This window comes from Dyadobacter sp. HNCC25DJ187 (assembly GCF_056895255.1).
In genome coordinates, this window is sequence record NZ_JBXHAT010000002.1 from 2,364,530 (window position 1) to 2,479,872 (window position 115,343).

General features: G+C 42.6%; 95 protein-coding genes and 2 tRNA genes (1 of these 97 cut by a window edge). 62 read left to right on the forward strand and 35 right to left on the reverse strand.

The features are described from left to right. The 6 genes from AC1XUE_RS20725 to AC1XUE_RS20750 form a co-directional block, all read left to right on the forward strand. Window positions 1-334: the 3' portion of an O-antigen ligase family protein gene (locus AC1XUE_RS20725; RefSeq protein ID WP_483357894.1), read on the forward strand. 1,070 nt of this gene lie to the left of the window's left edge; only the last 334 of its 1,404 coding nucleotides appear in the window; its start codon lies off the left edge, out of view; it ends in the stop codon at window positions 332-334. Continuing rightward, window positions 331-1,626, forward strand: a complete 1,296-nt coding sequence (locus tag AC1XUE_RS20730; protein ID WP_483357895.1) for an MATE family efflux transporter — start codon at window positions 331-333, stop codon at window positions 1,624-1,626. Before AC1XUE_RS20725 ends, AC1XUE_RS20730 begins: the two co-directional genes overlap by 4 nt. Window positions 1,627-1,638: 12 nt before the next feature. Further along, complete coding sequence (locus AC1XUE_RS20735) at window positions 1,639-2,607, forward strand: hypothetical protein (RefSeq protein WP_483357896.1); 969 nt, start codon at window positions 1,639-1,641, stop codon at window positions 2,605-2,607. 686 nt (window positions 2,608-3,293) lie between these two features. Beyond that, window positions 3,294-5,300 carry a DNA primase gene (dnaG, locus tag AC1XUE_RS20740; protein ID WP_483357897.1) on the forward strand — a complete coding sequence of 669 codons (2,007 nt, stop codon included), beginning with the start codon at window positions 3,294-3,296 and terminating at the stop codon, window positions 5,298-5,300. Between the two features lie 38 nt (window positions 5,301-5,338). After that, a complete protein-coding gene (locus AC1XUE_RS20745) occupies window positions 5,339-6,226 on the forward strand; it encodes a LysR substrate-binding domain-containing protein (protein WP_483357898.1) in 888 nt (295 codons plus the stop codon). A gap of 27 nt (window positions 6,227-6,253) precedes the next feature. Next, window positions 6,254-6,802 carry a DUF4136 domain-containing protein gene (locus AC1XUE_RS20750; RefSeq protein WP_483357899.1) on the forward strand — a complete coding sequence of 183 codons (549 nt, stop codon included), beginning with the start codon at window positions 6,254-6,256 and terminating at the stop codon, window positions 6,800-6,802. A gap of 58 nt (window positions 6,803-6,860) precedes the next feature. Here the strand turns inward: AC1XUE_RS20750 and AC1XUE_RS20755 are convergent, their stop codons facing one another. After that, complete coding sequence (locus AC1XUE_RS20755; protein ID WP_483357900.1) at window positions 6,861-7,163, reverse strand: YtxH domain-containing protein; 303 nt, start codon at window positions 7,161-7,163, stop codon at window positions 6,861-6,863. Window positions 7,164-7,244: 81 nt separating this feature from the next. On the opposite strand from AC1XUE_RS20755, the gene AC1XUE_RS20760 reads away from it, so the two are divergent. Continuing rightward, window positions 7,245-8,372 (forward strand): WD40/YVTN/BNR-like repeat-containing protein, encoded by a 1,128-nt coding sequence (locus AC1XUE_RS20760; protein WP_483357901.1) that lies wholly within the window; start codon window positions 7,245-7,247, stop codon window positions 8,370-8,372. A 31-nt stretch (window positions 8,373-8,403) separates the two neighbouring features. Here AC1XUE_RS20760 and AC1XUE_RS20765 read toward each other — a convergent pair whose 3' ends face one another. Then, on the reverse strand, window positions 8,404-9,177 hold the full coding sequence (locus tag AC1XUE_RS20765) for a TlpA family protein disulfide reductase (protein WP_483357902.1): 774 nt from the start codon (window positions 9,175-9,177) through the stop codon (window positions 8,404-8,406). A 514-nt stretch (window positions 9,178-9,691) separates the two neighbouring features. Further along, window positions 9,692-10,699, reverse strand: coding sequence for a YpdA family putative bacillithiol disulfide reductase (locus AC1XUE_RS20770; RefSeq protein WP_483357903.1), 1,008 nt, complete (start codon window positions 10,697-10,699; stop codon window positions 9,692-9,694). Between the two features lie 371 nt (window positions 10,700-11,070). Here AC1XUE_RS20770 and AC1XUE_RS20775 point away from each other — a divergent pair, with 371 nt between their 5' ends. From AC1XUE_RS20775 to AC1XUE_RS20815, 9 genes are all read left to right on the forward strand, one after another. Beyond that, window positions 11,071-12,075 carry an aminodeoxychorismate synthase component I gene (locus AC1XUE_RS20775; protein ID WP_483357904.1) on the forward strand — a complete coding sequence of 335 codons (1,005 nt, stop codon included), beginning with the start codon at window positions 11,071-11,073 and terminating at the stop codon, window positions 12,073-12,075. After that, on the forward strand, window positions 12,053-12,655 hold the full coding sequence (locus AC1XUE_RS20780) for an aminotransferase class IV (RefSeq protein ID WP_483357905.1): 603 nt from the start codon (window positions 12,053-12,055) through the stop codon (window positions 12,653-12,655). Before AC1XUE_RS20775 ends, AC1XUE_RS20780 begins: the two co-directional genes overlap by 23 nt. A 109-nt stretch (window positions 12,656-12,764) precedes the next feature. Beyond that, complete coding sequence (locus AC1XUE_RS20785) at window positions 12,765-12,995, forward strand: hypothetical protein (protein WP_483357906.1); 231 nt, start codon at window positions 12,765-12,767, stop codon at window positions 12,993-12,995. A 379-nt stretch (window positions 12,996-13,374) separates the two neighbouring features. Next, window positions 13,375-15,870 (forward strand): replication restart helicase PriA, encoded by a 2,496-nt coding sequence (gene priA, locus AC1XUE_RS20790; RefSeq protein ID WP_483357907.1) that lies wholly within the window; start codon window positions 13,375-13,377, stop codon window positions 15,868-15,870. Between the two features lie 31 nt (window positions 15,871-15,901). Then, window positions 15,902-17,341 (forward strand): pyruvate kinase, encoded by a 1,440-nt coding sequence (pyk, locus tag AC1XUE_RS20795; protein ID WP_483357908.1) that lies wholly within the window; start codon window positions 15,902-15,904, stop codon window positions 17,339-17,341. Window positions 17,342-17,625: 284 nt separating this feature from the next. Continuing rightward, a complete protein-coding gene (locus AC1XUE_RS20800; RefSeq protein WP_115834098.1) occupies window positions 17,626-18,000 on the forward strand; it encodes a BlaI/MecI/CopY family transcriptional regulator in 375 nt (124 codons plus the stop codon). A gap of 12 nt (window positions 18,001-18,012) precedes the next feature. Beyond that, complete coding sequence (locus AC1XUE_RS20805; protein WP_483357909.1) at window positions 18,013-19,869, forward strand: M56 family metallopeptidase; 1,857 nt, start codon at window positions 18,013-18,015, stop codon at window positions 19,867-19,869. A gap of 38 nt (window positions 19,870-19,907) precedes the next feature. Continuing rightward, on the forward strand, window positions 19,908-21,764 hold the full coding sequence (locus AC1XUE_RS20810) for a TonB family protein (RefSeq protein WP_483357910.1): 1,857 nt from the start codon (window positions 19,908-19,910) through the stop codon (window positions 21,762-21,764). A gap of 110 nt (window positions 21,765-21,874) precedes the next feature. Further along, window positions 21,875-22,918 (forward strand): Gfo/Idh/MocA family protein, encoded by a 1,044-nt coding sequence (locus AC1XUE_RS20815; RefSeq protein ID WP_483357911.1) that lies wholly within the window; start codon window positions 21,875-21,877, stop codon window positions 22,916-22,918. Between the two features lie 108 nt (window positions 22,919-23,026). On the opposite strand, the gene AC1XUE_RS20820 is transcribed toward AC1XUE_RS20815, so the two are convergent. From AC1XUE_RS20820 to AC1XUE_RS20830, 3 genes are all read right to left on the reverse strand, one after another. Next, window positions 23,027-23,419 (reverse strand): ExbD/TolR family protein, encoded by a 393-nt coding sequence (locus tag AC1XUE_RS20820; protein WP_483357912.1) that lies wholly within the window; start codon window positions 23,417-23,419, stop codon window positions 23,027-23,029. 42 nt (window positions 23,420-23,461) lie between these two features. Next, window positions 23,462-24,142, reverse strand: coding sequence for a MotA/TolQ/ExbB proton channel family protein (locus AC1XUE_RS20825; protein WP_483357913.1), 681 nt, complete (start codon window positions 24,140-24,142; stop codon window positions 23,462-23,464). A gap of 173 nt (window positions 24,143-24,315) precedes the next feature. After that, on the reverse strand, window positions 24,316-24,867 hold the full coding sequence (locus AC1XUE_RS20830) for a Uma2 family endonuclease (RefSeq protein ID WP_483357914.1): 552 nt from the start codon (window positions 24,865-24,867) through the stop codon (window positions 24,316-24,318). Between the two features lie 222 nt (window positions 24,868-25,089). Here AC1XUE_RS20830 and AC1XUE_RS20835 point away from each other — a divergent pair, with 222 nt between their 5' ends. The 14 genes from AC1XUE_RS20835 (at window position 25,090) to AC1XUE_RS20900 (ending at window position 35,646) form a co-directional block, all read left to right on the forward strand. Then, window positions 25,090-25,485 carry a hypothetical protein gene (locus tag AC1XUE_RS20835; protein ID WP_483357915.1) on the forward strand — a complete coding sequence of 132 codons (396 nt, stop codon included), beginning with the start codon at window positions 25,090-25,092 and terminating at the stop codon, window positions 25,483-25,485. 114 nt (window positions 25,486-25,599) lie between these two features. Beyond that, window positions 25,600-26,427, forward strand: a complete 828-nt coding sequence (locus AC1XUE_RS20840) for an MbnP family protein (RefSeq protein ID WP_483357916.1) — start codon at window positions 25,600-25,602, stop codon at window positions 26,425-26,427. Between the two features lie 14 nt (window positions 26,428-26,441). Continuing rightward, complete coding sequence (locus AC1XUE_RS20845) at window positions 26,442-27,554, forward strand: cytochrome-c peroxidase (protein WP_483357917.1); 1,113 nt, start codon at window positions 26,442-26,444, stop codon at window positions 27,552-27,554. Between the two features lie 24 nt (window positions 27,555-27,578). Beyond that, complete coding sequence (locus AC1XUE_RS20850; RefSeq protein ID WP_483357918.1) at window positions 27,579-28,487, forward strand: transporter family protein; 909 nt, start codon at window positions 27,579-27,581, stop codon at window positions 28,485-28,487. Window positions 28,488-28,530: 43 nt separating this feature from the next. Beyond that, window positions 28,531-28,866, forward strand: a complete 336-nt coding sequence (locus AC1XUE_RS20855) for a hypothetical protein (protein WP_483357919.1) — start codon at window positions 28,531-28,533, stop codon at window positions 28,864-28,866. A 143-nt stretch (window positions 28,867-29,009) separates the two neighbouring features. Further along, on the forward strand, window positions 29,010-29,804 hold the full coding sequence (locus tag AC1XUE_RS20860; RefSeq protein ID WP_483357920.1) for an MbnP family protein: 795 nt from the start codon (window positions 29,010-29,012) through the stop codon (window positions 29,802-29,804). A 4-nt stretch (window positions 29,805-29,808) separates the two neighbouring features. Beyond that, window positions 29,809-30,849: a cytochrome-c peroxidase gene (locus AC1XUE_RS20865; protein ID WP_483357921.1), complete on the forward strand. Its 1,041-nt coding sequence runs from the start codon at window positions 29,809-29,811 to the stop codon at window positions 30,847-30,849. A gap of 193 nt (window positions 30,850-31,042) precedes the next feature. Next, window positions 31,043-31,384, forward strand: a complete 342-nt coding sequence (locus AC1XUE_RS20870) for a c-type cytochrome (RefSeq protein ID WP_483357922.1) — start codon at window positions 31,043-31,045, stop codon at window positions 31,382-31,384. A gap of 105 nt (window positions 31,385-31,489) precedes the next feature. Beyond that, a complete protein-coding gene (locus AC1XUE_RS20875; protein WP_483357923.1) occupies window positions 31,490-31,999 on the forward strand; it encodes a hypothetical protein in 510 nt (169 codons plus the stop codon). Continuing rightward, window positions 31,996-32,622, forward strand: a complete 627-nt coding sequence (locus AC1XUE_RS20880; protein ID WP_483357924.1) for an SCO family protein — start codon at window positions 31,996-31,998, stop codon at window positions 32,620-32,622. Before AC1XUE_RS20875 ends, AC1XUE_RS20880 begins: the two co-directional genes overlap by 4 nt. Before the next feature lie 145 nt (window positions 32,623-32,767). Continuing rightward, on the forward strand, window positions 32,768-33,097 hold the full coding sequence (locus AC1XUE_RS20885; RefSeq protein ID WP_483357925.1) for a DUF6787 family protein: 330 nt from the start codon (window positions 32,768-32,770) through the stop codon (window positions 33,095-33,097). Between the two features lie 294 nt (window positions 33,098-33,391). Continuing rightward, window positions 33,392-34,714: a signal recognition particle protein gene (gene ffh / locus AC1XUE_RS20890; protein WP_483357926.1), complete on the forward strand. Its 1,323-nt coding sequence runs from the start codon at window positions 33,392-33,394 to the stop codon at window positions 34,712-34,714. 26 nt (window positions 34,715-34,740) lie between these two features. Continuing rightward, a complete protein-coding gene (locus AC1XUE_RS20895) occupies window positions 34,741-35,268 on the forward strand; it encodes a hypothetical protein (RefSeq protein WP_483357927.1) in 528 nt (175 codons plus the stop codon). 117 nt (window positions 35,269-35,385) lie between these two features. After that, a complete protein-coding gene (locus AC1XUE_RS20900; protein ID WP_483357928.1) occupies window positions 35,386-35,646 on the forward strand; it encodes a CBU_0592 family membrane protein in 261 nt (86 codons plus the stop codon). Here the strand turns inward: AC1XUE_RS20900 and AC1XUE_RS20905 are convergent. The 5 genes from AC1XUE_RS20905 to AC1XUE_RS20925 all read right to left on the reverse strand — a co-directional run bounded on the left by AC1XUE_RS20905 (window position 35,632) and on the right by AC1XUE_RS20925 (window position 43,776). Further along, entirely contained in the window at window positions 35,632-36,243 is a 612-nt protein-coding gene (locus AC1XUE_RS20905) for a TetR family transcriptional regulator (protein WP_483357929.1), read from the reverse strand. The genes AC1XUE_RS20900 and AC1XUE_RS20905 overlap by 15 nt on opposite strands. 78 nt (window positions 36,244-36,321) lie before the next feature. Continuing rightward, window positions 36,322-37,572, reverse strand: coding sequence for an alkaline phosphatase family protein (locus AC1XUE_RS20910; protein WP_483357930.1), 1,251 nt, complete (start codon window positions 37,570-37,572; stop codon window positions 36,322-36,324). Window positions 37,573-37,667: 95 nt separating this feature from the next. Then, window positions 37,668-39,467: a RagB/SusD family nutrient uptake outer membrane protein gene (locus AC1XUE_RS20915; protein ID WP_483357931.1), complete on the reverse strand. Its 1,800-nt coding sequence runs from the start codon at window positions 39,465-39,467 to the stop codon at window positions 37,668-37,670. A gap of 21 nt (window positions 39,468-39,488) precedes the next feature. After that, complete coding sequence (locus AC1XUE_RS20920) at window positions 39,489-42,764, reverse strand: SusC/RagA family TonB-linked outer membrane protein (protein ID WP_483357932.1); 3,276 nt, start codon at window positions 42,762-42,764, stop codon at window positions 39,489-39,491. A gap of 355 nt (window positions 42,765-43,119) precedes the next feature. Then, a complete protein-coding gene (locus AC1XUE_RS20925) occupies window positions 43,120-43,776 on the reverse strand; it encodes a hypothetical protein (RefSeq protein WP_483357933.1) in 657 nt (218 codons plus the stop codon). A 143-nt stretch (window positions 43,777-43,919) separates the two neighbouring features. Between AC1XUE_RS20925 and AC1XUE_RS20930 the strand changes: the two genes are divergently transcribed. Beyond that, window positions 43,920-45,371 carry an NADH-quinone oxidoreductase subunit N gene (locus tag AC1XUE_RS20930; RefSeq protein ID WP_483357934.1) on the forward strand — a complete coding sequence of 484 codons (1,452 nt, stop codon included), beginning with the start codon at window positions 43,920-43,922 and terminating at the stop codon, window positions 45,369-45,371. Between the two features lie 70 nt (window positions 45,372-45,441). On the opposite strand, the gene AC1XUE_RS20935 is transcribed toward AC1XUE_RS20930, so the two are convergent. The 3 genes from AC1XUE_RS20935 to AC1XUE_RS20945 all read right to left on the reverse strand — a co-directional run bounded on the left by AC1XUE_RS20935 (window position 45,442) and on the right by AC1XUE_RS20945 (window position 48,115). Then, on the reverse strand, window positions 45,442-46,305 hold the full coding sequence (locus AC1XUE_RS20935) for a TraB/GumN family protein (protein WP_483357935.1): 864 nt from the start codon (window positions 46,303-46,305) through the stop codon (window positions 45,442-45,444). Continuing rightward, complete coding sequence (locus AC1XUE_RS20940) at window positions 46,302-46,457, reverse strand: hypothetical protein (protein ID WP_483357936.1); 156 nt, start codon at window positions 46,455-46,457, stop codon at window positions 46,302-46,304. The genes AC1XUE_RS20935 and AC1XUE_RS20940 overlap by 4 nt, the downstream gene beginning before the upstream one ends. Window positions 46,458-46,522: 65 nt before the next feature. After that, window positions 46,523-48,115 carry a M28 family peptidase gene (locus tag AC1XUE_RS20945; protein ID WP_483357937.1) on the reverse strand — a complete coding sequence of 531 codons (1,593 nt, stop codon included), beginning with the start codon at window positions 48,113-48,115 and terminating at the stop codon, window positions 46,523-46,525. Window positions 48,116-48,552: 437 nt separating this feature from the next. Between AC1XUE_RS20945 and typA the strand changes: the two genes are divergently transcribed. The 6 genes from typA to AC1XUE_RS20975 all read left to right on the forward strand — a co-directional run bounded on the left by typA (window position 48,553) and on the right by AC1XUE_RS20975 (window position 56,045). Further along, on the forward strand, window positions 48,553-50,367 hold the full coding sequence (gene typA, locus AC1XUE_RS20950) for a translational GTPase TypA (protein WP_483357938.1): 1,815 nt from the start codon (window positions 48,553-48,555) through the stop codon (window positions 50,365-50,367). A gap of 560 nt (window positions 50,368-50,927) precedes the next feature. Further along, window positions 50,928-52,202, forward strand: coding sequence for a Glu/Leu/Phe/Val family dehydrogenase (locus AC1XUE_RS20955; protein WP_483357939.1), 1,275 nt, complete (start codon window positions 50,928-50,930; stop codon window positions 52,200-52,202). 260 nt (window positions 52,203-52,462) lie between these two features. Beyond that, window positions 52,463-53,557, forward strand: a complete 1,095-nt coding sequence (locus AC1XUE_RS20960; RefSeq protein ID WP_483357940.1) for a sensor histidine kinase — start codon at window positions 52,463-52,465, stop codon at window positions 53,555-53,557. Window positions 53,558-53,622: 65 nt separating this feature from the next. Further along, window positions 53,623-53,922, forward strand: a complete 300-nt coding sequence (locus tag AC1XUE_RS20965) for a Dabb family protein (protein WP_483357941.1) — start codon at window positions 53,623-53,625, stop codon at window positions 53,920-53,922. 286 nt (window positions 53,923-54,208) lie between these two features. Then, the gene (locus AC1XUE_RS20970) at window positions 54,209-54,502 is read left to right on the forward strand and encodes a hypothetical protein (RefSeq protein WP_483357942.1); all 294 of its coding nucleotides are present in this window, start codon (window positions 54,209-54,211) and stop codon (window positions 54,500-54,502) included. A 157-nt stretch (window positions 54,503-54,659) separates the two neighbouring features. Further along, entirely contained in the window at window positions 54,660-56,045 is a 1,386-nt protein-coding gene (locus AC1XUE_RS20975; RefSeq protein ID WP_483358020.1) for a high affinity choline transporter 1, read from the forward strand. Between the two features lie 67 nt (window positions 56,046-56,112). Here AC1XUE_RS20975 and AC1XUE_RS20980 read toward each other — a convergent pair whose 3' ends face one another. After that, window positions 56,113-57,168, reverse strand: a complete 1,056-nt coding sequence (locus tag AC1XUE_RS20980) for a Gfo/Idh/MocA family oxidoreductase (RefSeq protein WP_483357943.1) — start codon at window positions 57,166-57,168, stop codon at window positions 56,113-56,115. 9 nt (window positions 57,169-57,177) lie between these two features. After that, the gene (locus AC1XUE_RS20985) at window positions 57,178-57,972 is read right to left on the reverse strand and encodes an SDR family NAD(P)-dependent oxidoreductase (protein WP_483357944.1); all 795 of its coding nucleotides are present in this window, start codon (window positions 57,970-57,972) and stop codon (window positions 57,178-57,180) included. A 253-nt stretch (window positions 57,973-58,225) separates the two neighbouring features. Here AC1XUE_RS20985 and AC1XUE_RS20990 point away from each other — a divergent pair, with 253 nt between their 5' ends. The 5 genes from AC1XUE_RS20990 (at window position 58,226) to AC1XUE_RS21010 (ending at window position 68,113) form a co-directional block, all read left to right on the forward strand. Next, a complete protein-coding gene (locus AC1XUE_RS20990) occupies window positions 58,226-59,116 on the forward strand; it encodes a DMT family transporter (RefSeq protein ID WP_483357945.1) in 891 nt (296 codons plus the stop codon). A gap of 165 nt (window positions 59,117-59,281) precedes the next feature. Continuing rightward, window positions 59,282-62,065: a DUF6797 domain-containing protein gene (locus tag AC1XUE_RS20995; RefSeq protein WP_483357946.1), complete on the forward strand. Its 2,784-nt coding sequence runs from the start codon at window positions 59,282-59,284 to the stop codon at window positions 62,063-62,065. A gap of 478 nt (window positions 62,066-62,543) precedes the next feature. After that, a complete protein-coding gene (locus AC1XUE_RS21000) occupies window positions 62,544-63,770 on the forward strand; it encodes a GDSL-type esterase/lipase family protein (RefSeq protein ID WP_483357947.1) in 1,227 nt (408 codons plus the stop codon). An 86-nt stretch (window positions 63,771-63,856) separates the two neighbouring features. After that, on the forward strand, window positions 63,857-67,318 hold the full coding sequence (locus tag AC1XUE_RS21005; protein WP_483357948.1) for a PVC-type heme-binding CxxCH protein: 3,462 nt from the start codon (window positions 63,857-63,859) through the stop codon (window positions 67,316-67,318). 48 nt (window positions 67,319-67,366) lie between these two features. Beyond that, window positions 67,367-68,113 carry a ThuA domain-containing protein gene (locus AC1XUE_RS21010; RefSeq protein WP_483357949.1) on the forward strand — a complete coding sequence of 249 codons (747 nt, stop codon included), beginning with the start codon at window positions 67,367-67,369 and terminating at the stop codon, window positions 68,111-68,113. A 186-nt stretch (window positions 68,114-68,299) separates the two neighbouring features. Here AC1XUE_RS21010 and AC1XUE_RS21015 read toward each other — a convergent pair whose 3' ends face one another. From AC1XUE_RS21015 to AC1XUE_RS21045, 7 genes are all read right to left on the reverse strand, one after another. Further along, complete coding sequence (locus AC1XUE_RS21015; protein ID WP_483358021.1) at window positions 68,300-69,709, reverse strand: sulfatase family protein; 1,410 nt, start codon at window positions 69,707-69,709, stop codon at window positions 68,300-68,302. Window positions 69,710-69,755: 46 nt separating this feature from the next. After that, window positions 69,756-71,351 (reverse strand): RagB/SusD family nutrient uptake outer membrane protein, encoded by a 1,596-nt coding sequence (locus AC1XUE_RS21020; RefSeq protein WP_483357950.1) that lies wholly within the window; start codon window positions 71,349-71,351, stop codon window positions 69,756-69,758. A gap of 31 nt (window positions 71,352-71,382) precedes the next feature. Then, window positions 71,383-74,799 (reverse strand): TonB-dependent receptor, encoded by a 3,417-nt coding sequence (locus AC1XUE_RS21025; protein ID WP_483357951.1) that lies wholly within the window; start codon window positions 74,797-74,799, stop codon window positions 71,383-71,385. A 157-nt stretch (window positions 74,800-74,956) separates the two neighbouring features. After that, a complete protein-coding gene (locus tag AC1XUE_RS21030; protein WP_483357952.1) occupies window positions 74,957-75,943 on the reverse strand; it encodes a FecR family protein in 987 nt (328 codons plus the stop codon). Window positions 75,944-76,045: 102 nt separating this feature from the next. Beyond that, entirely contained in the window at window positions 76,046-76,615 is a 570-nt protein-coding gene (locus tag AC1XUE_RS21035; protein WP_483357953.1) for an RNA polymerase sigma factor, read from the reverse strand. 193 nt (window positions 76,616-76,808) lie between these two features. Then, window positions 76,809-77,522: an outer membrane lipoprotein-sorting protein gene (locus tag AC1XUE_RS21040; protein WP_483357954.1), complete on the reverse strand. Its 714-nt coding sequence runs from the start codon at window positions 77,520-77,522 to the stop codon at window positions 76,809-76,811. Between the two features lie 96 nt (window positions 77,523-77,618). Next, window positions 77,619-80,168 (reverse strand): TonB-dependent receptor, encoded by a 2,550-nt coding sequence (locus tag AC1XUE_RS21045; RefSeq protein WP_483357955.1) that lies wholly within the window; start codon window positions 80,166-80,168, stop codon window positions 77,619-77,621. A 250-nt stretch (window positions 80,169-80,418) separates the two neighbouring features. Between AC1XUE_RS21045 and AC1XUE_RS21050 the strand changes: the two genes are divergently transcribed. Continuing rightward, window positions 80,419-80,802, forward strand: coding sequence for a hypothetical protein (locus AC1XUE_RS21050; protein WP_483357956.1), 384 nt, complete (start codon window positions 80,419-80,421; stop codon window positions 80,800-80,802). A 40-nt stretch (window positions 80,803-80,842) separates the two neighbouring features. Here AC1XUE_RS21050 and AC1XUE_RS21055 read toward each other — a convergent pair whose 3' ends face one another. Then, window positions 80,843-81,355 carry a hypothetical protein gene (locus AC1XUE_RS21055; RefSeq protein ID WP_483357957.1) on the reverse strand — a complete coding sequence of 171 codons (513 nt, stop codon included), beginning with the start codon at window positions 81,353-81,355 and terminating at the stop codon, window positions 80,843-80,845. Between the two features lie 599 nt (window positions 81,356-81,954). Between AC1XUE_RS21055 and AC1XUE_RS21060 the strand changes: the two genes are divergently transcribed. Further along, window positions 81,955-83,196: a carboxypeptidase-like regulatory domain-containing protein gene (locus AC1XUE_RS21060; protein ID WP_483357958.1), complete on the forward strand. Its 1,242-nt coding sequence runs from the start codon at window positions 81,955-81,957 to the stop codon at window positions 83,194-83,196. Between the two features lie 4 nt (window positions 83,197-83,200). Here AC1XUE_RS21060 and AC1XUE_RS21065 read toward each other — a convergent pair whose 3' ends face one another. From AC1XUE_RS21065 to AC1XUE_RS21090, 6 genes are read right to left on the reverse strand one after another with little or no spacing between them, the layout of a single operon-like run. Then, window positions 83,201-83,884 (reverse strand): hypothetical protein, encoded by a 684-nt coding sequence (locus tag AC1XUE_RS21065; protein ID WP_483357959.1) that lies wholly within the window; start codon window positions 83,882-83,884, stop codon window positions 83,201-83,203. Beyond that, window positions 83,881-84,213, reverse strand: coding sequence for a T9SS type A sorting domain-containing protein (locus tag AC1XUE_RS21070; protein WP_483357960.1), 333 nt, complete (start codon window positions 84,211-84,213; stop codon window positions 83,881-83,883). Before AC1XUE_RS21070 ends, AC1XUE_RS21065 begins: the two co-directional genes overlap by 4 nt. A 30-nt stretch (window positions 84,214-84,243) precedes the next feature. Beyond that, window positions 84,244-84,987 carry a subclass B1 metallo-beta-lactamase gene (bla, locus tag AC1XUE_RS21075; RefSeq protein WP_483357961.1) on the reverse strand — a complete coding sequence of 248 codons (744 nt, stop codon included), beginning with the start codon at window positions 84,985-84,987 and terminating at the stop codon, window positions 84,244-84,246. 38 nt (window positions 84,988-85,025) lie between these two features. After that, window positions 85,026-85,751: a tRNA threonylcarbamoyladenosine dehydratase gene (locus AC1XUE_RS21080; RefSeq protein WP_483357962.1), complete on the reverse strand. Its 726-nt coding sequence runs from the start codon at window positions 85,749-85,751 to the stop codon at window positions 85,026-85,028. Next, window positions 85,751-86,386: a TatD family hydrolase gene (locus AC1XUE_RS21085; protein ID WP_483358022.1), complete on the reverse strand. Its 636-nt coding sequence runs from the start codon at window positions 86,384-86,386 to the stop codon at window positions 85,751-85,753. The genes AC1XUE_RS21080 and AC1XUE_RS21085 overlap by 1 nt, the downstream gene beginning before the upstream one ends. Window positions 86,387-86,395: 9 nt before the next feature. Beyond that, complete coding sequence (locus AC1XUE_RS21090; protein ID WP_483357963.1) at window positions 86,396-87,130, reverse strand: hypothetical protein; 735 nt, start codon at window positions 87,128-87,130, stop codon at window positions 86,396-86,398. Between the two features lie 350 nt (window positions 87,131-87,480). Here AC1XUE_RS21090 and AC1XUE_RS21095 point away from each other — a divergent pair, with 350 nt between their 5' ends. Continuing rightward, window positions 87,481-88,731: a condensation domain-containing protein gene (locus AC1XUE_RS21095; protein WP_483357964.1), complete on the forward strand. Its 1,251-nt coding sequence runs from the start codon at window positions 87,481-87,483 to the stop codon at window positions 88,729-88,731. Here the strand turns inward: AC1XUE_RS21095 and AC1XUE_RS21100 are convergent. Continuing rightward, on the reverse strand, window positions 88,706-89,065 hold the full coding sequence (locus tag AC1XUE_RS21100) for a winged helix-turn-helix transcriptional regulator (RefSeq protein ID WP_483357965.1): 360 nt from the start codon (window positions 89,063-89,065) through the stop codon (window positions 88,706-88,708). The two genes, AC1XUE_RS21095 and AC1XUE_RS21100, sit on opposite strands and share 26 nt — an antisense overlap. A 128-nt stretch (window positions 89,066-89,193) precedes the next feature. On the opposite strand from AC1XUE_RS21100, the gene AC1XUE_RS21105 reads away from it, so the two are divergent. The 5 genes from AC1XUE_RS21105 to AC1XUE_RS21125 all read left to right on the forward strand — a co-directional run bounded on the left by AC1XUE_RS21105 (window position 89,194) and on the right by AC1XUE_RS21125 (window position 93,382). Next, entirely contained in the window at window positions 89,194-89,982 is a 789-nt protein-coding gene (locus tag AC1XUE_RS21105) for an SDR family oxidoreductase (protein WP_483357966.1), read from the forward strand. Between the two features lie 61 nt (window positions 89,983-90,043). Further along, window positions 90,044-90,367 (forward strand): nuclear transport factor 2 family protein, encoded by a 324-nt coding sequence (locus AC1XUE_RS21110; protein ID WP_483357967.1) that lies wholly within the window; start codon window positions 90,044-90,046, stop codon window positions 90,365-90,367. 92 nt (window positions 90,368-90,459) lie between these two features. Beyond that, the gene (locus AC1XUE_RS21115) at window positions 90,460-91,269 is read left to right on the forward strand and encodes a hypothetical protein (protein ID WP_483357968.1); all 810 of its coding nucleotides are present in this window, start codon (window positions 90,460-90,462) and stop codon (window positions 91,267-91,269) included. Window positions 91,270-91,537: 268 nt separating this feature from the next. Beyond that, entirely contained in the window at window positions 91,538-92,443 is a 906-nt protein-coding gene (locus AC1XUE_RS21120; protein WP_483357969.1) for an alpha/beta fold hydrolase, read from the forward strand. 90 nt (window positions 92,444-92,533) lie between these two features. After that, a complete protein-coding gene (locus tag AC1XUE_RS21125) occupies window positions 92,534-93,382 on the forward strand; it encodes a helix-turn-helix domain-containing protein (protein WP_483357970.1) in 849 nt (282 codons plus the stop codon). Between the two features lie 299 nt (window positions 93,383-93,681). On the opposite strand, the gene AC1XUE_RS21130 is transcribed toward AC1XUE_RS21125, so the two are convergent. The 3 genes from AC1XUE_RS21130 to AC1XUE_RS21140 all read right to left on the reverse strand — a co-directional run bounded on the left by AC1XUE_RS21130 (window position 93,682) and on the right by AC1XUE_RS21140 (window position 95,381). Beyond that, window positions 93,682-93,755 (reverse strand) — tRNA-Arg (locus AC1XUE_RS21130). A gap of 145 nt (window positions 93,756-93,900) precedes the next feature. Further along, a complete protein-coding gene (locus AC1XUE_RS21135) occupies window positions 93,901-94,680 on the reverse strand; it encodes an enoyl-CoA hydratase/isomerase family protein (RefSeq protein ID WP_483357971.1) in 780 nt (259 codons plus the stop codon). A 62-nt stretch (window positions 94,681-94,742) separates the two neighbouring features. After that, window positions 94,743-95,381 (reverse strand): hypothetical protein, encoded by a 639-nt coding sequence (locus AC1XUE_RS21140; protein ID WP_483357972.1) that lies wholly within the window; start codon window positions 95,379-95,381, stop codon window positions 94,743-94,745. Window positions 95,382-95,599: 218 nt separating this feature from the next. Here AC1XUE_RS21140 and asnS point away from each other — a divergent pair, with 218 nt between their 5' ends. The 5 genes from asnS (at window position 95,600) to AC1XUE_RS21165 (ending at window position 103,314) form a co-directional block, all read left to right on the forward strand. Beyond that, window positions 95,600-97,036: an asparagine--tRNA ligase gene (gene asnS, locus AC1XUE_RS21145; RefSeq protein WP_483357973.1), complete on the forward strand. Its 1,437-nt coding sequence runs from the start codon at window positions 95,600-95,602 to the stop codon at window positions 97,034-97,036. An 85-nt stretch (window positions 97,037-97,121) separates the two neighbouring features. Continuing rightward, window positions 97,122-98,249 carry a T9SS type A sorting domain-containing protein gene (locus AC1XUE_RS21150; RefSeq protein WP_483357974.1) on the forward strand — a complete coding sequence of 376 codons (1,128 nt, stop codon included), beginning with the start codon at window positions 97,122-97,124 and terminating at the stop codon, window positions 98,247-98,249. Between the two features lie 97 nt (window positions 98,250-98,346). Beyond that, window positions 98,347-99,558, forward strand: coding sequence for a serine hydrolase domain-containing protein (locus AC1XUE_RS21155; protein ID WP_483357975.1), 1,212 nt, complete (start codon window positions 98,347-98,349; stop codon window positions 99,556-99,558). A gap of 57 nt (window positions 99,559-99,615) precedes the next feature. After that, the gene (gene nuoL / locus AC1XUE_RS21160) at window positions 99,616-101,565 is read left to right on the forward strand and encodes an NADH-quinone oxidoreductase subunit L (protein WP_483357976.1); all 1,950 of its coding nucleotides are present in this window, start codon (window positions 99,616-99,618) and stop codon (window positions 101,563-101,565) included. 78 nt (window positions 101,566-101,643) lie between these two features. Then, complete coding sequence (locus AC1XUE_RS21165; RefSeq protein ID WP_483357977.1) at window positions 101,644-103,314, forward strand: complex I subunit 4 family protein; 1,671 nt, start codon at window positions 101,644-101,646, stop codon at window positions 103,312-103,314. A gap of 69 nt (window positions 103,315-103,383) precedes the next feature. Here the strand turns inward: AC1XUE_RS21165 and AC1XUE_RS21170 are convergent, their stop codons facing one another. Next, window positions 103,384-103,788: a hypothetical protein gene (locus AC1XUE_RS21170; RefSeq protein ID WP_483357978.1), complete on the reverse strand. Its 405-nt coding sequence runs from the start codon at window positions 103,786-103,788 to the stop codon at window positions 103,384-103,386. Between the two features lie 253 nt (window positions 103,789-104,041). Here AC1XUE_RS21170 and AC1XUE_RS21175 point away from each other — a divergent pair, with 253 nt between their 5' ends. The 7 genes from AC1XUE_RS21175 (at window position 104,042) to AC1XUE_RS21205 (ending at window position 115,314) form a co-directional block, all read left to right on the forward strand. Further along, entirely contained in the window at window positions 104,042-105,157 is a 1,116-nt protein-coding gene (locus AC1XUE_RS21175; RefSeq protein WP_483357979.1) for an acyltransferase family protein, read from the forward strand. 55 nt (window positions 105,158-105,212) lie between these two features. Then, window positions 105,213-105,923, forward strand: a complete 711-nt coding sequence (locus tag AC1XUE_RS21180; RefSeq protein WP_483357980.1) for an ATP-binding cassette domain-containing protein — start codon at window positions 105,213-105,215, stop codon at window positions 105,921-105,923. Between the two features lie 183 nt (window positions 105,924-106,106). Beyond that, on the forward strand, window positions 106,107-109,163 hold the full coding sequence (locus AC1XUE_RS21185; RefSeq protein WP_483357981.1) for a serine hydrolase domain-containing protein: 3,057 nt from the start codon (window positions 106,107-106,109) through the stop codon (window positions 109,161-109,163). A 105-nt stretch (window positions 109,164-109,268) separates the two neighbouring features. Then, window positions 109,269-113,921, forward strand: a complete 4,653-nt coding sequence (locus AC1XUE_RS21190) for an Ig-like domain-containing protein (protein ID WP_483357982.1) — start codon at window positions 109,269-109,271, stop codon at window positions 113,919-113,921. A gap of 88 nt (window positions 113,922-114,009) precedes the next feature. After that, window positions 114,010-114,462: a nucleoside deaminase gene (locus AC1XUE_RS21195; protein WP_483357983.1), complete on the forward strand. Its 453-nt coding sequence runs from the start codon at window positions 114,010-114,012 to the stop codon at window positions 114,460-114,462. 63 nt (window positions 114,463-114,525) lie between these two features. Then, entirely contained in the window at window positions 114,526-115,131 is a 606-nt protein-coding gene (locus AC1XUE_RS21200) for a superoxide dismutase (protein WP_483357984.1), read from the forward strand. Window positions 115,132-115,238: 107 nt separating this feature from the next. Further along, window positions 115,239-115,314, forward strand: a tRNA-His gene (locus AC1XUE_RS21205). Window positions 115,315-115,343: the final 29 nt, after the last annotated feature.

The window sequence follows — 115,343 nt, forward strand, 5'->3', positions numbered from 1 at the left end:
TTTTGAGGTGCTGGGACCTGGCTACAGAGAAGCCCACTCATTATGGTATACCGTTTTATCCGAGCAAGGAATAACAGGTGCTGCACTTATTTATTCTCTGTTTGCCGGATTAGTACTTACCCTGATCAGAAACAGGAACTCCATACAGAACCCCATTTTTCTGCTTTCCATTATTTTCTTCCTGATCTTCAACCATAGCGTGGGCAGCACCTTTGTGATTCTGACCGGGAAAAGTATTAGTATAAATTGTATAGCTCCGATGCTGCTGATGGTTATATATTTCTATTTTGTCAGTCGGAATGATCTTGAAAATTCAGTAGCTGTGACGATATGAACATTCTTCAATCGTTTTCGTATACATTTTTCACGAAGGTTTTCGCAATGGCTTTTCTGTTGTTGTCAAGAGTATTACTTACCCGCACACTGACACCATCAGCTCTGGGATCATTTGGAAATGCACTTAATCTTACCATTCTTTTTGCAAGATGGAGTACCCTGGGCACAGTTCCCGCCACTCAGTTTATCGCTGCCAAGTACCCTAATGCCCGAAATGAAGTACTCACGATTACATTTGCTTCATCGCTCGCTCTGGGCATATTGGGCTTATCGCTCGTCTATTTCTTTAACACACAAATATTTAATGAACAACTTATTCATGACAGTTCCGCAAAAGCAATATTTGAAAAGCTGATCCTTTTTCTCCCTGTAATTATTTTATCCATGACATTGCCCATGTTTCTATTAGGACAGGGACATTTCAAGGGATATACAATGTCACAAATTATTCCTTTGGCAATACAAACCATCCTGATGGGATATGCTTTTATTGTCGCAGTTCCGATTAAGATGGTAGTAGCCGGACAAATGGCTTACTGGACATTGATGGCAGGTATTAGCTTCTTCCAAACCAACTTCTTCAGCTTTCATTTTGCAATTAATTTCAAAATAACAACTGAATTTATCAGTATGGCCCTTAAGATGCTTCCTATCGTCATCTTACAATATGGTTTGGCTCGGTTAGCGGTTTTGGCAGGTAATCATTATCTTTCTGCGAGCGACCTTGGTCATTTTATACTTGCTTCAAATCTTTCAGAAGCCCTTCTGATCCTCTACACCGCAGGAACTCCTATTATTTTCAATCAAGCTCTGAAATCCGAGTCTCGCTCATCTATACTGATAAAGGCAATACGTTATGCTAACATAGTAATGATCCCCGCACTCATTTTAATGGTGGCAATAGGCGAGTCCATTTTTATCTACTTGTTTGGAGAACTATATCATAAAAGTTGGACGCTCTTAATACTTTTATCCCCAGGTATACTCACGCATGGCATTTCAACACTGTCTGTGAATCATCTTATTGCTACCGGGAAAACCGTGATAGTTAGTTACATATATCTGGCTGGCATCCTGACATTTGTTGTCGCCTGTATTTTATTATGCCCTGTGTATGGTGTTACGGGCTTATGTTTATCTTCCGTATTATCCTCACTGGCAACTGCACTTATTTGTATATCCCTGATCCTGAGAGATTCCGACAACAAACTCATCTCATTATTGCTACCGAAAAAAGGTGACTGGAACACTTTGAAAAGCAGATTATTTCGGAAATATCACAGATTTTAGTTTCGGAAATTCATGAAGGATAAAATTCTTATTATTGGTAAAATTCCTCCCCCTATCGGAGGTGTGACCATCCACGTGTCCAGACTTTTAGAACAGTTACACATTGTAGGATTTACGCATTTTAACTTTCTTGATATAAGCTGCACATCATTAAGAACCATTATAACCCAAATCCTTCATCACCATATTATTCACCTGCACACTTCTAATCCCTACTTCCAGTTCTTAACAGCTATTTTTTCAAAACTTACCGGAAAAATACTCTTTATTACCTTCCACGGGAATATCGGCAGGTATGGAAGGTTTCGCAACCTATTGACGTTACTTGCCTGCAAATACTGTACTGTACCAATTGTTCAGAATGAATACAGCGAACTAAAAGCTTTAAAACTGAACTCCAATACGATCTGTATTGGTGCATATATTCCTGCCACATTTCAGAATCCCCTTGCACCAGGCATTTCATTGTTGATTCAGACCTTTGCCGCAGATCATGACTATCTATTCTGTACCAATGCAAGTACGCTGTCATTTGATAGATCCGGAAGGGAAATTTATGGCATTTCAGATTTGATAGATGTATTTGCATCTACACCAAGAGCAGGACTGATCATTTCAGATTCTTCCGGGCAATACCTCTCCTACATCACATTAAGAAAAATCATATCTCCTAATATTCGCTTCATTTCAATCCAGCACGACTTTCTAAACATTCTGGATTATGCAGATGCGATGATAAGAAACACTATCACAGACGGAGATTCGATATCTGTACATGAGGCTCTGCACAAAGGTCTGGTAGTCTTCGCCACTGATTGTGTCCCGCGCCCTCATGGTTGCACAGTATATCAGGATATTGAAAATCTGGATTTGGTAAAATATCTGGAAGACAAGCTTGCGTACAAACCAGCTCAATGCAGCCAAGTCAATATTATGGAAACATTACTTCATTTATATCGTACTTACCTGGGAAGGTCGTAACTAGGAAAATATGTAACTGTAGAAATACTATAAAAAAACAAAGGCATAGAAAAACTTCCATGCCCTGTTTCACACTATACACACACTATATTTTTAATTTCTATATATCTGTTATTAAGAAATCTTCATTTTGAATTGATACCGCAAAATAACAAATTAAAGTTATCACAAAAAAACTTTAAGTAATGATTTTCTGCATTCTAAGCAATTTGTAATAAAAAGTTGACGGTTTATAGTCCAAAAACGATTCCTGAGCAGTCTACCTCTTACTATCAGCGTATAAGTTTACAAAATTATTACTAGTTCCCTTCTGTAATCTTTCCAATGGACAGTTTATTTTAAGACTAAACTATGTTTTGCATGCAGCGCTTTTAAGCAGCTCTGGCCACTTCTACCATCGGTCTTTGTTCATATAAACGTAATATTTACAACAATTGTTGTATCGACACGCATTATCACCGCAGAAAATAAAGCCCTGATAGACCTATTCAAATTCCCGTTCAAGTTATAGCTCCCTATTGTACGGTCATTCTACTATGAAATACCATCGGGATGTACTTATTTTGTTAAATAATTTCTCTTCGTTCAATTTCTGGATGAAAAATGGACAAAAAAACTGGAAAACCTGTTAACTACCGGTAGTCGCTCCAAAGTATTCAAAACACTACCCCGCTAATAATTTTAATATGCGTATTAATCCTGAAACCGTAGACAGAATCAAGCAAGCCGCTGATATAGTGGAGGTTGTAGGAGATTTCGTGTCATTAAAAAAGAAGGGAGCTAATTACTCTGCATGCTGTCCATTCCACAATGAGAAAACACCATCTTTCAATGTAAACCCTGTAAGGCAGATATACAAGTGCTTTGGATGTGGGGCCGCCGGTGATGCCATCAAATTCGTCATGGATGTTGATGGTATTGGCTATGGTGAAGCCCTGCGGTACCTTGCTGATAAATATGGTATAGAGGTTGCAGAAGAAGAAGTAACCAATGAAGAAGCCGTCAGGCAGAATGCACGGGAAAGCCTCTATATAGTTCTTAATTATGCCAAAAATTTCTACCAACAACATCTGCATGAAAATGAAGAAGGCCAGGCGATTGGTCTGAGCTACTTCCGTGAACGGGGATTCAGTAATAATATACTTAAGAAATTTGAGCTGGGCTATAGTCTGGATAAATGGGATTCTTTTTCGAAGGAAGCTTTAGAGAAGGGTTATTCTGCCGAGGTTTTGGAAAAAGCCGGGTTGCTGATACATAAAGAAGGCAGTAATACAAGTGGATATGATCGTTTTCGCGGTAGAGTCATTTTTCCGATACATAATGTTGCCGGTAAGGTCATCGCCTTTGGTGCCAGGATATTAAAAACAGACAAAAACCAGCCTAAATATCTCAATTCTCCGGAAACTGAGGTATACCATAAAAGTGATGTATTGTATGGGATATATCAGGCAAAAAATGCGATCAGGCAACAAGATCATTGTTATCTGGTGGAGGGATATACAGATGTTATTTCACTTCAACAGGCAGGTATTGAAAATGTGGTAGCATCTTCAGGAACATCACTTACCACTGAGCAGATAAAACTCATAGGTCGCTTTACACCAAACGTAACCATTCTTTATGATGGTGACGTGGCCGGTATCAAAGCTGCACTTCGAGGGCTGGACCTTGTACTGGAAGAAGGTTTAAATGTGAGTATTCTGCTTTTTCCTGATGGTGATGATCCCGACAGCTATGTACGGAAAGTAGGTGCGGAAGCTTTCAAGGAGTATCTAAAAAAAGCATCGAAAGACTTTATTACATTCAAAACAGAAACATTACTGCAGGACGCAGGCAACGATCCATTCCGGCTTGCAGCAGTTATCGGCGAGGTAGTAAATAGTATTATTAAGATACCTGATGCTATAAAACGGCAGGTTTTCTTCCATAGGACGGCTGATATGCTGAAAGTGGATGAACAGATGTTGATTACTGAGGGAAATAAGCTTCTTCGTAAACAGCAATCTCAAAAGCCACAGGAAAGAACTAACCGTCAACCTGGTTTTGTACCTTCGTCCCCGGTGGACATACAACTTTCAGCTCCAGAGCCTAACCCATTTGAACCAATCGCGTTCGAAGGCCCACCTGCTGATTTTTTCGGGACTCCGGTAGAAGAACAGGAAGCACTGGTTCAACATTCCAGACTTTATTATCAGGAGCAGGCATTTATCAAATTGCTTGTCCTATACGGAACCAGGGAGCTTGAACCTGGTACAACAGTTTCCCAATACGTTTTAGGAGAAATTGAGGGGATAAATTTTAAGGATACTGTATTTAGTCATTTGTTGACGTTGTTCAGAGAACATCTTGGGCGTAATTCCATATTGTCTACAGAATACTTCCTGAATCATCATGAGTCTGAAATACGAAATATGACGATTGACTGGCTTACCCCTAAATATGAGTTAAGCGAATTATGGTCTGAAAAATTTGAGATCTATGTTCCCTTCGAAACAGATGTTTTGGATAAAACTGCTTTCATCAATATTTTGAGACTTAAAAAAGCATTTGTGGAAGAAAAAATGAAGGTCTGTCAGCAACAACAGATTCAGGCTAAATCGGTTGAAGAGGAGATTGCTGTTATGAAAGAATATCTGTTTTACAAAGGAATAAGTATGGCTGCTGCAAAGGAACTGGGAAATGTAGTAGGTTAATGCTTGATTTAATGATGCTTTAACACACTTTCGACCTTATGGCTGATTTTCGTTTACGGGTGTTTTATACGGTTGCACAGACACTTAATTTTAACCGTGCCTCAGAACAGCTGCACATCAGTCAGCCGGCTGTAACGAAACACATTAAGGAACTGGAACAATACTATGCTATCACCTTATTCGACAGAAGCCGGAAGCAGATCAAACTGACCCGGGCAGGAGAGGTACTCCTTCAGCATGCACACCTGATCTTTGAACAATACCAAAAGCTGGAGTTTGACATCAATCTGTTGCAGAACAGAACAGAAGGCGTTCTGCAAATTGGAGCAAGTACAACCATTGCTCAATACGTTATTCCTCAATACCTGGCTTATTTTCATAGCAGATTTCCTGAAATTCGTATTGAACTCACGAACGCCAACTCGCTTGACATTGAACAGCTTTTGTTGCGTAAAAAAATAGATCTTGGTCTGGTGGAAGGTCCTGTACGTCATACCGATCTGAAGTACACTACTTTTTTGCAGGATGAGATCGTACTTGTAACTGGCACAAAAAACAGTAGTAAGAAAAGATTGATTTCAGCAACGGAACTCTCCGGCCTTCCTTTGCTCGTGAGGGAAAGTGGCTCAGGTACTGCTGAAATCATCGATAACCATCTATCTTCCTTCGGGTTAACCTATAATCAGCTAAATGTGCATATGCAGCTTGGTAGTACTGAAAGCATTAAAAATTACCTTGTATTTTCAGAAGCCTATGCCTTTCTTTCCATTTATAGTATTAAGCAGGAATTGCTAGATGACCGGCTCGCTATTGTAGATGTAGAAGGGCTTGATATTCAGCGCATGTTTTCCTTTGTATATCGCCAGGGTCAGCCCTCACCACTGGCAAAGCTTTTTATGAAGTTCACGGCGCTTGAACGAAAATAGTTATATCTGTATTTAAAAATTTCGCACATGAAGACTTCAGGATTATTTCTGCTCTTACTTCCATTAGCTCTGATATTAACCAACTGTAAAACATCCTACCGGTTATTAAAACCGGATCAGGAGAAAGGATTTCGTCTTGCCGACTACCCTACTTTTGGATTTTACGATATTGACACACAAGGTAATGCCAGTTCACCAATATTTGAGAAAAACATTACTGTAACGAAAGCAGCAGTAGCAGCCAACATGGCAAAAAAGGGATTAAACGAGGCGCAGGAACCTGCCTTGAAAATAAATCTGGCTTTATTGGTAAAAGAACAAGTGCAGACCAGAGAAACTAACTTTCTGACGGATGGCTATCCAAGATACATGGGACAGCGTCGCTACTCCTGGAAAAGTGAAGAAGTTCCCGTTGGAAAGTATAAGGAGGGTACAATCCTTATAGAATTGGTTGACGCGAGTAATGATAAACTGGTATGGAAAGGAGGTGCAAAAGGCGTATTACCAGAAAAAAACCGGGATATCGCAGATAATATTAATGATGCCATCAGTGAAATTTTCATGAAGATACCATAGCAAAAAGAGGTTGGCATCTTTTCAGATGACCAACCTCTTAGATCTATACGCTGTGGTATTAAGCGTTATTGTTCACAACTCCGCGAACTTTATCATTTACGTTTTCTGCAACTGTACCTGCTTTTTCTTTAGCTGTACTTACATTTTTCAAAAAGCCGTCTTTAAGCTTTTCTGCAAGAATCGCTAATTCTTCAAAGCTTTTGTCATACTGACCTTTCGCGCTGTCACCCAGATCATTCGCTCTATTTTTGATCAGTTTGCGTGATTCTTTTCCGCTTTTTGGAGCTACCAAAAGTCCGATGGCGATACCAGTCAACAATGCACCTACCGATCCTATCAGAAATTTTTGATTCTTGTTCATATGAATTGTCTTATTTTGTGTGATGATAAATTAAATTATCCCTAAACTAATCAAAATACTGTGCCATATCAACCCAAAGCCATGTTTTCTAACTTGTTTCGCAAGATTCTTCCGGCATTATTAATCGTTTTGGCTTTTATTTATCCCAGTGCATACGGACAATGGAAAGTGCTTGACATCAAATCCAAAGCACATATGAGAGCTGTGCATGCGGTAACCTCAAATGTGTGCTGGATCGCCGGAACAGGGGGTAATGTATATAAAACGCTTGACGCTGGTAAGTCGTGGACAACCGTGAAAATCCCCGAAGCAGATTCGCTTGATTTTCGAGATATACATGCTTTTGATCGGGAAACAGCTATTGCAATGAGTTCAGGAGAAGGTGAAAAAGGTAAGGCAAAGATATACCGCACCGAAGATGGTGGTACCACCTGGAGTCTTGTGTATCAAACTACACAAAATGGGGCTTTTCTGGATGGAATCGACTTTTGGGATAAAAACAGAGGTATTTGTTTGGGTGATCCCATAGATGGAAAATTGTTTTTACTTACTACAGAAGATGGAGGAAAATCGTGGACGGAACTACCTGCTGTAAACCGGCCTGACGTGATTCCCGGAGAAGCATGTTTTGCTGCAAGCGGCACCAGCATCCTGACACATGGAAAAGGACATGTATTTATAGGCTCGGGTGGAGGTACAAAAGCAAGAGTATTTCGGTCTGGGGATTATGGAAAAACATGGAAAGTTTCCGAAACACCAATGCCTGCCGGGCCTACCAGCGGTATATTTGCGTTACGATTTCTATCTCCCACTCACGGAATTGCAGTAGGCGGAGATTATAAACGAACAACCGATTCGACAACTAACGTACTTACAACTTTAGATGGTGGTGCTACCTGGAAATTGGAAAGCATGACAAAGCCAACCGGACTTAAAGAATGTGTTGCCATCTATCACAAAGCGAATGCAGTCTGGAATGGAGACACGCAGGTCAGAGCTGATAACTATACACTGGTTGCAACAGGACCATCTGGTAGCAGTTACTCGGTTGATAAAGGAAAATCATGGAGTGTACTTGGAACTGAGCCATTTCACTCTGTCAGCTTTTCAGGAAATGTCGGCTATGCGGTTGGCGGAAAGGGGCTGATTGGAAAGATTGACAATATCTCCTCGAAGAATAAACGAAGAAGAATAAAGTTTGTGGATTAGTAGAAAATGCCGGCCCAAACCGGCATTTGTCTTATTTATCAATGTTTGAAGCTACTAAATTGAATATTTCATCTTTATTTTTGGCGTCATATCCTATATACCGCTTTAATAGCTTACCATTTTGGCCGTAAAAAAGTATAGTTGGAATCGAGCTGTTCACATCAAATATTTCTTTGTAGTAATCAGCATTGGTTCCTTCAAGCAAAAGCTGGTTCCAGGGCATGTTTTCTATTCTCAATCTATTTTCCCATTGCAATTTATCCCGGTCAACAGATACAGACACCATGTTGAAATTCTGGTTCGCTCCAAACTTTTGATATACATCTTTCAACTGCGGTATTTCTTTAATGCATGGACCACACCAGGAAGCCCACAGAATAACCATATTCAATTTCGCATTTGCGTTAAGAACAGAATGCTGTTTTCCGGCTGAATCAATCAAACTTGTATGGTACAGCCTCTTTTGACCTCTCGACGCCACATAATTTTTCATATCCAAGGCTGTCTTACTGGCAAGCACATCCTTATCAAAACAATTCAAAAGAGAAAGTATTTGTTTTTCTGACAGAGAATGTAAAATACTTTTCACGTTATATAGCTGGTGATATGAAAAAGGATTTGCAACAATCACTCTTTTCATGTCATCTAGTTTGACCTTTCCGTTTAAATTAAGCGTGTCTGCTAATAAGGCATTGGTCTGCTTACCAAATTTAACGACACCATCAATCTTACAAGAAACTCTTTTAGTAGCAAAGAAAGATTCCGTAATTGTCCCGTTGATCCATATACCTTCCTGATCCAACATAAACCGATCCCTAGTTACTGGATAACCTTTTATCTTTCGTTTTGTAGGAAATTGAAAAAAACGCAAAGTACTATCCTTCGTTGCACAATGAAACATTGTGGCATAAGCAGGTTCGGGAAATTTTTGGGAAGTTATGTGAAACTGGAACCTTCCACCAATGGTGGAACATGAGTCAATTTTGTTAAAATCCATATCTCTAAGATACATGATACCGTCTGGCAATCCACGCAATGTTCCGCTAATGTCACGGTCCTTACTTTGTTTAGCACACCCACTCACTCCGTAAACTATACTCAAGCAGGCAAAAAATCTGACGAACGACAAACATCTTTTCATGTTAAGAATATTATTTTTTAGATAAGCAGCGAAAAAACTATTCGCAATTCTAATGTTAATATTCTATACATCCATTCAGGTTAACATCTTTTAAGATATTGATTTTAAGGTACTTTAAGCGATATACTATTATATCAATCAGTTTCCCCGCAAATCATATTACCAAATCTGTTATACATCAAATCCTATCAATCAAATCTTTCACTTTGCGAATTTCTCTTCCGGAAATATGATCAGCAATGGCTGCAGCATGATCGCGTCCATTTTCTATAAATACTTTCTCTGTAAATACACCAGCCATCACAGTCCCGCACAAATAGAGGCCTTCAACATTCGTCTCAAATGTATCGGGATTATAAGATGGTACTTTCGTAAGTGGATCCAGCGTAATGCCACATCTGAACAACAAATGCTCATCGGGTAGATAACCCACCAATAAGAACACAAAATCAGCATTGATCCACTCTGTTTCGCCAGTTTCCACGTTTTCGATCTGCATGCGGCCTGGTTCAATCGCTTTGGTAATGCTATTAAAACGTGTATGAATCTTACCTTCCTTCACCCGATTTTTAACATCAGGTACAAGCCAATACTTCACCTTGGTACGAAAATCGGCTTCCTTATGCACGATCGTAACATGCGCATCATGCCTGTATAGCTCTAAAGCAGCCTCTACTGATGAGTTGGAACCTCCCACCAACACGACGTTGGTATATGAATATTTGAACGGTTCATCGTAGTAATGGGATACATGCGGAAGATCTTCTCCCGGAACATTCAGCATACGGGGAACGTCAAAATAGCCTGTAGCGAGTACCACCTTTCTGGACTGAAAAACATTCCCATCTTTGCCATAAACTAAAAATGTCCCATCCGACTGCTTTTCCGCTTTTTCTACATCTACAAATAATTTAAAGTTAAGATGATAGTACCCCGCAACCTTCCGGTAGTATTGCAAAGCTTCATTTCTGTTCGCTTTTACTTCGGAAATGGCAAAGGGAATTCCTCCAATCTCAATATTTTCAGCTGTTGAGAAGAATTTCATTCTTCTTGGATAGCGTCTTATCGACTCCGTCAAATTTCCTTTCTCCAGAATCAGATAATCCAGCCCACTTTTTGCTAGCTCAATTCCCATCGCCAGCCCGCACGGGCCACCTCCGATAATAATTACGTCGTGTATATGCATATGTATTTGGCTGTCGGCTGTCGGCTGTCGGCTGTCGGCTGTCGTGAAATCGTCTGTTTAAAATTTTAGTTCAATAGCTTTTGCATGAAACCTCCACGGTTTAAACCAGAATCGTCACCAGTTTATTCACCAATATATTGTTGTAATCTGCATCTGCTCTTACTCAACCTGTCAAAGCATTGTAAGATCCCTTCTATATTCCTGCAAACCGTGAGCTCAGGATAATAATTTTGCCCGATGCCAGAGTCCTCACTTCTTTAAATCCCTCTAACTACTTAATTCTCTAACTTCTCTTTTCATCATTTGGTTTCTGAACTTTGTAAATTGCACCTCTGTTTTAGTTCTTTCGAAGAATATTACAAATAAACTCATTGACTGATCCATTAAGGCCATTTACAGAACAACTAAATACGTGGGGACTTCAAAAGATTCCTTTTGTCTTTCTTATTGACTATCTGGCAGAAAAACCACTTGCATGGCGTGTTGACCAGATTGACTCCACAGCTATCAGATACAACCTGAATGGATTTACTAATGCTATCGGATCAAAAAGTGACTTACCAGAAAATATTCTGTTCCAAAAGTCGCCGGTCGCGTTTACAGAATATCAGAAGAAATTTGACCACGTTATCAGCAACCTCCGCGCAGGAAATTCTTTTCTTGTTAATCTGTCGGCACCTACACCCATACAAACTAATCTTTCTTTAGCCGACATTTTTGAACACAGCGATGCTCCGTATCGGTTTTGGAAAAGGGATCATTTCGTATGTTTTTCGCCTGAAATATTTATCAAAATAAAAGAAGGAAAATTCATATCGTCCTTCCCGATGAAAGGGACTATCGATGCCGCCTTTCCTGACGCTCAGAAGCTGATTTTGTCGGATCCAAAGGAATCAGCGGAGCATGCAACCATTGTTGACTTAATCCGGAATGACTTGAGTATGGTCGCCGAAAAAGTATGGGTGGAGCGATACAGGTATATTGACCGGATCGTTACGAACGATAAAGTTCTGTTACAGGTAAGCTCCGAAGTCGCAGGTATTTTACCGGAGAATTTCAACGGAGAATACGGAGATCTGATCATGAAATTACTTCCGGCAGGATCTATTACAGGTGCTCCTAAACCTAGTACGCAATGTATTATTGAAGAAGCAGAAGGATATGAGCGGGGCTACTACACAGGTGTAATGGGCTATTTTGACGGTGAGAATTTTGAAAGTGCGGTTATGATCCGCTACATCGAAAATCAGAATGGCAACCTGGTTTTTAAAAGTGGTGGCGGGATAACGGCCAGTAGTCAGGCGATACAAGAATACCAGGAAATCATAGACAAAATTTATCTACCGATCCGCCATGCTTCAGAGATTATGCATTGAAACCATTGCCGTAGAAAACCGGCAGTTTAAAAATCTGAGCTACCATGAGGCGCGTTTAAACAAAACCAGGAATGAACTTTGGGAATTCACCGATGCCTGGGATCTTGCACAAATGATCCGGATTCCGGATTCAGTTTCAGATGCACTGTACAAGTGCCGTATCGCATACGGTTCAGAAATCGACCATGTACAATGGGAACTATATGTACCCAGAACAATCAGAACTATCAAATTGGTGTATGATAATGAAATTGACTATACTTATAAATATGACAAGAGACCTGAGCTGAATGTCCTTTTTGAACAACGTGGTGATGCTCACGAAATCCTGATCATCAAAAATGGAATGGTCACTGACACCTATGTACACAATGTCGCTCTGTTCGACGGAAGCAAATGGTTTACGCCGGATACCTGCTTACTGAAGGGTACACAGAGAGCAAGTCTGCTGGATAACGGAATAATTGAAACCTGCAGCATATCTGAAAAGGATATACAGAAATATAGTCATATCAGACTTTTCAATTCAATGGTGGGCTGGGAAGAGGCACCTGTTTTAGAAGTCAGCAGTATGCTGTAACTTTACATGATGAATGTTGATCTCGGGAATAAAATAACAAAATCGCTTTCGTTTGACCTCTCGACTTAGTTTAGCTTCTGAATCAAGTTCGTAATTTAAATGTGAGACCATGGATCTGCAAATAGAAAAAATAGAATTGGCTAAAAGAGTTTTGGATACTGAGGATCAAAATATTATTGATGCAATAAAGTCAGTATTTAAGGATTTTGATTCGAAAGAAGATTGGGGAGACTTATCCGATAAGGTGATAGCTGACGCGAAAACATCTATGGATCAGATAGAAGCCGGAATGGGTGTTCCACATGAGCAGGTCAGAGATATTTATAAGAAATGGCTTTAGAGGTAATCTGGTCTCCCAGTTCACTGAGCAATCTTGGAGAAGTAATACAGTATCTCTGGAAAAACTGGAGCCACCAGGTTGTTAAAGATTTCATAATAAGAATGGATAGCGTTGTTCAACTGATTTCAGAGCATCCGCCAAATATTCAGACAAGTATCCATCAATAATAGTGTCAGAGAAGCTGTTATTACCAAACATAACTTGCTTCTCTACCGAATTACACAAAATCGAATTTTAATACTTGCTGTTTTCGATACCCGTCAGCATCCGAGAAAGAAGAAATATTCATAGTTATTCAACCTGACTGATACATGAGGGATTGCAGAATAATTAACTTTAAGCCGCATTCCAAGTACCGACAGTTTTGCCCCCAAATCCAATGACCTCCCTTTTTGAGGAAGAAAATACCTTATTCGCCGACCTGATCCTGCCGGTTCCTATTCCGTCTTTGTTTACCTACAGAGTACCGAGGGAAATGAGTGAAATGATCAAGATAGGCGCACGTGTGATTGTTCAGTTTGGTCAAAAACGAGTACTCACAGCTGCTGTGGCACATTTGCATACAACACCACCTGTGAAATATCAGGCTAAATACATCCTGGAATTACTAGATGAACAGCCTATTCTCACCAACAGACAACTTGAACTCTTTAATTGGGTTGCTGATTATTATCTGTGTAACATCGGCGAGGTGCTGAATGTAGCACTACCAGCCGGACTTAAAATTACAAGTCAATCCCGGATTCAGTTTAATCCAGAATTCGAGTATTACGATCTGCTTACAGACTTGGAACATGTGGTGGTGGATGAAATAAAAAAACACCAGACACTTTCGTATGAGGAAATTGAAAGACTTGTACAGAAAAACAATATCACCTCCCTGATCAAGTCGCTGGTTGGGAAAAGGGCCGTTATCCTTTTTGAAGAAGTTAAAGAAAAATACAAGCCCAAAGTAGCAAAAAAGGTACGTCTTACGCCAGGCTTTCTGGACAATGACGCATTGGTGCAGTTAACCTCCTCACTTGACAAAGTTCCAAAGCAACAAGAGATTTTACTTCGCTATCTTTCTCATGTGCCGGTATTTAACCATCCTGACCTCAATCTGAAAGGCTTGGACAAGTCCATTTTCTCACAAAACGATGGCTTATCAGACTCAGCACTTCAAACACTGATTAAAAAAGGTATTTTCGAACAATTTGAAATATTTGTATCCAGATTCGATGATATTCCCGTTGGGACAGCAGTGGAAATAAAGCTGACTGAATCTCAGCAAAAAGCATCTACAAAAATTTATGATCATTTTGCGGATAAGGAAGTGGTATTGCTTCATGGAATTACCGGAAGCGGGAAGACAGAAGTTTACATCGAGCTGATCAAACAGGCAATTGAAAGTGGTTCTCAGGTTCTGTTCCTTCTGCCTGAGATTGCGCTAACCACCCAAATCGTGGTTCGTTTACGGAAAGTATTTGGAGACGTGATGGGTATATACCATTCCAAATTTTCAGATAATGAACGTGTGGAAGTTTGGAAAGGAATTCTGGATGGCAAATTCCAATTTGTAGTGGGTGTACGTTCAGCCATATTTCTTCCCTTCGATAATCTGGGGCTGATCATTGTAGATGAAGAACATGAAACTTCCTACAAACAACACGATCCCGCACCTCGTTATAACGCGCGTGATGTAGCCATCGTCATGGCCTATATGCATAAGGGAAAGGTGCTGCTTGGCTCTGCAACACCTTCCATGGAAAGTTATTTTCATGCACAGCAGGGCCGATACGGACTGGTTGAAATGAAAGAAAGATTTGGAAATGCAGCCCTACCCACCTTTGAGCTGATCGACATTAAAAAGGAGAAAAAATCAAAAAAAATGAAGAATGAATTTTCTTCTGTTTTGATTGAAAACCTTGAAAACAATATTCGGAATAAAGAGCAAACAATTCTTTTTCAGAACAGGCGGGGATATTCTCCTTATTTGCAATGTGAAGAATGTAACTGGATTTCTGAATGTTCCAATTGTGATGTGAGCCTGACCTACCATATGAAAGTGGGCGAACTGCGTTGCCATTATTGCGGCCATAAAGAAGAGGTTCCACGTATTTGCCCCAGCTGCGGATCGCCAAAAGTGAAAACAATGGGCTTCGGAACCGAAAAAATTGAAGAAGAGCTCAATCTCTTGCTTCCTGCCGCGCGTGTACAACGGATGGACCTCGATACCACACGAGCTAAAAATGCGTATCAGCAGATCATACAGGAATTTGAAGATGGCGGGATTGATATATTGGTTGGTACACAGATGGTAAGCAAAGGCCTCGACTTTGACAATGTAAGTATTGTAGGGATTTTTGATGCTGACCGCATGATTCATTTCCCTGAGTTCCGCGCGTCAGAACGTGCTTTTCAGATGCTCACTCAGGTAAGCGGAAGAGCCGGGAGAAGGGCTAACAAGCCCGGTAAAGTGCTGATTCAAACTGCTAATCCAGGTCAGAAATTACTCGATTTTGTGGTAAATGGTGATTATATCGGTATGTATAATGCTGAATTGCCCGAGCGTGAAAAATTTCATTATCCGCCCTATACACGACTGATTAAAATCACCATAAAGCATGTGGATGCCACTACAGCACGAAGGGCAGCGGATATACTGGCGGGTAAGCTGGTCGAAAATTTAGGAACCGGCAGGGTCCTCGGACCACAGCCTCCTCTTGTCGAAAGGGTGAGAAATCAGTTTTTGTTCGACATTCTCATTAAAATTGAGCGAGAAAAGATTAATTTTAGGGCGGCAAAGTCATTCGTCCAGGAAAAGGTGATTGACGTGCTCTCCGATAAAACATTAAAAAGTATCCATATCGTCATCGACGTGGATTGTATATAAAGTAAATTTATTCCATACTGCTAATTAATCTATGTCTTCCAAGAAAACCAAAATCGTTGCTACCGTCGGTCCTACGTCAGAAAGCAAAGAAATGCTTCTCGCATTGGCCAAAGCCGGAGTAAATGTATTTCGCCTCAATTTTTCTCATGGCACACATGCCGATCATTTGGCCAGACTTACTACAATTCGTGAAATAAATGAAGAGTTCGGGTACAACCTTGCTATTCTGCAGGATTTACAGGGACCAAAAATCCGTATCGGTTTAGTTGCTGAAAAAGACGGCGTACTGATCGAAGCGGGTAATAAACTGATTCTGTCTAATACCGAAGTTTTAGGAACTGCTGAAAAAGTGAGCACTCCTTACGACGGGATGTACAATGATGTAAAAATAGGTGACCGCGTTCTGATGGACGATGGAAAACTGGAAGTACTGGTAACTGGCATGGATGGTACCGACGTAGTTACAGAAGTAATTTACGGTGGATACCTTAAATCTAAAAAGGGCGTAAACTTGCCAAACACGAGGGTTTCAATGCCATCTGTAACAGCTAAAGATTACGAGGATCTTGATTTTGGTCTTGAACATGATGTGGAATGGGTAGCTCTTTCTTTCGTAAGAACAGCATCAGAAGTACTTAAAGTGAAGGAATATATCCAGAACAAAGGTAAATCTGCCCGCCTTATCGCTAAAATCGAAAAACCTGAAGCAATCGCCAACATCGATGAAATCATCGAAGCATCGGATGCAATTATGGTAGCTCGGGGTGACCTCGGTGTTGAACTTCCGGCGGAAGAAGTACCAATGATCCAGAAAATGATCGTTGAAAAATGTAACAAAGCAGGCAAACCTGTCATTGTGGCTACGCAAATGCTTGAAAGCATGATCGAAAGCCCGCGTGCTACACGTGCCGAGCTTAGCGACGTTGCGAACTCAGTATTGGATGGGGCAGATGCAGTAATGCTAAGTGCTGAAACTGCATCAGGAAAGTATCCTGTATTAGCAGTAGAAAGCATGAGTCGCACTATTGAAAAAATTGAAACAACGACAGACAGCGTTTATTTCAAATACCATGCGTTTGTAAACGAAAGTCCGGGTGCAGATAAGCTGAACGATAACGTAGTAATGAGCGCCTGCCGTCTGGCTCGAGATACCCATGCTGCGGCTATTATTGGGATTACACGGTCAGGATATACTTCCTTCCGTCTTTCTCATCACCGTCCAAAAGCTGGTTTGCTGATCTTTACTTCAAACAAGGTATTGATGAACCAATTGGCGCTTTATTGGGGAACAAAAGTATTCTTCTATGATCGTGATCAGGATGTTACAACAGATGATTTGATCGAAGACATCAAAGCTTTCCTTCTTGAAAAAGGCGAATTGCAAAAAGGCGATGTATTTATCAATACATTGAGCATGCCGGTTTCTAAACACCGCAAAACAAATACAGTTAAGCTGAGTATTGTAGAATAAGAGCGAAGCGCCTGGGGCAAAGGGCTTTGAGCATAAGGCATAGAGATAAGGGCATGGCTCTTGGCTCTATGCCTTTTTTTGCGCACAGGGCAGAGGGATTGAGTAGACGTCCTCTTTGCCCCTTTCCCTAAGCTCTATGTCCCCTTTGTTCTAGGCCTAAATACCCTTTGCCCATAACCCTTTACCCCTTTCATAGAATAACTAACAAAATAGTTTTGAAACTAAAAAAATAGTCTTACATTTACTTATCCAAACAAGTCTTTATTTAATACCATATCAATATCATGGAAATACGTACGCTCACCAGAGCAGAAGAAGAGATCATGAGAATTCTCTGGCAACTGAAAAAGGCATTCGTCAAGGATATTCTTGCTGAAATGCCTGAGCCTAAACCTGCCTATAATACCGTATCCACCATTATTCGTATTCTCGAAAAAAAGGAAGTGGTAGGTTACACAGCCTATGGTAAAACGCACGAATATTATCCGCTGATTACCGAAGAAGAGTACAAGCGCTTTGAAGTACAAAATCTGATGAGCAACTACTTCGGCAATTCACTACCGAACCTGGTATCCTTTTTCGTGAAGGAAAACGATCTGAAATCCAGAGATCTGGATGAAATTATGAAGTTGATTAACGATCATAAAGACGAACAATAAAAGCTATTAGCCATGGAAATGCTGTTGTATATCGGAAAAGTTAGTTTATTCTGGATTCTGTTTTATGCTTGTTATCAGCTATTTCTGCGCAAGCAAACCTTCTTTGTTTGGAACCGGGCATATTTGTTGGGCTCCCTGTTTGCATCTTTCCTCCTTCCGCTGGTTGTATATCCGGAATCAGCTCCCGAAATGCCTGTGATGTATGAGGTAAGTGCTGCCGCCTATTCCATCTCCTATCATCAGGAAAAAGAGGTTTCATACTTTACATGGCTTAATGCAGCCATACTTATTTACCTGTTTGCAGTTGCCAGAAGAGCATTTGATTTCTTCAGGAATTTACGGCAGCTTTCAAACTACATCAAAGCTGGAGAAATTATTGAATTAGAAGACTGTAAAGTTGTTCTGATCGACTCAAACGATGTAGGATCCTTTTCATTTTTAAAATGGATTGTTGTAAACCGAAACGATTACGAGTTTCATTTTGATGCCATTCTGAGGCATGAAATGGTGCATACCGCACAGGGACATAGCTACGATATACTGTTTGTTGAGATCCTAAGCATGGTTTTTTGGTTCAATCCAATTCTGAAAGGTTACAAGCATTCTTTACAGGAAGTGCACGAGTACCTGGCCGACGAAGCTGCACCAAACCGTGAACACTATGCCAGATTTCTGCTTGCCTATTCCCTGAATGCCCCTATTGCAGCACTGACCAATCATTTCTTTAAGCCTTCACAACTCAAAGGACGTATCCAAATGATTTATAAAAACAGATCAGCACAATGGTTGCGTTCCTCCTACCTGATTGCATTTACATTTATGGGTGCGGTAGCGCTGTTGATTGCAGGTTGTGAACGCATCAAAAAGAATTTTTCTGAAACTAGCTCCGGCTATCCCGGACAGGAAATAGACTCTACCAAAACAATTAAAGTGGAAGGCTGGGTGGTAAATCAGAAAGATCAATTAGCCATTCCCGGAGCTAACATTTTGGTTGAAGGGTTACAGCGTGGTACTACTACCGATGCAGACGGCCATTTTGAAATTGAAGCACCGTCATACGGTTCTCTTATCGCAAGTTTTGACGGCTTTCATACCCAGACCATTGAACTCAAAGGAATTGCTAACCAAGGCATTGCACTTGTTCCTGAATCAGACGAGCTACCTTCTTCCGGTCATGAACAAGCAAGAGTTGAAAATCATACGCTCGAAGAGAGAAGAAATATTGATAACAAAGTATTTACGGTAGTAGAAAAACAGCCCATGTTTCCCGGAGGCATAAGAGCGATGTATGACTTCCTGGGAGACAACATTAAATATCCTTCGGCAGCAGCCAATGCTAATGTGACCGGCAGAGTCTTTCTTAGCTTCATAGTCGATGCATCCGGCGCTATACGGGATGTAAATGTACTGAAAGGAATTGGCTTTGGGTGTGATGAAGAAGCCGTACGTGTAGTTTCTAAATTCCCAAAATGGACACCAGGCATGCAGGATGGAAAACCGGTAAGTGTGAAATACAATTTGCCGATTATGTTTGAGCTTACAGAAGATAAAAAAACAGCAAAAGCAACTCATGTAATTTCCGACCAATCAATTTCCCGTAGAGATAGGGGAAAGGACACCAGTGCTATTTACTTCCAGAAAGATGCTTCGATAACAAAATTCAAAATAAGAGGTAGAAAGAATTTTAATCCTGCACAGCCACTGGTTGTTGTGGATGGTGTCATTTTAGAAGAAAAGAACGCCTTGGACAAACTTGATCCTAATAACATTGAAAGCATTTCAGTACTGAAAGATCATTCAGCAACTTCAATCTATGGCAAAAAAGGAGCAAACGGAGCCATACTTGTTACTTCAAAAAACGTACGCTGAATAATTTAAAAAATTAACAGCCTCAACTAATATAAGTCATGGAAACGCTCCTCTATCTCGCTAAAGTAAATGTATGCTGGCTATTGTTCTATAGCTGTTATTGGGTGCTTTTTAAGCGACATACCTTTTTCCGGTGGAACAGGGCATATCTTCTCGTATCACTGCTTACTTCCTTTGCCATTCCGCTTATTACATTTACAGAGCAAACTGTTGTAGTCCCGCAAATCTCAAATGTGGCCGCAATCAATAGCTATATACCAAATATTGAAACGCCCATGGTAGTTCAGGCAGAAGCAACACCTTTGGCGAACTGGCCGGTTTTGCTTTATATAATTTATCTGGCTGGTGCTGTGTTTTTCTTTTTCCGGCTGATCCGGGGTTTGCTTAATATAAAAACCCTACTCACCAGAAATGAGAAAATTGCTTTCGACGGCTATACACTCATACTGTTACCTCAGTCATATCCCTACGGATCGTTTTCATTTTTCAAGTGGCTTATGGTGAGTCAGCAGGATTACGAGCAACATCTCGACACCATACTGAGACACGAGCTTGTCCATATCCTGCAAAAACATAGCTATGACATCATTCTTATTGAAGTGTTAAAAGTCGTTTTCTGGTTCAATCCGGTGTTATGGTTTTATAAAAAATCTTTGCAGGAAGTACATGAATTCCTTGCAGATGAAGCAGCGCCTAACAGAGAGCATTATGCCACTTTCCTTATCGGCTACACCCTGCATTCACCTGTACAATCCTTGACCAATCAGTTTTTTAGTAGTTCACTTTTAAAATCACGAATCAAAATGATCTATAAAAACCGCACATCACGGTGGCTTCTGGGAAAGTACCTGATGATATTACCTGTTCTATTATTGGTGGTGAGCCTCACTGCTGCACGCGAGCATATCATGGTTGCCGAAGAATCGGCTTATCAATCTGCGAATCTTATTGATGAGATAGAAAGTATTCCGCAACAAACTGCAGATTTGATCACACAAACAGCTGAGACGCTTACCAAAACTGAAGAAACGGTGAGTATTAAAGGACAAGTTGTTAATAAGGATGGTTTGTCAATAAAGAATGCTACCCTGATTGTTAAAAATACAAAAATCGGCGTCAGTGCAGATCATAGCGGTCGGTTCAATCTGGACAATGTTCCGGTTAACAGCACAATCGTCGTAAGCCATGTATCCTACCAAAGCACGGAGTTCGAAGTCAAAAAATCTCAGAATCAGTATAAAATCACGTTGCAACCTACTGAAAACACATACGGAGAAGTTGTAGTGGTGACATATCCGCTATCAAGAGACAAAACTGAAAACAGTCAAAGTGTGGTAAATAGTAAAAAGGAGGTGATTGTCGAACAAAAAGCGGAGTTCCCCGGAGGTATTGATGAAATGATGAAGTACCTCGGGCGAAATATCAAATACCCCACGAAAGCATCAAAAATCAATGTGAGTGGCACAGTGGTCATATCATTTGTCGTAAATGAATATGGCCATGTCCAGAGAGCTGAAGTTGTGAAAGGCATCGGGTACGGACTGGACGAAGAAGCGACGCGTGTAGTTTGGAGTATGCCGAAATGGAATCCTGCTATTCAAAATGGTGAAGCGGTAGCCTCTCAGCATACACTTCCAATCAAATTTCAGATCGAACAATCGAAATCTGATCAAGATAGAAGACAAGGCTTTATCAATTACCAAAAATCAGAGGGCATAAATCTGGCTAAGTCAAATCTGAAAGAATTCAATTTCGATGATCAGAAAGTTACCCTGGTTCCTTCGAATCATGTTACCTTACATACTGGTAGTAACAACACATTTATGAATTATAACATCGCCGAGCCCACTAGTAACTACCGTTATATCAAGCATATAACTACCGATACCAAATAAAACAAACTGATATATTCCTGTTATTCTCAAAACCTGGCTTCTATAAGTCAGGTTTTTTTATGCTGATCTGACATGATTGTATACATTTGCCTGATCTCAAAACTCAAACCATGGCGAAGTTTAAAGCAGCAATCATCGGTGGTGGACATATTGCCAGTCAGAATCATATTCCTGCACTGAAAGCACTTAGCGACGAAGTTGAAATAATTGCTATATGCAGTCGAGATATAAACAAGGCACGTGTTCTGGCGGATCAACACGGTATTCCTTTAGCATTCGACGATGCCGCAGAAATGTATAAGAGTGATCAGAAACCTGATCTGATCTTCAATTGTACAGCCAATCAGCTGCACCACCAATTCACGATGCAGGCACTCGAAAATGGATGCCATGTATTGTGCGAGAAGCCGCCGGGATTAAATGCGCAGCAGGCACGTGAAATGGCTGAGTTAGCACATAGCAAAGGGAAAGTCCTCGCATACAATTTCCAGAGAAGACAATCTCATGAGTTCTCTATTTTAAAGAAGTTGCAGGAGGAAGGCCGGTTTGGAAATATCTACCACATCAAAGCTACCTACCTGCGCAGAAGAGGCATTCCCGGCTGGGGCAACTTCACGAATAAAGAAATTCAGGGAGGTGGGGCACTAATTGATCTCGGTGTTCATATACTTGATCTGGCACTGGATTTACTGGATTACCAGACACCTAATCAAACCCTGGGTAATACTTATGACCTTATTGGCAAAACCGGTGGAAAGGGACTAAAAGGAAACTGGGATCCATCCAAATTCGAGGTAGAAGATGCCTGCTTCGCTCATCTTTCATTTTCTGATAATACCAGTATTTCTTTGTCGTGCTCATTTGCACTGAATCAGAAAGAAGAGGAAAGTGTCAACCTTGAAGTGTTTGGCAGCAATGCCGGCGCCACGTTGAATCCGCCGGTGATGTTTGCTGAAATAGCCGGAGAGTTGACCGATACCCATTTTCCATTCGCCGAAAAATCGAACTGGCAGCTGAAAAATACACAGGCTTTTATCCATGCATGTCTTGGTAAACCCTCTAACATATGCAACGCGACGCAGGGAGCTGTGCTGCAGGAGATCGTTGAGAGAATATATCAAAGTGCTGAATCAGCTAATACGATAGTGCTATAACCTAAAAACGCCTTGCGAACCGGAATTCACAAGGCGTTTTTAGGTTATAAGCTCTATTTCTGAGTTCTACCGTTCAGTCCGCTAAAAAAGCGTCCAGACCGGAGGGCTCTATTTCGCTGTAGCCATGACCATTTTGATATCCTGCTTGGCTCCGAGTTCCAGCACATCTACAAGATCCTGAACTGCAAGATTTTTATCTACTCTCAAAACGATGGTACGGTCTTCCACACCTGCAAAAATATTCTGTAACTCCGCTTCAAGCGCATCAAAGGGAATCGGCTCTTTATCGATATAATAAACCTTCTGATCGTCGATCGAAAGTGTGATTTGTTTTTTGTACATCTGCTGGGTAGCCGAGGCTTTGGGAAGCATCAACTTAATCACATTCGGATTTGACATCGTAGATATGATCAGGAAAAACAGCAGCAGGAAAAACATAATATCGTTGAGCGAGTGCGTAAACACTTCCGGAGCAAACCGACTCTTACGACGTATTTTCATTTAAATGTCTTTAAATTTTTTGAACTATGATCAGCATACTACTTATTTTGAATTAACCGGGCGCTGCAATACGTCCAGGAAGTCGGATGCAGCCATTTGTAATTTAAGAGCAAAACGGTCAATTTTCATATTCAGAAGGTGGTATCCCGCATAAGCGATCAAACCAATGATCAAACCGGATCCTGATGTAATCATTTTTTCATACATCCCTCCTGCAATTGTACTGATATTGAAGTCGTTCGAAATAGAAATATCGTAAAAAATACGAATGATACCGGAAATCGTACCTACGAAACCAAGCATAGGTGCAATACCCGCGATAACCCCAAGATAGGGCAGATTACCTTCCATGCGCTGAATTTCTATCTGGCTTGCATTCTCAATGGTAGTCTCAATATCCTTGATCGGGTAACCAATACGGCTGATAGCACGCTCCAGAATACGACCACTTGCATTACGCTGGTTACGGCATGAAGACTCTGCCGACTTAAGATTTCCCTGCTGAATAAAATCCTTGACGTTATCTACAAACTGCGGATCGATTTTTCCATTTGTACCAATGGCCAGGAATCTTTCAATAATCAGAAACAAAGTACCTATAAACAACAGCCCGAGCGGAAGCATCACCCAGCCCCCTTTTGCAAGCAAGTCAATAATAGATAGTCCCTGGTCAGCAACAGGAGCTGCCATAGTAGAGTCAGTAAGTGCTTGTAGAAGCATCATATAATTGTGAAAGTGAATGGTTAAGCTTAATAAAAAAGGGGCTACCCAGCCTTAAAATGACTTTGAACATAAACGGAGCAAAGTCCCGCTTATTGTTCAAAGGGCAAAGATAGAAAAATTACTCTTCGCGAGTAATCCAACCCTCTTTTACATTGTCGGTACCAGCATATAAATCAGACAGCAAGAGCGTAAGTTTCAATTGACCGAATCGTAAGGGTTTCCGCTAATTTATATTTCGATTCAACAAGAGCCCAGTCTCCTTCATCGATTTGTTTAAAAACCTCCACCCCTATATTCAGCGAACTTATAGTTATGTACTCCTGTAAACTTTCAATTTCACGGCACAAACGAAATTTATCTCCTCTATCGTAGGCAACTGAGCCGGGGGATAGCACTTCAATTATGACAGTGGGATTGATAATGCTGTTTTTATCTTGATTTGCATACTGATTCGGTTCACAAACAACAACAATATCTGGATATGTATATAAAGAGTTTTCTGGAATATGAACTCTCTGATCGCTAGAATAGCTACGACATACACTACCCTTTTTCAAAATACTGTAAATCTCCCCTGACAAATTCTCTTTGATCCGATTATGGTTAGGAGTACCGCCTGCCATCATAAAAATTTCTCCCCGAAAATACTCATTCTTGTAGGTAGCCTTTTCTTCCAGGTTCAAATATTCTTCCTCTGAATATGTAGTTTGTGGAACTGCTGACATGATGATCACAAATCTGTTATTAACAAAAATAACAATTTAAAGTGGAATAGGAATCGCATTTGCTCTCTCTAAATCAACAGATTCAAGGGTGCTATCCTGTATGAGCAACTTGTATATCACAATCAATGTACTTAAATTAAAGAATGTTGGTCAGACGTATCCATTCCCTATTTACCTTTGTCACCAGATACTGTTATCCGTCTTTGATTCGTTGACAATATTGTGAAAGCAACTTTAAAACAATGTATAGCCCTTGGTCTGCTTGGCCTGATGCTTGTGAAAGCATGGGTGATTCCGTTGTTATATCTTGATTTCGAGATACGTCGTGATTACATTGTTGCCAATCTTTGTGAGAACAAAAACAGACCTCAGCTTAACTGTAACGGAAAATGCTACCTCGCAAAAAAAATTGAGGCAGCAAAAAAACAGGAAGAACGCCAGGCAGAGCAGGATTATATGGCAAGCCTGATCTATCAGGTTATGAATACCAATCAACACCCCTATTTTAGAATTGAAGTACCTTTTAAGGTGATTTCTGACAAAGTTCCGTTTGATTACGCATCCCCATTTACGGCTTTTTTACTGGCCGATGATATTTTTCATCCCCCGCTCGTTTAAGAGATAACACCTCGCACTTATGCCTGGTGATCTGATATACTCATCTTGAACTTTAATCAGGATAGGCTTCAGCTTTTGTAAAAGGTTGATACTATCTGCATTATCCATAATGTCATGCATATTATTTCAAAATACTATTCTTTCTTATTTTCAATATTTGCGCTTTTCACATTAAACGCATGTTCTGAAACTGGCGAGCAGACTCCCACACCCGATGTAATCGGTGGCAAATTGCGTGTTGAGTTCGACAATGTAGTCGGCGACAAAAATCTGGTACTCAACAGTGTTACCTACCAGAATGCATCAAAGGAAGATTTTACAATAACCAAATTCGATTATTTCATTTCCAATATCAAGCTCAAAAAAGCGGATGGTACCGTGTATACCGTTCCGCAGGATTCCAGCTATTTTCTGATCAAGGAAAGTGTGAAGGCGAGCCAGTTTGTAACGTTGAACAACGTACCGGAAGGCGATTACAAAGAGATTGAATTTATGGTCGGTGTGGATAGTCTTCGCAATACAGCCGATCTGTCTAAAAGAAAAGGAGTACTTGATCCTGGCGGCTCTATGGCAGAGGACGGTATGTACTGGCAATGGAATTCAGGTTATATATTCGTGAAGCTGGAAGGGGTTTCTTCTGTCGCCACATCCATTAACAGGAAATTTTATTACCATATTGGTCTTTTCGGAGGTTATAACGAGCGCACGGTAAACAACACCCGAATTGTAACTATCCCATTCGGGAACCTTACAGCTCCGGTAAGCATTACCGGCAGTACGCCCGAAGTTCATTTGCTGGTAGATGTACTTAAGGTATTTAATGGTTCCGGCACAAACCTGAGTATTGCAGATCACGTAATGGTGATGGGATCTCAGCAGGAAAAATCCCAGCAGATCGCCAACAACTACGCCGGCATGTTTACCATTGATCATATTCACTAATTTTCCCTGTGCTTATGAAATGGAAAAAATATGCAGCATGTCTCCTACCCCTATTTATCATATGGGCATGGATCGCATGTTCGCCCCAAACTGCGGAAGAAGAGGTAACTCCAGACAAGGAGGGAACAACGCCTATCGACTGGAAAAAGCCTGCACATTTTCCTGATCCTGTTTATGACATATCAAAAAATCCGCTTACAGAGGAAGGTGTGGAGTTGGGCAGGTTTCTTTTCTATGATGGCATTCTTTCGCGTACAAACCAGATAGGTTGCGGAACCTGCCACCAACAGCAGGCAGCTTTTACACACCATGGTCACGAACTGAGCCATGGAGTGGATGATCTTCTTGGCATACGTAATTCTCCGCCTGTTCAGAACGTAGCCTGGCAAACATCCTTTTTCTGGGATGCCGGCGTTCATAACCTCGATCTGCTTCCTTTCAATCCGATTCAAAATCCGGTTGAGATGGATACCAACGTACCTGACATCATAGCAAAACTCAAAAATACGCCAGATCCGAAATCCAAGATTCCTGTAAACTATCCAAAAATGTTTAAGGAAGCATTCGGTACAGACGAGATCAATACAGAGCGTATTATGAAAGCACTGTCTCAGTTTATGCTGACCATGGTTTCAGCTAACTCCAAATACGATTTTTATAAATTGGGAGACGCTAATGCACTGAATGCACAGGAGAAGGAAGGGATGCTGCTGTTCCAGAAAAACTGCAGTACCTGCCACCAGGGAGAACTCTTCACCGATCAGACTCTACGCAACAATGGGTTGATGCCTATGCCAGGAGACGACAGGGGCAGGTTTGACATAACGGGTGCGGAAGCAGATATGTATAAGTTTAAGGTTCCCAGTCTTCGGAATATAGGATATACTGCGCCGTATATGCACGACGGGCGCTATCATACGCTGGTTGAAGTACTCGATCATTATACGGACAGTGTACAAAAACTACCTACACTGGACCCATTACTGATCCGGGCAGACGGCAGAACCGGGCTTTCACTTACCGCTTCCGAAAAGCAATCTATTATTGCGTTCCTCAGAACGTTATCCGACGAACAGTTTATCCGAAACCCTAAGCTGGCTGACCCCGGCATAGGAAATGCGTTGTAAACTGACTTAAATTCTGATTCAAATATGAAATTAAAATACATCATACTGATTCTGTTGCTCGTAGCAGCAGACCTTTCCTACGCATGTGATATATGCGGCTGTGCCAATAGCGGCGCGTACTTCGGGCTATTGCCTCAGTCCAACAAATCGCTGATTGGCGTACGCTATCAAAGGCTCAACTTTGTAACCCACCCCGACAGTAAAGTACTTCGCACAGAAGAAAACTTCAACGTGGCTGAGTTGTACGCACGTTTTTTCCCAATCAAAAGAGTGCAGGTCATGGCATTTCTCCCCTACCGAACTGATCAGCAGGTTACTTCTGCCGATGTCAAAAAGCAGAATGGGTTTGGAGATGCCACCGTGCTGGCCAATTACAATGTGCTGAATACGCTCATGGACAAAGAAAACTCCGGCGCTTTTACGCATACACTTTTAGTAGGTGGAGGAATTAAATTACCGACAGGCAGATTTAAATTCGACGAAAACAATCCGTTGCAGGTAGCGAATGCCAATTTTCAGTTAGGGACGGGAAGCACCGATTTTATCCTGAATGCCTTTTACACGATCAATAAAGGTGACTGGGGATTGGCTACCAACATTTCCCGTAAATTTAATACCACCAATTCACAGGATTATAAATTTGGCAACCAGCTCTTCGGGACTGTTGATCTGTACAAATCATTCCGGATTGGCGATCTATCGCTAACGCCAAGCATAGGTTTATATGCCGAAAATGCAGCTCATGGAACCCAGCATGGTAAGGTTCTGGATCTGACGGGTGGGAAACTGCTTAACGGAGCGGCCGGAATCACCCTGTTTACAAATCGCTGGACGCTCGGTGTAAACGGACAAACACCATTGGCTCAAAAAAGCGCCTCCGGCCATGTCGTAGTTAAAAACCGACTCCTGGTTCAATTAGGCTTTTTATTCTGATATCGTGCGACCAGTTATAGCATACATATTGCTTCTGTCAATCATGCTACCCACGCTTAGTCCGTGGGGAACGGTCGCGTACTTTCATATCAACCGGGCGTATATAGCCAAAGTGCTTTGCGAAAACCGTACACGCCCTCAGCTTAACTGCAACGGCAAATGCTACCTGGCAAAAAAACTAAAACAGCAACAGGATAAAAAAGACAAGGAAACGACGGAAAGGGTAACCAATACAGCCGTTGCTCATTTGTTCTGTCTTACGGTAGCACATTTTCTGTTTGTACCAGACAGTTTTATGCAAAAGATCAAACTCAACTTTGGTTATCTGATCTGTATTTACAGCTCGCCAGTCTCCGGCCTGCTGCGTCCGCCACAATAGCTGCTTTTTAATCTCTTACTTCCAAATATTCAGGCTGGAGCTTTCCAGCTTTAAGGGTATTTCACGTCAGTATAGCACAGCTTCCACGCTGTGACAAATCTCTATTTTCATCATAATCGGTTTTTAACCATAAAATATTAATCATGAAACGTTTTTTAATTCTTGCACTTGCTGCGTCAATTTTCATATCCTGTTCAGACAATGATTCTGATGAAACAGTTGTACCTGCAACTACAGCAGAAGCCAAACTTACTTTCGACTCAAAGGTTGGAACCGCAGATTTTGCCCTGAACAAAGACTTTACAGTAGGCTCCAAAACTTACAATTTCAAAAAACTTCGCTACTGGGTCAGCAATGTATCTTTGGTTGATTCCAAAGGAGCGGAATACAAGATACCTGATTCGTATTATCTGATCGAAGAAGTGGACGAGCTGGACCTTACCGGAACTGTGAATGGCAATAAAAATTTGTATCCGGCACGTAAAAGAGAAACGATCGATTTCAGGGATATTCCGGCAGGAGATTACAAAAGCGTAAAGTTCTCCATCGGTGTTGATTCCAAATACAACGATAATCTTAGCCTCGGTGCAGGCGAACTTACCATTGCCAACGGCATGAGCAATATTGCCTGGATGTGGCATTCGAGTTACATTTTCTCTTCCATTGCAGGTACTGTAAAGGAAGGAACAGAATCGAAAGACTTCACGACCGAAACCGGCCTGAACGCCAATTACAAAACGTTGACGATTGACCTGGCAACACCGGTCAACTTCTCCAATACCAGGGAGATTATTCTGAATGTGGATATCACAAAAGTTTTCGACGGTATTGATCCGATTAAAATCCCGACCATCAGTGCGATGAGCCCGGCTTTGATGTCGACCGTAGCGGATAACTATGCAACCAAAGCCATTGTATTCGGCACTACGGTGAAATAGCGCTATGAAATTACGACAGGCTCTGTTTTTATTGGTCCTTGTTTGCGCAGGTTGCGCCAGAAAGGAAATTGATCCGGAATCGCAGGCATATTCACTGCCTGTTCCGGAACATTTCCCGCAACCTGTATTCGATACCCAAAACCCAATGACAAGGGAAGGTATTGAGCTGGGCCGGATGTTGTTTTATGACGTCCGGCTCTCAGCCAACGACAAAGTATCCTGTGCAAGCTGCCACGAGCAGGCTTTGGCATTCAGTGATGGCGTTGCATTAAGCAAAGCCGGGGTCGCTGGCACTGCTTTGCTCCGGCATTCACCTGCGCTGATCAATATGGCATGGGCCAATAATGGTTTGTTCTGGGATGGCGGTTCCACCAATCTGGAATCACAGGCATTCGGCCCACTGACGGCCCATGATGAAATGGCGCAAAATCTTTTTGAACTTGTGGATGAACTCAACGCCGTGCCTGATTATGTAAACCGCTTCAAATCTGCTTTCGACCAGGAAATCACCACTCAGAATGTCGTGAAAGCGCTGGCACAATTTCAGCGAACGCTCATCTCAGCCGATTCAATGTATGATCAATTCAAACTAAAAAAAACAGGAGGAATACTGTCAGAGATTGAATTGAGAGGTTTGGTGCTCGTACAGCAAAAATGCCAGGGCTGCCACAGAAGTGAACTGTTTACCGACAACGCATATCATAACAATGGTCTCGATGCTGATTTCTCCAACACCGAACATGAAGGAGTGTTTTTGGGAAGATACCGGATCAGCTACAACCTGGCAGACCTGGGAAAATTCAGAACGCCTACCCTGCGCAACGTGGCGTTAACAGCGCCTTACATGCACGACGGGCGACTTGCCTCATTGGAAGATGTGGTTGAACATTATGCTACCGGAATCAAAAATTCAGAAACACTGGATGCACGTTTGCCTGCCGGAGGAATGAAGCTGAACAAGGATGAAAAGGAAGCCATTGTCGCATTTCTAAAAACGCTTACAGATTATCAATTTGTAGTTGATCCAAAATTCAAACAACCATGACCAGGACGGACAACGTTTCAAGCAAAAAACGACTTCTCACTCAGAAAGAGTTAGACGAGTTACTGGCTAACACCGGCATATCAACTAATCCGCCAGGCAGTTACGCCGCAACTGGCAGAATGTTAATCGCTGCGCACGTGTGCTTACTGTTGGTCCTGTATGACTTATTATCCCGTATTCATTAAATGATTTTATGAAAAAAATATCATTTTTTATCTCTGGCCTTTTGCTGTTATCCATGTCAGCAATAGCACAGAGTAACAAAACAGCTACTATCCCGGCAGATGTGGAAAAACTGCTTACCAGGTATGCTTGTCTGGCCTGCCACAAAGTGGATAGTAAAGTGGTTGGACCGGCATATATAGAAGTGGCTAAAAAGAGGTACACCAATGAACAGATCGTGGAACTCATGTACAATCCCAAGCCCGCTAACTGGCCCGGTTATCCACCCATGACGCCCATGAAACATGTACCTAAAGAAGAGGCACTGAAAATGGCGACCTGGATTACGTCACTGGCACCTAAAAAGAAATAATCATGACTTTGAAGAACTAAACTTGTTTTGATATTTCTTAAAACATAGGGCTCTTTTGACCCTATGTTTTTCTTAAATCATTCTTTTACAAAAATCTATAAAACAATGAAAATAATAATCTCTAACATCCTGGCGCTGTTCATACTATTGGGTTGTAATTCCGAAAATAAAGATTCATCCCACACCGATACTACGAATACGCAAGACCATAGCGGACATGACCACGGCTCACATGCAGCAGGCGATCCGCGCTTAGCGGAAGTGATGGCCATTCACGATAGCATTATGCCGCAAACAAGTTTGATCATGGATTTGAAGCAAAAAATTACCGCTGATCTGAAAACCACTGACAGTTTACTTGCTGTGAAATCAACTGACATCTTAAAAAAGCGGAAAGAAGAAGCTTTTGCGCTTCATATACAGTTAGACAAGGCAGATAAGGAAATGATGAACTGGATGCATCAGTACAAAGCCAATACGCTGGAAAAATTGGGAGATTCAGAAGCAACTGCGTACATCGCAGATCAAAAGCTAAAAATTGAAACCGTACGTAATCAGATGAATAAAAGTATAGCAGATGCCCGCGCTTTTGTTGAAAAAAATGACTCTTTATGAAAAAGCTATTAATACCAATATTCTTAATAACTGTCCTGCTTACAAGCTGTCAGGATAAAAAACTCCCCTACATAGGCGAACCCGATGTGGTGAAGAAAATGGTGGATGGAAAAGAGGTGGAAGAAAACATTTATCCGACCATACCCGGTTTCTCTTTCCAAAACCAATATGGAGAAACCGTAACGGAGAAGTCATTTGAGGGGAAAATTTATGTGGCTGATTTTTTCTTTACAACCTGCCCCACGATTTGTCCGGTGATGAAAAAGAATATGTTGAAAGTTTATCAAAAATTTAACGATAATCCCGACGTACAAATTCTGTCCCACACCATAGATCCCGGCCACGACTCAGTAGCTGTATTGAAAAAATATGCAGATGATCTCGGAATCACGGGCATCAAATGGCAGCTGGTTACCGGTGACCGTGAAAAGATTTACGAGATGGGTCAAAAACACTATTTCGTAAGCGCAAGAGAAGATTCCCTGGAGGCAGGGGGTTACATCCATAGCGGTCATTTTGTTTTGGTTGATAAAAACAAGCACATCCGTGGTATGTATGATGGAACCACAGAAGCAGAAACGAAGCTGTTGATTGAAGATATAAAGGTGTTGCTGAAAGAGTAGAACCGCCGGTGTTTTGACATTTTATATAACAAAAACAGCAATACCTTACTGACGCAAATCATGATTAAACATTCATTAAAGTCAAGGAAAATTGCGAGTTGCGTTGTTTCTTTGTAAAAATTTTAAAGCTGTCAAAAAGTTAGATATGCAAAGCGGAGAAAAAAGTGCACAGCCGTGGTTGGGTAAAATGCAGGAAAAATGGGGATTGGAGACAACCAGACAAGTTCTTTTGGTTTTAGCTGTTTTTAGTTTGTCCGGATCTTCGGTAGTCTGGTTAAGAAAAGGTCTTTTTCACCTGTTAGGTTACGACGATGCCACTCCGATGTGGCTCAAAACGATCACCTACATCCTCTTCATTTTTCCAACCTATCAGAGTTTGTTATTGATCTACGGTTTTTTACTGGGTCAGTTCTCATTCTTCTGGGAAAAAGAAAAAAAGATGTTTCGCTGGGTTGCTGCTAAATTCCGCAAATAGTACCTGCACAGGACGGATCTATAAAAGAGGATGAACAAGCGCCTGCGGGTGTTTTTTCATCCTCTTCTTTTTTGGCGAGCCGAGTCTGTGAAGACGCAAGTTATTGCTTACATATAATGAGATGGAGGCATATTGTCCTTATGAAACAAGCACAGCCTTGAAACAACGATAAAAATATGGCCTTTCTGACCGGATTATTACCAGAGTATAGGAGTCTTGCTTCCTGTACTCCTTAATTTATTTATACCTTTGTGAATTATTTCAATTAAGGATCAGAATCATACATACCATTCCATGTTTGAAAACTTACAGGATAAACTTAATAATGCCTTCCGCACGCTAAAAGGGAAGGATAGGATTTCAGATATAAACGTGGCTGCTACTACCAAGGAAGTGCGTAAGGCACTGGTGGATGCTGACGTTAACTTCAAGGTTGCCAAGGAAATTACAGACCGGATCAGAGAAAAAGCGCTGGATCGGAAAATATTGATATCTGTTGAGCCCGGACAGATGTTTGTTAAGATCGTACAGGAAGAGCTGACCGAACTGATGGGTGGTGAAGCAAAAGCCATCAATACAAAGGGTGATCCTGCCGTAATTCTTATTGCAGGTTTGCAGGGTTCGGGTAAAACAACTTTTACAGGAAAACTGGCTTATCTGCTCAAAAAACAAGGCAAGCAAGTATTGCTTACTGCTGCCGACGTCTATCGTCCTGCTGCGATTGAGCAGTTGAAAGTACTTGGTGAGCAGGTGGGTGTGGAAGTATACTCTGAGCCGGAAAATAAAAACCCGGTAACCATTGCTCAGAATGCCATCGCTCACGCAAGAAAAATTGGCAAGAAAATAGTAATCGTCGATACTGCCGGACGTTTGGCAGTTGACGAAGCAATGATGCAGGAAGTGGAGGACATTAAATCTGCCGTTAAGCCTTCCGAAATTCTTTTCGTTGTCGATTCGATGACGGGTCAGGATGCGGTGAATACTGCCAAGACCTTTAATGAACGCCTAAATTTTGACGGGGTCGTGCTTACCAAGCTTGATGGTGATTCCCGTGGTGGAGCTGCGCTATCCATTCGCCAGATCGTTGATAAGCCAATCAAGTTTATCAGTACAGGGGAAAAGATGGAAGCACTTGATTCCTTCTATCCTGACCGTATGGCCAGCCGTATCCTGGGTATGGGTGACGTGATTTCGTTGGTAGAGCGTGCTCAGCAGGCTTTTGACGAGGATGAGGCGAAGCGTATCAATGCTAAGATGCGTCAGAATAAGTTTGACTTCGACGATTTCCTTGGCCAGTTGCAGCAGATCAAAAAAATGGGAAATGTGAAAGATCTGATTGGCATGATTCCCGGAATGGGCAGCGCCATGAAAGATATGGACATCGACAATGAGTCATTCAAGCCTATTGAAGCGATCATCCAGTCGATGACCAAAAAAGAAAGAGAAAATCCTGAAATCATTGATGGTAGCCGTAAGAAGAGAATCGCTGCAGGTAGCGGAACGACGATATTACAAGTCAACAATCTGATCAAACAGTTTGATGAAATGCGTAAGATGATGAAAAAAATGAATACCATGCAGGCCGCCGGCAAACTTGGCAAAGCATTACGTCGCTAGTTTTCCGTGTTTATTCCTGCATATTAATGAAAAAAATATATTTCCTGCTCCTGCTATTTGCAGCCTTGGGTAATCATCAGCTTCAAGCACAGGCTTCCGTTGGTTATTACCCTTGGAGCAATTTAATAACAGTGAGCACGGGCACGCACAAGGCGATCTGGCTCGACACCCGCGTCCAAACCAATTCTCTGTTTAGTAGCCTGAGTATCGATTTGTTACCAATGATCAATTTGAAACGAGGCGAAATTATACAATGGTATATCGGCGGAGGTTTAAGACTTAACCCGCTATATCGCATCGCTGATTCCCGAGCTGATCTGATTACTATTGATGGCTACTCTGTCAATTTTGGAGCACGTATTTCTCCAATTCGCCAAAACAGAAGGATTCAACTCGCTATCGAGTTAAACCCATATGTAAAAGACAACTTTGACAGTGGCGTTTTAAAAAGCCACTTCGGTGTGGTTTATATATTTGGCAAGAAAAAAAACAGGATTCATACTGATCTGGATAACTCCAAACCTATGTATGCAGATAGCTCCGCCGTACGGTAAATTTCACATTTACATATAACGAAAAAATAAAATAGCAACCTGCATAAAACGGGCTGCTATTTTTACTTTAGGACTTTATTGACTGGCTTGTGCAGAATTTTATAATCAGGTGACATTATGAATGAACAAATACTGACAGAAACCGCCGGATGGCTGGGTGTCGTATTTTATGTATTCTCCTACTTCCTGCTCAGTACAGGTCGGGTTAAGTCAAGCAGTTATATTTTTCACGGGCTCAATGCGCTTGGTGCAATAGGGCTCATTGTTGTCTCTATTCATGAAAAAGACAAGCCTAACGTTGCTGTCAATGTGATCTGGCTGGGGATCGGGATCTATGCTATGGCTAAACGTTTTAAAAATGATTCAGGCCAGAGCTGATACCGGTAATCGCAGCATTTGAATTGCCTGTTTCTTATACTTCTGTAAGCGCTTCTCATACTCCTTTTTATCTGTCACCAAGCTGAGATAGAAGTAAGCACCATCTACCAATACAAAAATATCATCTGCAACCTGATCCGGATCTTCGATATTGATTAATCCCTCTTCACAGCATTGTGATATATGTTCACTTAACTTTATTCTCAGCGAGTCAAGTATTTTTTTGTACAGTTCCCTGATATTAGACTCTCTGAATGTAAGCGAATAGCAGCTGTAGAATAGCCCGTCATCAAATAGTGTATTCCATTTCTTGGAGAAAATATTATCGATAATTTCAAGAAGTGCTGCCTGAGAATTCGCCTCCTTTTTGGCACTAACTTTATATATGAGTTGGTATTTATCAAGGATATAGTCTATCAGACCATATGTAAGATCTTCACGTGTTTGAAAGTAGTGAATAACCAAACTTGGATTAATATCCATTTCCTTGGCAATCTTGGCAATAGAAGTATTTTCCAGCCCCTCTTTTTTGGCTAGTTTGTAAAATACTTTGATAATTTCTTTCTGGCGAGCCTCTTTCAGACTTTTTCTTCCCATTAACGTAGCGTATTAAACTTCAAAAGCGAAGGTATTTTTCTTTTTTTACAACACAAAGTCTGTTCACTGAAACACGCTCTATTCGACGATCCATCTGTTTACCGCATTATACTTCCCTTCCACTACAATTTTAAAAAAGCCTTTTGGTAGCTTTTGAACATCAAGCACTACCTTTTCGTCTTTGACCGGCACTTCCTTCATCAGCAGATAATGGTCACTTCCACCTTCATCAAATTTATTGGTTGTAGTTAACCATACTTTCACATCCCCGTCTTTCTCGACGGACTTCCAAGTTACATTAATTTGATCACCTTCCCTTTTGGCCATTGGCCATAAAACAGAAATCTCACCAGTGAGCGAAACTCCGTCAATTTCCATAGCCTGCGCTTTTTTGATAGGTATTTGAAGATGTCGGGAAATCGTTGGCATAATATCTACTATTCCGGGTACACGCTGCACACCGGTTTTCCCCTGGAAATAGCTATTCAAACCTTTAGCATTCGTCACAATCCAAGTACTGCGTTCTGCATCCGACTGTCCTCCATGGTTTTTACCGGTAGGCTCGCTTCTTCCATGATCTGTAGTAATGAATATCTGCCAATCTTCCCCGAAGTTCTTCTCACGATACTGAATTGATTTCCACAAACGTCCCATTTGTGCATCCATATATCCGATTGCTTTATTGAAACGCTCATCATTTCCATATTTATGACCCATATCATCGGTATATTCCAGATAAACCCAAGAAAGATCAGGCGCTTCCTGAGCAATGTATCGTGCCGCTTCATCCACCACTTTTTCATCAATTCTATGAATATATTCCGCTTCTTTATCATGCGGATAATTAAGGGTGTCCAGTTCAAAACCATCAAAGGCATAATGGACTTGCAACTGATTGGTTTGGGGCAGCCCAGTACCTATCAGTTTGGTACGGTTATCCAGCCAGGTAGAAAAAACGGCTGTTCGTTTCGCAGGATAAGCTTCTTGAAAAAACCTGAATATAGTCCAGTAGTTGTAGTTCGGGTCTTTAATGTCATTATCCCAGACATTATGCTTATTGACCCAGGTGGATGTAAGCAGACTATTATAACCTACTGCTGAGATAGTCGGGGTTTGGCTATATGATTTTACTTCTCCTCCGACATACGCTTTTGTAAAACCTCCCACTTTGGAAATAGCATCCAGGTTTGGGGTTGCCACTTTACGTAGCTGTTCAGCAGAAATTCCATCTACAATAACAAAAAGCGCCTTCTTTTTATCCGATTGAGCATTTGCGCAAAAAGATAGTATAGAAAGCAATAACAACAACTTCGGTTTCAGGTAGGTCATTTTACTTTGGTTAGAATAAATAAAAAATGAAGTGTATATACAAATTGAGACCCAATTTGTTCAAAAGCAAACAGGTCTCAATTTGTATTCAGGTTTTACCAGCCAAATATCTGTGACAAGGCCGGATTCAATGTAATCTGCGCCTGAGGAACCGGTCGGTAATAATACTTGGGTTCCTGAAACGTACCCCGTTCCGGATCTGTCACGATCGTACCACTGGTACCGTTTTTCAGGAAAAATGAAGCGTCGCTTCCCACAGGTCCAACACGGTAGTATGCCAGTTCTTTCCCCAATGAATTTTTTTCTCTCACTGCCGGGATATCCTCCGACAACGGAATCAGTTTTACATCTTCTACCTTGTCGCCTGTCAGGTCATATTTACCCAAGCCAGGAAAGTATAAACCTTCCGGCTCTTTTTCAATGAGTTTACCTGCATTCCAACGCATCAGATCATCGAATCTGAAACCTTCCATAGCCAGCTCCACACGACGTTCTCTTCTGATTTCCAATAACACAGCAGCATTTCCTCCGGTTACGAGTGGGTATTGCACTTTTAAAACAGCATCAGCAACAGGCGTCATCGTCAGATTTGGCATAGAAGCTCTTGCACGAAGCTTATTGATTGTTAAGTCAAGATCAGCCTGCGTCAATTCATTCAGTTCTGCTTTAGCCTCTGCGTGAGTAAGTAATACCTCAGCAAGTCTTACAACTGGTACATCCAGACTATTCGCTACATTAACTTCCCGCACATTTACAAACCCTTTCAACTGATGGTAACCTGACTGATTCTTAGCAAACTGCTGCACATATATGCCCGCTCCCTGCGAATAGGTAGTATTATTCACCAACTCCCAACCGGGATAAGCAAGCGTGTAAGACATGCGCGGATCACGATCTTTGAACTCCTCAACAAACGAATTCGTATTATACCCCGTCTTGCTGGTATACGGAGTACCATCCTTCATCAGATAACTTTGTACAAGATCTTTTGCAGGACTTGCTTCATAATTACCGAACATATGAGAATTCCAACCGCTATTGCGCTTATCGTGTTCACTGAAAGTACCAAGAATTATTTCTTTATTTGCTTCCAGCGATGTACTGTTAAAAAGCGCTGCATAATCGTCATGAAGCTGATATTTGCCTCCATCAATGATCTGCTTTGAAGCATCTCTGGCAATCTGCAGATATTTATCTGCTGTAGATTGCAATGATAATTCGCTGTGGTATTTTCTGTAAGTTCCTTCATAGAGAGCATGTCTTGCTTTGAAAGCCAATACCACAGATTTATTGACAGCTCCTGTACGGTTTTCAGAATTGCTCGTACTCTGAAGAGAAAAATCACGAACATGCTGACTTGCGAACTCGTAATCTTCGAAAATTTTATCAATGATCAGCGTTCTCGGATCGCGTGGCTTTTTCAGACCTTCATCGTTGGTTTCCATCGCATGCTCATACCATGGAACATCTGAATAGCGCTTTATCTTCTCCATGTAAAATCTGGCTCTGAAAAAGCGGGCAAGTCCTTCATAATGGTTCAATGCCTCTTCACTAATCTGTGCCTTTCTGAAATTATCCAGAAAGAAGTTAATGCTTCTGAGCTGCTCCCAGGTCCATCCACCGTTAATAGTTGAGGCAGAAGGAGTCCCAACCATCATGCTCTTAAGTTCGGTAACACCGGTTGTAGGAGAATTATCTGTAGACGCATCCCCTACATAAATTCCGATACCGGGGAAGTCGTAAAGACCATATATATAGGTTTCCAGATCTTCGGCATTATTAAAGAAGTTCTCCTTAGAAATTTCCGTTTGAGGGAAGCGTTCAAGAAAGTCGTCATTGCAACCCGTAAAGAGTAACATGGAAGACAAAAGCGAAATAGAAATATATTTTTTCATACTAACTATCAAGAATAAAGATTAAAATTGAATTTCAAGACCGAAAGAATAGCGTCTCTGGAATGGGTAAGCATAGCCCCATCCACTTGCTGTTCTTTTAGTCGGGTCGGCTTTATCGACATTATCAGTAATCGATTCAGGATCGAAGAACTTTTTCACTTTTGAGATTTCACCCAAATTTTCACCACTTGCATAAACCCTGAGGCGGGAGATTTTAACTCTCTCAGTCAGGCGCGATGGTAATGTATAACCCACTGTCAGGTTTTTAAGACGCAGATAAGCACCGCTCAACATGTACTTGGTTTGAGGCACTGCCAGACCCTGAGCTTCATCAATACGCTCTCCCAGGTTTCTGTCAGCCAGCCAGGATTGTAACACAGGAAATTTCGAATTGGTATTCGCATCGGCAAGGCCTGCATCCAGATATGCCTGAGAATGTTTGGCACGCTGCACATCACTGTCAGCTGTTCCGCGGTAAAAATCAAGCAAATGCTCATATCCACCGGCATAAGGTTGCTGATAGAAACCCCAGTACAGATAGTTGAGAGGATAATAATCCATTTTACCAATACCTTGTACGAAGGCACGTACATCAAAGCCTTTCCAATCTGCTCCCAGGTTCACACCGAAGCGCAGACGTGGCAACATATTCCCAATGACGGACAAATCCTTTGGGTTATCAACCGTAGTTCCTTTTTCAATTTTTCCATTACCATCCAGATCCTGGTATTTTGGCCAGCCTGGTACAATTGAAAGCGCGCCCCAAGGGATCATCTGTGACTGATCAAGGGCATCTATTTCCTGCTGATTTTGGAAAAATCCATCACTTTTTAGCCCCCAGATATCACCCATGTGCATTCCCTTATAGTATTGGGTGATGGAGTTGGAAGGGTTGTCGAAAGAAGTAATGCGCGAACGGTTGTCCGACAAATTAAACTTTGCACTGAAATTCAGCGGACTTCCGCCTACATTAAAGTCGTTGTCGTACCCTACAGACAATTCCCATCCGTTCGTCATCAGATCTGCAGCATTTTCGTTGGGCTCCTGTGCGCCCAGTACGTCCGGCAAATCTTTACCTTTAGTAAGCATTCCCTTCGTAGTACGGCTATAATAATCGAACGAAGCAGTAACCTTTTGTTGGAAAAAGCCCATATCCACACCAATATTCCGTGAAGCAACCTTCTCCCATGTATAATTGGGTGAAACCAATTGCGGAGCCAATATTTTTTGGGGAACATTTCCACCAATCATATAAGTACTTCGAAGGGTTTCCATGGTTGCGATATAACCATACTCATCCACAAACTGGTTACCCAATAAACCGTACGATCCACGGATTTTGAATGAGTTGATGACCGGTGCAATGGGTTTCCAGAAATCTTCTCCGTCCACTTTCCAGGCAGCAGAAGCTGATGGGAAAAAACCAAAACGCTTGTTCTTTGGAAACTTCGAAGAACCATCATAACGCCCGTTAAACTCGACAATATATTTGTCGTTGTATATGTAGTTCAACCTGTAAAAAGCTCCGCGTATGGCCCACTCACGAACTTGCTCAGCTACCTGCATATCACCAGTAGCCAGTCCGATACTTGGTAACGAAGTAGAAATCACACCGGCGCGCTGAGCACTGTACCATTCCTTACGGTTTGACTCCTGATTATAACCTAAAATCGCAGTTACATTCTGCTTTCCAAATTGCTTATTAAAGGTCGAATAAGCATTAAATACAGAGTAAGTAGTATTGTCAGCTCTGCGGTAGGCAATGTTATTTCCTTCTTCGCGAATATCCGTAGGCCCGTAACCAATACGGATTTTAGATTGGTTTCCTGCAAAATTGATATTCTCTCTGCGGGCGGTATAATCTGCATTAAAACGCAATGCATCCTCAAAGAAAGTAAGCTCGGTATTGAACGTGGTCTGGAACATATTGCTTTTATCGTCATATCGGCCACCGTCTGTCAGTCTGGCTGATTCACGACCTACGTCCGTATTAGCCCATGAACCATCCGGATTTTTGTCCCAGCTCGTAGGGAAGAGGTTATATAATCCTTGTATTGAAAGCTGGTAGGGTCTTGTTCTTTGTGTAAGGGCGATAGAAGTATTATTTCCTATGGATAACCATTTGTAAGGTTTGAAATTCACCTTACCTCTGGTTGTATACCGGTTAAACTTATCCTCGGCAATACGTAAAGCTCCATTTTGAGAATCGTAAGCGCCGGACAGGTAATAGCTTGTATTACCAGACTTACCCGCCAGAGAAATATTATGACGTTGAGAAACTGTAAAATTGTCCAAAAACTGCTTGGTCCAGTCTCTGTTTCCCATGTATTCGTATAATGAATTATCCAGAGGATTAAGTCTTACCGGATCTGTTCCGTTAGGATTATCCGAACGGTTTTTAGCCCATTCATATTGGCTATCCGTATAATTCACATTGTCCCACGGCGTATTGTCGGTAGATGTTTCCAGCAACCGCATATAGATATACGGATCCGTAATTTTATTAGGCATTACTGTAGGCTTACCCCATGAAAAGTTGTTGGTATAGTCTATTGTCAAACCATCTTTCATTCCTGACTTCGTGGTAATCAGGATCACTCCAAAAGCAGCACGCGCACCATAGATGGCAGCAGAAGAAGCATCTTTGAGCACAGAGATCGTTTTGATATCCGACGGAGCAATAAAATTAAGCTCTGCAGCATCCACAGGAACGTTGTCTACAAGTATAAGCGGGTTTCCACCATTGATAGAGGTAAATCCACGAATGTTAATATTCGGAGCTTTTCCCGGCTCGCCACTTGCAAAGTCAATATTCAGGTTGGGAACTGCTCCCTGCAATCCCTGCGCCACATTCTGAATAGGTCGCGCTTGCAACACTTTGCTATCCACTACGTCAACGGCTCCCGAAAGATTTTCCTTTTTCTGAGCACCGTATCCCACCACAACAACCTCTTGTAAATTGGAAGCGTCCACATCCAAAACAACGTCAACCGTATTACGATTACCAATTACTTTCTCCTGTGCCTTATAACCGATAAACGAAAAAACAAGTACAGATCCAGGATTAACATCTGAAATGGTATAGCTACCATTGCCATCCGTCACTGTACCACGCTGACTACCTTTTAGCAGAATATTAACACCGGGCAGCACTTCGCCGTTATTTACGCCCGTTACCTGACCAGAAATTGTAACTCCCTGGGAGTAAGAAGAAATACTGGACAATACCGTCATTGCAAGCGCAATTGCTCTCCATAGCCTGACACTGCCTATACTCACTTGTAAAACATAATTCATAATGAATAGAGTTTAAGGAAACTTAGTGAAACTGATGATGTGGTTACATTTTTCGAAAGGCAAAATTCATGAATGCGATTTAGTAAGAGGTTAAGAGAATGTTAACGAATGATGAATTTATTTTGATTGAACGTTCATTCAATCAAAAATATAATTTTTTTATCAAAAAATAATCTTCTATCAATAAAGCTGTGATTTTGAGCATAAAAAAACCGGCACATATGGTATGTGCCGGTAGTGGTAACATTAAAAATTTTGAACTGAAGAGCGATATTTTTATTTGTATATCGCCCTGAGCTTAGCGGTAAGTTTTAGAAAATACTTGAGCAGAAGCTTGATACACGGTTAATACATGCTAATTATCTCCTCCCCTGCCCGCTTTGTAAGAATCATATTCTTCCAATAATTTCACAAGGTCATCATCCCCATCAAATTCCAGATTTTCCTCCTTAATCACGTAATTCATTTTATTTTTTTCATCTGAAAGTAATTTCAGGAAACTATTTTTTTTGTTCAGCATGACAGGCGTTATCTTGTTATCTTTCTCAATGTACAGCAAGGCATCGTGCTCCATCGTTCTGGTAGCACTGGCTTTTTCTGCTGTAATTTCGCTTTGATAACGTTTCAAAAGTTTAACATTACCATCGTACATCACTCTGTAAAAACTTTGTTCTGTCAATCCTTTTGCAGCAGGAAAGCCACTTCGAAAGATGTATAGGTCGGTTCCGGACGCAATCGTAAATTCTTTCACTCCATCTGAAATGCGAAACGAAGCAGAATCCTTCTTGTATTCGACCTGATCGTTTTTTACGTCATAACGCATAGATACACCATCATAAAACTGATCGTTTGTGGTGCGGATCGAGCCGGGGTACCATTTAGATAACAGATACACACTGTTTCCCGCGGGTTCGTTGACAGGTGTTCCATTTAATGACCCAAGATCCTGCGCCTGCGCCAGGCCTGAGATAAGGACAGTTACGCACATCAAAACACTTCGTAAATAATTCATAATAAGATTGTTTAGTTTAACAAAAGCTGTAACCTATTCAGGTGTATGTAAAAAAAGAGCGATTCTTACTTTTAAATCCCCTCCACCTCCTAGAATCCCTACCATCTTTATGTACTTTTGCTTAAAAAATTGTACCCGCTCAATTGGAAATAAACGAACAGCTCATACATATACGACAAAGTTTGTCGGGAATTGGCCCTGAGATTTTCCTGGGTCTTTTCTTCTGCTTTTTCCTTTTATCCGAACTGCTTTTGATGAAGTGGTCAAAAAAGGATCAAATCTCAGGAATTCTTCACAACATAGCGATTGCAGGCAGTATTATAGCGTTAGTGCTGGTTCTCGGGCAATGGCGGAACGAGGCTTCCTATCGGTTTTATCCGTTGTTGTTTCTGGATACACAAGCAGTCTTTTTTAAAGTTTTGATCATTGTTGCATGGATGCTCACACTCACTCATGTAAAAGTGTTGAAATATGATTTCCCACCGGAATTCAATGCTTTACTTATAGCTACTGTAGCAGGCCTCAACCTGCTCACCATGTCGACGCATTTACTTACCATCTATCTTACACTTGAACTTATTTCGATCAGTTCTTACATTCTTGTATCGCTGTCACCTTTCAAAAAAGCAGCAGAAGGCGGACTTAAATACCTGCTTTTCGGAGCAGCGAGTTCGGCAGTGATGCTTTATGGGATTTCGCTGATATATGGCCTCACAGGCACTATGGACATTACCAATCAGGCACTTACAGCCGGATTAATGGAAAACTCGTCCCTTGTAATCACCGCAGCAATCGTTATGACCCTGGGAGGTTTACTTTTCAAACTATCGCTCGTCCCATTTCACGTGTGGACGCCCGATGTGTATGAATCAAGTCCTACTCCGCTCGTTTCATTTCTTTCAGTTGCCCCAAAAGCTGCAGTTGTGCTTGTACTCATGCGTCTTGCAGGTATATTCCCTTCGGAGTATTTTCCTATTCTGGGAGGCATTGCTTTAATCAGTATCACTGTAGGAAATGTTGCGGCACTCTGGCAGTCCAACGCCAGACGTCTTCTTGCCTATTCGTCCATTGCACAGGCTGGCTATCTTCTTGTAGGTATTGCAGCATATAGCAGATTTGGCTTCGAATCAGCTGTCTTCTATACAGCGGCCTATCTGTTCATTAATATGGCTGCATTTTTCATGATCGATTTACTCGCTCCGCATTCTCAAACTTCTCTTCAGGATTTTGAAGGATTGGGCAGAAAAGCAGTATGGGTATCCGGTACACTTACGGTGATCATGATCGCACTGGCAGGTCTTCCACCTACGGTGGGATTTACTTCTAAACTACTCATCTTCTCGTCGCTGTGGGAAAGTTACCAGCAACAAAATGAATCTTGGATGCTATGGTTACTTGTGGGTGGTGTACTGAATGCAGCCATTGCATTGGCGTATTATCTGCGATTGCCTTATCTGTTGTTTTTCAAAGAGACCAAATCTACAGGAAATACAACGACTGCAACAGGCAACGTCTTATCCGGACTTCTGACTGCAATCGTACTTTATTTGTTCTTCAAACCTGAGTGGCTGATGAACTGGATCGCTTCTTTTTAATCCCATTCTGATATTAAAAAGTAAAGGCCGCCGGAACATTCCAACGGCCTTTACTTTTTAAATACCCTTACTACTGCTTTACCGCAGTGATAGTATATCCTTCCTTTCTCAAAAGGGCGATAACACCTTTTTCTCCGCCCAAATGAGCCGCACCTACGGCAATTAGCGTGGGCTTTTCAGCTACTATCTTTTCAATACGTCCGATCCATTTTTTATTTCTATCATACAGCATGATATCCTGGTTCTCTTCCATACCAAAACTACTTTTGGTCGTAGCTGTATACAGCTGCTGAATGTTCTCCGACTTATAGAGATTTACGAGATCCCTGAACTCCTTACGCGCCTGAGACATACTATCAATCATCGAAAGCAACATTTTCACCTGATCTTTGTAAGGTATGGTATCAAAAATTGTCATTTGCTCTTCTACCGTTTCCAGACCAATCACTTCAGATTTTTGTTTACCAGCAAGTTCTACCAATGCCATTTCGTAAGACTTGGGCTCACAACCCAATACAGAAGTAAACAGCGGCCCCATCAATACGAATGGTTTGGCATTTTCAAACATAGTCAAACCAACACCAACCGAGTCCTTATAGAACTGCGCCAGGCGCTTGTATTCAGCATCGGATAAAAGTTGGCTTAGTTTGCTACCATCTTTCATGTTCATGGTCTGCATCATCTTTGCCATCATCGCAGGATCATCCATATCCATTTCAAGTGCTACCTGCTCTGTTTTGGTGATGGCTGATTTCAAGGCATCACTCAGAAAAAAATCATCAGGACAGACCAGGTGTATAGTCCCGAAAAGGTAAGATGGTTTTGTAACTCCGGGACTTTTTATTTCCCAAAGCAGTGCATTTTCGGTTGGTATCTGCGCATCTACTTTTAAAGTAATAAGTGCGAATAAGAAGAGTAATAATCCTTTTTTCATAAGTTTTTCATTTTCCGGTTTGAACGGCCATAGCCGGTCTGAACGGTTTGCGACATCGCATTAGTAACTTCTCCATGCAGCCTCACCATGTGATGAAGACCGGAACGTCTCAGGTCTGGACGGCCATAGCCGGACTGAACGGCTGTCGACATCACATTAATCCACTTTCCGTGCAGCCTCACTGCGTGATGCAGACCGGAAAATTCCTGACCAGAAATTACTCCTTATTACTATCCACAATAATCCGTTCGTCACGATTCACCAATTCCCAGGCAGTATGGAAAACAAGTTTCACAATGCCAGACTGTTTGTCGAAAAGGATTTTTTCAACGTCATCACCCGGACGGTGGTAGTCTTCGTGCACACCTGTAAAATAGAAGATAACAGGTACTCCCTTTTTCGCAAAGTTGTAATGATCTGAACGGTAATAGAAACGGTTAGGATCCTTCGGATCGTTGAATCTGTAGTCCAGGTTGTAATTGACATACTTTTTATTCGCTTCCTCACTCACTGCATGTAATTGAGATGAAAGCTTATCAGAACCGATCAGATACACATATTTGTGGTCATCCTTATGCGCTTCATCCACACGACCAATCATATCGATATTCAGATTGGCAATTGTATTTTTGAGCGGTAACAAAGGATTCTCAGAATAGAACTCAGAACCGAAGAGGCCTTTTTCTTCACCTGTTACATTCAGGAAAAGAATACTCCTTCTAGGACCTTTTCCTTCCGCTTTTGCTTTACCAAATGCCTCAGCCAACTCCAGCAGGGAAACTGTTCCCGAACCATCATCATCTGCTCCATTATTGATTTCGCCGTTAGGAGAAATACCGATATGATCAAGGTGAGCGCTAATTACCAGTACTTCATCCTTTTTATCTGTCCCTTCAAGATACGCAGCTACGTTTTCAGTTTCTACGATGTCCGTTTTCCTCTCCGCTTTCAAACTCACATTTCCTTTGATCGTTTTCGAAATAGGCGCACTATTTTTCTCAATATCTGCCTTTTCCTTCATCAGCTTGGATCCTGTGGTATTCAAGATCTGAGCAGCAATTGCCGGCGTTATAACAAAAGTGGCTACTTTATTTGGCGATTCTTCTATACGATTGAGTGTGAGAGGACTATATCTTCTTGCCATTACAGTACGCTGACGAATTTCCTTATCCAGGTCATCGCCGGTTTTGTCTGTAATCATCAAAACATACTTCGCACCTTTTTCCAGCGCTAATTTGGCTTTATTCTGCCATGCTACAGGCCCTGTCCATTTAGACTTCTCATCCGAGCCACTCAACATATATTTACCGTTTTTCAGCCTTGGCTCTCCCTCAAAAACGATTACTGCTTTGTCTTTCACATCCAGGTTGGCATAGTCGTTATATGCCGCTTCCTGAATACCAAAGCCAGCCAATATTACCTGTGTGCTTACTTCCTGCGGAATATCAAGAATCCCGTTCAAATAAAAATCTTTATTAAATCCATACGTTTTGTTTCCAGCTTTCACATATACCTCGCCGAAACCACGCTTATAAAGATTATATTTTTGCAGGAAGGATTTCGAACCATCAGCTGCTGTGGCGATGGGCTGCAGGCCATATTCCTTAAAATGCTTTACAACATATTCTGCCGCTTTTTTCTGTCCGGGCGAACCAGTGTCTCTTCCTTCCAGACTGTCAGAAGCAATAATCACCAAATGTTTCTTCAAATCTGCAGGTGTAATGGTCTCTGCATATTTCGCAGCATTATCCTGAGCATAGGTTAAAGTGCTTACAGACAGGAACAAACCTGTCAATATTCTCTTATTCATAGGAATAATTAAGTGTTCAATAATTCTACAAAGAAACTAAACGCCGCTATGGATACAAAATGGAAACTCAAGGCACTTGGGTTTCTTAAAATTGCTCATTTTCAATACTTTTATGTAAAGGTGATTCCATTATGCTATTCATAGTAGCTTAAAACTGGCTTTGACAAACAGAAAACCGCTCCTATATCAACCTAACTACGTGATCATAGTTAGAACAATTTGTTAAACAATTGTTAACGTTTTTGCACTTCTCGTGGTTTAAAGCGCAGTTTTGATCAATCAACAATAAATTAATTGTAAAATACTGTTATTCAGTGAAAAACTAATTACCTTTGCACCCTGTTTGCTGAAACTTCACCATAAACTAAGCAGACCGGCAAGTCCGCAAAAAACAAAAACTACGGGACGACCACCGTAAACAATTGATCCATAAAACAATGCAAGCCATTCGTAACATCGCAATCATTGCGCACGTTGACCACGGTAAAACAACATTGGTTGACAAAATCATTCACGCTTCAAAGTTATTTCGCGATAACCAGGAGTTTGATGACCTTATTCTGGACAACAACGACCTGGAAAGGGAGAGGGGAATTACCATCGTTTCGAAAAACGTATCGGTAAGATATAAAGACACTAAGATCAACGTAATTGATACTCCAGGTCACGCCGACTTTGGGGGTGAAGTAGAACGTGTACTTAAGATGGCTGATGGTGTTATCCTTTTGGTGGATGCATTCGAAGGTCCTATGCCACAGACACGTTTCGTATTGGGTAAGGCGATCGACCTTGGCCTTAAGCCAATCGTTGTAGTTAACAAAGTAGATAAAGAAAACTGCCGTCCGGAAGAAGTTCAGGAAAATGTATTTGACCTGATGTTCAACCTGGGTGCCACTGAAGACCAGCTTGACTTCGTAACTGTTTACGGTTCTTCGAAACAAGGATGGATGGGCCCGGATTGGCAGAACAAAACTGAAGATATTACATTCCTGCTTGATACAATTCTGGAATCAATTCCTGAGCCGGTTATTGAGGAAGGTACGCTTCAGATGCAGATCACTTCTTTGGATTACAACGCTTTTGTTGGTCGTATTGCGATCGGTCGTGTAAAACGCGGTTCTATCAAAGAAGGACAGACATTGTCGCTTTGCAAAGCTGATGGTGTGATCAAAAAGGTAAAAGTAAAAGAATTGCAGATTTTCGAAGGACTTGGTAAAGTAAAAGTTACCGAAGTTGGAGCAGGCGATATTTGTGCTGTAACTGGTATCGAAGATTTCGAAATTGGTGATACACTTGCTGATCTTGAAAATCCTGAGCCAATCGCTCGTATTGCTGTTGATGAGCCAACTATGAACATGTTGTTCACCATCAATAACTCTCCGTTCTTTGGTAAGGAAGGTAAATTTGTTACTTCTCGTCACCTTCGTGACCGTCTATTAAAAGAAACAGAGAAAAACCTTGCACTTCGTGTTGAACCAACAGATACTGAAGATAAATTCCTTGTATTCGGACGTGGTATTCTTCACTTGTCAGTTCTGATCGAAACGATGCGTCGTGAAGGTTATGAATTGCAATTGGGCCAGCCACAGGTATTGTTCAAAACAGATGAGAATGGCGAACGTTTGGAACCGATAGAAACATTGGTTGTTGACGTACCTGAATCAACTGCGGGTAAAGTAATCGAATTGGCTACTCAGCGTAAAGGTGAGTTGTTGATCATGGAACCAAAAGGAGATTTGCAACACCTTGAATTCCTGATTCCTTCAAGAGGTTTGATCGGTCTTCGTTCGAACGTATTGACTTCAACGCAGGGAGAGGCTGTAATGACACACCGTTTCAAAGAATTTGGTACTTTCCGCGGACCAATCCCGGGACGTATCAGTGGATCTATCATTTCTAAAAATACAGGTCCTGCAACGGGTTACACCATTGACAAATTACAGGATCGCGGACGTTTCTTCGTGGAACCAGGTGATGAAATATACGGTGGACAGGTAATTGGAGAACACAATCGTCCTAACGACATTGTTGTGAACCTTCAGGAAGCGAAAAAATTGACGAACATGCGTGCTTCAGGTACAGATGATGGTTTGAGAATCGCTCCGAAAATTAACTTCTCACTGGAAGAATCTATGGAGTATATCCAGAAAGATGAATACCTTGAAGTTACGCCGCAGAACATCCGTATGCGTAAGATCTATCTTGAAGAAAATGATCGTAAGCGTTATGCTTCAAAAATCGAGATGGTTTAATTATCTTATTCAAGTTTATATATTAAACAAAGGAAGCGCACGATGCGCTTCCTTTTTTGTTATCGGCATAACCTGCCCACTTTATGCTGTATGCCTAGCGCATTTAAAGAATACAACCCTATATTTCCTACCAATATCTTATATCTACCGGCATTTTCGATATTACTCGACAAATGTCCGGGCCAGCTTCAATCGCATAGCGATGCAATATAGGTAGACCACAAAACCCATCATAAGTCTAAATCCCGTCAGGGATAAAACAGAAATAAAGACAAATTCCAATATTCTCCTGTCAAATAAAATTTTGCCATCCTTTTCTTTTTCTTCTATTCCAAAAAAGTCATATAATCTTCCATTTAATTTGGACGAATGGCATAATTCTATTCAATCCTTTTAAGCTTCATTCCAAGCATGAAACAATATACTTTCTCGATTTTATTGTATCATTTTAAGAAAATTTAGTTTTTTGCTTTTATCTTTCTAAATACAGTATGTTTGTATAAGCAAAATTATTAATTTAATTAAATCGCTTTAAATCAACAATTTAATACTAAATAGTAATGTCATATATAGAACCTGCTCCAATTAAAGATAAAGAGAATCCATTGGAGTCCATGATGCAAAGATTTGATAAAGCTGTAGAGCTTTTAGGCATATCTGAAGAAATGTATCATATCCTGAAAGTACCTCGCAAACAGGTTATTGTCGGTCTGCCTGTAACGATGGATTCCGGTGAGATCAAAACTTTCGAAGGTTATCGTGTGATCCACTCCACCATCTTGGGTCCTAGTAAGGGAGGGATTCGCTTTGACCCCGGCGTGAATCTGGATGAAGTCAGAGCGCTTGCTGCATGGATGACCTGGAAATGTGCTGTTGTAGATATTCCCTACGGCGGAGCCAAAGGTGGTATCGCATGTAACCCCAGGGAAATGTCGGCTGGAGAAATGGAGCGTCTGATGCGTGCCTATACAACCTCCATGCTGGATGTTTTCGGACCTGATCAGGATATTCCTGCGCCGGATATGGGAACGGGCCCTCGCGAAATGGCATGGCTGATGGACGAATATTCCAAATCCAAAGGCATGACAGTTCCAGCCGTTGTTACAGGCAAGCCGTTAGTACTGGGCGGGTCTCTCGGGCGTACTGAAGCTACCGGTCGCGGAGTAATGGTTTCTGCTCTGGCTGGTATGGAGAAATTAAGGATTAATCCCTACCGTGCAACAGCGGTGGTACAGGGATTTGGAAATGTAGGATCGCATGCAGCATTGTTGTTGAAAGACCGTGGTGTGGCTATTCATGCTATCAGTGATATTTCAGGTGCCTATTATAACGACAAGGGGATTGATATTGCTGCTGCTGTAGCTTACCGAGACAATAACAAAGGATCTCTGGAAGGCTTCACCGGAGCAGAACTGATTTCAGGAGATGACCTGTTCACAATTCCTGTTGACGTACTTGTTCCGGCTGCAAAAGAAGATGTTATCACAAGGAGAAATGTCGAAAGTATTCAGGCCAAAATGATTGTGGAAGGTGCTAACGGACCTACTTCATCTAAAGCTGATGATATCATCAATGAAAAGGGCATCATGGTTGTACCTGATATTCTTGCCAACGCCGGCGGTGTTACCGTTTCGTATTTTGAATGGGTGCAAAACAGAATCGGCTACAAATGGACACTGGAAAGGGTTAACCGCAGAACTGACCGGATTATGAAAGATTCGTTCGATAAGGTGTATGAAACTTCGGTAAAATATAAAGTATCGCTTCGCATCGCCGCCTACATCGTTGCCATCGATAAGGTATCGAGCACATACAAATACAGAGGCGGTTTCTAATCAAAAATAACAGAATTCAGAAAAGGAGGGAGTCGGTCAGGCTTCCTCCTTTTTGTTTTAGACAAACCGAATATTACCTCAGTATTAACAATATTATCCTAACATCAACAAACCGCATTTTCCTTGTGACAGAGTGTTAACTTTGTGAGGCGCAAAGGGAATGAGACTATGGGCATGGGGGGCTACTATCTTTTGCCCTTACCCCTCTGCCCAACACCCTCCGCCATAACAATTAACGACTAACCATTGACAATTAAAAAATGTCTCTCAGTCCCCGATTTATTGCATTTATATTGGCATTTCTTATTTCAGCTATCACTACGGCGTTTCTTGCTTTTGTGGATGGAGCCAATGTGAGCATGCTATTTGTGGCAGCTATAGCAGCTTTTTTATCCTCTTTCTTTCTGGTTCTTTACGCCGTGGATATTCTGGTTTTCAGGGAAGTGAATAAGATGTACCGTACCATTCACAAACTGAAAATGCGGGATTTTAATATGACCCCACGTAAAAAGCTGATTCAGGAGTCGAATCCTATGAAGACGATCAATGATGAAATCTTTGTATACGTAACCAAAAAACAAAAGGAGATTGATGAATTGAAAAAGCTTGAACTGTTCCGTCGCGAGTTTCTTGCCGATGTTTCACATGAGTTTAAGACACCCATTTTCGCAGCTCAGGGATTTATCCACACTTTGCTGGACGGAGCGATGGAAGATGACAATGTGCGTGAACGTTTCCTGAGAAAGGCAGCTAACAACCTCGACAGTCTGGATGTACTTGTAAAAGATTTGCTGGTGTTGTCCCAAATGGAAACAGGAGATATCAAGATGAACATGACGCGGATTGATATTCGAAGAATGACGATCAACATTTTCAGCAGACTGGAAACCGTAGCATCTCAGAGAAATATCTCATTAAGGGTAAAGCCGGAAGATCTGGAGGCAGTTTGGGTAATGGCTGACCAGGATCGGATGGAACAGGTTATGCTCAATCTGATTGAAAACGCAATTAAATATGGTAATGAAGATGGCAAAGTGATTGTACATTTCAGCGAAACAAAAAAACATGTGGAAATATCAGTACGTGACAACGGGCCGGGTATTCCTCAGGAACATCTTAACCGAATTTTTGAACGTTTTTATCGGGTTGATAAGAGCAGATCAAAAGAGCGTGGCGGTACAGGACTGGGACTTGCCATTGTAAAACACATCATTAATGCACACGATACAAAAATTGCCGTTTTGTCGAAACCTGATAAGGGTACCACTTTTTCATTTAAACTGGAAAAGTCACTGATTGATCAGCAGCAGGAAAAAGAAATCCCTGATCCGGCTAAATCCGAAGTAAATTCTTAACTATTGCTTCTTTTCTACGAAATTAGTGCCCGACAATCTGTTCAATTCTTATAATTCTATTTAACATGTTCGTACACAACGTATTTTTCTGGCTGAAAGAAAAAGATAATGAAGAGGCCCGTGCACAACTACTGGCTGGTATTAAATCACTTGAAGCAATTGAGTCTATCAAATCTGTATATATCGGTCCTCCGGCAGCAACACGTCGTCCTGTGATCGATGCCAGTTATGACTTTGCTGAAATTCTGATCTTCGACGACGAAGCGGGTCATGATGTGTATCAGGTCCATCCGCTTCATAAGAAATTTGTTGAAGAAAACGCACATCTCTGGGAAAAGGTAGTCATTTATGACGTAGAAGCATAGAAGCGATTTCCATCAGAATTCTTCATAAAAGGGTTGTCCTAAGTCTGAGACTTATGCGCAACCCTTTCTCTTTAGTTAGCCACATTTTCTCCACATCGTTATCCACAGTCCATTTGTGGATAAGTTGTTGACAAATAAATTAAACACTCAAACACAGGAAGTTATATGTTAAATACCTATTATCCACAGTGTGGATAACTATACTTATTAACATTTGTTTGAACTTATCGGGGCACTATCCTGTGCTGCGAAACGTTATATATGTATCAACAAAGTGATTTCAGCCATGACTAAAAATAGAATAGGGGTAGCAATTATCGCGACTTTGATAATGGCAGTTACCATTTCTTCATGTACGTATAGGTCTTACCATCCGGGCTACGACTATGGCTACGGTTACAGGGCTTATCCACCACCACCTCCACCACGAAGAGTTGTGGTTGTAAGACCGGCACCGCCACCAAGGGTCGTGTATCGTCAGAATAGAAAAGCTAAACATTACTATCGAGGCAATAGCAGAAACAGCAGAAATAATTCCCGTGAATATGGTCATAATGGCCGTACACGCGGACCGAGATAGATCTCTGATCAGTGTATAAGTACCCCGGGGAGCAGCGAAACGCTGCTCCTTTTTTTATAAATACCTCAAAAACAATACGCTTTTTATTTCCGGGCTTGCTTTATCCATGCAGGAAGTTTTTGTTTGCATTCTCAAACAGGACACCTACTCTCTTCACATGCTAGCAATCGCCATTGTCGGATACCTTATTTTAAACCTGATCATTGGCCTTTGGGCTTCAAAGCGCATTCATACAACTACTGATTTTGTACTAGCCGGTCGGAAGCTACCACTCATTCTGGCAGCGTCTGCAACATTCGCCACCTGGTTCGGTTCCGAAACGATCATGGGTGCACCATCAGAATTCATTCAACATGGTATGCTGGGCGTGATAGAAGATCCTTTTGGAGCAGCCTTATGTCTCTTTCTGGTTGGGGTGTTCTTTGCCAGGCGTTTCTATAAAATGAACATCATTACATTCTGCGATTTTTTCAGAATACGTTACGGAAGAAATGCAGAGTTACTTTCTGCAATACTCATCATTCCATCCTATTTCAGCTGGATCGCCGCACAGCTCCTTGCCATGGGAATTGTGCTGAAAATTGTGTTGGGGCTGCCATTAACCGAATGTATTCTGCTTAGCTCGGTGGTAGTGGTTCTCTATACAATCTGGGGCGGTATGTGGTCCATATCTATCACTGATTTCATCCAAACGATTACAATCATTCTCGGTTTACTGATTGTGGCAGTGGTTTTATATGAAAAAGTCGGAGGATTTACACCCTTAATCATGGCTGCACCTAAGAATTTCTTCCGGTTTTATCCTGAATTCAGTTTCAAAAGTTACGCCGAATATTTTGCTGCCTGGATCACCATCGGACTGGGATCAATCCCCCAGCAGGATGTTTTTCAACGCGTCATGTCGGCAAAGTCTGCTGATGTTTCTGTGAAAGCTACATTACTTTCATCGCTGATGTATCTTTCAGTGGCACTACTTCCATTATTTATCAGCCTTTGCGGACACTATCTGTATCCAACCAACACCACCGACAAACAAATGATTATTCCAAATATGGTGTTGCAGCATATGAGCCTCCCTCTTCAAATCATGTTTTTTGGCGCACTGGTATCAGCCATTCTGAGTACAACGAGCAGTGCCATCATGGCCCCTGCAGCTGTGTTAGGAGAAAATATTGTCAAGTTTTTCAAACCAGACCTTACAGACAAACAGCTTCTTGCTATTATTCGTATTGGCATTGTGCTCATTACCGCGGTCTGTATCTATATGGCCGCAACAAGAGAAAGCATTTTCGAGCTCGTAGCTGAATCTTCTGCATTCAGTCTTGTGTGTCTCTTTATTCCGCTTGCTGCAGGTATGTACTGGAAAAGCACCAACCAAACTGGCTGCATCATTTCCATGTTGGCAGGATTGGTAGTGTGGCTGGTTTGCGTCAGGATTGAAACAAAATACCCTCCTTTACTCTATGGCTTGCTGGCAAGTTTTATTGGAATGCCGGCAGGCAGTTTTTTTGGCCAAAAACAGAAGATCATGAAAGCTATGTAGCTCTAATAAAAAACTGGCCAACTGATTCAAATGTTATCAGCCAGCCAGTTTTGATACTACTTTCTAATTACAGTGTAATCACTCGCTTCTCAGCGTCACTTCTCAAAGCGGCGTCAATGATCGTCATCGTATTTACACCGTCGGCCGATGTCACTGGTTCTGCTATGTTATTAACGATGGAATCATATACACCTTCAAAATAATCCAGGTAGCTTCCCTTTTCTGTTTCCACCAACTCGCGCTTCACTACGCCGTCGACCTCCGTATGTAAAACACCACGTTTTTCTTCCGGTTCAGTACACCAGTCAGTTGTATTTGGCTTCTCGCCCGCCACCAGTTTGTCTTCCTGCAAGTCTCCGCGGCTTTTCAGGAAAGAACCCTTCAATCCTTGCAACACATACGCCGGCACGGCTTCTCTGGCTACAAATCCGCCTTTCAGTCTCACTCTCAGTTGATCATAAAACAACAACAGCTCGAAGTAATCATTCACTACTGATCCCGGGCGAACGATGCGTAAATCAGCAAAAACGGCATTCGGCATACCAAACAACGAAAGTGCCTGATCCGTAATATGCGAACCTCTGTCGCGCAACAAGCCCGAACCCGGAGTCGGTGTTTCAAGATGCGCCTTAGGACTCAGTTCAGGTGTGTGCTGCTCATAAGAAAACGTCACTTCCACCAACTCTCCCAAAACCCCCTGATCCACAATGCGTTTCACGGTTTTAAAATCGCTATCCCATCTTCTGTTCTGAAATACAGACAGCTTTAAACCTTTTTCCTGTGCCAGCGCGTGCAATTCCTGCGCTTCTGCCAGCGATACGGTAAAGGCCTTTTCCACAACCGCATGTTTGCCCGCCAGCAATACCTTTTTTGTGTATTCAAAATGAGAGTCAATCGGCGTATTCACAATCACCAGCTCCACTTCCTCATCCTCCAGAACAGACTCCAGTGAAGGGTAACTTTTTACTTCAGGATAATCCTGTTGAATTAATTTTTTGCTTCGCTCCCATGATCCGGTGATCTCAAATCCGGGATGCAAAGCCAGAAATGGCGCATGAAAAATTTTGCCTGACATCCCGTAGGACAACAGGGCAGTTTTGATTATTCTTTGTTCAGAAGACATATTGTTATTTTAAATGATAAACTTCGCTACTCCTCCATCCACTTTTAAAGCTGCACCATTGGTTGCAGATGATAGTGGGCTCGCTACATACACAACCAGATTGGCAATTTCTTCAACAGTTGCAAAGCGCTGCAGCAATGATGAGGGTCTTGCCGTTTTGAAAAAATCCTTTTCGGCTTCCTCAGCAGTCACGTTGGCCCCACTTGCCAATTGCTTCACAAACTCCCCTACTCCTTCTGATTTTGTCGGACCAGGTAAAATGGCATTCACAGTTACCTGCGTTCCTTTCGTAAGCTCAGCCAATCCCCGGCTTACAGCCAATTGCATTGTTTTAGTCGCTCCGTAATGGATCATTTCTTCCGGAATATTGACCGCTGACTCACTGGAAATAAAAATAATTCTGCCCCAGTCCTTCGCCATCATATTTGAAAAAAAGTGCCTTGCCAACCGAACACCACTCATTACGTTAACTTCGAAGAAACGGAACCAGTCTTCATCAGGTATTTCGATAAAAGGCTTCGGCTCAAAAATACCAGCATTATTGATCAGAATATCAATATCCGGAAGATTCTCCAGCATTACATTCACTTCTTCCACTTTGGAAAAGTCTGCTGCCACACCTGATATTTGTGCATCCGGCACCAGCGACCTGAGCTTTTCAATCGCTTCAACAACCCTGATCTCCGACCTTCCGTTGATGATTACCGCCGCTCCTTCTTCCAGTAACTTATGAGCAATCGCAAATCCGATTCCTTGTGTAGAGCCGCTTACGAATGCTGTTTTTCCTGTTAATTGTAAATCCATGTGATGTGATTTTGATACCCAAAGATTTTAAAACGTATAGATGTCTGAAATCAATCCCTCAAAATGGCTTTTTAGCTATTTATACCACACAATCTGGCTTCGTTTCAATAATAACAGATACCGTATCTACCTGTAGAAAGCCATCAGTCATGTAAGACTTTGATCCTGCTCAGGACAATTTTATGTCTAAATCAGAGCCTGACGCACCAAATGTGGCACAGTACACCTACTTTTACGACACTATTACTACGATATGAAAAAAGCTTTTATTCAACTGCATATAGCCATTCTTCTGGCCGGATTCACAGGTGTTTTCGGAAAATTGATCACCCTTAATGAAGGGCTGCTGGTTTGGTACCGCATGATCATATCGGGCATCCTGCTACTGCTGATATTAGGAGCCTCCAACAGGCTCAAAGCGGTATCAGTAAAAGATTTTCGTCAAATCGCGTTTGTCGGATTTCTGCTGGGTATTCACTGGATTTTCTTTTATGGCAGCATCAAATATTCCAACATTTCGGTAGGCGTTGTCTGTTTTTCGCTGAACGGATTCTTTACTGCCGTTTTGGCTCCGTTCATTAACAAGAAAAAAATCGACTTCTCGGAAATCCTGCTGAGCTGTCTCACCCTGCTTGGGATTGTGCTCATATTCAGTTTTGATTCCAAATACCGCCTGGGAATTTCGCTCGGCATTGTTTCCTCGTTGCTGGCCGCCTTATATACCATTGCCAACGAGCGACTTGCACACCAATACAAAAGTGAAACCATTACAGTATATCAGATGACAGGCGGGGCTATGGCGATCGGGCTACTGATACCTATTTATCTTCATTTTTTCCCGGTAGCTACACTCATTCCTTCCATGAGTGACTTCTCCTATCTGGTATTACTTGCACTTTTCTGCACGGTATTGCTTTATTTGTTATTGACACAGGCACTGAAAAAAATATCCGCGTTCACGGTTAATCTCAGTTTCAACCTGGAACCTGTTTATACTATTGCGCTCGCCATCTTTTTCTATAAAGAAAATAAGGAGCTTAGTGCGCCATTTTATATCGGGCTGGCATTAATTGTCCTTTCTGTGGTTCTACAAATGATGAAGGTGTACGACCAGAATAAGAAGAGCAGAGCTTTGGCTAACTGATACGGAGGAAGTCGTATATGGGAATCAGAATGCAAATGATTGAAAAATAAAATACAGTTTTAAAGTAATTCCTACACTGTGAGGGACTTTAGACCAATACTGTTTTAATCCATCAGGGAAATTTTATAAAAGTATCAAGTTGCATTTTTATTCTTAAACGCCGACATGCTCACTCCTTTCCAAACTTGCCGCAAGTACATCGGCATTATTTCAGTAGGAATCACGATTACAACAACCCTCTTTCTTACAGGTTATACAGACCAGAGAGAAGTATCGTCATACCCAGTCGACAGTTTGGAGCTGAATCCTTTTGTAGAACCTGGTTTTCCATTTATACCAGGCTCACTGGATGCCCGAAAACTTGGTAGTGGTTTCCCTGACGATAACATGGCAGGAAGAATAGTATCTATTCCGGTTGGAGACAATGCCTACGTAGCTTTTGATACGGACCTGTTGCGCTGGTCAGCAGCCTGGACAGGCAAATTCCTTCCTATGGTGCTCATGGCGCAGATTTCCTACAAGGATTTTTTCAATAAAAACAATCAGGTTCCAACCATAATCGGCAAGCCAAAAATCGCAACGGGCTTGTATGCGGGCTGGTCGACTCAGAAACCGGACTATACACACATCCGAACCAGATCAGCGGAAGAACACAATTGGGATCCGATGCCAGCGGAAGAAGGCAGGTGGAAAGGTGTATTTGCGTATGGTAAAAATGCGATTCTGAATTATACGGTTGGAAAAACAGAAATATTCGAAATGCCGGGCGGAGCTGTGTTCGGCGATCAACAGGTATTTACGAGGAGCTTTCGTTTTGCAAGTCATGACAAAGATCTTTACCTGACGGCGGCCGAAGTAACCAACGCTACGGGAGCCGAAGCCAATGGAAGAATGGCTGTACTTTATCACGGTGTAACTAAAGACAGTATCACAGCGCTTGTTATTACAGGAAAAGGTAAGTTCGCGCTGCAACCCGGGACTGAGCAAAACCGATTCCTGACGGTGAAAGTACCTGCTTCTGACAAGACTTCAGAAACCGCCATCGCAGTTTGGAAAGGACCGGCATCTAAGAAAGCGGCGTTTGAAAAATTCGCACGTAAGTACCCTGTTTCCTTCCCTGACTTCCAAAAAGGAGGACCTGCCTATTGGAACGAAACAATTACAACCAAAGGAAAACTCTCACCTGATACAGCCGCATTTGTAACGGACCAGCTGGCATTACCACTACCAAATCCCTGGAAAAGAAATGTACGCATTGCTGATATTGCATTTCATGCTGATGGCCGTGCCGCGGCTGTAACCTTCGAGGGTGATGTATGGACCGTACAAGGCATTGATAAAGATCTTCAGCATATCAAATGGCGCCGGTTTGCTTCCGGACTGCATGAGCCTATGAGCATCGAGATCGTACGTGATACGCTGTACGTATTCGGTCGGGAAGGGATTGTACGCTTGCATGACCTCAATAAAGATGGATCTGCAGATTATTACGAAAATTTCTCTAACGTCATGGCACAATCTGCCGAGTCCAGAGAATGGGCCGCAGATATGGTATTGGGACCCGACGGCTGTTTTTATATTGCCAAAGGCGGTAGCCAAAGCAACGGGCCGGGTGTATCCAAGCAAGTGGCCAAAGGTTTCCGCGAAGGCTCCCGCCACAACGGTACAGTAATGAAGATTTCCAAAGACGGTCTCAGTTATGATATCATAGCCACGGGTTTACGCGGGCCTTATCTGGGTATGAACCCAAAAACAGGTATGTTAACCGCCTCCGATCAGCAAGGAAATTTTGTACCATCTACACCGATTTATCTAATCAAAAAAGGAGATTACTTCGGAGTGCCGGCTACAGAGCACCGCAAAGACAATCCCCCCATTACACCGGCACTTACCTGGCTTCCTCACCGTGTCGACCGGTCGAGTATCAGTCAGGCGTGGGCTACGAGTGATAAAATGGGGCCATTGAACGATAACCTTATTCACTTCTCTTTTGCAAGACCAGGTCTTTTTAGAGTATTGATTGACAGTTCTGCCGCCGTTACGCAAGGTGGTGTTTCTTACATTCACGCCAATTATCCTGCACCTACTTCCAAGGGCACGATTAACCCTGTGGACGGACAAATGTATATCACAGGATTCAATCTTTGGGGATCGAGTTCTAAGGGGATCAGCGCGTTGATGCGTATGCGGTATACGGGTAAACCCAGCTACATGCCCAATCAGTTTCGCGCAGGAGAACAGGGCATTATGCTTTACTTTGACTCTGAGCTGGATGCCGGCAGCGTATCGGATGCAGCTAATTTTCAGGTAAAAAGATGGAATTACAAACGTACACAGGAATATGGTTCCGGGCATTTTAAACTGGACGGCAGTACAGGTGAGGAGACATTAAATGTGGTAGCATCTTATCTGTCGGCAGACAAGAAAAAGGTATTGTTGCTGGTACAGGATATGAAAGAAGTGATGCAGGTGGACGTAGCCTACCAGCTCAAATTCAAAGACGGCAAACAATTGAATGATCATTTCTATTTCACACTGAATAACCTTTCTGCTCTGGATCCTGCAAGTTTTGGATTCTCGTCTGTAGATCTGGCTTTATTGAAAGTAAAACAACCCGAACCTGTAGCGGCAACAGAAAAAGAAGAAGTGGCGAGTGCTGAAAAAGGTAAGGAATTATTCCAGAAAATGGCATGTTTCGGCTGCCACTCAGAGGGTACGCAGGTCAAAGGTATGTACGGCCCTCCTTTCCAGAATCTTTATAAATCTATGCGTCATTTTGAAGACGGCACTTCAGCCATTGCGGATGAAAAGTACATCCGCGAATCCATCCTGAGCCCGGGTGTCAAAATTATCAAAGGCTATAATGAAGAAATGCCATCATTTGTCGGGATACTTTCGGATAATGATATTGAATCAATTACGCTGTATATTAAGAGTTTGAAGAAATAAAGCGTTCGCCCCGATTTGTAATCGGGGCATTATTGGTTGAGCGTTTGTAACGCGATTAATGGCTGGTTCTATAGTCAGTTTCTATTCCGGTGCGCTGCACCTTTGGGAATTACTCAAATTGAATTTTCTACAAATATTACGGTGCTCTGCACGTTCCCATCTGCCGGGCACCATCTCCTCTCCAGTAACCTTCTGCCTCAAACCCATATCCCCATGCCCCCACTCCAAACCCCTTTGCCCTTCTCCCCAAATCCCTAATATTATATTGACATCATCTTATCTTTTTTTACCACAAAAATGATGTAAAACACTCATTATCAGGGCATGTATTTCACAACTGTCATTTACCTCATTTTTTTTACTTTCTATTACCATTAATTTCTTTCGAAAAGCTTCTTTATCCATTGTTGAAGTGATTGGCTGTAACCATATCGTGACTTCAGCAATTCCTGTATTCCTTTACCTAATCCAAAAGTGCATGAGAAAGATGAAAGTACCGGTCTCGGTAGGCTCTGTATTGCTTTGTATGTTTCTGCTATGCAGATCCGCTGTTGCCCAGAGTCCTTCACAGGCACCATTTGAATTAAAAGATGGCGATAAAGTAGTTTTTCTCGGCAATTCCCTGTTTGAAAATGAGTTTCAATCGGGCTATCTGGAACTTGCGCTTACCACGCGCTTTCCCGGACGGCATGTCACTTTCCGGAATCTTGGCTGGACAGGCGACAATGTCTGGGGACAAGCCCGAAGCACCTATACTAATCCGCCTACGCCTTATCAACATCTGATCAATCAGCTGACCGGTGCCAAACCGACTCTGGTTTTCATTGCTTATGGTGGTGTGGAAGCACAGGACGGACAAGCCGGACTCGCCAGGTTCAACGAAGGGTATAATCAACTTCTTGATAAAATAGATGCGTTGGGAGCAAAGTCAATTTTACTTTCCACAACGCCCGTTATTTTTGAAGATACTTCCGCTCATATCAGTCAGCGAAATGCAGATTTGAAACTGTATAATACAGAAATCTCAAAAATAGCGACGAGTCGCAAGAAGCAATTTATCGATATATACAGTCCGATTGAAGCCCTGGCAAAGAATACGCTGATTATTGAAAACGGCTCACATCTGAATGAAACGGGGTATTTCCATCTGGCTCAGATACTACAGAAAAGTCTGGGAATTCCTTATGAAGTGAAGGATATCAACATTGCAATCGGCAAGAGCGGATCAGAAGCAACAGCTCCTGCGCAGATATCTCAAAATGTGGAGGGAGCTACTGTACAGTTCACTATTCAGGAAAATACACTCCCTCTTCCTTTGCCAAAGGCACTTCCAACTACATCTGCTCCACTCAGAAAAGTAAAAATCACTGGTCTGAAAAAAGGCTTTTATACCCTCACAGCGGATCAGCAGCAAATTGCCGCCGCTTCCGCAAAAGAGTGGGCGGAAGGGGTAACGATCAGTCAGGGACCCGACTATTACCAGGTGAAGCAGGTACAGGAAATGATTCAGAAAAAGAATGATCAGTTTTTCTTCCAGTACAGACCATTGAACCGAACCTACATTCTCGGTTTCCGTGCTTATGAGCAAGGCAGACATGCAAAGGGGCTGGAGGACCAGAGCCTGATCATGAAATGGCTGGAAGGACAAATTGCAACACATGGTGTCCCGAAGCAACGTGTGTATGAGCTAAAAATGCTGAAATAAGCCAGCTGAAGTATTCTATTTCAAACGAATTCACCATCAAATTTAACAAAGCCAACAGCCGATTGCTGAAAGCCGATATCGAAAATATGAAAGCGATCAAGTTTATTTACCTGATACTTCTACTCCCCCTCATCATGCTCATGAGCTCCTCTGTTGAGCCTGAAATCAATAAAGAAGATCCCGACCCGGATGTAGAAAAAGAGCTGAAGTCCTTCAAAGTAGCCGATGGTTTTGAAGTATCACTCTGGGCAAGTGAACCGCTGGTAGCCAAGCCTATTCAAATGAACTGGGACGAACAGGGCCGCTTATGGGTCGTGAGCAGTACGGCATATCCGCATTTGAAAACGGGCGAAGAAGCCAACGATAAAATCTTTGTGATAGAAGACACGGATGGGGATGGAAAAGCAGACAAATCGACCATTTTTGCCGAAGGTCTGCTTACCCCAACGGGTATTCTTCCCGGCGACGGGGGCGTGTATGTTGCCAACTCAACTGAAATCCTGCATTTTGCTGATACCGACGGTGATGGAAAAGCAGATAAAAAAAGAAGAATCCTGAATGGCTTCGGAACAGCGGATACGCACCATTTGATCCACACATTCAGATGGGGACCGGAAGGACATCTCTATTTCAACCAGTCGATCTACATTTACAGCCACGTGGAAACGCCATTCGGCATTAAAAGGCTTGAAGGTGGTGGCGTATGGCAACTCAATACCCGTAATCTGGACATGAATGTATATGCCCGTGGACTGGTGAATCCGTGGGGATTACAGTTTGATAAATGGGGACAAACATTCCTGACTGACGGTGCAGGTGGCGAAGGTATCAATTACGCATTTCCGGGTGCCACTTTTGTGACAGCTCCCGGTGCGGCCAGAACAATCCGCGGATTGAATCCGGGGCAACCCAAACATAGTGGTCTGGATGTGATTTCGGGGAGACATTTACCGGAACAATGGCAGGGACGACTGATCACCAATGACTTCCGCGCCAACCGCATTAATAGTTTCAAACTGGAGGAACAAGGCAGCGGATATGCTTCCAAACAAATGGAGGATCTGATGTGGACGGATAACGTAGCATTCCGGCCTGTGGATATTACGGTTGGCCCGGATGGAGCCATTTACGTAGCTGACTGGTATAACCCCATTATCCAGCATGGAGAGGTGGATTTCCACGATCCCCGTCGTGATCAGGAGCATGGACGTATCTGGAAAATTACAGCGAAAAATAAGCCATTACTTAAAAAACCAAATCTTGTAAAAGCATCTGTTCCTGAATTGCTTGAAACGCTCAAACAACCTGAAGACTGGACACGCGCGCAAACGAAGCAGGTTTTGAAAGCACGTGGTGCGAAAACCGTCATTCCTGAATTACAGAAATGGGTACAGGCTCTGGACAAAAACGATGCAAATTACGAACATCAGTTGCTGGAAGCACTTTGGACTTACCAGACACTGGAAACCGTGAATGAACCTCTTTTACAAACACTATTAGCTGCCAAAAATCATAAAGCCCGTGCTGCTGCTGTACGCGCACTTTCGTTCTGGATTCCTAAAATCAGCAATGTGCAAGGCATACTAACCAAAGCTGCTGCCGACGAGCATCCACAGGTACGCCTGGAGGCTGTTATTGCGCTGAGAGGACTGAAGTCTGCTGACGCTACACGTATTGCCCTGACAGCACTGGATAAACAAATGGATGAGTTCCTTGACTTCGCCCTTTGGCAAACTGTAAGGGATTTAGAGCCTCAATGGCTGGCTAAACATAAGACTGACCCTTCTTTCCTCGGCGATAGCAAGAAGGCATCATATGCACTTAAATCGGCCGTTAGTCCCGAAGCTGTAACGCACCTGGTTCAGCTCTACCAAAAAGGAGATGTTCCGGAAGAATACCAGAAAGATGTACTCGGAGCAATAGCCAAAACAGGACAAGCGACAGAAATGAATATACTGCTTGATCTGGTTGTTCAGAAAAAAGATAAAAATGTAGCGGCGCAACTCGCAGCTCTTGAAAATGCAGCAATACAGAGAAAAATTATCCCGAATAAAAATCCGGAACGTGTTGCAGATTTTATCGGACATGAAGATGAAGCGGTGAGTCAGAGTGCTATTCGTCTGGCCGGGTTATGGAAATTATCTCAGCTGAATAACCGATTGACAACACTTGTTCAAACCGGTGATCCGGGTACGAAAAAAGCAGCATTAGCCGCTTTGTCATCTATTGATAAAGAGAAGGCTGTTAAATTGATGACTGAACTGACAGGCCCGAAAAATACGCCGGAGGTACGCGTTATTGCCGCTTCACAACTTTCCATCATTGACCCGAAAGAAGGAGCACGCATTGGTACTGACCTGATGCGCTCATTGCCAGCGGATACCGATATGGCTGAATTCTTCCTGGTATTTATTCCAAACAATGCTGCAAGTGGCGCATTGGCGGAAGCTATTGCCGCAAAAAAAATACCGGAACCTATGGCAAAAGCAGGCCGGCAGCTTGTGCAGGCAAGAGCGGGCTGGACACGCCAGAATCTGGATGAAATCATTGCTTTGAAAAAAGCGCTCGAAGCTTCGGGGGGCTCTTTACCTGCTCAGAAAATGCCTCAGGAATTGAGCGACAGAGATATTGCCGGATTAGCCAAACTGGCTCGTGAAACAGGTGATGCCGGCAAAGGGGAATTACTTTTCCGCAAGGCTGATCTGAGCTGTACTACCTGCCATGCCATCGGCGGTGCGGGGGGATTGATCGGCCCCGACCTGAGTAGCCTCGGAACCAGTTCACCTGCTGAAACCGTCATTCGTTCGTTACTCGAACCAAGCGCTTCCATCAAGGAAGGTTACGATCTGAAACGTGTTGTGAAAAAAGATGGCTCCGAATTGATGGGATATCTGGCCAGTGACGGCGCTTCGGACATCGTGATTCGTGATGTAACGGGCAAAGAAGTTTCTATTGCAAAAAGTCAGGTAGAATTGATGGAAAAAGTACCAGGCTCGCTGATGCCTCCGGGACTTACAGCCGGCCTAAGCAGGGAAGAGTTTGTCAATCTGGTGGGCTTCCTGACCAAACTGGGTGAATCAGGTGACTTCCGTGTGCCAAGCACCCGTTACGTAAGACGTTGGGAAAGCGTAGATGCTGACAAAGCCACTGCAAAAAAATTATCTTTTGAAAATCCTGTAATCGTTGGAAAGGGTGCAACTATTACCCGCCAGCCGGTATATAGCAAAGTTTCAGGTGAACTTCCGCTCGATGAACTTCCTGAAATGGAGAATGCAACCGGAAAACGTTTCAGTATTGTCAAATTTGATATTGAGGCTTTGACAAAAGGGAATGTAACACTGGCATTGAGCTCCGATGAAGGAATTACGGCCTTTGAAGGAAATAAACCGCTGAAAATTGCTGGCAATAGTATCACGGCGGCATTCACGCAAGGCGTCCATCCTATTTCACTTGTAATCGACCGCAAGGCAATCAAAGACAAGAGTCTGAAAGTTGAACTGAAGGACGTCGCCGGTTCTGCTCAGACAAGACTGGTAATGGGCCGCTGATTACGTAGAATAAATTTCTGTAAATCATATATCTGAATCTATATCAAAATGTTAAAAAAACTGCTCACCCTGTCACTGATTGTACTTGGTACTTCCGTTACTTACGCTCAGCAATTCAAAGCATTATTATTTACAAAAACGGCTGGTTTTCACCATACGGCTATTCATGAAGGCGTTGCCGGTGTAAGAAACCTGGCAGCAAGACACAATTTCAGTGTAGACTGGCAGGAAAATGCTTCGGTATTCAACGAAAAATCGCTTAAAAACTATGATGTAGTGATCTTTCTGAATACAACCGGAGATATCCTGGATAACGAACAGCAAGCAGCCTTCGAAAAATATATTCAGAGTGGAAAAGGCTGGGTGGGTGTGCATGCTGCTGCAGATACAGAATATGACTGGGCCTGGTATAACAAGCTGGTTGGAATGATGTTTCTTACCCACCCGGCGCAGCAAACGGCGTATTTGGATGTGGTCAATAGCAACTTCCCGGGCTTGGAAAGATTCCCGAAACGTATGCTTTGGACCGACGAATGGTACGAATACAAAAAACCTGCAGCGGCCAGCGATTTGAATATTCTGATCACCCTGGATGAAAAAACCTATGACCCTAAAACCAGCAAAGGCGCAGGAATGGGTAACTCTCATCCTATTGCATGGTATCATAAATACGATGGTGGCAGAGCATTTTATACCGGAATGGGACACATTGGTCTTGCCTATTCTGACCAATCTTTCCTTGATCACCTTTACGGAGGTATTTACTGGGCAGCGACAGGTAAAGGCTTGAAATAAAATATGGCCTGGACCCACTGTAGGAATTCAGGCCATAATATAAAATATACAGTTCGGCAAAGTTGTCATGCTGAGCGGACCGGGCGGTCGAAACATTATCTACGTAGTGTAAATTGCCTTCGACTCCGCTCAGGCTGACAGCAAAATCGAATTCACCTTTCCTTCAATTTTGCTTAAAACAAACAATTATTTACTGCTCGTAACACCGACAGGCCTTCTGTTTTTACCTTCCTTTTTCTGAAGATCATCTCCCAGATCTTCCCTGGCAGCCTCTGCAATTTTCTCTAATTCGGCTACGATTTCAGGGTTTTGTTCCAACACGTTATAACGTTCTCCCGGATCGCGGGCAAGATTATATAATGCTCTCGGATGTTGAAAATCCTCAGAAGTTGGTCCGGGCTGGCCATCTTTACCAGGTGCCTGGCCTTCATAAGTTCTACCCGGATGAGCAAAAATCAATTTCCAGTCGTGTTTACGAACTGCTTCCAGACTGTTTTTTCTATAGTAGTATAAGAATTCTTCTCTTGGTGTTTTTGAGTCATCTCCTTTCAATAGATCCGCAAATTCAATACCATCAATTTTCTGCTTTGGTAATTTCGCGCCGGTAAGTTTGGCTATAGTTGGCAAAATATCAATCGTTGACAAAAGCTTATTAGAAACCCTTCCTGCGGGAATCACACCAGTCCAGCGCATGATCGTCGGCTCACGTTGTCCGCCTTCAAACGACGTTCCTTTTCCTTCCCGGAAACCTCCTGATGAACCTGCGTGATCGCCATAGTTGAGCCATGGCCCATTGTCACTAGTGAATATGACCAAAGTGTTTTTATCCAGGCCCTGTGCTTTCAGTTCTTTCAGTATCTCCCCTACCGACCAGTCAAGCTCCATCAATACATCTCCAAAAATTCCTCTTTCACTTTTCCCTTTGAACTTACTCGAAGCAGCCAGCGGCACATGGGGTAACGGATGCGGTACGTATAAAAAGAATGGCTTATTCTTATGCTTTTTGATAAAACCTACCGCTTTCTCAGTAATAGTTGGCGTCAGTTCACTGGCATCATCCAGATTTTTAATTTCCTTGGCTTGCTTATTCCCATCAATCCAATGCAATGGCGGATATTTGGCGCGTTCCTGCCATGGATGCAGTGGCCACATATCATGGGAATAAGGCACGCCGTAATATTCGTCGAACCCTTGTTGTAAAGGCAGAAACTCCTGATCACTCCCTAAATGCCATTTCCCGAAAATACCTGTCGTATAGCCCTGCTCCTTTACCAACTCAGCGATTGTCTCTTCTTTAGGATTTAGTCCCTGAGCAGCTTGCGGACCAAATGCGCCTGCTACACCGACCCGGTTGGGATAACAGCCCGTCATCAACGCCGCTCTTGAAGCACTGCATACCGCCTGGGCAGCCATAAAATTAGTAAACCTTGTTCCCTCAGAGGCCAGCTTATCCAGATTGGGCGTTTTATATCCTAAGGCACCCGTTACCGAAAGATCTCCATAACCGAGATCATCAATAAAAAACAGGACGATATTCGGCTTACTTGCAGATGGCTTTGGAGCCATTGCCAACATGATGATTGCTGCACCGAGCATCAGACAAGGTACTATAAGCCCCTTCAAACGATTTATTTTATACATTTTACCAGCCTGTGTTTTGTGTTAATAATCCATTTAAATCTCTTTCCTTTTGGGGTATAGGCCACAAATAGTGACGATTTACATCAAATACCTTATTGACTGCCACCACCTGCACGGTGACGAGTGTTCCGGCTGCATTGGTATATGTAATGCCGTATATAGGGCCCGGAATTACTTTATCTGCTATTTTCCAGCGGCGAATATCGAAGAGACGCTGTCCTTCCAGAGCAAGCTCTACAGTCCTTTCCCGGCGAACAATTTCTCTGAGTTCTGCCTGAGCTGTACTGGTTACAGAAGGTTGCTTCACATCATTTCTACCATTTCGCACCGTATTGATGGCAGCAAGCACACTCGCATCGATCTGGTTCAGTTCAATCTTCGCTTCAGCATAAGTAAGTAATACTTCTGCATAACGAAGCAGTATGATGTTTATCCCGCTGTTCGCAGGGTTGGCGTAATCTTCTGCGTTGATGTATTTTTTGATATTATACCCCGTCGTGGAAGCGATATAGGTACTGCCGATTGCGTCTGCTGTGCCACTGTTGGGTTGAGGCTTAAAAGCGATTCCACTTGGTAAAATATCACCATCCAGAAAGACCGAATATTTTAATCTGTTATCCCGATTGAGATATGGCTTAGCCGGATCATATCCACTTGATGCATCGGTAATTAGTTTACCGCCCTGCGTTTCATAAGCATCAATCAGGATCTTTGTGGGTACATAGCTGCTGCCTCCGTTTCTCTGGCTGTAAGGCGCCAGAAGTTGGAAGACAGCATGCTGATAAATATCTTTAACAAACTGTTTATCGAGCAAAATTTCCTTATTATTTTCCGCTGCATAACTGAACAATTTTTCATACGATTCATAAAGCCCGTATACATTCAGCTTTATCACTTTATCAGCCGCTTCGGCAGCTTTCTGATATCTGCCGGCAAGCAAATTGGACCTTGCTGCTAATCCAAAAGCAGCACCCTGTGTTACTCTTCCCTTATCAGCAGCGGCATAGGAAACGGGGAGTAATGCAGCCGCTTCATTCAATTCCTTGTCGATGAAATCCCATATTTCCGCAACCGGCGTTCTGGTAAGCGCTCTGCCTTCTTCGATACTGATCGGAGTTGTAACGAGCGGTACATCCCCAAAGAAACCGGCAAGTTTGATGTACTGGTACGCACGCAACACTCTGGCTTCACCTTTAAGCTGATTAATCAGCGTTGCATTAGGCGAGGCAACTTTATCTACGTTTTCAAGAAAATAAGAAGCTGCCCGAATACCTTTATAGGCATTTGACCATTCCGTATAAATTTTCGAACTCGTGGCATCATACGTTCCAAGCTCAATATAGGCCTGAGTATCGAAATTCTGATTTGTGTGGGCTATATCCGTCAGTGCATCCCAGCTGAGCACATTTGTACCGTCCAGATCGTTGTACAACGCATTCACAGCCAGTTTTGCGTCATTTTCTGTCTTCCAAAATGAATTTTCGCCCAACCGGTCATTCGGAATAGTCTCTAATAAATCGCTGTCGCATGAAATGAGGCCGACCAAACCCAATACAAAAAGGAATCGAAAGATGTATTTTAGATTATATTTTTTCATTGTCATTAAAACTAAATGGTGGAGTGGATAATCAGAATTGCAAATTCAGACCAACAGTGTACAATGCTGTCTGCGGATAGTATACTGCACGCCCTGATGGCGCTTCCGGATCCAGATTCCATTCATTCAGCTTTGAAATTGTAAACAAATTGGTGGCAGAAACATACACTCTCACCTTTTTCAAACTCACTTTTTGTACCAGCTCTGCGGGCAGACTGTATGCAAGCTGGACGTTTTTCAGGCGCAGATACGAAGCGTCCAGAATCAGGCGATCGGAAGTTGCGACATTACGCAGATCGAACTTAACGGGTCGGGGGAATCGTGCATCTGTGTTTTCCGGAGTCCAGTAGTTATTGGTATAAATCTCATGCGTAAATCCTTCCTGATTGCCCATTTCGGCCAATGCACCCGCCAGACGTGTATCCACCTTTGCTGCACCCTGGAAGAGCACAGATAATTCAAAATTGCGGTAGGAGAAGTCGGAGTTAAACCCAAAAGTATAGCGGGGGAATGAGTTTCCTATATTCGTCATATCATTCGCATTGATGATACCGTCACCATTGAGATCCACATATTTGACATCACCGGGTTTTGTATTGGCTACATAGTTGGCCTTGTATTCTGCTATCTCCTGCTCCGTCTGAAACAATCCGTCGGTTTTATAACCCCAAAGTGTATTTATCGGCAGCCCCTGTTTGATGATGTAACGGGGATCAATATCTGACCCGGCGATGTAAGGTCCTGTTCCTTTCAGATCAGTAACCTTGTTTTCGTTGATGCTCAGGTTCGCTCCCAGGTTATAGCGAAAACCTGATGTTGGAGATGCTCCACGATAATTTGCACTGAATTCCCAGCCTTTATTTTCAACTGAGCCAGCATTTTGTGGAGGTGCCGTCAGTCCGATAGTTGCAGGAATATCCAGATTCAGCAGGATATCGTCAGTTTGCTTATGATAATAATCTACCGTCAAATTCAGTTTTCTCCTGAAAAATGAAGCATCTAGGCCTAGGTCAAGCTGTGTTGTAGATTCCCAACCCAAACCTGTATTAGCCAATGCATTCTGACGATAACCCTGCACAGGCAGTCCGCCAAAATTATACCCGCTTGCGGTAAGTGCTGCATAATAACTGTAAAGATCTACAGACTGATTGCCCGTGATACCCCACGATCCCCGCACTTTCAGATCATTCACCGTATTTGAGATTTTATCCCAAAATGCTTCTTTTGATATACGCCACCCGGCAGAGAAAGAAGGGAAAAAACTGTATTGCTTCTCTCCGGTAAATTTGGAAGAACCATCGTAACGTCCGTTTGCCTCAAAAAGATATTTGCCTTCGTAGTCGTAATTCACACGTCCGAAAAATGAACGAAGACTGTACACTGCATCCCGGCCTTCATTACTTTTTGTGCCATCATTTGCTCCCTGCCCTATTGACCCAATGTCATTGCTGTAAAAACGCTCACGGTAAGCGCTGAGGAACGTTTGAGTGTTGCCTATCTGAGAGTAGCCCAGCAAACCTTTGAAATTGTGTCTGCCGAGGTTGCGGTCATAGGTCAGCAAATTGTTCAAAGTATATTCTTTGAGATCATTGCGTACTTCTGTAAGGCTGTTATTGACGATGGTTCTGGTAATATTTGTAATCTTATCGGTATTGGAATAAGCATTCACATAACTTTTCTGAGATGTGAATTGTCCCCTCCCTGCAATCTGAGTCGAAAAAGTAAGCCCTTCTGCAATGTCCCAATCCGCCTTTACATAACCCGCCAGGTAGTCCGTTTTCTGCTTCGTCTGACCTCCTTTTTCGATGAACATCAATGGGTTATTACCCTGCGTGCTCAAACCATAGGTTCCGTCTGCGTATTTGGGTACCGCCCACAATGTACCATGGAAAAAATTGTTGAGAGGAGAAGTCGAATTGGTGGTCGGACTTTCATTTACGCTGTAACGGTAGTTCACATCTGCACTCACGCGGACATTTTTCGAAACATTATAGTCTGAATTCAGGCGAATTTCTCCAATCTGATTTCCAAAATTCTGTATTACGCCCTGTTGATCCTGGTAACGCACACTAAGACGCGTGCGCAATGCATCGTTTCCTCCGGCCACAGACAAACTATGATTTTGCTGGGGAGCCGTTCTGAGCATGATATCAAACCAGGTATTGGGAAGCGGGTATTTCTCACGATCGGTAGCATTCACATAAGCCTGGATTGACTCTTCGGTGAAACGGGCCGGAACAGCAGAGCCGGCATTGGTATATGCTGCTACCTGATGGCGCATATATGCCTCAAGGCCCATCATCTTCGGTATGTTATTCGACTTCTGAATGGCATAGTAACCGTGGTAGTCCACCTGCACCTTACTCCCGACAGCTCTTTTGGTGGTGATCAGTACAACGCCGTTGGTAGCGCGCGACCCATAAATAGCCGTTGAAGCAGCATCTTTAAGAATAGAAACAGATTGCACATCATCCGGATTAATGTCACTTAGCTGTTGTTCAATACCGTCGACAATAATCAGCGCGTCATTTTTGGCAAGATCATAGCCACTGGTACTACTGCTGTTGATATTGAAAGTAGTAATACCTCTGACGCGGATGGATGCATTGGACTTACCCGGCGAACCTCCTAAATCAGTAACTGTTACACCAGGCATCAAACCCTGAAATGACTGCTGTAAATTAGAAACCGGTCTTTTGGTCACGTCATCTCCGCTGATCTGGGAAACGGAGTTGGTCAGACTATTGCGTTTCTGGATTCCGTATCCTACTACCACTACCTCTTCCAGCAGGCTTGGGTCAGCTTTCAGAATGACGTCCATCTCCTGCCTGTTACCGACAGGAACTTCCAGGCTTTTGTATCCTACGAAAGAGAAAACGAGTATTCCCTGTTCAGGCGCATCGATCTGAAAATGACCATTCACGTCCGTAGAAGCACCGGATCGGGTACTTTTCACGAGTACATTTACCCCTGGCAAAGCCTCTCCTTTTTCGTCAGTCACTTTTCCTTTTATCACTATATTCGCAGACGGTGCTACGGGATTGGCAGCATCGGTCGTCGTCCGAGGCGCCGTGACTGCTTTACGAACTTTCGGTTTGATCAACACATAATTCCCCTCTATTTCGTAAGCGAGCTGGTTAGGATCAAGAATACTCACCAGAACAGATCTTACTGTCTGCTGATTTGCGCTCAGAGTGACTTTGCTTGTATTGTAGGCCACCTGAGTAGTGAACATAAATTTCACCTTACTCTGAGCCGAAAGTTGATCCAGTGCCTCAGTAAGTGACTTATTTCGAACGGAATATGTTATTTTTTGTTCCAGTAACCTCTGCCCCAAAGCAGGATCTGAAAAAGCAACCGATCCGGCTATTCCAATAACCAGTGATAATATGACCGTTAATTTCATTGCAATCAGATAGGATCGTTTGGTAAACGATATTGATTTCATACTTTTATTAAAGAGAATTAATGTGAATAATGTGTGAAAAGCATCAGGTTTCCGAGGCCCTGCGATTCACAATTGACATGCGCGTTCGATTCCGCTCCCTGTTTGCAGCAGGGAGTTTTTCATTTTCAAGGTGGGTGTTTCTGTTGCATTCGGAAGGTCAGTTGGAATAGCATCCGGCACCCGATATATGGTAATTGCTACCCGTATTGGTCAGCTGGGCTCCCATAAGCCGGGTGAGTGCTCTCAGGGTAATATCTACGGGTTCATTTCCTATCTGCGCATATACATTGCAGTTTTCCAGATTGGGATCCAGTTGTACCGTAATGGCGAACCTGCGTTCGAGGGCTCCTGCTACTTCTCTGAATGACCTGTTTCGAAAGTTGAAGCCTCCGTCGAGCCACACGATATCATCACTTCCATCCCAATTGCCTTTTTCAAAAACACCGGTCTTTTCTACATAGCTGACCTGCTCACGGGCTGTAAGCAATACAGGTTTTTCTACCTTACTCTTGCTATCATTTACCTGAACCTTGCCCGTTACCACAGATACCTGCTGCTTTGTATCGCCAGGATATGACCTCAAATTAAAGCTGGTGCCAAGTACCTGTACGCGAAGAGCAGATGTACGGACTAAAAATGGCTGAGCCGGGTTTTTCACAACTTCAAAGTAGCCTTCTCCTTTCAGCATTACTTCTCTGCTATTCCCTCTGAATTTATCCGGATATTTCAATGTGCTTCCTGCGTTCAACAGCACACGGGTGCCATCTGCCAACACAATTTTAGAAGTCTTGCCAGGCGCTACATGTACTTCACTATACTGTACAGGATCCGCCAGTTGAAGTAAATCATTTCGATACAGGTAAGCCCAAACGGATGCTCCGAGTAATAGCACAATGGATGCGGCTCTCAGCAACATTCGGAATTGTGTTATGCGAATGATTTTCTGCTGACTTTCTCTATGTATTTGGCTATTGATGTGTTCAAAGAGCTGTTTCCCGAAGTGTTCAGTTTCCTCCGCAGACTCTTCGGGCAAAGATTTACTCTCAAACAAATCGTCGTACCGTTTCAGAAAGTCGTTTTCTTCAGGCGTGGTTCTCTCCGAGAGAAATCTCCTAATCAGAATTGTAAATGATTTTCGATTCATTAACTTTTAGTCTATATACTAACTAGTCAATATTAAATGAAAATGTCCTACGCAGGTATGAAAAAAAGTTGGTTTTATTAAAATGGAAGCGAGAAGTATGGGCTATTTCAGATAGGCAGGTAGTACTACAGCCATTGCAAACAGAATCTCTTTGATAGAATCAGTCGCCTTGATAAGCTGATTCTGTACGGTCTTCTGGCTAATATTCAGCTTTTCAGCAATTTCTCTTGTAGATAGTCCATCCACATAGCGCAGATCAAACACCTGTCTTCTTTTCAGCGGCATTTTGTAGAGCAGGGCATTGAGCTGCTCCTGCAATTCTCCGTATAATATTTGCTGATCCGCCTGATCAGACGCCACATCCAGAAAAGCCAGATACTGGAAATAAGTATCATTTACTTTTCGTGAAGCAATAAGATTGTAAACTTTATAACGGACGGCAGTCTGCAAATAGGCACGAAGATTATCAATAGCCAAGGTCGCGCGCTGATCCCATAACTTCACAAATACATCCTGAACCACATCGCCGGCCTGCTCTTTGTCGCCGAGCCGCTTCCAGGCAGTATCATGTAAAAGCTTCCAGTAGGTCTGGTAGATTTCAGCAAATGCCCGCTCATCGCTTTGAGCCAAAGCGGACAAGAGATGTTGATCATATACAATTGATGATGTCAAAACAGAAAAATTAGTAGAACAAAATTATATAATCTATTTAATAGATAGATTATATAATTTAAAATTCTGTTACTAAAATCTCAGTCTGCATAAATAGTATATAATAAAAAAAGCGTTTCTGATGCCCTAATATAAGGACATCAGAAACGCTTAGAAAATAACAATGAATTCAAACTGGTGCAACCAGCAGTTACTACTTGCCTGGCTTCTTGAAAATAGATTCATCTACCGGGCTATTCACTACAACTTTATTGGTAATGAATGAAATTACGCCCTGCGGACTGGTAATATCCATGGTTTTGGCAAACTTGATGCCGTCTGTGTCCTTATAGTCAGAGAATGAGATTTCACCTTGCTGCCCGGCCATATCGACTTTCACCTTGCTGATCAGATAAGTTTGTGCATCGATCCACTCGTCAATAACCTGGCCATCTTTGCTGGTTAGCTTCAAGTGGAAAGCATCTTTTTTATCCACTTTTTCCGTACCTACTAACTCTACTTTATATCCTTTCCCTTTGTAATCTACCAGACCACCGAAAGGATCAAGCTGACTTACTGTTTGCTTCACTACATCTGCCGGCATATCTTCTGGCTCACCGGTTCCGCCCATCATTGTCGGGCGAATCATCCATCCTGTATTACCATCAAGCACCTGTATCATCGTGTTGCCCATCACAGTAGATTCACTTCTAACAGCCTTCCCTACTACCAAAAGTGTTTTGGTAGGTATTTCCATACCATTTACAGCAAGTGAGCGCTCTGATATGATAGTCTTTACACTTTTGAGTTTATCGGTGCCGCCCAATGCCGCCGTGTGTTTTTCTGCAATTTCGTCTACAGTTTGTGCGTAGCTTCCTAAAGAAATCATGGTGGCTGCCACCGCTAAAAAAAGTTTGTTTGTCTTCATTTCGATCATTGATTTGAGGTTTAATTAGTTAGTCGCTTAAAGTTTATTTCTGCTAAAAAAGTAATTATTAATCGTTTATCAATTTTTCAGCGTGAATTAGCGTGGCTGACTTCCACCCGGAGTTCCTCCTGACTGTTGCTGTCCGCCTTCACTTTTCACATCATCGTTGTTTACACCTTTCGCTTTCCTCTTCGGTGCATCCATAGTCATTTTACCGATCTTGTATGTAAAGGTTGCACGCACACCTCTGTTGTACAAATAAATATCGTTTACCTGATTAAACTGAGAAGAATTTAATTCGGTATGAATATTGAAACGCTTGTTCAGAAAGTTTTCAGCTGCAATTCCCACACTTCCTTTTTTATTCTTGAAATCCTTTTTAACTCCGACTGTGTAAAACCCAAATCCTCCCTGCATACCTTGTAATTGTACCTGGCTTCCCTGCAAAAACCCGAATGCCTGCGCTCCCCAGCCATTTTTGAATGTAGCCTGAGAAAATACCCCACCGCTCACGTTCCAACCTGAATTACTGATTTCTTCCGACAAACCGCTTTCTCCAATGGCCTGTCCTTTCATGATCGAATAAAAGATGTTACTAAACAATCCCACACTGATTTTGGAAGTAGCTGCCACGTTCGCAAAAATGTTGGCTCCGTAAGCATGCTGTTTACCCACGTTTTCAAAGGTCGTTACAATTGCACCTGCAAGTGAATCGGATGGCTGGCGCACCTGTGATATGGCGTTATTGGTAGCCCTACCAAAGAAAGTAGCGTTGATATAAGTCTTTTTAATGTTTTTACTCACGCCCAGCTCAAAGTTATTGGTAAGCTCAGGACGCAGTTCCGGATTTCCAATCGTAATGTTCTGAGGGTTGGCCGAATTGAAGTTGGGGTTCAGCTGGGCTAGTCCCGGACGTTGAATCCTTCTGTTGTAACCCAGTTTCAGTGTCGTTCCTTTGATGGTTTTAGAAGCATTTATACTAGGGACCAACACACCATAATTACCGACCCCTACTGTTCCTGTTTCAGTACTCGCATCGATGAAGGTATGCTCGTAACGTAACCCTCCTTTGAATGTATATCGGCTTTTCGTAGTGTAGGTATAAGACGAATAACCTGCTGCAATATTCTGGTTGTAGGTAAGCGCTCCCGAAGGCTGATCCGTTTCCGTTACAAAATCACCTGTTCTGCCAGCTGTCAGGAATTTGAAATCACTATTCACTTCTCTGAAAATACCTTTCGCACCGAATTCCAGAAGCTGATTTTTCTTAATCGGTGTCTGGTAATCAGTCTGGAATGTAAACTCCTGATTGATATTTTTATTCAGGTTACGCTGGCGGCTTGTCAGCTCACCGCTTCCGTTCATCAGATTGGCGTCAAAATTATTGGAAAGATCGTTTCGGCTATACAGTGTAGAAATACTCCACTCCTGCTGTGGCTTGAAAGTACGAAGGTAATCCAGATTCACATCTACTGTTCCTGATAGATTCCTTGCATCTACAAAACGACTGGAAGTGGACGTATTCTCATTATTTGTATAAAGCTTTGTTATCAGATCCTGTTCGCTGATCATGTTCCTGACACCATAGCGAACGCCTGCTGTGATACTCTGGTTTTTGGCCAAATCATAATCAAAACCGATATTATACTGTCCGAACAATCCACGACTGTCGCCATCTCCTGCCTGGCTGGTACGGGTGGCTATTCCGTTAGCAATGCTGGTCTGTTCCAGATTCGTTTTGGTAATTGTATTATAGGATCCACGTCCGAAACCACCAATCGTAAAACCGGCTTTACCCTTACGGTATCCGCCGTTGAGCGACAACATAGAGCCGCGATTACCTACTCCGGCGTCCACGTTCAGGTTCAATCCCTGCAAGCTGTTCTTTTTTGTAATAATATTGATGATACCACCTGAACCCTCAGCGTCATATTTTGCAGATGGACTTGTAATGACCTCAACCGTTTTGATCTGATCGGCAGGAATTTGTTTCAAAGCATCGGAAACACTGCTGGCAATGATCGTACTTGGTTTGTTATTGATCAGAACCCGTATATTATTACTTCCTCTTAGTGAAACATTCCCGTCCAGATCGACCGTAAGTAAAGGCACTTTTCTCAAAATGTCCGTTGCATCACCGCCTTTTGCCGTAATATCCTTTTCAGCATTGTATACCAGGCGATCTACCTTTTCTTCTATCAATGCAGCTTGCCCGGTTACCGTTACTTCTTCAAGCGTTTTTGTGTTCGATGAAAGTTTGATAACACCCAGATCCAGGTCCTGTCCTTTGCCAAGCGTTATGTTGTCAACTGTTTTATTGCCATATCCGATAAATGAAATCAGCAAACGGTAGTCGCCTTCAAGGATTTTTGTCAATGTAAACTTCCCTTTTTCATCAGCTACAGTTCCATCCACCGCCTGACCTGTTTTCTTATTGTAAAGTGCTACACTGGCAAATTCAATGGCTTTTGCTGATGTTGAATCTAAAATTGATCCGGAAATTTTAGAATTTCCTTTGGGAGTCTGATCTCCGGCGGTACCGGGAAGTGCTTTTGGAGTTGCAGCTCCTCCCATGGGAAACTGGGCTGATACAGGCATAAAAGAGCCTGCAATGAAAAGAAAAATGAAGAATGTAAATTTATGCATGGTGTTGGTAGTTTCCGATTACACTACAAATGTGCAGGTTAAACTACTGTCCCATCAAGAATTTATGATGAAGGGATTATTAAAAAGGATGAACGAATGATTTTACCAGATGGGCAGAAATTTGAGTCAGGTAGTACAAAGGAGTACCGAATAGAGCTATAGAGAGGATCAAACGAGACAAATCCTGACCAATACAACCAAACAAAGGTATTTGTTGTCTGAGATTTAAAACAACCATTCTATCATTGTCATGAAATATGTTTACAGCTGCCTTATTGCATTAATTATAGCAGGTTCTTGTAAGGATAAAGCGCCGGAGGTATCTGCCATTGAAGCTTGCGGTGTAAAAGATCCTATTCACAACCTGGATTGGTTAAAAAACAAAATTGACACAGCTAAGACGAATAAGACAGATCAAATGCTGAGTGTTGTCATGGTGACTGTCGACGGTAAACAAATCATAAACTACCGTCTGTCCTATATGGCCTGTATTGCCTGCTACGGATTCAACTGCGATGGTTCTCCTTTTGATATGTCTAAATTAACGGAGGAGCAGTTAATCAAGTATTCTCAGGAAACCAGCGGTGTAAGTGGTAACAGAATTGTCCTGTGGCCGGAACAGAAAACCCAATAAAAGCAAAAAGAGGATCTTTTCAGATCCTCTCTCATATTTATCATGCATAAATGCCTGGGCGTTGAAGGTGGCCTGGCTGCCAGCTACTATCTCTTCGGCGCAATACTTTGGCTACATTTAAAACTTCCTGATTACGTGCCTCACGGATATCGGCCGGATCCTGGCTATGAAAATATTGTCCGATGATTTCCCATTCAAATGTATCCTGCATTTCATCATAAATGCCAACCGGAATTCGATTTCCATCTGTCATTAAACTTGCCAAAACAGACTGTGCTTCATCCTGTGTTGAACAGCCCACGTGCTGGTACTGCGCATTAAGCGTATACAACACGGAATATCTGTTTTTACCAAAATCGGCTGAATTTGAATGGTTGGCTTTCTCGTGTATATGCCCTGATTCTAACAATCCTGTTCCCATCGGAGCCCATGGTTTGGATAATACTCCGAATACCTCTGCATATTTTGCGCTGTAAGCTGAAAAAAGATTTCCAATCGAATTCCTTAATCCTGTAAGTGGTGTTGTGCTCATTTGTTTTTTTATCTGTATCATAGTTTTTTCTTTTCTTCAAAATGGTTTGCTACAATCTGATAACTGAAGTGTGATCTACTATACTGTGGATGTATGATGTATTATTAAAGTACAACATCTTCCTCTTTACCTACATGATCATCACCAAAATTTCCGCACGATAAACCATTATTAACACTTCTTTAAATAATTATTATGAATTTATTATTAATGAATTTCAACAAACAGAAAAAACTGAAGAAGTATTCATTTTTATTTATTGTCTATCAATCGATTACAAAACAAACAGATTAAACACTCAGTTCAAAAAAATCCTAAATTGTTAGCTTCATTGATTAGAATAATACAATTTATAAAAAAGTAAAACTCTATACTATTTACATAAAATCGTATCCTATTCTTTCCCTCAACACAATACATCTGATACGAAATATTGGAATAACACCAAAAAACCACTTTTAATACTGTTTGTTCCTATGTAATAGGATTTCATAAAAAATGAATCCTATTTATCAGTAAGCATTCATACTAGAATGACTTAATAACCTTTATTTAATCAACTAATTTTTTAGTTATATAAAGAAATTTGATAGCTTTGCAGCTCACCATTTAACCATTCTATGATAATCCGGATACTGCTTCTCTCAACATCGTTGTGGTTCTATGCGATAGCGTCGTTTGCGCAGAACCGACAAATTGCAGGAAGAGCTCTGGATGGCATGACAGATCAGCCCATTGAGCTGGTGAATATTTTTATTACCAATACCACCTATGGTACAACAACTGATAAAGAAGGGAATTTCAGTTTGATCTTGCCAAACGGCCATTATGAAATAGTAGTATCTATGGTTGGTTATGAGCCTATTGTGCATCCTGTTACATTATCATCCAATGATACCAAACAGCCTCCACTTATTGTCTTCAAACTTTCGCCTTCACAAACGGAGCTTAATACTGTATCAGTAAAGACTAAAAGAGATCAGGCATGGTATACCAATCTTGAATTGTTTAAGGAAGGATTTATAGGGAGAAGTGAAATTGCGGCAAAGTGTAAACTGGTTAACCCCGAAACCCTTATTATTGTTTATGATGAAAATGATAATACGCTGAAGGTGAATGCAACGGATTTGTTGATCATTGAGAACCCTGAACTCGGTTTTCGGATATCTTATCTATTGATCGAATACAACTACGATTACAGCTCCAAATACCTGACCTACCTGGGTTATCCTTTGTTCGAACCTATGAAAGGCAGTAAAAGCCGGGAAAAGAAATGGCAAAAAAACAGGCTGAAAGCGTATAATGGCTCGGCCATGCATTTTGTGAGAGCTTTGCGAAAAGAACAACTGGAAGAGGAAGGCTTTAACCTTAGAAGACTCATCAGAACCCCCAATCCGCAACGCCCCACGGAAGAACAACTACAGGAAGCCAGAAAACAACTGGCTATTATGGAAACAAATACACCGATCAATGATGAACACCCTCTCGGCAAAATTTTATCCAAAGCGGGCCTACCCAAGGTGATTGAAAAACTGGATACGACCCGTGTGCCCTACGCTCAATATCTTTTGAAAAGTGGGAACAAAACAATACAACTCTCATTCGATGGCTTTTTCCAGATTGTATACACAGGTGAAAAAGAAGAGCCGGCTTATGTTGCATCAGAAAGTATGTTCAGAAAAAGGCAACCGACTTTTCAAACTTCGGTTATTTCCATGAAGCAGGAAAAAGTAGTACTGGATGAATCTGGTAGTCTTGCAGAACCATTGGCACTTACCTTTGAGGGATACTGGGGATGGGAGAAAACAGGGGATATGTTGCCGCTGGATTATCAGCCCGGTCCCGCTACAAAAGGCAACTGATATTTTATAACTTAAAACCTATTTCCAAAGCAAGTACATCAAATTTCTCGGATGTACTCTTTCCAAGATCACCTTTAAGTTTATTCAGTAGTCCCACTTCATACCGTAAGTTTAGCATAAGCTTATTCAGGCGGTAAGTCAATTCCAGCGGCACTACAGGATTTACTCTTTTATAATGTTTTGCCGCCGACAAACCTCCTTTCGTCACCGTACCGTAATACCCTTCTGCGTCGGGCAATCGAATCAGGGAAACAGCCATTACGTGCGCTGCTATTCCGGCGCCTACGGTAAATTGGCTGGCGAGTTCGTAATGTGCAACGATCCCGGGGTTCACAGTGTAGTCCGAAGACCATGCCTGATAATAGCCCATTGAGTTACCTACAGGGTCTCTTAGAGCCACAGGATCATCCCAATAAGTCAGTTTTGAAAGATTCAGATACGGCTTCAAATAGAAATTATTTGCAACCGGGGCCCACGCCGCAACACCAACTCCAACGCCTCCTATGAGCAGCTTGGGAGATGTATCTTTATTATAACCAAGAACCGGAAAAACTGACTTTTCAGAATCTCCCGTTGGTATATAGCAGTTCACCGAGGCATTGATATACCAATCTATACCAGCACGCTGAGCCTTTACCTCGCCAAGAGTAAAAACAAGGAGTGCAACAAATAACAACTTACGTATCATATCTTAAAGAATTTGTTAGTGTATGTAACTGAGTCCATCTTCAGAACTACTACATATTTGCCTGCTGACTTACTGCTTAAATCCAAAGCAATACTATTACGGGCTGCTCCCGCAGGGACACTTTCTTCAAAGAATGAATTGGCTTCAGGATCAAAAACTTCGATGTGGTAGGCACTTTGATTTACATTGCGAACATGAATATGTATGATATTGCCAGCCGGTGTAGGATATGGCATAACAATATCTACTTCATTCGGTTCTACATCAGGAACTTTACTACATCCTGACCCAATCGCCAGAAGTAATAAAAGAGGAAAAATGTACTTCATATTGTTGAGTAAAAAAATTAAAACACTTAACTACTTCTTCTCAAAAAGCTCAATTGTATAATCCAGCAACTTGATATTCCCCGTTTTACCGTGACCCGGAATCACCACTTTTGTATCAGGATATTTCTCTTTCACTTTGGCAACGGTAGCCGGCCACTCATTCACATTCGAATCTCCCAGATATCCTTTTCCGGCTTTCAGTTCCTTGATCAGACATCCGCCAAACATCGCCTTCTCAGCCGGAAAATAACCAATCACATTATCCCGTGTATGCCCTTCTCCATTGAATTCTACAATAACCTTTTCTTGCCCTACGGGTATTTCCAACAATCCGTTAAAGCTTTTCTGAGGCGTGGGATAATTGTTTTTTTGAGTCAGTTCAATGGTCAGCCCGGAACCATAAGAAGGAATTTGATGCTGATGAAAAGCGGCCAATCCACCTACACAATCTTCATGAAAATGCGTGGCAACAACTCCGACAACCTTGCATTTTAACGTTTTTTCAATCCAGCCAATCAATTCTTCTGAAGCCTTATCGTTTGTAGGCGTATCAAAAATTACCGCTTCGCCATGGTCCACAACGATCATTCCATTGCAGGGAACATTGCCAAAACTATCTGTTTGCAGAAAACTGGTGTGCTGGTACACCCGCTCTTTCACTTTCCTGACTATTAAATCTTTGGAAGTATACCGCTGTGCGATCACCTGCGCAGAATGACAAAAGGAAATGATCAGTAAGAAAATGAGACAAACTGCTGATTTTTTCAAAAACATAAGAGCTCTGAATTCGCTATTAAATAAATATCCGATGATTAATCTGCTATCAGGTCACGGATCACAACCGATGCACATACTGCTCCAAAAGTGGCCGGCAAATAGGACATTGTTCCGTACGCCGACTTTTTATAGTTACTTCCGTCAGTCAGAATGAGTGATTCTTTCAACTGTTCTTCCGTTGAGAATACCGCTTTAATCCCCTTATATATGCCTTCCTTCTTCAGGTTCTTCCGTACCTGCTGCGCAAAATTGCAATTATACGTTTTTGAGATGTCCACCACTTTCAGTTGAGTTGGATCCATTCGTCCTCCTGCTCCCATAGAACTCACAATACGCATGTTACGCTGGTAAGCTTCTTTCAGAAATGTAATTTTAGGAGTAACGCTATCAATGGCATCTACGATATGATCATAGTGATGAGCAGACAATATCTCAGCTACTGCTTCCGGATTGATAAAGGTTTTGATCACATGCAGCTGCAGTTCCGGATTAATCGCCCTTAGTCTTTCCGCCATGATATCGGCCTTGCTCACGCCGTGGTTGGTGGACAGAGCCGGTAACTGCCGGTTTCGGTTTGTCGGATCCACAGTATCGCCATCCACGATCGTCATCGTTCCGACACCATTTCTGCACACAAACTCTGCTACAAACGAACCAACGCCCCCAAGACCGATCACCAGCACATGCGCCTTACTCAGTTTGACCAGGCTTTCCCTTCCTATCAATAATTCTGTTCTGGATAACCAGGAGAAATCTTCCATTATAGACCGAATACGTGTGAAAAGTTTTTTTCCAACTGCAAAACAATCTCTTTTTCAGGAATACTCTTCACTTCTGCAGCTATTTTATATATCTCTGTTACGTCAATTTCCATATCATCTGTCTCCAGAAAAACCTGCTCCAGGGGAGTCTTGCGAAACGCATCGCGAATGGCCGGCTGACTGCTTAACAGAGATTTACCGAAGGAAAGATAATAGCCCGATTTCACAACAGACTCTATATGAGTCCATTTATTATTAACACCATGAAAAATCACGGGAACAGACACGTGCTTCAATTGCGCCAGCACCTCATTAAATGCTCTTACACAATGGATGATAAGTGGTTTTTGTAACTCATCAGCGAGCTGAATTTGAGCTTGAAAAGCACGAAGCTGCAAATTCCAGTCAGCCGCTGTCAGCTTATCCAATCCGCACTCTCCTATCGCCAGTACCTCAGAACGGGAAGCATTCCTTTTCAGATCTAAAAATTGCTGTTCAATATCATTGATAAACCAGGGATGTAACCCCATACTTACCGGGTTCCCCATTGTTTCCCTATGAAAGTCATCATGAATATTTTGGATGCACAACGCACTCGTTTCATGTGCTGAATGTGTATGGATATTGTAATACACTTTCAAAAATTACTTGTAGTGATAATGATAGACATATGTAATGCCATTACTCTCCAGACATTTTGCCGGCAGCCCCTTATCGGTATAGGTAAACTTTCTTTCCCACAGCAACTGCTTCTTCGCATCAAAAGCCTTTACAGGGTTGTTTGGCCCTTCGAAAGCAGAACCAGCATATATACCCTTGTTCAGATATAGCGGGTTGGGGTGATCATCATATTCGTAGTGTGTTACACCTCCATTGACAGTATCCGGCGTTCTTTCTTCAATCAGATTGCCTTTATTATCATACTTCTGATAATGTACGCGAGAGGTAGCAGCCCCATCCTGAAAGTAACGTTTGATCACTTCCCCTTCCTTATATTCAAATTCGACAGAAGTTTTGGCAAGAAGAATCTTACTAATCCGCTCCTGCGTATCATACTCCATCCTACTTAGCGATTTTTCATAAGTACCGGCGGGATCACACATCGCGGTAGCCAAACTTGAATAGAGTGCCTTCATAGCATTTTCTTCCACCTGAATTCTGCCAGCCTCATACCCATAACTGATAATTCCATACGGTGTATCGCATGAACCAAACTGATTTTGTTTTACCAACAAACCATTCTGGTACTCATAACTCGTATGTACTTTCCCATCTACTGTAATCTGATAAAGCGCCCCATCAGGAAAAGCAGGATCGGGTGCATCTTTTTTACATGAAATGAATAGCACAACAAACAGAAGAACGAATGATCGTTTCATACCGGGTGGATTTTGAATAAAAAGTTAATGATGTTGTAACGAATTCGTTCCGGGTGCTGCTTGAACGGAAACTGCTAAGTTAAAAAATTGGCAAGGAATTCACAAAGCAAGCTATAACCAATAGGATGCCTCAAATTGAAGCCACTATTCAAACTTCCGTTATTGTGATTTTTATAGTTCGACTTTGAAAGCACGTAGTCGTATCAATTCAATCGTAGTATGCGAATGGCAAAATGTACATTACCGATCAACTTTCGTCCATTCTCTCCCGCGTTTGAGTCCACCAATTTTGCATTCAGTTTAAGGGACGCGGCCTGATGCCGCTCCTGTCATCATAACTCAATGCAAAAATGAAAAGACAACAGAACCGCACGTTAGGTGCATTCGAAAAAGCCTTTTGGCTACTGGATCAGATCGATTCAAAAGATTTTTGTCTGGCTGCTGACATCTTGGGAACACAACCCGTTGAAAATTGGCGGAAGGCCATTGATATGGCACAACAACGCCATCCGAACCTTTCGGTAAGAGTTGTACTGGATGAACTCTCCCGGCCCACATTGCAACATGACGAAAACCTGCACATTCCGCTCAGAGTAGTGCATGCCGAGACGGATTATCGCTGGGAACAGGAAGTAGAGAAAGAGCTTGCTGTGAGATTTAACACAGAAGAAGGCCCACTATTAAGGGTTGTTTTAGTTCAAAAAACAGATTGCACCGTCCTGATACTGGCTGCAAACCACACCGTGGCAGATGGCACATCACTAAGCTATTTGACGCGGGATATCTTGCTGGCGGTTACAGGAAAAGAGCTTGAACCGATGGAACCGCAGGTGTCCAACGATGAAACACTCGATTTGCCGGAAGATCTGCCTGCACAGATCGTTGACCAGGTTTTGGAACTGAAAATGAAGATGGATGTAGTTAACCCTTTGGTTTTATCGCACCGCTTTTCCGAAAGCACAACGCGCAACATCCTCGAACGCGCCAGACAGGAAAATACGAGTGTGCACGGTGCCATTTGCGCGGCTGTTTTTATAGCATCCAGGAAAATACGCCCGGAATGGGACGAGAGGAGAATGGAGTTGGTTTCGCCCATTTGTACCAGAGGCGCGCTGAACCTGGACGATAACTTTGGCCTGAACATTACCACACAATCCGTATTTTTTGAACAGCAGCGGCATTTATCCTTTTGGGATTTGGCAAAATTGGCGAAGGCTGGCCTGGGCGGGACCAGTTCCGCTGAATATACGACTGGCTACTTGTCGTTTTTCCGGGACCTTGTCTTCGGCCACAATGATATGCAGCAAATGCTGGATGCTTTGAAACAAGCATTTAACCATCACATTATGGTTACTAATCTGGTCAGGGTGAGATACAAAACAGATTTCGGATTATTGAAACTGCAAGCGCTTTATGGCCCGATGGTGCGCTCGGGCAAAGGAATGGAACAGACGATCGGTGCATTAACAACCAACGGCACGCTCTGCCTGACCAATACGAGCGACACGCCGATTCCTGGCTTACTTATAGAAATGGAGCAGATCCTGGAAAAAGCTTGTGAGGAAAATGTGGCTACTAAGGTAGTATGTTCTTTTCGATAAGCGTCCGCAAACGCTGATCATGCGCATCGCCCCACTGCCCGATGGCGCCGATGACCGGAATCAATGATTTGCCGAAATCGGTGAGGTAATACTCCACTTTGGGCGGGACGACGGGATAGATAATCTTTCCAACGAGCTCATGATTTTCGAGTTCTTTTAATTGCACATTCAACACCCGGCGGGAGGCACCCGGAATTTTCCGTTGCAGCTCGCTGGGGCGTTGATGGCCTTCATTAATAAACCACAAAAGCCGCATCTTCCATTTGCCGTAAAGCACTTCACCGATCAGGTCGAGCCCGCAATTCAGGTCAGGCATTGTCTTTCTTTCGTACATAGTGCAAATATAAACATATGCTTTCAGCGGTTCAATAGGGATAAATTTATCCCTATCTGAATCGTAAATCCGTACTTGTCAACGAGTAACATAGTACTGAAATTTGTCCTACACAAATCAATAAGGACATGGATTTTAATTTTGAAAATGAACTGAAAGACAAAATTGCTCTGGTAACCGGCGGCAGCAAAGGAGCCGGCAAAGCCATTGCCGAACGTATTTTGAAAGCAGGCGCAACGGTGATCATTACAGCCAGAAACAAACCCGAAGAGGAAAACGACGACGTTCATTTTATAGCCGCGGATTTAAGCAAACCGGAAGGAACACAGAAAGTGGTAGACGAAGTTATTGAAAAATTTAGGCGACTGGATATTCTGGTCAATAATATAGGCGGATCGGAAACGCCTGCAGGTGGTTTTGCAGTACTTTCTGATGAAGACTGGGACTCATCCTTTCAAACCAATCTGCTGGCACCCGTGCGGCTGGACCGTGGCTTTTTGCCCGGCATGATCAACCGGCACGAAGGTGTCATTATCCACATTGCATCCATTCAGGCAAAGTTGCCACTGTACGATTCCACGCTTCCCTATGCAGCGGCAAAAGCAGCTTTGGTTAATTACAGTAAAAGCCTATCCAATGAAGTGGCCCCAAAAGGCGTGCGTGTACTGACAGTTTCGCCAGGCTGGATAATGACCACAGCATCGGCCAGAATGATGGAACGGATTGCCGAGAGTTCGGACATCACAGCAGAACAGGCCGCGGAAGGTGTCATGAATGCACTGGGCGGCATTCCGTTTGGCAGACCGGCCTGGCCGGCAGAAGTTGCCGAGCTGGTTGGCTTCCTGGCTTCGCCAAGAGCGGCTTATCTCACCGGCACTGAATATGTAATCGATGGCGGCACAATCCCGACTGTGTAGTGAATACATCAATATTTTATTTTTATAACAACTATTTTTTTAACATAAACATTCATATATCATGAAACTTCCGGAAAACATAGAAGGCTTTATTAAAGCGCAAAATGACTTAGACAGCACAGTATTTGCGAATTACTTCACAGAACACGCAACCGTTTCTGACGAAGGTTCGTCCTACTTAGGTAGGGAGGAAATTAAAGGGTGGATTCAAGAAGCCATGGAAAAGTATAACATGCAAGTGACACCCATTGATTTCACGCAAACCGGCTCAAAAGGAACGCTTACCGTGGAAGCTAGCGGCACATTTCCGGGTAGTCCGGCGGTGATGAATTACCATCTTGAATTGGACGGTACTTCGATCTGTTCTTTGAAGATTACAGACTAGTAAATTAGTATTCAAATTCGCAGGAATGCTTTGAGACAATCTGCAACAAGCGTTCCTGTGAATCTTTTATAGAACAAATATTGAAGACATTTATGATCAGAAAATCGCGTTTCAAATTTGCAATGTTGGCATTGGTAATGCTTTCCACTTCCACCTTAACGTTTGCTCAAAAGTCGAACTCCTCCCTCGAAAAGGATCTTTCGCAGCGCATTAAAATTGCCCCTGAAAGCGTGTTCAAAATGTTTCTTGAAGCTGGAATGAAACCGGTTAATCACCAACTGACACTAATTGAAAGAGAGAAAGTAAATCATGCTTTTGCACTCTTACCACCACTACATCAGCGCATTTTGAAAAAACATTTGCAAAGTATCAGCTTCATGGACAACATGCCAAATACAGCATTAACTTTCCCGGTTGACACGGGCGGTGCAACGAAAATGTTTAACATTACTTTTCGCGCCAGCTTACTGGATGAGAACATTTCTGAATGGGCGACATGGAAAGAAAATACATGTTTCAAGCCAGAAGCAGATTCTAATTATACTGTGCGTGTCGAAGGAGGCAAGATGGACGGGATTGTTTATGTGCTCATGCACGAGGCCACTCACATTATCGACGTGGTGACGGACATTACCCCACACCAGACCGAAGCAAATGCAGTCGTGGAACCGACCGCGTTTACAAAAGATATCTGGCATCTGATGAATGTACCTGCCGAACCATATATTGATTCTCTGCTAGAGCAAACCCGTTTTCGGAGCGGGAAGCCGATACCTGTCAGCCTGGCGCCGCAAGTTTACGAAAAGATGACAAAACGCCCTTTTCCTCCTTATATGCTATGGCAGCATGGTCTGAGGATATCGCCGAGCTTGCAACTATTTATCATCTCACGAATAAGTTAAATCAGCCATTCTATATCGTTGTTAGCAAAAATAATGTAGAGTTGACGCGATTTGAGCCCATGAAAAATGCCCTGGTCAGACAGCGATTAGAGCAACTTGCTACTTTCTATAAGCCATAATTTCACCTCCAGGGAAAAATGTACAAGGCGCATTGACTTTTATCCATTCTTCTGCACGTATTAACCTGCCACCTTTGTAATGTCAAAACGAAATGACAATCCGCTAACGGTTAGCAGGTTAACACAAACAATCTAAACTTACTACTCAGATGAAAACTATTGCCTTGACCATCGCATTCCTATTCACTTTTATCCAAAGCCAACTTCTGTTTGCACAAACACGCAAGCCGGCATCATTAGGAAGAGAAGAATACATTGAAGTTGAAAAAAATGTAAAACTGCACGTGATCGATCTAGGCGAAGGACAGCCCGTTGTCTTTATCCACGGCTGGCCGCTGAACAACGAAATGTACGAATATCAATACCAATATTTGGTTGAAAAAGGATTTAGGGTCATCGGTATTTCACTCCGCGGTTTCGGAAAATCTGACAGACCTTACGGAAAATATGACTTCGACACTTTCTCCGACGACATTAAAGTAGTTTTGGAAAAACTGAAAATTGAGAATGCAACACTTGGCGGATTTTCAATGGGAAGCGCAGTAACACTCCACTTTATAACCAAATATAATGGTGCGCATATCAAGAAGTTAGCCGTATTCGGTGCAACCGGCCCATCATGGAAACAACGCGAAGGCCATCCTTACGGCATCACCGAGCAAGGCGCAACCGATCTCATCAAACAAACAAAAACGAACCGTGAACACCTTGTTGCAGGCTTTGGAAAAGCATTTGAAGGACAGGAAGGCGGACTTTCACCGGAATCGATCAAATGGTTGGAAAGCATCAACCTGAACGCATCACCTTATGCTACTACTCAGGCTATCACTGCATTGGGAGACCTGGACCTGCGTCCTGTGCTTGGGAAAATCAAGATGCCGGTCGCAATATTCCACGGTGTAAATGACAAATTGTGTGACTATGCTCAGGCTGAACAGCTTAACAAAGCCATCAAAGGATCTTACATTGTAAAATTCGAAAAAGGCGGACATGGGTTATTCCTGGAGGAAATGGATAAATTTAACTCCGAACTTGAAAAATTTGCCAGAAACTAATTCGCTGATAAAACCTGTGAAGCAACAAAATAGCTTTACAGGTTTTATCCATTTCAGATTAAAAAATTACTCCTTCATAATCCGATAGCCATGAGTACGACCGTTTTCAATAATAATTTAAAGACGTTAGGATTGCTGCATGTAAGTCAGGAGCAAACAGATGCTATCAATGGACCAGATTATAAGCAGTATATCAAAATCCTCTACCTACCTGCCGGGTACCAACTAAGGGTTGATTTTGCATATTACGATACCTTGCAACCGACACTGTTTTTTATTAGCCCCAATCAATATCTCGAAATCGAAAAAGCAGGCGAAGACCGTGGCTATTTTATTTTTTATAACCGTGACTTCTACTGCATTCAAATCCATGATAAGGAAGTTGCCTGCGATGGACTACTTTTCAATAACATCCGCAATATGCCCAAAGTAGAGGTTTCTAAGGATGAAGATGCTTTTCTGGGAAATTTATTCCAGGAAATGATTCAGGAATTTAGCCTCCATGACAGCTCGCTTGAAGAGATGGTTCGGACATACCTCAAACAGTTGCTGATCCGGGCGACACGCTCCTGGAAAAAACAGCATTTGAACAATGTAGTGATCGAGCAGCAAAGCGACCTGGAATTTTTTCGCAAGTTTACAAGATTGGTAGAAGAGCATTACAAATCCAAACATACCGTTGCTGATTATGCAGATTTTCTTTGCATGGCACCCAAAACAATCACCCACAAATTTAACCGACTCCGATTACCACAGCCCAATGAGGTGATCAAGAACCGGATCATACTGGAAGCAAAACGCTTATTAGTTCACACTTCTCTCACCGCAAAGGAAATCGCGTATGAGCTCGGTTATAATGATCCCGCCTATTTCAGCAGGTTGTTTCAAACTAAAACGGGTGAATCACCGTCGAGCTTTAAAGCTAACTTTTTGAACTAGGAAATATTCACTTCATCATGACAATGATGGTAACGATATTGATTCAGAATGCCAATCAATAATTATCTACTTTATTGCTTCATCCAAAATGTGTATTTTGACAAAAATCGACAAACGGGAAAAAAGCCTGCAAATCAATGATTCACAGGTATTTTAATGCTTTTAGTATTGAATTCAGTAGTCTCTTAGGGATTCAAACGGCACGGGCCACCTGCCCAAACTTGCTGATCCGGATTTGATCCTAATCAAAGCAAGTAAAACAAAAAAGCATCTGATTGCTCAGATGCTTTAACTTTAAGTGGTCTCGTAGGGATTCGAACCCCAAACCTCCTGATCCGTAGTCAGGTGCTCTATCCAATTGAGCTACGAAACCTTCTTATTTAATCCGCAGCTGGTGCTCTATCCAATTGAACGGTCTGCCGCTGCGGCTACGAAACCGACATTCTTAATTGGACTGCAAAGGTATATATAAAATTTAAACTATCAATAGTCGGGCAAAAATATTTTTCAGAGCAACACTAAATACCTTGAAAATCAGGCTTTCTTTTCTGTATAAAAGATTGTATTCCTTCTGCTGCATCGCTGGTTTTGCTTAATTTATCCTGACCTGAAGCTTCCAGTTCAAGCATCGTTATAAGATCCGACTGATAAGTCTGATTGAATGCCTGTTTAATCGCAGCAATGGATTGTGTCGGAGCATGGCGATAATAGCCAATGATTTGTTCCACAGTTTCATCGAGTTCAGCTTCTGGTACTGAACGTGTAATAAGTCCGATTTGTTCGGCTTCCGGTGCGTACACATTCCTGCCTGTAGCGGCAATGTCAAATGCTTTGGCAGCACCAATCAGCCTTGGGAGCAAAAACGTAGCACCGGCATCAGGCATCAACCCTATTTTGACAAACATCTGGCTTAGATAAGACGACTCCTGCGCGATTACCACATCACAAGCTAAAGCAAGAGAGGCACCCGCTCCGGCAGCCAGTCCATTCAAACGACAGATCACCGGTTTGGGAATATTCCTGAGCGCCATGACAACCGGATTGTAATACGCACGAAGCAACTCCCCTGCGCTTTTGCCGGACTGCATTGTTGAAGTCAAATCTGCACCGGAACAAAATGCTTTATTACCAGTAGCTGTGAGCAATAATACACGTACGGATGTATCCTCGGCAGCAGCCTCTACAGCACGCAGTAATTCCTGTAATAATTCAGGGTGGAGCGCATGGTACACTTCAGGTCGGTTAAGCGTGAGACGCGCAACACCGTCCGTTGTGTCGGAAATAATAAACTGATACATAGTCATCCTATTTAATTTCGATCACTAATGTAGCCCTTACCTGTTAATATCCGATATCCAAATTACATGAAAAGATATACCGTCCCCGTTCCGATTGCAAGTCCCCCTAATACACCAGCAACAATCTGCGCAGGTGTGTGGGCATTGAGATACAAACGGGCGCTGGCCAGGAAACCACCTGTTACAATTGCCAGCAAAAGTGGTATGAAAAGTGAGCTTTCATCAAACCGCATCAGAAAAGCGGCGATCATTCCCAATGCACCACCGATACCGGTAGCATGTGCGCTGACCTTCCAGAACAGACTAATGATAGCCACAAAAACAAGCGACAAGGTCACTCCCGCCAATATTATAGAAATTTGAGGAGCAAGTTCGCCGATGGGCTGCAACTGCCATCCAAACAAATAAGTAGCAAAGCCGTAAATGATGATGGTAACCAGATAGGGTAACCTTCTTTCACGCAGGTTGTCCACATGCAGCGAACTCACCAGTCCGAACCGATGAAAATAATAGATAATGACCGCAGGTGCTATAAATGTGTTCAGGAAAATAAGTAGCAAAAGACTGCCAATTGCAGGTAACTCAAGCGCACTTACGCCCACCAGATCGGGAGCGGTCAGGAATAGTAATGCAAAAAGATAAGTAGTGATAATCAGTGGATGAAAAACTACTGAGAGGAATATGGCGATGCGGTTAATCAAAATGAAAACGACTTTATCTGTTGTTGACAGCGAAAATAGTCATTCGACAAACATTTCACTGAGATACAAACGTAGAAAAGTTAGTTCAGGTTTCCCGATATTTTTCAGGGATGAATTTGTATTTTTGCCCGATATCTAATCACATGTTAACAATATACTGATACAGTGCTGTTTAAAAGCAACTGACAGGTTAATATGTCAATACAACTTAATAAACAATGGGACCGTTACAGATCAAAGATTTATTGCTGCAAGCACCGGAATCACAATCCGTTACTCTTAAAGGTTGGGTAAGAACAAAACGTGAAAGTAAAAATGCTATTTTCATAGCGTTGAATGACGGATCAACCATTAATAATATACAGGCTGTTGCGCAACCAGGCCAATTTACACCTGAATTGCTGCTTACAGTAACAACAGGTTCCTGCCTTAAAATTACCGGTAAGCTGGTAGAATCTATGGGAGCGGGCCAGAATGCGGAAGTCCAGATTGAGGATTTGCATGTATATGGAACAGCGGATGCTGATGTATATCCTTTACAACCCAAGAAACACTCTCTGGAATTTTTGCGCGAAATTGCGCACCTTCGTCCACGCACCAATACATTCAGTGCTATCCTTCGCGTTCGCCACAATCTGGCATTTGCAATCAATAAATATTTTCACGACAAAGGTTTCTTTTACCTCCACACACCTATTATAACCGCTTCGGATGCAGAAGGTGCCGGAGAGATGTTTAAAGTAACCACCCTGGATCTAGACAAACCACCAAGAACAGACGAAGGAAAAATTAACTACAAAGAAGATTTCTTTGGACGTGAGGCGAACCTCACTGTTTCGGGACAGCTCGAAGGAGAACTGGGTGCATTGGCACTTTCTAAGATCTATACATTTGGACCGACGTTCCGTGCTGAGAACTCCAATACAACGCGTCACTTGGCTGAGTTCTGGATGATTGAGCCTGAAATGGCGTTTTTTGAACTGCAGGACAACATGGATCTGGCCGAGGATTTTGTGAAAACGGTGATTACCTACGCGCTGGAAAATTGTCAGGATGACCTTAACTTCCTGCAGAACCGCCTGGCCGAAGAAGATAAAAACAAACCTCAAAATGAGCGCTCTATTCCATTACTGGAAAAACTGCGTTTTGTGATCGACAATCCATTCGAAAGACTTACATACACCGAAGCGATCGAAATCCTGCTTCAGTCTAAACCACATAAAGAGAAGAAATTTCAGTACCCTGTGGGCTGGGGCATTGACCTTTCCAGCGAACATGAACGCTATCTGGTAGAGAAGCATTTCAAAAAGCCAGTGATCTTGACCAACTATCCGCGTGAGATCAAGTCATTCTACATGAAACTGGATGACGATGGCAAAACGGTACGTGCTATGGACGTACTTTTCCCGGGAATCGGCGAAATCATTGGAGGAAGTCAACGTGAAGATAATTACGAAAAATTGCTGGAACGTGTAAATGAAGTAGGGATTGATCCTGAAACAATCTGGTGGTATCTCGAAACGCGTAAGTTCGGAACGGCTCCACATTCTGGTTTCGGGCTAGGATTTGAAAGACTTGTACTCTTCGTTACGGGTATGACCAACATCCGCGATGTGATCCCATTCCCTCGTTATCCAAAAAGTGCTGAATTTTAACATAAAGCCGGTTACTTCCATTGCATAACCGCGTATAAGATAGTGTATAGGTTGTAAGGTTTTTACTGAGTTAAAAGCATACACGATGGACACACACTATCATCAACTTAAAAACAGGATCGTGATCATTTTATCAACGATCCTGTTTTTTTCGTTTCATGTTAAAAGCCAGTCATTTCAGATCGTATGGGGAATGAACATGACGCTGGCAGGCAGCTCGTCAAGCAGCAACTTCTCGCCTGCCAACGCAGCTTTAACCGGAGCAAATCAACACGGATTACCAACAGTCCGGTATTACTCACTCGGTGGTGGTGATTATGCGTATGGAACTACCTATTGGCACACAACAGGTGTTCCAAAGTATCTCGAATTTTCTTTTGCTGTCAGCACCTACGAATACGACCTCAACTCCGTATCTTTCAGAGTGCGGCGTTCTCCTGATGGTCCGAAAAGCATATCACTCAGGAGTTCTCTGGATGGATTTGTTTCCGATTTAAATTCATTCAATCTTTCTGCTGATGGTACATTTTATAATGTTTCCGTTCCGATGGGGCTCACCAATCTTTCAAACGGCGTAACCTTTCGGTTGTATGGAGCCAATGCAAATACGTACCTGGGCGTGATGTACTTTGATCAGATTGTAATCAACACCACAGTCCATAATATCGTACTGCCTGTTTCACTTACTTCATTCGTAGCTCGCCTGCATGAAAAGCAGGTAACACTTAAATGGGAAACAAGCTGGGAAAAACATAGTAGGCATTTTGAGATTGAAAGAGGCGCCGACCTCTATTTTTTCAAATCAATAGGAACTGTTGATGCATCGGGAACAACCCGTGGCAGAACGCAATATACTTTCACAGACGAGATCCCACTACCAAATGCAAGTTATTATCGTTTAAAAATGATTGATCTGGATGGTAGTTACACATATTCAGTTATCAGAGATATCTATGTTGATTCACCCAACGCTGAGTGGCAGGTATCTCCCAATCCTGTCACATACGGAACCATCCGGATCAAAGGTTATTTCTTTGGCAAAGTGGAAATTCAGCTGATGGATATGAACGGCAGGCAAATCGAATTTGAAAAAATTTCTGTTGAAACAACAACGCTCTACATCTCACCTCTGAAACCTCTCTCCGCAGGATTATATGTTCTGACACTCATTCTAAATGACAAAAAACAACAAGCAAAAGTATTAGTTCCGTAAGGTTTTGATAGCTTAATTTGTAATAATTTTAAGTAGGTATTTCTTAGAAATTACAAGTAAGGGTCGAACGTTGGGAAAATTTAATGGCTTAAAGCCTATGTTGAGAAAAGTGCAGCCGAAAGTGTGGGTGGCGATCATTGCCGTGTTAGTGATTTTTGTAGTATCCTGGGGACTGATCAGAAGGGGACATACCAAAGAAGAAGTCGAGGAAATCAGTAAAGCTGTCGCGGCAAAACTGGATCCCGAAGTGATCAAAAATCCTGATGCCGAAACCGCAAAGAAAATTTCTGAGATCACTGATATTTTCAGAAGGAAAAGAAATGCCGGTTTTAACGGCAACGTACTCATCGTTCAGAAAGGAAAGATCTTATACCAGAACTCATTTGGCTTTGCGCATCTTAAACAAAAAGATACACTAACCAGCCATTCCAGATTCCAGCTGGCTTCATTATCAAAACCATTCACAGCAATTGCCATTCTGAAATTAATTCAGGAAGGAAGAGTAAGTCTGGATGATTCTGTTCAGCGTTTTTTTCCTGAATTTCCGTATCATGGTGTCAAGATCGACATGTTACTTAGCCACAGAAGTGGTCTTCCCAATTATATCTATTCTTTTCCTGACAGCATCAGACACGGCAAAAAATACCCCTCCAACCTGGAAGTAATCGACTGGTACGGAAAGGTAGTTCCCACTCCCACACCTTACAACAGACCAGGGCGATCTTTTAATTATTGCAATACAAATTATTGTGTACTTGCCGGAATCGTTGAAAAAGTAACAGGTGGGCCTTTTGGAGAATATCTTTTCAACCAGGTATTTGCTCCTCTGGGCATGCTTGAAACATTTCTTGTGACGGACACGACTGCCGCAGCAGTAAAAAATCGTACAGTAGGACATCAGTATGGTCGCCAGCTTGAAAAAGATTATTATGACAATGTCGTCGGCGATAAGGGTCTGTACTCTACCACTGCTGATATTTATCGTTTCTACAATGGCCTGAGCAAAGGATTATTGCTCGATAAAAAACTGCTGGATGAGGCTTTCAAACCAAGAAGTTTCGAACGTGCCGGTATAAGAAACTACGGCTACGGTTTTCGTATGCATACCAAAGAAGATAATACACCACAGTTTATTTACCATGGTGGTTGGTGGAAAGGTTACAATACGATGCTGTGGGTATCTCCTGAAGATGATGCGGTGATCATCGTACTTGGTAATACTTACAATCGGTCGACATACGACCTGAAAGAAATATTAAAAGTTATCCATGGTAACGACAAAGCCGTGGAAGTGGAAAGTGAAATTTAGCTGAATTTGAATTCGGTTACGAATTCAGGATATTTGTCTATTAACAAATTTTGACCCATGCCCGAACCTGCGTATACTTTACCTGCTGTCTTGCTTCTGGGCTTGCCTTTTCTGGCATTCTTTGCACTGTGGCTGGGAGGCAGAAGCCTGAATAAAGTGGCAGGCTTTGCTGGAGCCGCACTTACTGCAGCAGGTTTTACGCTTTCGCTTCTATACGCTCAACCTGATGTATTACATACGGTCCGATTCGAGTGGATGGTTATAGGTTCTTTCCCGGTAGAATTATCGCTTCGGTTCGACAATCTGACTTGCATCATGCTCGCAGTTGTTCACTTCGTAGCTTTTTTGGTACAACTCTACTCTGTTTCCTATCTGCATCATGAGAAAAACCTACATCGGTACTTTGCTTTTATCCAGCTGTTTCTGTTTTCGATGATCGGGATTATTCTCTCCGGCAATCTGTTGGTGATGTATATATTCTGGGAACTGGTTGGCCTTTGCTCATATCTGCTCATCGGATTCTGGTATGAAAAACCACGCCCGGTTTGGGCAGCTCAGAAAGCCTTCGTTTTAAATCGGATCGGCGATGCAGCCTTCCTGACAGGTATTTTAATGCTATTCTACTATATTGGTTCTACCGACTTTGAGGTGCTTTCCATCTCCTTTGATACTTTACAGCCTAATGCACTGACTGCCATTGGCTTGTGTTTATTCGGAGGATGTGTAGGTAAATCGGCGCAGTTTCCGCTATCAGGCTGGCTGCCTGATGCTATGGAAGGGCCTACTCCGGTTTCGGCACTTATTCACGCTGCTACTATGGTAGCCGCCGGTATCTTTCTTCTGGCAAGAATTTCATTTTTACTCACATTTGATGCACGGCTTGTTATTACCTCCATTGGTATGATCACCATGCTGATCGGAGCCGTGAAGGCAACAAGTGTCTGGGATATCAAACGGGTATTGGCTTACTCTACCATGTCACAATTAGGCTTAATGGTCATGGCAGTAGGATTGGGTAGCTGGCAAACGGCTTTTTTCCATCTTACAACGCATGCCTTTTTCAAAGCAGGATTGTTCCTTTCAGCTGGTTCCGTTATACATGCGATTACACCTGTTCAGGATGATCCGCACTTCGACCCACAGGATATGCGTAATATGGGCGGTCTGCGTAAGGCTTTGCCTATCACATTCATTTGTTTTGTGATTTGCTCTTCTGCTTTGGCAGGGCTACCTTTCTTTTCCGGTTTCCTTTCCAAAGATGCTATTATCACCGAAGGATTTATATGGGCTTCAAAGTTTAGTGCATTAGGATATATATTTCCGATTGTGATCATGTTCTCTGCCGGACTTACCGCATTTTACATGACACGTCAATTATGGCTTGTTTTCTTTGGTAAAAAAAGATACAACGCTTCGGCACATGTGCATCCACATGAATCTCCGGCAATAATGTCTATACCCATGATGTTGCTTTCAGCGCTTTCCATATTCACATGGTTCTCGTTCAATCCTTTTGATGCCACCACAGGCTGGTTCATGTCGTTTCTTGGTGTTGAACATTCGACTCATATTGGCTGGGTACCTGTAGCCGCGACGATCGTGACACTGATATCAATAGCATTTGCTTATCGGGAGACTAAAGCTGGCGACCCGTTCCGGATTTATTCAAAAGAAGCTGTGCAGCCAGGATTCTCATTGCTGCGTGCATATTCCAATGATTTTTATTTCCTCGCTCCGTTTGCCTGGATAGCAGACCTGTCAGGAAAGATAGAGAAGCGGATTGTAAATGCTCTTGTCGATGGTTTTGCAAAATGGAATGTAGTACTGGCACATTTACTTGGCTGGGGTGACAAAAATATTTTGGACGGAGGTGTCAGGCTAACTGTGTTTTCCATTCGTTCCGCCGGCCAGTCTGTGCGGAATTTACAAAACGGAAAAATTCAGTCTTATTTTGTAGTAACCATTACAGGCGTGCTTTTGCTGATTATGTGGTTGGTTAATTTTTAAAGAAATTGTAATTAGGTTTAACATTTAAAACCGGCAACCTATACGCCCTGAAAAGCGAACTTTTGCCTAACGCTGATAATGATCGATCATATATTAACACTACTGATTGCTATCCCTTTTCTTGGTGCCATTGCTGTTGCGGCCTTTCCCGACAAGCAGGCCGGCACACCCAGGCTCATCGCACTGATCACGCTTGGCCTCGAAATTCTGGCAACAGTAACGATGTATGCCCTTTTCATTCAGGATCAGCCAGGCTTTCAGCTATCCGAACAGGTAGACTGGATTACGTTGCCAATAGGCTCACTGGGTATCGTTTCAATTGACTATGCCATTGCTATAGATGGAATCAGCTTCCCACTTATTCTCCTTGCCGTTGTAGTACTATTCGTAGGGCTCATCAGTTCATGGAATATCGAAAAACGTGCTAAAGCCTATTTCTCACTATATCTGTTACTTACGGGCAGCGTGATAGGTTGTTTTCTGGCACAGGATTTCTTCCTGTTCTACCTTTTCTTTGAGTTCATGCTACTCCCCATGTATTTCCTCATCGGATTATGGGGTGGTCCCAGACGGGAATATGCAGCATTGAAATTTTTCATATACACCTTCTTCGGCTCATTGCTCATTCTGATCGCCATGATCGCCCTGTATCTTTCCGCTATAGATCCGGTAGAAACAGCCAGGGCAATAGGATTGCTACAGCTCGAAGATCTGCCCGCGCAGGATATCATATTACAGGTACAGCAATGGCTGGCCGACGGCCGGATCGCGCCGGAACAACTTGTTCACACCTTTCGTTTTGAATACCTGGCCGACACAGGCAACTATATACCCGGTTCATTACTGAATGCACTTTCAGGATTTTATATTCTGGATATACCGGTTCGCCTTCTTGTTTTCTGGTTCCTCTTTATTGGATTTGCCGTCAAACTCCCTGTTGTGCCTGTTCACACCTGGCTGCCGGATGCTCACGTTGAGGCTCCCACCCCAATTTCGGTTGTACTGGCTGGAATTCTGCTAAAAATTGGTGGTTACGGTTTTATCCGTATTGTAGACGGATTCTTCCCCTTAGAAGCTCAGTATAGCACCGTCCCTTTAGCCATACTCGGTATGATTTCTATTGTGTATGGTGGTTTCAACGCGCTTGGACAGAGTGACCTCAAGAAAATGATTGCCTATTCATCCGTATCTCACATGGGCTTCGTATTGTTGGGAATTGCTGCGTTTACTGCTGAAGGTATCAATGGTGCTATTTATCAGATGGTGAGTCATGGTATACTTTCGGCCATGCTTTTCCTTTTGGCAGGGGTACTTTATGATCGGACGCACGACCGGATGATCAATCACTACCGAGGGCTGATCATTGTAATGCCACGCTACACCATTCTGACAGGGATTGCATTTTTCGCATCCCTCGGCCTTCCCGGTTTTTCAGGTTTTGTGGGAGAGTTATTTACATTAATGGGAGCCTTTCAGTCTGATAATATGCATGTGCTGATTCCCGCATTATCTACTTTGGGAATTGTACTGGCCGCTGCATATTTCTTGTGGACATATCAACGTATGTTCTTTGGTTCTTTTTGGTATAAAGATGAAAACCAGAACCATATGTTAACAGATCTGAATACAAGAGAAATCAGTATGTTGTTGCCATTGGCTTTTCTTGCCTTGTTATTGGGAATCTTGCCCGGACTTCTTTTCGATATCACCGGACCCTCTGTAGAGGCATGGATCGAAGGATTGAAATAAAATCAGATTACCGAATATGACAGAGGTTTCGTTATGCAACGAAACCTCTTTTGTTATCACAAGACTGAGTTACCTTCCAAACCATTGGTCAAAGCTGAAACGTCCTTTTTTTACAAGTGCTTCCAGTTTTTGTTGCTGCTCGTTAGTGAGTACTTCCAGCATGTCTTGCCGTTTTTGCTCAGCGAGTGCACGGTGATCACGCTTTTTTGAATTCTCCTTACGGGAAAGACGGCGATCCAGACGGGCATATCGTTTATCTATCTTTCTTAACTGCTTTTCCTGGCGATTAGAAAGATTTAACTCATCTCTGAACTTCGTGAGATTCTTTTCAAGCCTCTTATTATTCAGTTTGGTATTTGCAACAGGCTCTTCGTAACGTTCCGAATCGTCACGGGAAGATGCAGTATTAGATGTGGCACAGCCTGATACCCAAAGTGCCGAGATGATCAGAGACAGCATCAAAATCTTTTTCATGGGTAATACATATTTGGGTGAGTTAATTCGAGGCTAATAACGAAAGCGGCCAGACTTAGTATATATCTGACCTGAAACATCACTTCTGAATTTTCATTTAGCTACAGAAATATATGTTTATTCAAATAAATGTAATTTTGTCCCATGCGCCGGATAGTATTTCTTTAAAACTTTCCGGTACTTGTATTGCGCGATAATTTTACAAAAATCCATTTAGCCCAAATTTTATTTCTCCATACCCTTATCACTTACAATGAAAGAAAAATCTGCTTCGCAAAGGCTCCTATCTTTGGATACGCTACGTGGTTTTGACATGTTCTGGATAGCCGGAGGCGAAGAAATCTTTGCAGTGCTTGCCAAAGTGACGGGCTGGTCATGGGCTATTTTTCTGGCGCATCAGTTTACACATCCCGACTGGCACGGGTTCCGGGCTTACGATCTTATTTTTCCAACATTCCTGTTTATGGCCGGGGTTTCAACTCCGTTCTCGCTGGGGAGCCGACTGGAAAAAGGAGTGCCACCTTCGGAACTGATCCGTAAGGTAATTCAGCGGGGGATTGTGCTCGTCCTATTAGGTATCATTTATAATAACGGCATATTCCATACAGCTTGGGAAAATATGCGTTACCCAAGTGTGCTGGGACGTATAGGTTTGGCAGGCATGTTTGCACAGATCATTTATCTGTATACCAATAAGAAAGCACGCTGGATATGGTTTGGAGCTTTATTGATTGGCTATTATGCATTTATGATGCTGTTCCCGGTACCCGGCTGCGGAGCTGGTTTATTAACGATGGAATGTAATCCGGCCAGCTACTTCGACAGATTACTGATTCCAGGACATCTTCACAAAACCATTCATGATCCGGAAGGACTGATATCCACCATTCCGGCAATAGCGACGGGCCTGATGGGGATTTTTGCCGGTGAACTGCTTCGTACCAGTGAGGAGAAAATTTCTGCGAATAACAAAGTAATATACCTCACATTTGCCGGTGTTGCTAGTTTGCTCCTCTGCCTGGTTTGGGATGTATTCTTCCCGATTAACAAAAACTTATGGACGAGCTCGTTCGTATTGTGTGCAGGCGGGTTCAGCGCATTGCTGCTGGCTTTATTCTACTGGGTGATTGATGTTTTGCACTTCCGTAAGTGGACTTTCTTTTTCGTAGTGATCGGCATGAACTCAATCGTAATATATATGGTTGGAGAATACATCAATTTCGGATATACTGCTCATGCGCTTTTTGGAGGCGTATTACATTTATTTCCTGAGCCTGTTGCTGCTGTAGGTGAAGTCCTTACATTTATCGGTGTGCAATGGGCATTTATGTACCTTCTATACAGAAATAAGTTATTTTTGAAAGTTTAAATGTAACAGTGGAGCGTATGCTGTTACATCAACACAGAATCTATCTACTTACTTCATGTCAATTCAGGTTACAAACCTTTCCAAAATATACGGTACACAGCGTGCCATTGACAATATTTCCTTCAATTTGAAACCGGGAGAAATTGTTGGTTTTCTCGGCCCAAATGGAGCGGGAAAATCAACAACCATGAAGATTCTTACCGGATATCTGAAGCCCACATCAGGGAGTGCCACCGTATCCGGTTTCGATGTATTAGTACATCCTATGCCCGCCAGAAGAGCGATTGGATATCTTCCTGAGCATAACCCACTTTATCTGGATATGTATGTGAAAGAATTTCTCCAGTTCTCCGGGAAGCTGTACAACATCAAGGGTACGACTTTAAAAAACCGTGTTGGTGAGGTAATCGCTATGTGCGGGCTGGAAATTGAGCAACATAAAAAAATAGGACAACTTTCGAAAGGTTACCGTCAACGTGTCGGCCTTGCCCAGTCATTTCTGCATGATCCGGAAGTCCTGATTCTTGACGAACCCACCACTGGGTTGGATCCTAACCAGATCCTTGAAATCCGTGAACTGATCAGGACCGCAGGCAGTAACAAGACAGTCCTTTTTTCGACCCACATTATGCAGGAAGTGGAAGCTTTATGCGACAGAGTGATCATTATCAACAAAGGTAAAGTTGTGAGTGACAGCTCACTGGAAACATTACGGCAATCAGGAGAGTCTTTGGAAGATATTTTTAGGAAACTTACCAGTGCTTAGTAACTTTTTCTCCATTTTCACGTATTAACACCCATTAACAAAATCATATTAGAATTGCCTTAAAACATAAAATTATTGCATTTATTTAACGCCATTACTGTTATTATTGTAATGTTTGATGCAAAAGGCATAAGATGTTGAAAGATTGGATGTTGTTACCTCTTTAAAGTCAGTGTTACTATTATGAAGATTTGGTTTGTCAACCGTATCCGGGTTGTCGTGGGCGTCGTTTTATTGGTTGTGTTGAGTTCAGTGGTTGCGGTTGCGTGGAAAATGATGAGCACACGCACAGAAATTGCTATAGTTGCCTCACCTGAAACTAAACCTGCAGCAGTAAAAAACATAAAAAAAAGAACATCTCCTGTACTCGTTTTACCAGAAAATGAGTGGGTCGACAGTACTCTGAAATCTATGACACTGGAGGAGAAGATCGGGCAGCTATTCATGATTGCTACTTTCTCCAACAGAGACGAGTCTCATTACCGTTATATAGATAAACTGGTTTCTGATTACCGCATCGGCGGACTGATTTTTTTCCAGGGAGGGCCTGTCAGTCAGGCAACCCTGACCAATCGTTACCAGTCACACGCCAAAGTGCCACTTTTCATCGGCATTGACGGAGAATGGGGTCTTGGTATGCGTCTCGATAGTACCATTTCATTTCCCAAACAAATGGTATTAGGTTCTATCCAAAATGATGATCTTATATACCAAATGGGTGCAGATATAGCCAGGCAGTGCCGTAGAATGGGCATTCATATCAATTTTGCTCCTGTATCAGATATCAACAACAACCCTAATAATCCGGTGATTGGTATACGGTCATTCGGTGAAGATCGTGAAAATGTAACACGTAAGGCTATCGCCTACATGAAAGGTTTGCAACACAACAAAGTAATTGCTACAGCCAAACACTTTCCTGGTCATGGAGATACGGACGCAGACTCCCATTTTACGTTACCGGTACTCACCCATACCATGGAACAGTTAACGGAAACCGATTTGTATCCGTATAGAAGCATGATCGCGGATAGCCTGATGGGCGTTTTAAGCGGGCATTTGCACGTTCCGGTACTGGATAGCACGCCTCAACTTGCAAGTTCACTATCAGAAAAAGTGATCAACGGGCTTTTACGTAAGGATTTGGGATTCCGTGGACTTGTTTTTACAGATGCCATGAACATGCGTGGTGTGCTTAAAACCGGAAAAGCGGCAGAGGTAAATATGAAGGCACTTGTAGCTGGAAACGATGTATTGCTTTACCCTGAAAATGTGGCGGAAACGATAACGAAAATTAAAGATGCCATTGCTCAGCGTATTATTAGTGAAAAAATTATTGATGATAAGGTAAAAAGAATCCTTCAGGCTAAATATTGGTCGGGACTGAGCAAGTATCAGCCTATCGATATAAATAATTTGTATGCTGACCTGAATGGAGAAAACAGCAAAATGCTGTACCGGGAACTTTGCGAAGCAGCTGTTACAGTTGTTAAAAATGATAATAACCTGATTCCTTTCGGAACATTGGGTGATAACAAAATTGCTTCGGTAAGTGTAGGGGAAGGAACCAGCAGCGCATTTCAGAAGATGCTATCGACTTACAAACCTATGCGCTCGTATAATTTTTACGAATCGCCGACAGAAGGTCAGATTAACGAAATGCTGACTTACCTGCAACCCTATGAAACGGTGATTGTGGACGTACATGGTATATCATCCAATCCGAAAAGATTTTACGGCGTAACCACGGAAACTGTCAATTTCGTAACCAAACTGAAAGAGCAAGGTAAGAAGATCGTACTCTGCCTGTTCGGTTCACCTTACAGTATCCGTTTTTTTCCTGATACCGATGTGTTGATCTGTACTAATCAGGATGGAAAAGAGCAACAGGAAATCGTTCCGCAGATCCTCTTTGGTGCACTTTCGTCACAGGGACGTTTACCGGTTTCAGTACTGAATTACAAAGTTGGCACTGGTGTTTCTACTACCTCTTTGAATAGAATCTCATTTGGCACCCCGGAAAGTGTAGGCATGGATGCCTCCTTACTCAGCCGGATAGATGCCATTGCTACCTCTTCCGTTCAAAATAAGATATTTCCGGGATGCCAGGTTTTGGTAGCCCGCAAAGGGAAAATCGTATACGATAAACAATTTGGTGGATTGAATTATCGCTTCCCTGATCGTGTGAACGAGCAGACCATCTACGATCTGGCCTCTCTGACAAAAGTATCAGCGACGTTACAATCCATTATGCTCCTTTACGACAGAAAACAGATCAATCTGGATGAAAGAGCGTCGCATTATCTCCCTGAATTACTAGCTACCGATAAGGAGAATTTTACTGTACGGGATTTGCTGTTGCATCGCTCCGGAATGATTTCTTTTTATCCTTCATTATGGGACAGAACTAAAACCAACGGAGGCGGCCTTTTACCTCAGTATTACAGTTCCAAAGCCGATAGCAGTTACTATCTTCAGGTGGCTCCGAAACTATTTGCGAAAGGTGCATTGCGCGATTCCGTTTGGAAATGGGTCGTAAAATCTCCGATGAACAATAAGAAAGAAGGTGTTGGTAAATATGGATACCTATATAGCGATCTTGGTTTTATGACACTTCAGAAAATTGTGGAGAAAGTAAGCGGCCAACCACTTGACATTTTTGTTTCTGCTCATATTTATGAACCACTTGGGCTATCTTATTTAGGCTTTAATCCACTCCGTCGTTTTTCTGAAAAACAAATTGCTCCTACCGAACTGGACTATCGCTATCGTGGGCAACTTCTGCAGGGGACAGTCCATGATCAGATGGCTGCCGAGGTCGGAGGGGTGTCCGGCCATGCCGGTTTGTTCGGTACCGCAAGAGATCTTGCCGTATTGATGCAGATGAACTTATGGAAAGGGAGTTATGCCGGACGAAAATACTTTCAATCGGAAACAGTGCCGTTGTTTTCGCGCATGTACGACGCATCCCGCCACCGTGGACTTGGTTGGGATAAAGCGCCTGCAGATGGCAACAGTTCCTATGTCTCGCCTATGGCATCTGTTAATTCATTTGGACATACCGGCTTCACAGGCACTATGGTTTGGGTAGATCCGGATGAAGATCTTCTGTTTATATTTCTTTCGAACAGAGTCAATCCTGATGCAGAAAATAACGCAATCACTACGCAGAGAATTCGTAGAAAAATTCATGATGTAGTATACGCCTCTCTGACCGAAAGGAAATCTGTTCTTCACTAAAATGGTGAGAATGTATTAGAAAATATCTCTAACTTTACCAGTTGATTATGTCAAACTGCAAGCACATTGCTGGACAGTATAAAGTAATAGATATTAGACGGATACATGAAAAGAACATTTATTAAAAAAGGATTTTTTGCTTGCATCATTACGCTTCTTGCAGCCGCTTCAGCATTTGCGCAAACAAGTATCACCACAGGAACTGTCACTCCTGAATCAGTTTGCCCGGGTGAGAGTGTTTCTGTTGCTTTTACATTTAATGGGACCGTTCTTCCCGTCAATAGTTTTGTTGTACAATTGTCCAATGCTACAGGTTCATTTGCTTCACCCACAAACATCGGAACAGGCACAGCGTCACCTATTACCGCAGTAATTCCGAGTGAAGCGGCCGCTGGTGCAGCTTATAAAATTCGTGTTGTTTCTGTTTTAACAGCGGCTCCCACAATACCGCTGATTACAGGTACAGAGAGTACCCAACTTGCCGTAAAATCTGTTCCTGCGGCACCGACAATAACGACCCCACCAAGTTATGTTACTGGCGCAACATCAGCTGCGTTGGTTGCGACGGGTACAACCGGGTCTACTTTAAACTGGTACAATTCATCCGATAGTCCTTTGCCAGGTGCACCGACTCCATCAACGGCCACTGCCGGCACCCAAACTTATAAAGTGAGCCAGACTGTGGCGGGGTGTGAAGGTCCTAAAGCTAGTATTAATGTAACTGTAGCAGCTTGTACAGCCCCGGCAGTGCCGACCACGACAACCTCGGTTAATTATACTATTGGTGATGTTGCTACAGCACTTAATGCGACAGGCGTGACGGGCTCTACACTAAATTGGTATAATTCATCTGATAATTTATTAACAAGCGCACCTGTTCCTACCACTACAACTGCCGGTGCTCAAACTTATAAAGTGTCCCAAACAGTTGGCGGATGCGAAAGTGCTAAAGTAACTGTTACGGTTACGGTTTCTGCGTGTACACCGCCACTAGCACCGACTGCCGTTGCGGTAAGTTATACTGTAGGTGATGCCGCTACGGCACTGACGGCTACAGGAACCGCATTAAAATGGTATGCTAATGCTACAATAGCGACTCCATTAACTGCAGCTCCTGTTCCAACTACCACAGCAGCTGGCGTACAGACCTTTTACGTTTCGCAAACAGTAGGTGGATGTGAAAGTCCAAGAACTATGATCACGGTTACGGTTGCTGCATGTACACCGCCACCAGCACCGACTGTTGCTGCGGTGAGCTATACTGTGGGTGATGCCGCTACGGCACTAACTGCCACAGGAACCGCATTGAAATGGTATGCTAATGCTACAATAGCGACTGCATTAGCCGCAGCTCCTGTACCAACCACTACAGCTACCGGAGTACAGACTTACTACGTTTCGCAAACAGTAGGTGGATGTGAAAGTCCAAGAGCTATGATCACGGTTACGGTTTCTGCGTGTACACCGCCACCTGCTCCTACTGTTGCTGCAGTAAGTTATACTGTGGGTGATGCCGCTACAGCACTGACGGCTACAGGAACCGCATTGAAATGGTATGCAAATGCTACAATAGCGACTCCATTAACTGCTGCTCCTGTTCCAACTACCACAGCAGCTGGCGTACAGACCTATTACGTTTCGCAAACAGTAGGCGGATGTGAAAGTCCAAGAGCTGTAATTACGGTTACGGTTTCTGCATGTACACCGCCGGCTGCGCCTATTGTTGCTGCGGTAAGTTATACTGTGGGTGATGCCGCTACGGCACTAACTGCCACAGGAACCACATTGAAATGGTATGCAAATGCTACAATAGCGACTCCATTAACTGCAGCTCCTGTTCCAACTACCACAGCAGCTGGCGTACAGACCTATTACGTTTCGCAGACAGTAGGTGGGTGTGAAAGTCCAAGAGCCATGATAACTGTTACGGTTTCTGCGTGTGTACTTTCGGCTGCTCCAATAGTTACTTCTCCAACATCTTACTGCGCAAGCACTACTCCAGCCACTGCTTTAGCTGCCACTGGTACTGCGATCAAATGGTATAATGCTGCACAAAGTGCTTTAACATCTGCGCCAATTCCAAATGTAAATGTGAGTACCACAACATCCACAACCTACTATGTGACCCAAACAGAAGCAGGTAAATGTGAAAGTGCAAAAAAAGAAGTAATTATTACCGTAAATAAAACAGTTATGCCGGTAGTGAGTGTAGATCCCGTTGAGTATTGCGTTGGCGAAACTGCGACAGCATTGACCGCTACAGGCACTCGGCTGATTTGGTATTCAGGTGCAACAGGACCTGCAACAATTTCTCCGATTCCTGTTACCACTACTCCTGGAAGTCAGGTTTTCTACGTAAGTCAGACACTGAACGGATGTGAAAGTGAGCGTGCAAGAATTGATGTAAGAATAAAAGCAAGACCAGCAACACCTGCTATTACAGCATTGGCACCTGTTTGTCTTGACCCTAACCAAACTATAGACGCCAGTGTAATTCTGAGTGCGGTAACTCCAAAAACTGGATTATCCTGGTATACCGGTTCCACAGGTGGAAGTGCTACAGCTACGCCGGCAGCCGTATCGACCTCAACAGCTGGCGTAAAAAATTACTACGTAACTCAAACTGTAAACGCATGTGAAAGTGCAACGCGAGGTACTGTTTCCATCGAGGTAAAAGCACTTCCTGCTGCTCCAACCGTTACTCCTCTTGCATTCTGTAAAGAAGAGCCCAACACAACTGCATTGACCGCAACAGGAACTGCTCTTAAATGGTATGCTGCGGCTTTAGGTGGAACTGCTCTTACGACAACTCCTGTACCTGCTACAGCTACAGTGGGAACCGTTTCTTACTATGTGAGTCAAACCGCTGGCTACACTGGAACCACATTAACTTGCGAAAGCCCACGCGCTAAGCTGGATGTGGTTACAAATGCATTACCTGCAACACTGACGGCTTTCTCTGAAGCTCTTTGCCAGGAAAAGGAAGACAAGACATTTACATTTACGGCATCTCCCGCAGCAGCCACAGGAAATACGATTGTGTGGTACAGCGCCGCAACCGGAACAGCCACTGCTCTTCCTACTTTAAATCTAAAGAATTCGGGTGAGACAACTGTTTACGCTGTACAAAAAACAACAGCTACGGGTTGTGAAAGCCCTGCAAGAGTTAGTTATAAACTAAGAGTAAAAGGTCTTCCTGCTAAACCAACTGTTTCGGCTGCTCTGATTGAGTATTGTCAGTTCATTCCTGCAGTCGCTTTATCGGCAACGCCCGTTACAACAGCAACACTTAACTGGTATGGTACCAATGCTACAGGTGGAACAGCTTCTTCAACAGCACCGATTCCTTCAACAGCAGTTGGCGGAACTACTTCTTACTACGTAGCACAAACTCTTGAAGGTTGCCAAGGCGAAAGAGCTAACATTGATGTAAAAATAAATACAACTCCAAAACCGACTACCAAAACATATCTTGAGTACTGTCAGGGAGTTACAGCTCCAATACTTGACGCTACAGGAAGTGTTCTGAAATGGTATCGCCAGTTCAATGATACTGAATGGCAAGGCTATCCATACACTCCATTTACGGAAAAAGTAGAAGACTATTCTTTCTGGGTAACTCAAACAGGTACTAACAATTGCGAAAGTCCTAAAGAGGAGATTAAAATACATATCAAAGCAAAGCCGTCTGCAACTATTTCCGGTAATGTCCAGATAGATCGCGGACAGACAGCTAACCTAACGCTCAACTTCACCGCTGACGGACCATGGCAATATGTGCTTTCTGACGGAAAGACAGGTTCGTCCAGTCAGGCTACTGCTTCTGTTCCGGTAACACCAGCTACAACTACTACCTATTTTGTAACCGATGTTTCCAACTCATGCGGAAGAGGTACGCCAATAGGTAGTGCCCAAGTTACTGTGAGAATACCAACAATCATTACAGGCAGTCCGTCTGTAGCAGAAGCTTGTGCAGGTAAGACCTTTACAGTTCCGTTCCAGCAATCAGGCGATTTCCCTGCGGGCAATACTTTTAAGATACAAATAGCTCAGGAAAATCTGGATGCTAAATTTTACAGTATTCCGTCGGTAGCAACTGCGAATAATATCACAGCTACATTCCCTGATACGACCAAGGGAGGATTCTATTTCGTGAGGGTAATTAATTCCGGCAGCAATGCTTCTTTTGACACAAAAGGAACGGTAAATGCTATAGGTATTACCGCGACTCCCCTGCCAATTGCAACCATAACCGGAACACAAACTGTACTTTTGGGTTCCCCTGCGACTTTAAAAGTGGATATTACAGGTAAAGCGCCATGGTCGTTCACCCTTTCTAACGGCACAAAAGATTCAGTGATTACTGCGGCAACAAGTTCATACTCTTTCCTTGTTTCTCCGAAAACTACCACTACCTACACGATCAGTTCATCAACCAACAGTTGTGGTATTGGTAAAGGAGCAGGTTCTGCACGTGTTCAGGTAGATCCAATTTTAGGTCTCGAACCAACAGGCACCACCTGGCTGAAGGTTTATCCGACCGTTGCCAACCCCGATTGCATAGTTGAATTGACAACAGATACATGGTCAAAAGATGCGAATATAAAGATCCTCGATTTGAATGGAAGAAGTATATTCACCCAACCTATCCGGAGCAAAACAACCACATTGGAATTCAGTAAATATGCATCAGGGCTCTATCTGATACAAGTAGAAAATGGCAATCGTCGTTCTGTAAACAGAGTAATGAAACCTTAATTATACTTAGTTATTAAGGTTTTAATATAGACGGGATATTTGTTGAAGAGCAACAAATATCCCGTTTCATTTTAATGAATATTTCAACATGAATATAGAAGCTGAAATTGCAGATAAGTATTTTATGTCAGAAGCTTTCCGCCTCGCGCAAAGGGCTTACGATGAAGGTGAGATTCCTGTTGGTGCAGTGGTGATAATCGGCGAAAGGATCATAGGAAAAGGATATAATCAGACAGAGAAACTAAAAGACGTAACAGCACATGCAGAGATGCTGGCCATCACGGCTGCATCTGACTATTTGGGAGCCAAGTACCTAAATGACTGTACCTTGTATGTAACCTTGGAACCATGTGTAATGTGTGCCGGCGCTTTGTATTGGACTCAGATGAAAAGAATAGTTATAGGTGCAACGGATGAAAAAAGAGGGTTTTCAAGGCTAGGCACAAAAATTTTACATCCACGTACGGAGCTCATTACAGGTATTTTAGCAGATGAGTCAAAAGATCTGCTTCTTAAGTTTTTTAAAACTTTAAGAACATAAAGCAGTATTCTACTGTTACCAAAACAGCATTAATACATTCGTTAACCATAAACTCAAATTAAAATGGCATTTACACTTGATCCACTACCTTATGCAAACAATGCACTGGAACCGCATTTTGATGCATTGACAATGGAAATACATCATGACCGCCACCACCAGGCTTACGTTACGAATTTGAATGCTGCAATTGCCGGTACAGAGCTTGAAGGCAAAAGCATAGAAGATATATTGGCAAATATCAGTAAAGCGCCTGCGCCGGTACGCAATAACGGAGGAGGACATTGGAATCACTCGTTTTTCTGGAAGTCTCTTTCTGCCAGCGGCGGTGGAGAACCAACAGGAGAACTGGCTAAAGCAATCGAGGCCAAATTTGGCTCATTCTCAGCCTTCAAAGACGAATTTAAAAAAGCAGCAACTGGCCGCTTCGGATCAGGTTGGGCTTGGTTAATTGCTACAGACGGTGGTGTTGCTATTACTTCGTCTCCAAATCAGGACAACCCCTTAATGGATGTTGCTGAAGTGAAAGGTACGCCGATCATCGGTTTGGATGTTTGGGAGCATGCCTACTACCTGAAATATCAAAACAAACGTCCGGATTATATCGATGCTTACTGGAATGTTGTAGATTGGAAAGCAGCTGACGCTCTGTTTGTTGCAAGCAAATAAATTCTAATGGCATATAAAAAGATTTGAAGTTTGTAAAAAAAAGAGAAATCTGCTTGCAAGCTTCAAATCTTTTCATACTTTTGTACTCCGAAACTAAGTTTCAAAACGGAGGTTGTAGCTCAGTCGGTTAGAGCGCTAGATTGTGGTTCTAGAGGTCGCGGGTTCGAGACCCGTCTCCCTCCCATTTAGAAGTTTTTAAAATCAAAAAAATG

Excerpts from the sequence above, each read along its gene's own strand:
- AC1XUE_RS20760 (WP_483357901.1), top strand. The coding sequence starts at position 7,245 with ATGTTTTCTAACTTGTTTCGCAAGATTCTTCCGGCATTATTAATCGTT.
- AC1XUE_RS21135 (WP_483357971.1), bottom strand. The coding sequence starts at position 94,680 with ATGTATCAGTTTATTATTTCCGACACAACGGACGGTGTTGCGCGTCTC.
- AC1XUE_RS20755 (WP_483357900.1), bottom strand. The coding sequence starts at position 7,163 with ATGAACAAGAATCAAAAATTTCTGATAGGATCGGTAGGTGCATTGTTG.
- AC1XUE_RS21180 (WP_483357980.1), top strand. The coding sequence starts at position 105,213 with ATGTCAATTCAGGTTACAAACCTTTCCAAAATATACGGTACACAGCGT.
- AC1XUE_RS21100 (WP_483357965.1), bottom strand. The coding sequence starts at position 89,065 with ATGTACGAAAGAAAGACAATGCCTGACCTGAATTGCGGGCTCGACCTG.
- AC1XUE_RS21065 (WP_483357959.1), bottom strand. The coding sequence starts at position 83,884 with ATGATACGTAAGTTGTTATTTGTTGCACTCCTTGTTTTTACTCTTGGC.
- AC1XUE_RS20840 (WP_483357916.1), top strand. The coding sequence starts at position 25,600 with ATGCATATTATTTCAAAATACTATTCTTTCTTATTTTCAATATTTGCG.
- AC1XUE_RS20800 (WP_115834098.1), top strand. The coding sequence starts at position 17,626 with ATGGAAATACGTACGCTCACCAGAGCAGAAGAAGAGATCATGAGAATT.
- AC1XUE_RS21005 (WP_483357948.1), top strand. The coding sequence starts at position 63,857 with ATGAAAGCGATCAAGTTTATTTACCTGATACTTCTACTCCCCCTCATC.
- AC1XUE_RS20865 (WP_483357921.1), top strand. The coding sequence starts at position 29,809 with ATGAAATTACGACAGGCTCTGTTTTTATTGGTCCTTGTTTGCGCAGGT.
- AC1XUE_RS21150 (WP_483357974.1), top strand. The coding sequence starts at position 97,122 with ATGGACACACACTATCATCAACTTAAAAACAGGATCGTGATCATTTTA.
- AC1XUE_RS21185 (WP_483357981.1), top strand. The coding sequence starts at position 106,107 with ATGAAGATTTGGTTTGTCAACCGTATCCGGGTTGTCGTGGGCGTCGTT.
- AC1XUE_RS20920 (WP_483357932.1), bottom strand. The coding sequence starts at position 42,764 with ATGAATTATGTTTTACAAGTGAGTATAGGCAGTGTCAGGCTATGGAGA.
- AC1XUE_RS21095 (WP_483357964.1), top strand. The coding sequence starts at position 87,481 with ATGAAAAGACAACAGAACCGCACGTTAGGTGCATTCGAAAAAGCCTTT.
- AC1XUE_RS21060 (WP_483357958.1), top strand. The coding sequence starts at position 81,955 with ATGATAATCCGGATACTGCTTCTCTCAACATCGTTGTGGTTCTATGCG.
- AC1XUE_RS21175 (WP_483357979.1), top strand. The coding sequence starts at position 104,042 with ATGAAAGAAAAATCTGCTTCGCAAAGGCTCCTATCTTTGGATACGCTA.
- AC1XUE_RS21105 (WP_483357966.1), top strand. The coding sequence starts at position 89,194 with ATGGATTTTAATTTTGAAAATGAACTGAAAGACAAAATTGCTCTGGTA.
- AC1XUE_RS21125 (WP_483357970.1), top strand. The coding sequence starts at position 92,534 with ATGAGTACGACCGTTTTCAATAATAATTTAAAGACGTTAGGATTGCTG.
- AC1XUE_RS20855 (WP_483357919.1), top strand. The coding sequence starts at position 28,531 with ATGCTACCCACGCTTAGTCCGTGGGGAACGGTCGCGTACTTTCATATC.
- AC1XUE_RS21165 (WP_483357977.1), top strand. The coding sequence starts at position 101,644 with ATGATCGATCATATATTAACACTACTGATTGCTATCCCTTTTCTTGGT.
- typA (WP_483357938.1), top strand. The coding sequence starts at position 48,553 with ATGCAAGCCATTCGTAACATCGCAATCATTGCGCACGTTGACCACGGT.
- AC1XUE_RS21170 (WP_483357978.1), bottom strand. The coding sequence starts at position 103,788 with ATGAAAAAGATTTTGATGCTGTCTCTGATCATCTCGGCACTTTGGGTA.
- AC1XUE_RS20770 (WP_483357903.1), bottom strand. The coding sequence starts at position 10,699 with ATGCATATACACGACGTAATTATTATCGGAGGTGGCCCGTGCGGGCTG.
- AC1XUE_RS20810 (WP_483357910.1), top strand. The coding sequence starts at position 19,908 with ATGGAAACGCTCCTCTATCTCGCTAAAGTAAATGTATGCTGGCTATTG.
- AC1XUE_RS20780 (WP_483357905.1), top strand. The coding sequence starts at position 12,053 with ATGCTTCAGAGATTATGCATTGAAACCATTGCCGTAGAAAACCGGCAG.
- AC1XUE_RS20860 (WP_483357920.1), top strand. The coding sequence starts at position 29,010 with ATGAAACGTTTTTTAATTCTTGCACTTGCTGCGTCAATTTTCATATCC.
- AC1XUE_RS20975 (WP_483358020.1), top strand. The coding sequence starts at position 54,660 with ATGCTAGCAATCGCCATTGTCGGATACCTTATTTTAAACCTGATCATT.
- AC1XUE_RS20925 (WP_483357933.1), bottom strand. The coding sequence starts at position 43,776 with ATGAATTATTTACGAAGTGTTTTGATGTGCGTAACTGTCCTTATCTCA.
- AC1XUE_RS20970 (WP_483357942.1), top strand. The coding sequence starts at position 54,209 with ATGACTAAAAATAGAATAGGGGTAGCAATTATCGCGACTTTGATAATG.
- AC1XUE_RS20785 (WP_483357906.1), top strand. The coding sequence starts at position 12,765 with ATGGATCTGCAAATAGAAAAAATAGAATTGGCTAAAAGAGTTTTGGAT.
- AC1XUE_RS20980 (WP_483357943.1), bottom strand. The coding sequence starts at position 57,168 with ATGTCTTCTGAACAAAGAATAATCAAAACTGCCCTGTTGTCCTACGGG.
- AC1XUE_RS20935 (WP_483357935.1), bottom strand. The coding sequence starts at position 46,305 with ATGAAAAAAGGATTATTACTCTTCTTATTCGCACTTATTACTTTAAAA.
- bla (WP_483357961.1), bottom strand. The coding sequence starts at position 84,987 with ATGTTTTTGAAAAAATCAGCAGTTTGTCTCATTTTCTTACTGATCATT.
- priA (WP_483357907.1), top strand. The coding sequence starts at position 13,375 with ATGACCTCCCTTTTTGAGGAAGAAAATACCTTATTCGCCGACCTGATC.
- AC1XUE_RS20815 (WP_483357911.1), top strand. The coding sequence starts at position 21,875 with ATGGCGAAGTTTAAAGCAGCAATCATCGGTGGTGGACATATTGCCAGT.
- AC1XUE_RS20985 (WP_483357944.1), bottom strand. The coding sequence starts at position 57,972 with ATGGATTTACAATTAACAGGAAAAACAGCATTCGTAAGCGGCTCTACA.
- nuoL (WP_483357976.1), top strand. The coding sequence starts at position 99,616 with ATGCCCGAACCTGCGTATACTTTACCTGCTGTCTTGCTTCTGGGCTTG.
- AC1XUE_RS21040 (WP_483357954.1), bottom strand. The coding sequence starts at position 77,522 with ATGAAGACAAACAAACTTTTTTTAGCGGTGGCAGCCACCATGATTTCT.
- AC1XUE_RS21155 (WP_483357975.1), top strand. The coding sequence starts at position 98,347 with ATGTTGAGAAAAGTGCAGCCGAAAGTGTGGGTGGCGATCATTGCCGTG.
- AC1XUE_RS20895 (WP_483357927.1), top strand. The coding sequence starts at position 34,741 with ATGAAAAAAATATATTTCCTGCTCCTGCTATTTGCAGCCTTGGGTAAT.
- AC1XUE_RS21200 (WP_483357984.1), top strand. The coding sequence starts at position 114,526 with ATGGCATTTACACTTGATCCACTACCTTATGCAAACAATGCACTGGAA.
- AC1XUE_RS20880 (WP_483357924.1), top strand. The coding sequence starts at position 31,996 with ATGAAAAAGCTATTAATACCAATATTCTTAATAACTGTCCTGCTTACA.
- AC1XUE_RS21055 (WP_483357957.1), bottom strand. The coding sequence starts at position 81,355 with ATGATACAGATAAAAAAACAAATGAGCACAACACCACTTACAGGATTA.
- AC1XUE_RS20820 (WP_483357912.1), bottom strand. The coding sequence starts at position 23,419 with ATGAAAATACGTCGTAAGAGTCGGTTTGCTCCGGAAGTGTTTACGCAC.
- AC1XUE_RS21115 (WP_483357968.1), top strand. The coding sequence starts at position 90,460 with ATGATCAGAAAATCGCGTTTCAAATTTGCAATGTTGGCATTGGTAATG.
- AC1XUE_RS21070 (WP_483357960.1), bottom strand. The coding sequence starts at position 84,213 with ATGAAGTACATTTTTCCTCTTTTATTACTTCTGGCGATTGGGTCAGGA.
- AC1XUE_RS20945 (WP_483357937.1), bottom strand. The coding sequence starts at position 48,115 with ATGAATAAGAGAATATTGACAGGTTTGTTCCTGTCTGTAAGCACTTTA.
- AC1XUE_RS20825 (WP_483357913.1), bottom strand. The coding sequence starts at position 24,142 with ATGATGCTTCTACAAGCACTTACTGACTCTACTATGGCAGCTCCTGTT.
- AC1XUE_RS20960 (WP_483357940.1), top strand. The coding sequence starts at position 52,463 with ATGTCTCTCAGTCCCCGATTTATTGCATTTATATTGGCATTTCTTATT.
- AC1XUE_RS20875 (WP_483357923.1), top strand. The coding sequence starts at position 31,490 with ATGAAAATAATAATCTCTAACATCCTGGCGCTGTTCATACTATTGGGT.
- AC1XUE_RS20735 (WP_483357896.1), top strand. The coding sequence starts at position 1,639 with ATGAAGGATAAAATTCTTATTATTGGTAAAATTCCTCCCCCTATCGGA.
- AC1XUE_RS20885 (WP_483357925.1), top strand. The coding sequence starts at position 32,768 with ATGCAAAGCGGAGAAAAAAGTGCACAGCCGTGGTTGGGTAAAATGCAG.
- AC1XUE_RS21015 (WP_483358021.1), bottom strand. The coding sequence starts at position 69,709 with ATGCTCGGTGCAGCAATCATCATGTTGGCAATGGCTCCAAAGCCATCT.
- ffh (WP_483357926.1), top strand. The coding sequence starts at position 33,392 with ATGTTTGAAAACTTACAGGATAAACTTAATAATGCCTTCCGCACGCTA.
- AC1XUE_RS21080 (WP_483357962.1), bottom strand. The coding sequence starts at position 85,751 with ATGGAAGATTTCTCCTGGTTATCCAGAACAGAATTATTGATAGGAAGG.
- AC1XUE_RS20765 (WP_483357902.1), bottom strand. The coding sequence starts at position 9,177 with ATGTTGGATCAGGAAGGTATATGGATCAACGGGACAATTACGGAATCT.
- AC1XUE_RS20805 (WP_483357909.1), top strand. The coding sequence starts at position 18,013 with ATGGAAATGCTGTTGTATATCGGAAAAGTTAGTTTATTCTGGATTCTG.
- AC1XUE_RS21010 (WP_483357949.1), top strand. The coding sequence starts at position 67,367 with ATGTTAAAAAAACTGCTCACCCTGTCACTGATTGTACTTGGTACTTCC.
- AC1XUE_RS21050 (WP_483357956.1), top strand. The coding sequence starts at position 80,419 with ATGAAATATGTTTACAGCTGCCTTATTGCATTAATTATAGCAGGTTCT.
- AC1XUE_RS20995 (WP_483357946.1), top strand. The coding sequence starts at position 59,282 with ATGCTCACTCCTTTCCAAACTTGCCGCAAGTACATCGGCATTATTTCA.
- AC1XUE_RS20830 (WP_483357914.1), bottom strand. The coding sequence starts at position 24,867 with ATGTCAGCAGTTCCACAAACTACATATTCAGAGGAAGAATATTTGAAC.
- AC1XUE_RS20730 (WP_483357895.1), top strand. The coding sequence starts at position 331 with ATGAACATTCTTCAATCGTTTTCGTATACATTTTTCACGAAGGTTTTC.
- AC1XUE_RS20900 (WP_483357928.1), top strand. The coding sequence starts at position 35,386 with ATGAATGAACAAATACTGACAGAAACCGCCGGATGGCTGGGTGTCGTA.
- dnaG (WP_483357897.1), top strand. The coding sequence starts at position 3,294 with ATGCGTATTAATCCTGAAACCGTAGACAGAATCAAGCAAGCCGCTGAT.
- AC1XUE_RS20750 (WP_483357899.1), top strand. The coding sequence starts at position 6,254 with ATGAAGACTTCAGGATTATTTCTGCTCTTACTTCCATTAGCTCTGATA.
- AC1XUE_RS20915 (WP_483357931.1), bottom strand. The coding sequence starts at position 39,467 with ATGAAAAAATATATTTCTATTTCGCTTTTGTCTTCCATGTTACTCTTT.
- AC1XUE_RS21025 (WP_483357951.1), bottom strand. The coding sequence starts at position 74,799 with ATGAAATCAATATCGTTTACCAAACGATCCTATCTGATTGCAATGAAA.
- AC1XUE_RS21195 (WP_483357983.1), top strand. The coding sequence starts at position 114,010 with ATGAATATAGAAGCTGAAATTGCAGATAAGTATTTTATGTCAGAAGCT.
- AC1XUE_RS20910 (WP_483357930.1), bottom strand. The coding sequence starts at position 37,572 with ATGACCTACCTGAAACCGAAGTTGTTGTTATTGCTTTCTATACTATCT.
- AC1XUE_RS21190 (WP_483357982.1), top strand. The coding sequence starts at position 109,269 with ATGAAAAGAACATTTATTAAAAAAGGATTTTTTGCTTGCATCATTACG.
- AC1XUE_RS21020 (WP_483357950.1), bottom strand. The coding sequence starts at position 71,351 with ATGAAAAAATATAATCTAAAATACATCTTTCGATTCCTTTTTGTATTG.
- AC1XUE_RS21110 (WP_483357967.1), top strand. The coding sequence starts at position 90,044 with ATGAAACTTCCGGAAAACATAGAAGGCTTTATTAAAGCGCAAAATGAC.
- AC1XUE_RS21030 (WP_483357952.1), bottom strand. The coding sequence starts at position 75,943 with ATGAATCGAAAATCATTTACAATTCTGATTAGGAGATTTCTCTCGGAG.
- AC1XUE_RS21000 (WP_483357947.1), top strand. The coding sequence starts at position 62,544 with ATGAGAAAGATGAAAGTACCGGTCTCGGTAGGCTCTGTATTGCTTTGT.
- AC1XUE_RS20940 (WP_483357936.1), bottom strand. The coding sequence starts at position 46,457 with ATGTCGACAGCCGTTCAGTCCGGCTATGGCCGTCCAGACCTGAGACGT.
- asnS (WP_483357973.1), top strand. The coding sequence starts at position 95,600 with ATGGGACCGTTACAGATCAAAGATTTATTGCTGCAAGCACCGGAATCA.
- AC1XUE_RS20955 (WP_483357939.1), top strand. The coding sequence starts at position 50,928 with ATGTCATATATAGAACCTGCTCCAATTAAAGATAAAGAGAATCCATTG.
- AC1XUE_RS20745 (WP_483357898.1), top strand. The coding sequence starts at position 5,339 with ATGGCTGATTTTCGTTTACGGGTGTTTTATACGGTTGCACAGACACTT.
- AC1XUE_RS20990 (WP_483357945.1), top strand. The coding sequence starts at position 58,226 with ATGAAAAAAGCTTTTATTCAACTGCATATAGCCATTCTTCTGGCCGGA.
- AC1XUE_RS21045 (WP_483357955.1), bottom strand. The coding sequence starts at position 80,168 with ATGCATAAATTTACATTCTTCATTTTTCTTTTCATTGCAGGCTCTTTT.
- AC1XUE_RS20845 (WP_483357917.1), top strand. The coding sequence starts at position 26,442 with ATGAAATGGAAAAAATATGCAGCATGTCTCCTACCCCTATTTATCATA.
- AC1XUE_RS20850 (WP_483357918.1), top strand. The coding sequence starts at position 27,579 with ATGAAATTAAAATACATCATACTGATTCTGTTGCTCGTAGCAGCAGAC.
- AC1XUE_RS20965 (WP_483357941.1), top strand. The coding sequence starts at position 53,623 with ATGTTCGTACACAACGTATTTTTCTGGCTGAAAGAAAAAGATAATGAA.
- AC1XUE_RS21090 (WP_483357963.1), bottom strand. The coding sequence starts at position 87,130 with ATGAAACGATCATTCGTTCTTCTGTTTGTTGTGCTATTCATTTCATGT.
- AC1XUE_RS21120 (WP_483357969.1), top strand. The coding sequence starts at position 91,538 with ATGAAAACTATTGCCTTGACCATCGCATTCCTATTCACTTTTATCCAA.
- AC1XUE_RS20905 (WP_483357929.1), bottom strand. The coding sequence starts at position 36,243 with ATGGGAAGAAAAAGTCTGAAAGAGGCTCGCCAGAAAGAAATTATCAAA.
- AC1XUE_RS20870 (WP_483357922.1), top strand. The coding sequence starts at position 31,043 with ATGAAAAAAATATCATTTTTTATCTCTGGCCTTTTGCTGTTATCCATG.
- pyk (WP_483357908.1), top strand. The coding sequence starts at position 15,902 with ATGTCTTCCAAGAAAACCAAAATCGTTGCTACCGTCGGTCCTACGTCA.